Source organism: Wenyingzhuangia heitensis (genome assembly GCF_011762155.1).
GTDB lineage: Bacteria > Bacteroidota > Bacteroidia > Flavobacteriales > Flavobacteriaceae > Wenyingzhuangia > Wenyingzhuangia heitensis.
Genome location: NZ_JAASQL010000001.1, coordinates 1,557,132 through 1,672,474 on the forward strand (window position 1 = coordinate 1,557,132; position 115,343 = coordinate 1,672,474).

The following is a 115,343-nucleotide window of genomic DNA, read 5'->3' on the forward strand; positions in this document are numbered from 1 at the left end:
GTAGAGCTCACGACGGTGAAAATTACAATGTTGGTTTTGTAACCAATACAGATGTTCCTTATCCAGATATGGTAAAGGCAGCCAAAGAATTTCATCGTACAATGTATCAAAAGAGATATGGATCTATTAAAAAGTAAAAGATGAGAGCTATTGTAGTTTTTGTAGGGTTTTTAGTTACTGTCTTTTGTGTAAATGGACAAAACAAAGCAGCAACAGAAAAATTAGGGTGGACGTTGTCTGTGCACACGGTAAGTTTTGCGGATAGAGCTACCATTACTCAATCTTTAGATAGTATTAAGGCAATGGGATTTACGTTGGTAGACACTTATAGGGGAAAACAACATTTTGGAAATGAGATTGATACACTTCATTATTGGTTGGAGAAAAGCAAACTAGAAAAAGTGAAGCAACAGATAGTGAACAAAGGGTTAGAAATCAATCATTTTGGGGTGATTAACGGAAAAGATGAAAAGGAATGGCGAGATATTTTTGAGTTTGCCAAATTTATGGGTGTAAAGCTGTTAATCTGTGAGCCAGAATATGATCATTTGGAATATGTAGATCAGTTAACGCAAGAGTTTGGAATAAAAGTAGGAATTCACAATCATGCAGTACCTACCAAATATTGGCATCCAAAAACGGTGATGACACTTTTACATAAAAAGAAAATTAGTAAGAATATTGGAATTTATCCAGACATCAATAATTGGGTTGTTTCTGGGCTAAATCCTGTAGAAATGTTACAACTAGCCAAAGGAAGAATTATTGGAATTCAGATAAAAGACCGTGCTCATAAAAAAGGAATGATGCCTTGGGGAACAGGAGATATCAATGTTTCAGGAATTTTTAGAGAGTTACAACGTCAAGAATTTAAAGGGAATATATCTTTTGAGTATTTCGGGAAATTCAGCAAAACAGCTTATATCTCTAAATCGTTAGAGTATTATCATTTTTTAATCGATCAGTTAATCAGCAAATAATAAAATCATGAAATTAAAATATATTTTATCCATTTTAATACTGTGTCAAGCATCCGTAATAGCACAAAAAAAACAACCTAATATTCTTTGGATTATTACAGATGATCAAAGAGCTGATGCTTTACAATGCTACAATAGAGCCACTACAGGAAAAAGTAAAAGTTCTTTAGGATATGTACTATCTCCCAATGCAGACAAATTAGCAGATGAGGGAACTATGTTTGTAAACGCATATAATAATTCACCTATGTGTGCTATTTCTAGAGCTTCTATGCATTTAGGTAGATATCCTTTTAGATCTGGGCATTATAAATTCAATTCTCATCAAGAAACAGATATAGGTAAGCCTTTGGTTTCTCAAATCATGATGAAATTAGGATATGGAACAGCTGCTTTTGGAAAAATTCATTGCAATGTCTCTAAAACACAAGCAAAAAAGTACGATACAGATAATCAATATGATTTAGCGATCAATTTTAAGGGAGATTTAGAGCGTAATGGATTGGGGGATATTTTTACAAGTGGAGCCAAACAATCTTTTCCTGATGGAGTTTTTCAATTAGATTATAAAGACGAAACGACCATTTATCCAAATGGAAAAAAAGTAAAGTACATTACCAACGATTTGCACAACCCTATTCCTGAAAAAGATAAAAAGTTACAAGCACAAGTAGACAAAGACTTTGATATTTTAAGAGTTTATACAAGACCACACAGCACGTTAATTATTGGAGGAGAAAATCCACACAAAGCAGGAGAGACTGTAGATGGAAAAATTGTACAAGAATTTAAAAATCATTTAAAAAATGCAGGAAAAAAATACAAAACCCTAGCAGGTAAAACGGTTAGCGGTTTAGATTCTTCTAAGCCAGCTTTAATTAATTTAGGCTTTACTTGGCCACATACTCCTGTATTACCTCCTAAAAAATACAAGGATATGTTTAAGAAAAAGAAGTACAATCTTCCTGAATTTGATACTGAAGAATTGTCAAAATTCCCTCCACAATTGGTATTGCATTACAACGAGTGTAAGGCAGATTTGTTAAAGGATACAGAAAAGTTACAAGCAATTAGAGATTATTATGCCTTTTGTGCATATGGAGATTCTTTAATTGGTGATGCCGTAGCTTCTTTTAAAAAATATTGTAAAGAACAAGACGAGGAATATTTAATTATTTATACGGTAGGTGACCACGGATGGCATTTGGGAGAGCAAGGAGTGATGTCAAAATTTGGCCCTTGGAAACAATCGGTTCAAGATGCTATTATTGTAGTATCATCAGACAAAACAAAAGTACCTGCAGGGAAAGTGGTAACAGATATTGTAGAATATGTAGATTTTGCTCCTACTATTTTGGCAGCAGCAGGAGAAGATGTTCATGCTAAAAAATATGAATATTTAGACGGGTACGATTTACAAGAAGTAATTGATCATAAAATGCCTAAAAGAGCCTATGCTTTAGGAGAAATTAATGTGGTAAATGGACACAGAGGCTATATGAGAAATTTAGATTTTGCTTTTTCAATGAGAACTCGTGATCATTGGGATTATTTTACAGCACCAAATTTAAACAAAGACGTTACTTGGGCATTGACTTGTGATCGTCCTAAGGCAGACATGGCTTTGTATGATTTGCGTGTAGATCCGTTAGAAAGAAACAATGTGGCAGATGCTAAAGAATACAGAGCATTGGCAGATTGGTTTAGACAAAAATTAGGGAATATTGTGTTGGGTGATGGTAGAGTAGAAGCAGATTGGTCTAAAGTTAATAGCTATAGTGTAAGTAATTTTGCAGGAGGATCTGATGATAAAAAATTAGACATTCCAGCCAATTTAATACCAACTCTAAATTAATTGAAAAGATGAAAAGAAGAGAGTTTTTTAAAAAAGGAGTCAAGGGAGCGGTAGCAGCTTCTATATTACCTATAGTTGGACATGCCAGTACAATTAACGAAGAGGGTGTGTTTTTTGGAGGTGATGATGGAGAAAAAAGAACGGCAGACAATTGGTATCAAGTAGGCTCTGGTAAAAAAGAAAAACCTATAAGAAAAAAGAAACTATATGTAGATGTTTTGGTAGCTGGTGGTGGAGTGGCAGGTTGCTGTGCTGCAGTGAGTGCTGCCAGAACTGGAGCTAAAACCATTATGGTACAAGACAGAGCGGTGTTAAGCGGAAATGCTTCTAGCGAGGTAAGAGTGCATTTAAATGGAGTTACCAATTTAAGAGATGGATATCCTGAAAGAGAAACAGGAATTGTAGAAGAAATCTTATTGCACAATCGTTTTAACAATCCACAAAATTCTTGGAATGTTTGGGATCATATGGTGTATGATTATGTGACTCAAGAACCCAATTTAACGGTGATGATGAACACACAGGCAATTGAAGCCAAAACAAAAGGAGATAAAATAAAATCGGTAAAATGTTGGCAAATTACCTCTGAAACGGAATACACAATTTATGCAAAGCAGTTTATAGATTGTTCAGGAGATGGATTGATGGCAGCAACAGCGGGAGCTTTGTATCGTTCGGGTAGAGAAGGAAAAGCAGAATTTAATGAAAAGTATGCTCCAGACGAACCAGATAATTGGAAAATGGGAGCTTCTCTTATTTTTAGATCCAAAGATATGGGAAAACCAATGCCGTTTAAAGCACCCGCATTTGCCATACCGTATACAGAAGGACATAGACCAGATAAGCATCGTAGTTTAAGGAATATAAACCATGGTTTTTGGTGGGTAGAAGTAGGTAGTGAAAATGATATTGTTGGAGAAACAGAAGAAATTAGACATCGATTAATGGGGCACTTGTACGGTGTTTGGGATTATGTAAAAAATTCTGGAAACCATCCCGAAGCTGAAAACTATGCTTTGGATTGGGTAGCTTCTATTCCAGGGAAAAGAGAATCTAGAAGGTTTATGGGAGATCATATTCTTACCGAAGGAGATTTATTGAATCATACACATTTTAAAGATGCAGTAGGTTATGGAGGTTGGTCTTTGGATGAGCACAATCCTGGGGGAATTGAAAATTTAAAAGAACCAGCAAGTTATTTCCACTATAAGTTTAAAAAAGTATATGAAATTCCGTTGTCTTGTTTGTACTCTAACAACGTGTCAAATTTATTGTTTGCAGGTCGTAATGTTAGTGTGTCTCATATAGCCTTATCCTCAACAAGATTACAGGGGACATGTGCTACTATGGGGCAAGCGGTAGGAACTGCAGCAGCTATGTGTGTGGATAAAAATATAACTCCAAGAGAATTGAGAAATCATCATATAAACGAATTGCAAGAACAGTTGTTAAGAGACGATGCTTACATTCCTAACAGACCTGCTAAGGATGAAAAAGATTTGGCTAAAAAAGTAGTTGCTATTTATGCATCTTCTACCAGTTCTGGAGATGCTAAATTATTGGTTAACGGATATTCTAGAGATGTACAAGAAAGGGATGAAATCAATCATTGGCAATCGGAATCTTTGCCTGCTAATGTAAGTTTTGAATGGGGAGAATCTGTAGAAATTTCTAAAGTAGAGGTAAAGTGTGATACCAATACCAGAAAAAACATCATGTTAATGCATGATGATGCTTATAGAAATAAATTTTATACGGAAGGAGTACCTTCAGAATTGTTAAAAACCATCAAACTAGAAGCAAGAATAAATGGTGCTTGGGGGGTAATAGCAACACAAGAAGAGAATACTAAAAGATTGATAAAATTTGATTTCAACAAAATAAAAACCACAGCCGTTAGGGTGACCTTACTAGATACCTATGGAGCTACTGTAGGTAGGTTGTATGAGGTAAGATGTTATCAATAGAAAAACAATAATATGGGAAGTCATAAATTAAATGCATTTGTATATGCGGGAATTGTTGCCATAGGTGGTTTTATTTTTGGGTTAGATGCTGCAGTCATATCGGGTACTGTTAAATACTTAACACAAGAATTTGCTTTGAGCGAGATGCAAATTGGTTTTGTGGTGAGTGCACCTGGTTTTGGTGTATTGCCAGCATTGCCTTTAGCGGGGTATTTAAGCAATAAGTTGGGTAGAAAAAAGGCCTTGCAATTGGTGGCTTTACTGTATTTGGTATCTGCCGTTTGCTCTACGTTTGCACCCACGTACCTTACTTTGGTATTGGCTCGTTTTTTAGGAGGAATGGCTTTTTGTTCTCTTTCTTTAGCAACTATGTATATTGGAGAAATTGCACCGCCTAAATGGAGAGGAAAATTGGTTTCAATCAATCAGATAAATATTGTAATAGGTTTGTCTGCTGCGTATTTTGTGAATTATTTAATTATAGATGCGGTTGGTGTAAACTCCGATTGGATTACCTCTTTAGGAATTAAAGAAAATACCTGGAGGTGGATGTTAGGTTCTGAAATTATACCTGCTTTTTTATGGCTAATTTTGTTGTTTTTTATTCCAGAAAGTCCGTCTTGGTTAGTGTTTAACAATCAGATAAAAGCTGCTAAAAAGACATTGAGAAAAATAATGCCGAATACAGAGGTTGATGAGCATGTAGCAGGAATGGTAGTTAGTTTGGCTACGAGTGAAAAAAATCAATCTGTTTTAGATCAGTTTAAAGAGATTGTAAGCAAACCTATGCGATTGACTTTGATTATTGGGGTTACCGTAGCGTTGGTACAACAAATTACCGGAATCAATGCTATTTTATTTTATGCTCCCACAGTGTTTGAACAGTTAGGAATAGGAACAGATGCTGCCTTTATTCAAGCAATTTGGGTTGGAGTAACAGGATTGTTTTTTACGATTTTGGCAATTGTGTTTATAGATAGAATTGGAAGAAGACCCATGATAGTGTGGGGAACTTTGTGGTTGGTGTTAAGTTTAGGGATTTGTTCATACGGATTTAAAACAGCTAGGTATAAATTGGTGGAAGAAGATGTGGTCACATTAACTGAATTTAAAAACAAAGATTTGCTAATGCTTATTGTGGGTAAAGAATTTAAAAGCGATGCCGTTTTTAAAAAAGAACTTAAACTTTTATTGGGAGAAAAAAAGGCTAGAATTCATGCAAGCAATCTTATTCAAAAAGCAGTAAAATTAAATACTACGCTAATTTTATTTGGAATATTAAGTTTTATTGCTGCCTTTCATTTTTCTATAGGGCCTGTATTATGGGTTTTGTTTTCTGAAATTTTTCCAATTTCATTAAGAGGAATTGCAATTCCATCTTTTGCGTTTATTACCAGTATTACAAGTTATTTTGTACAGCTCTTTTTTCCTTGGCAGTTGGCTAATATGGGGGCGAGTTCTGTTTTTCTTTTTTATGCTGTTTTAGGACTTATAGGTTTTGTAATTCTATTCAGGTTTTTACCAGAGACTAAAAACTTAAGCATTGAAGAGATTCAGAAAAAATTGATTAAAAAGACATAAGAATATGAAAAAAATAATTGTAATTACAGGGGCAGCAGGTGGTGTAGGTAGTTTGTTAGCTAAAGGTCTGGCTAAAAAAGGACATCATATTGTTTGTGTGGGAAGATCAGAAGCAGGTGTGAAAAAACTAGCAGATACTATTAATGCTAATATAAAGGAAGGAAGTGCGAGTATTGCTTTGGCAGACATGTCAGAGCCAAAACAAGTTGATGAATGTGCTAAAACAATAAGCAAAGAGTTTGATGGTTTTGATGTTTGGATCAACAATGTGGGAGTCAACAATCACAATGCAATTGGTCCTAGTTGGGAATTAGAACCTCAAAATTGGTGGACAGAGGTAAACTTAAATTTATACACGGCTTATTTGGGAACCAGAGCGGCTATTAGTTGTATGAAAGACAAGAATAAAGGATATATTATCAATCTTGGTGGAGGTGGGGTGCAAGAACCCAAACCTTTTGGTTCTGCCTATGGAGCAGCAAAATCTGCTATTGTAAAGTTTACAGAAACGGTTAGTATTGAGTTGGCACAAGAAAAAATAAATATAAAAGCGTTTAGTTTTAATCCAGGTTTTATAAAAAATGACCGAACAGAAATATTGGTAGAATCTAAAGTCTGTAAAAAATACATGCCTAAATTAGAGGCTGTTTTAAAATACGGAGTAATGTCTAATGCTCAAGATTCGGTAGATTTAATTAATACCATAATTAGTGGTAGTGCAGATGCTTTGGCAGGAAAATACTTTTTTGCAGATGATAAAAATATAGAAGAAGCGATAGCAAACAGCAAAGCGTTTGTAAGGGAGGAAAAGAATTTACTAAGAGTTAAATAAGTTTTTAATTCAATAAAAAAAGGAGAGTAAGTACTCTCCTTTTTGATTTTTAATATTCACATTTATTGGGATCGTTTTTTACAAAATAGGACTTGTAGTTTTTAGCTTTTTTATCCATACAACCACATAAATCTAAAAGTTGAATGTTTTTAAAGTCTACGGGATGACTTTCTGCTTGCAAAGCAATGTAACCTTTGTTAACAATTTCTCCAGCTCTGTTTTTCCAGTCAGTTTCATCCATTCCCCATTTTTTCCAATTTTCACCTCTGTATTGACTGTTGCGTTCAGTGGCACCAATTTGTGGGCTTTTAAATTTAAGCACAGTATCATTTTCTACAATAAAAGTCATAGATTTTCCACCCATCACAATAGCTTCGGCATGTACCCATTGGTCACCAAAATAGGTTTTAGAACTTGATGAAATACAATGCGTATAATTAATTGTATCTCCTAAAACGACGGCAGTACCTGGAGTGCAAACATTTGCGGTTGTTCTTTCTTTTTGATCATCTAATCCACCTAATAGTTGCAATTCAATGGAAACAGGAAAGTTTTGAAGATTTTTGTTACTACCTACGGATTCAGAGTGTAGCATAATTCCACTATTCCTATTATTCCAAACATTTCCGCCAGGAATTTGCTCACCTACAAATCTATAATCAAAAGCCAGTTTGTAATAAGAAAAAGGTTGCTTGTAGTATATGTGTCCAAACTTATTGTCAAACTGATCGTATTCGTCATATTTAATTCTAAGCATACTGTCTTCTACAACAAAAGTGTTTTTGTAATTATCATTAATGTCTAATCCAGCAATTTTAAGATCCCATCCGGTAAGATCTTTACCATTAAATAAAGAGATCCAATTTTCTTTGTTTTTGGATTCCTGATTAGGAGTACAGCTTACAATGATTGATAATAGAATAAGGTATAATAAATGTTTCATGAGTTTTTAGTTGTTGGATTGGAAAAGGATAAATATAAAGGTTTTTAATTTCTAATTATAAAACGATATGTGTTTCTATGTTTTACTTACAGGCACAAAAAATACATACTATAGGACATTAACTGAGTAATGTGCTATTAATTTTGGGTGTGGTTATTATTAAAAACAAATTTTATGAATAAAATGTATTGGTGTTTATTATTGGTGTTGTTTAATCTGCATGGTTTTGCTCAACAAACCCAAAAAACAAATGTTATTTGGATTATTACAGATGAACACAATTTTAGAACGTTAAGCTGTTATAGAGATCAGTTAAGTCCAGAACAAGCATTACAGTGGGGAAAAGAAGCTGCTGTAAAAACTCCTAACATAGATTCTTTGGCAGAAAATGGAACTATTTTTAACCGTATGTATTGTAGTGCTGCAGTGTGTACAGCTTCAAGAGCTTCTATGTTTACAGGAATGTATCCTATGACTTTGGGAATTCCTAATAACTCTAATAAAATTGGAGATGGAAAATATTTAAAACCAGAAGTAACTACCATTGCAGATGTTTTGTCTGATGCAGGTTATTATACTGGTTATGCAGGAAAATGGCATTTGGCAGAAAGTAGAGATGAGTCTGGAAATAAAGATCACGATGAATGGTGGAATCCACATCCAACAGGAGTTCCTACAGACACTTATGGTTTTCAAGATAAAAAATACATGTTTAATGGAGGACACGATAAGTTTAAGGGAATTGATGCTGATGGAAATCCGTACAGAGCTGCTAAAAAGCCTAAGTTGATAGGGAAAGACAAATATGGACAACCTGTGTATCAAGATAAAAGATCTAAAAACGTAAAATTTACAACCGATTGGTTGGGAGATAGAGCGGTTGAATTTATTGCAGAAAACAAATCAAAACCATTTTTTTATGTGGTAAGTATTCCAGACCCACATACTCCAGATCAAGCAAGACCACCTTATGATACTTTGTATAATAATATGAAGGTTGAATTGCCTAAAACGTATGATTACGCTTTTAATAACAAAGGGAAATTACCCAAATGGCAAAGCCCTGATAATAAAACCAACAATCAAGAAAAGTTGAAAAAAAGTATTCAGCAATACTTAGGAATGGTTAAAATTGTGGATGAAAATGTAGGTAGAATTATTCAGCAATTAAAAAAAGAAGGAATTTTAGAAAACACCATCGTCATGTTTTCATCAGATCATGGAGATTTGTTGGGAGAACATGGACGAGTAAATAAAGGGACCATTCACGAAGCATCGGCAAAAATTCCTTTTGTAATAGCCCATGGTCAAACCAATAAAAAACCTTTAATTCCTAGAAAAAAAGTGGTGAATTTAGCAGCTAATAATACAGATTGGATGCCTACTTTTTTGAAATTACTAAATATAGACTGTCCTAAAGTTGCGGGTAGAGATATGACTCCGTTATTACAAGATAAATTACCTACTAACTGGGACGATGTTACTTTTTCTAGACTAGGATATTATGCAGCTATTACAAGCAGATATAAATTAAGTGTAATGTCTAAAGGAAAACCTTGGTTGTTTGATATAGAAGCGGATCCTGATGAATTGGTTAACTTTATTGATGACTCTAAATACAATGATGTTGTTGTAAAGCTAGCAAATGATTTAAAAAAATACATGAAGTTGTCAAAAGATAACAATCAAAAAATTAAAAATCAGGTAGATCAGTTAATTGCTAAAAAATCATAAAAATATAGATTGTATTTATAATCAAACCTTCCTAATAAATGATTAGGAAGGTTTGTTGTTTTTAAACACTAAATAGAACCTATATAGGTTTGCAAACCATTGTTAGAATCTAATCCCATTTTTTTACGAATTCTATATCTAGAGGTATGTACACTTTGTAAAGAGATATTAAGAATTTTAGCCATTTCATGACTATTGAAGTTTAGTTTTATCAAAGCACAATGTTTTAATTCTGTAGGAGATAAATCAGGATGTTTTTTACAAAGTGTTTCATGAAAATGAATGTTTACTTCGGTAAAACGTTTGTTAAATTCTTCCCAATATCTATCACTACCCTTTGCATGTTTGTTTTGTAGTTTATTGTATTCGCTAAGATTTGTTTTTTTAATTGTATTTAATAAAGATTGAATGGTTTCTTCTTTTTCAATCATTTTTAAAGCATGGGTAGTAAGCTCTTTACTTTTAACTTTTAGTACCGCTTTGTTTTTTTCTTTATCTAAACTGTTAATTAGCGATATTTTTTTGATTTTATTTCTTTGATATATTATTATATATACCACTACAGAGCTTAAAAATAATCCACCAAGCAAAATAAAAATAAGTAGTAATTTTTTGTTTTTCTTTTCAATAATAGAATACTGAGTGTCTATTATTTTTTTGTTTTCGGTTAATTCTGCTAAATATTTGTTTTTTATTTCAAATAATCTATGATTGTTCTTGTTGGTTGTGCTAAATAAATTTTCAAAACTTTTTTGAGATTCTTTTAAGTAAGAAATAGCATCTACATACTTTTTTTGAATTATATATATATCAGCAATTTTCTTTAATAATTCGGGTTTTAGCTCTAAATGAACCTTTTGGTTTTGCTGAATGATATTTGCTTGCTTGTAAAAATTAAGAGCCTCTTTGTAATTAGATTGTTCTTTTTTTAAATCTCCTAAAAAAGAAAGATTGGCAACTAAATAGGGTGATTTTATTTCTTCTAATAACTTTTTACCTTTGTGCAATAAAGAGTCTGCTTTGGGTAAATTTCCTAATTTTAAATTGCAATAACCAACATCTGTAATCACATATGGTAGTTCTTTTTGATGGTTGTTTATGGAAGCACAAGAGTCTAAATAGATCAATGCTTTGGAATAATTTTTTTTATCTCTCCAAAACATAGAAATGGTAAAGTAAGATGAGATTAATATAGACTTCTTTATTTTTTTTTCTTTTAATAAGTTTTTAGAAATAGTTAAAGCCTTGTTTAAATGATGTAATGAAAGAGAATCTTTATGATATATATTGTATAAAATACCTAAACCTCTATGGATTTCTTGTAATTCTACATCGTGTTTTTTTTGTTTGGTTAATAACAAAGCATCCCATAAATTGTCAAAAGACAAATCATAATCTCCTCTATATCGATGTCTATTACTTAATTTTAATAAAGAATCTATAATTAAAAGTGTGTCTTTTGCTTTTTTAGCTTTCCATAAAATTTGTTCAGTTTTTTGTTCATATTCTAGTGTGTTGGTAGTGTTTTTACTGTTAGAATGGTCAGATTCTAAGGCATTAGTTTTTTTAATTTCTTGATTTTCTAGGTTTTGTGTCGTACTTGTATTTAGAGACAAAAAAAGAAAACATAAAAAAAGAATTAGATTGATTGTTTTTTGGGTAGTCATAACTCAAAAGTAATGAATAGAAATCTTGAGAAATAAAACATATGACTAATTAAGAAAAACATACGTGTTGTTAGTTTAGTTTTTAAACTTATATTTTTACGTAGGTAAATACTAGTTTTTGATTGAGGTATACTACTTTTGAATAGTATTTGAATAAGTGCTGTTTTAGATAGTGTCAAAAAAATAAAGACTTTTACGTGTTGATCTTATTCGTAAAACAATTAAAAAATTCGTAAAACAAATGAAAAGTAAGTTAACTCTTTTATCAATAACCATTTTTTGCTGTCAACTTTTAACAGCACAAATACAAAAATGGCAAAATCCCAAATCATACAGTACCGTTAAAATAGAACAATGGCAAGTAGCCGATTTAGTTTTTAAAACTAAAAAAGAGGTAAAAGATCCCTTTTCTAAAAATAGTTTTGCCATTGTTACAGATAAAAAAATCACTCAAAAAATTCCAATGTTTTACAACGGAGACAAACAGTGGGTTTTTAGATATTCTAGTGCTGTTATTGGAAAAAAAACATTTGTGATAGAATCCGATATTAAAGAATTGAATCATAAAAAAGGAAAAATTTTAGTTTCAAAAAATCAAAAAGAAAATCGTCACGGTGGAGTGGTTTTAAATAAAGAAAATCCTCAACACTTGTTTTATCAAGACGGATCTCATTATTTTAATTTGGCATTTGAATGTGATTGGTTGTTTGCATTAGATTACAATCAAAAAGAAATTACCAAAACTAAGCACTTGTTGTCTTTGGTAGAAAAACACAAGTTTAATCAAATTGTAATGAATGTATATTCTTACGATGTAAAATGGCCAAAAGACAAAAGATTATTAGACTATCCTGAGCATGAATATGGAAGTAGAGAAGATATATTTCCGTTTTTAGGATCCAATTCCAATCCAGATTTTAGTGCATTAAATATTGATTTTTTCAATCATTTTGATAAAGTAATTTCAGAAATGCACAACAAAGAAATTGTAAGTCATTTAATGATTTATGTATGGAATAAGTTGGTAAACTGGCCAGACATGCAATCTAAGGCAGACAATATGTATTACGATTATGTAATAAAAAGATACCAAGCTTTTCCAAACATCATTTGGGATGTGTCTAAAGAAGCATTGCATTATGAGAGAGCAACCAAAGATTATATATCAGAAAGAATAGAACGTACCAGAAAGTTAGATGCTTTTAACAGGTTGGTTTCTGTTCACGATTACGGTTTTTGTAGAAATCACAAAGACGAAGTTGATTTTATTTCTATGCAAAACTGGCAACATACCTTATACCAAAACATGTTAAAAGCTAGAAAAGATTTTCCTAATAAACCTATTTTTAATATAGAACATGGTGGTTATGAGGAGTCTCCATATGTAACTTTTCCAGGAGCTTATGACAATGCAGAAGCTTGTTTAAGAAGAAATTATATGTGTTTGTTTGCGGGTGGTTATACTACTTATTATTGGCAAGGAACTTCTTGGAATGCGGTAATTCACAATCCGTTTGAGCAACCTGATAATTTTATCAAACCAAAATTTGATTATTTTACTCATATGAGAACTTTGTTTGATACTGTAAATTTTGAAAACTGTGAACCTATAGAAAAGTACAACGGAGCCGGATACAATTTAACTAATAAAAAAGATGGAATTGTGTTAGTGTATGCTCCTAAAGAAAACAATTGGGTAGGTGCTGCAAAAGCTGTAAAAGATAATTTCAATTATCAAAACGCTACACAACAATGGTTTAATACCATTACAGGAGAGTTTAGCAAAGAAGAAAAATATATTATAAGAGGAGTTGCATTAGAGTTTTGGGCATCAAGACCTTGGAAAAACGAAGCAGATGCAATTTTAATCGTTAGAAATTTAACACCAAAAGAAAAATAATTATACAATCATACAAAATGAAAATAAACAATATGTTTAAAACAAAGTTTTTGTTGGGATTATTCGCAATTTCAACACTAAGCCTAATGGCCAAAGATCCAGTAAAACCCAACGTAGTTGTCATCTATTTAGACGATTTAGGGTATGGAGATTTAAGTTCTTACGGAGCCACAGAAATTAGTACACCCAATATAGATGTATTGGCCAATGAGGGAGTTAAATTTACCAACGGTTATGCAACATCTGCAACGTGTACACCAAGTAGATATGGGTTGTTAACGGGAGTGTATCCTTGGAGAAATCCTAAGGCAAAAATTTTGCCAGGTTCTGCACCTTTAATTATAACAACAGAACAAGAAACCTTGCCAAAAGTGTTTAAAAAAGCAGGGTATCAAACAGCTATTGTTGGTAAATGGCATTTAGGTTTAGGGGCTGGAAATGTAAACTGGAACCAACATATTACTCCAGGTCCTAATGAAGTTGGTTTTGAAGAAGCTTATATTTTAGCAGCAACGCAAGATCGTGTTCCAACAGTTTATATAGACAATGGTTATGTAGATGGATTAGATCCTAAAGACCCTATTTCAGTAAGTTATAAAAAGAATTTTGAAGGAGAACCTACAGGAAAAGACAATCCTGAATTAACTACTTTAAAATGGCATCATGGTCATAACAATAGTATTGTAAACGGAATTCCTAGAATTGGATATATGAAAGGTGGTGAAGCTGCAAAATGGACGGATACAGACATGGCAGATCACTTTTTAAAGAAAGCACAAACCTATGTAAGAGAACATAAAAATAAACCTTTCTTTTTGTATTATGCGCTACAGCAGCCACACGTACCAAGAACTCCACATCCTCGTTTTGTTGGAAAGTCTGGAATGGGACCAAGAGGTGATGTAATTTTAGAAGCTGATTATGTAATTGGTGAATTTATGAAAACCTTAGAAAAAGAAGGGGTTTTAGAAAACACATTGATTGTTTTTTCTAGTGACAATGGACCTGTTTTACAAGATGGTTATTATGATGATGCTATGGAGAAAATAGGAGATCATACACCTGCAGGAAAATTACGTGGAGGAAAGTACAGTTTGTTTGATGGAGGTACACGTGTACCATTTATGGTGTATTGGAAAGGGATTATCAAGCCAAAAGTATCTGAAGCATTGGTTTGTCAAGTAGATTTAGTAGCATCTATGGCTGATTTAATTGGTGTAGAAGCAGACAAAACAGACAGTGAAAACATCTTATCAGCGTTTTTAGGAAAAAGTAAAAAAGGACGTAAGGAATTAGTGTTAGAAGCAGGTTCTAAAACATCTTACAGAGCAGGAGATTGGGTAATGATTCCACCATACAAAGGAGCTAAAATGAGTTGGCATTCTTTTGTAGAGTCAGGAATTAATCAAGAGTTTCAGTTATACAACTTAGAAAAAGATCCAGGAGAGTTAAACAACTTGGCTAAGTCAGAACCTAAGAAACTACAAAAAATGTTAACTAAATTCGAAAGTATTAGAGGTAAAGATTACTCTAACATTAAGAAATAATAAAAATGAAAAAAATCATCATTTTAGGAGCACTGTTACTTAACAGTGCTTTTTTTGCACAAAAAAAGCTAGCAAAGCCTTTTAGTACCCCAGAAATGGATGCACAAGTAGAGGCTTTAATGGCAGATATGACATTAGATGAAAAGATAGCTCAAATTACAGGAACTCGAATTAGAGAATTGTTGGTAGATGGCAAGTTGTCTTTAGAAAAATGTAGAGAACATATTCCTAACGGGATAGGACATTTCTGTCAGTTTTCTACAGGTCAAGCCTTGTCTCCAGAAGATTTAAGAGATTTGGTTAGAGAAATTCAACATTACTTAACCACAGAAACAAGGTTGAAAATTCCTGCTATTTTTCACGAAGAAGCAATTACAGGATTTGCTACACAAGGAGCCACTACGTTTCCGCAACAAATTGGTGTAGGTTGTTCTTGGAATCCAGAGTTGATTGAAAAAAACACGACATCTACAAGACAGAATATGAGAGCTGTTGGAGCAACCTTTGCTTTGTCTCCTATGTTAGATTTAAGTAGAACAGCACATTGGAACCGTCATCAAGAAAGTTACGGAGAAGATGCGTATTTAACCTCTCGTTTGGGAGTTGCATTTGTCAATGGTTTACAGGGAGATAATTTTACCACAGGAGTAGCCGCTACCGTAAAACATTTTGCGGGTTACGGAACTAAAAATAATGATGTAAAAACATTGTACGAAGAGTATTTAATGCCACATGAAGCGGCTATTAAAATTGCAGGAGCAAAAAGTGTTATGCCTTCTTATGGTGTTTATAAATCATTGCCAATATCTGTAAATCCTACTATGTTGGATAGAATGTTGCGAAGAGAAATTGGTTTTGATGGTATGGTAGTAAGTGATTATGGTGCCATTCCTATGGTGTATAAAAAATACAAACAAGCTCCAGATTTAATGACTGCGGGAGCTATGGCAGTAAATGCAGGTGTAGATATTGAATTGTCATCACCTACCACATATCCATTGTTGCCAAAAGCAATAGAAAAAGGATTAATTACTGAAAATGAGGTTGATATTGCTGTAAAAAGATCATTAATTATGAAAGTTAAATTGGGATTATTAGCTAAAAACCCAATTATAGGAAAAGATGGTAATTTAGATTTTGATCCTCCAGCCTTTAGAAAATTAGCTTACGAAACAGCTTGCCAATCCATTGTTTTATTAAAAAACAACGGAGTTTTACCTTTAAGTAAAGAGGTTAAAAAAATTGCTTTGGTAGGGCCTAATGCTGCTACAACTCAAGGTTTGTTAGGAGATTACACGTATCAGGCAATGAGAGCTTTTTGGAAAAGTGAACAATACAATCCTAACAATCCAAAACTAGTTACTTTAAAAGAAGGATTAGAAAATAGAATAGGAAATTTTGTAAATATACAACACGAACGTGGTTGTGATTGGAGTGCAGGTTTAGAGGCCAAAATAGATAAAAGTGGTTTTGGAGACAGTCGTTTAGGAAAATTAAAATTGCTTACAGTAACTGGTTTGCCACAACCCAATTTGCAAAATGCTATTACAATAGCCAAAGAAAGTGATGTAATTATTGCGGCTATGGGAGAAAATATTTCTTTAAACGGAGAGGGAAGAAGCAGAAAAGGAATAGGGTTGCCTGGAGAACAAGAGGCTTTTGTAGAACAACTATTAGCTACAGGAAAACCAGTAGTTTTAGTTTTATTTGGAGGTAGACAGCAAGTTATTGATAAATTAGAAGGAAGATGTGCTGCTATTGTAAATGCATGGTTTCCTGGAGAGGAAGGTGGAAATGCTATTGCAGATATCTTGGTAGGAAATGTAAATCCATCAGCTAAATTATCGGTAACTTACCCTAATTCTCAAAAAAAGGAAGAGGTAAATTATCAGAACGGATATGATGCAAACAATCAGCCTTTGTATCCTTTTGGGTACGGATTGTCTTATACAACTTATGAGTACAGTAATTTTAAAATAAAATCATCTGCAAAAATAACCAAAGAACGTTTTTCGGTTTCTGTAAATGTTAAAAATACCGGAAAAAGAGACGGAACTGAAATTGTTCAACTGTATGTGTCTCCAACAGATAAAAATGCTACCATGAAACCCATTCAGTTAAAAGGTTTTGATAGAATTTCTTTAAAAGCAGGAGAAACCAAAAGTGTAGAATTTCTAATTTCTCCAGAGCAATTGGTGCAATACAAAAATGAGCAATGGATTGTAGAAGCAGGAAGTTATGAGTTTAAAATAGGAGCTTCATCAACAGACATAAAAGCGAAAGGAACTATAAAACTAAAAGGAAAAGATTTAACTCTAGAAAACGGAAGACAAATTTTCTTTGCCAAAAGCAGGATCAAATAACTTTAAGTTTTTAAATTTTAAAAAGGCTCTAATCATTTAGTATGATTAGAGCCTTTTTTGTTGTCTATACAATATCTAGTTGGTCATTTTTAAGTAGACACTATGGTCTACAAAATGAATCAATCAAAAAAATCATATCTGCTCTTCTAAAAATCAATATTTCTTATAAATATTAGGTTTAAGCTTGAATTTAGCATGCACGTAAACATCTTGTGTAGAATAGGTTTTTAAACCTTATCTATAACTCTCTGTCAAATTAAAGGTCAATAGCATACTACAAAATAAGAAAATATCAAAGTCATGAAAATAAAATCAGTTTTAGTTTTTGCAGCAATTGCAATGTTAGGTTCTAGCAAAATTATGCTTGCTCAACAACAACCTAACATTTTGTGGGTGTTAACAGATGACCAACGTTGGGATTCTATAGAAACCTTTAACGAAATGTTGACAGGTAAAAAAGAAAGTAAATTAGGATATGTAGAATCTCCTAACGTTGATGCTTTGGCTGCTCTGGGAACAACATTTATCAATACCTATTGTCAGGCACAAGGTTGTGCTCCTTCTAGAGCTTCTATGCATTCGGGGCGTTATCCGTTCCGTTCAGGTATTTATCAGTTTGAATATTTTAATAATAACACAAACAATTCCTACCCGTTTTTGCCCGAAGAAATGGTAAAGTTAGGGTATCAAACTTTTCATGTGGGAAAATTGGGAGTACGTATTAAAACCATCAAAAATGGAAAAGCAGTTAGTTATCCATTATATCAGAATGATGTGTCTTTTAAAACCTTGGCAGACGATATGTTACCAGAATGGGGGAAAGTGTCTAAGTTATCTGAGATTGATGGCGTAAAACTTAAAAAGCCATTAAGAAATGTAACTTATTTAAAAGACGAAAATGGAAAAGTATATTATAAATCAAAAGAATTAGAAGAACAAAATCCTCAATTTGTTGGAATGGCCAAAGAGGCTTATGATAAGTACCATATTATGTATAAGCACAACAATTCTAAAAAAGATTTTGAAACTCCCTTTAGTAAAGGAATTTTGGCAGGTGTAAGTCCACAATCCGCTGGAAAAACTAGAGATGGAAATTATACAACTGTTTTTATTGATTTCTTAAAAAATGAAAACAAAAAGTTTAAAGCAGGTAGAGGTTCTTATGATGGAATTGATACTTCAAAACCTTTATTTGCTCATATTGGGTATGATTTTCCTCACACACCGGTATTGCCTCCAAAGAGTTTTAGAGATCGTTTTCATAAAAAAGATTACAAAATGCCTGTGCTAACAGATTCGGAATTTAAAAAAATGGCAAAGGCTTTTCAGAAAAGAGTAAAGAAAAGTTTTTCTGATGATTTTACGGATGAAGAAAAACAAAAAATGGTAAGAGATTACTATGCGTTTTGTGCTTATGGAGATGATTTAATTGGTCAGGCAACCAAAGAATTTATAGAGTATAGCGAACAAAAAAATAAAGAATGGTTAATTGTGTATGTATGTGGAGATCACGGATGGAAGTTGAACGATCATGGATCTATAGCAAAAAACACTCCTTGGGAAATAGATAGTCACAATCCAATTGTGGTAGTTTCTTCAGATAAAAAGAAATTTCCTGCAGGAAAGGTCGTAACAGATTTTACGGAGTTTGTAGACATTGCTCCAACCATTTTAAATGCTGGTGGAGCCAACTTAAAAAAAGAATCATTTAACCATTTAGATGGGTTTGATTTGCAAAAAGTAGCTACCGAGAAAATAGCGGCTAGAGATTATGTACTAGGGGAAAGTCACCATTCTATTGGACCACGTGCTTATATTAGAACTAAAGAATATGCCTTGTCTTTAAAAACACGACCAAGTTCTAAAAGAGGTGTAAATATGAACTGGGCAATGACTGCTAGTGACAAAGAGTTAGACATGTCTTTATACGATGCAATTAATGATCCAGATGAAATTAACAACCTAGCAAACAATCCTAAATACAAAAAAGTAGTAGCGCAATTAAAAGAAAAATTATTGGCTATTGTTATAGGGGATGGTAGAGCAGAAATTAATTGGGGAGGAGATAATTATGGAAAAAACACAAAAGCTATTGGAACCGACGTTTATTACAACAAGCCTTTTGCTAAAGGAGCTCATGATTACAAGCTAAAATTAAAATAATTATAGGCTACTAACTATTTTATTGTTGAGTTGATGTTGTTTGTAATTAAGAAGAAATAAGAGGATTGTACTGTTTGTGAAAGAAAGCAATTATGCTGTTTTAAAAGTGATTCATCATATAAGGTATTAAAAAGGCTAATATTCTTTAAAAAGCATGTCAAAAAACAAGAAATTTAGGCTGTTGAATTAAAAATAAAATCAATGTTAAAAATGTTAAAAAATAAAAAGAACCTTGTGTTGGTATTGTGTATAGGTGTTTTTGGACACGTTTTTTCACAGAAAGCACCATACATAATTAAAGATGATGGGTTGGGATTGTTAGACAAAGAATGGAAGCTAATCAAAAATATGTCTGATGAGTTTGATGGAAAAGAATTAGACGATAAAAAATGGTACAACTCTACAGGAGGATGGATTGGTAGAGCTCCAGGTTTGTTTGTACCAAATACAGTTAAGGTTGAGGATGGAGAATTAAGAATTACCAATTATAGATTGCCTAAACCTGTTACTAAAAAAGGAAGTGAATTTACGCATGCTTGTGGATTGGTAGGTTCTAGAGACGGAATGACATACGGTTATTATGAATGTAAAATGAAAGCAAGTAAAACCTTTATGTCTTCTACTTTTTGGTTAATTAGTGATAGAAGAGAATTGTCAGGTTGTGATAAAAGAACTACAGAATTAGATATTCAAGAATGTGTTGGTAGAATTACAACAGATAAAAAGTTTGCTCTAGATGCTGATGTTAGAATGGGTTCTAACACACATAGTAGAGGAATTCCAGAAGGTTGTAATATTCCAAAAGGAACCAAAGGAGCAAAAGCAATTTTAAAGGAAGGAAAAGTATACGAAGCTTTTCATACATACGGAGTGTGGTGGAAAAATGAAAAAGAAGTCTTGTTTTTCTTAGATGGGGTATTGGTAAATAAAGTAACTCCAGCAGCAGACTTTAACATACCTATGCATTTAAAAATGGTCACAGAAACCTATAACTGGAACCCTGTTCCTACAGATGGTGGTTTAACAGGAACTAAAGAGGAAAGAACTACATCTTATGATTGGGTAAGGTCTTGGGAGTTAGTTAACTAGGTTTTGTTGTTGAGTAATAGTATAGCATAACAATCATCATTATAAATAAATAATGGTGGTTGTTATTTGTGTTTTAACCATAGTTTACATATTAAAAGACATATAAACCTTTTAAAAACTAGGTTTTAGTCTATCATAGCAACTTGTAAGTAATACAATCGAGTATGTTAAGAATAGATATAATTAATAGAGGGAAGAAAGCTTTTTCAATATATAGTTTTCTGATATTTTTAACAATGTCTCTACACGCTCAATATGGAGGAGGAGATGGTAGTCAAAGCAATCCTTATTTAATAAATTCAAGTACAGATTTAATTCAGCTAACCCAAAATTCTAATCATTGGGACACTTCTTACTTTAAGTTAACCGCTAATATAAATATGGAAGGGTTGAGTTTTACTTCTATAGGAAATTCAATTAAAAAATTTAGCGGATCCTTTAATGGAAACAATAAAACTATTTCGAACCTAACGGTTACCCCTAATGAAGTTAACGAAGGAACTGGCTTTTTTGGAAGCTTTAACGGAACTGTGTTTAATTTAGGTATAGAAAATATAACTATAACTGCTTTAAACATAAATAGAGTAGGTGGTCTTGTAGGTTATATGTCTGGTGGCTCTATTAAGCAGTGTTTTACCAACGGAGGAATTATAAATGTGGGGTCTGCTGGTTGGACTGGTGGTATTGTAGGAGTTATGTGGGACGGAGAAACATGTGTAGTTCAAAACTGTTACAGTTCTACAACTATAACAGCCAATTGGGGATCTGGTGGTGTTGTAGGAGCAACAAGAGGACAACATACAATTGATAAAGTTGCTTTTTATGGAAACATCTCAAATGAGATAGCAATTACAACAGTACAAGATGATGAGCCCACTGGAGGTAAAAATGGAAAAGTACCAACTAACGCTTTTTATGCAAATACAACAGGTGCTTCGGATACTAATGCAACAGCCTTAAGTGATGCAGAACTTTTAGAAGAAAATAATTACATAACTTTTGACTTTTCTAGCATTTGGGAGATTGATGCTATTTATGGTTATGCAATTTTAAAAAGTTTTATAAGTGATGATGAACTTCCGTTTTTTGAAAAAATAAAAACACAAAAAATAACATCAGACAGCAGTGTAGAGTGGAAAAACTTTGGTCCAGGAACTTCCGGATATTGCGAAGAATTTTGGTGCCATCCTACAGATGTAAATGTAATGTTTAGTGGTCCAGACATGCACGCAGCTTTTGGTACTTGGGACAATGGTAAAACTTGGCAGACTTTAAAAGATTATGATGGTACAGGTGTTTCTTTAAGAAGAATTCATGATATCGTTTTTTCAACCCAAAATCCAGATTTTGGACTCTTGCTAGAACGTGAAGGAGAAATTTTTAAAACTTTGGATAGAGGAAGAACATGGTCTCTTATTCAGGATTTAGGGAAAGCACATACCAAAATTGCTATTCACCCAACCAATGATGATATATGGTTTGTGGGGGCAGGAGATTTTTGGAATGTAAAAGAAAATCATAGAAATATTGCAAATCCACATGGATTATTGCAGAGTAGAGCTGATTATGGATACGTTTGGAAAACATCAGATCATGGAGTGACATGGGAGAAAGTAGGGGCTAGTATTTCTTCAAATTTAGATGTTGGTAGAATAATTTTCAATCCAAACGATCCAATAATTATGATAATGGCAACTAGCCATGGAATGTTTAGAAGTACAGATACTGGAGAAACTTGGACAGCAAGTGCAACAGGATTACCTCATAATTTACCTAGAGATTTAACTTCATACTATGATAAAACGACAGGAGAATTTATTTTATACACGGTAGAACAAACAAAATACATTCCAAACGGAACCGAAATTACGACAGAAGGAGGTGTGTATAAAAGTATAGATTCAGGAATAACATGGCAAAGTATTACAGGTAATTTAGGGATTGATTTGCAAACAATTACAGATTATTACGCTAGAGATAGATATCATAAATCGGTTGCTTATTGGTTAGACATATCCAAGTCAGATGCTAAAAATAGCTATACAATCTACCCAACTTCAACCATGCCTGTTTACAATAGGTTGATTGTGAATCCTATAAATAAAAACGAATTGTATCTAGTTCATAATAAAAAACACGATAAAGGTTTTGGTCCAGGTGATGTTTGGAAATCTGAAGATGGAGGCACAAATTGGTTTGCATGTGTACGTAGTGGAGCTTACTGGATTGGTGATGGAAATAAATCTTACTGGGAGTCAAAAAACAACCCAACAGGAGCTAATATAGATTTTGCACATCTACAAGTTTCACAAGATGAAGGTTCTGAAGGATCAGGAGCCAGAATGTTAGCAATTAACTCAGTAGGTGAAGTTTTTACAGGAATAGATCAACAGTTATTACGATCTAACAATAAAGGAGTTTCTTGGTTTCAAATAGATGATGATGAAACTTTTAGCGGAAGTAATAAGTGGATAGGAAGAGGAAATACCAATCTACCAGGTAGGTTTTTGTTATTAGAAACTGGAGTTGAAGGAAGAAAATTATTATGTAGTGGAGAGCATGGGTTGTGGCAAACTACAGATGTAGGAGATTGGCCTGATACAGATGCTGTAGCAGTTGAACAAATAGAAGGTCAAGTACATGACCATAGTGGAAACCAAGGGGCACATTCTATATCTACAGTAGCGGTACACCCTAACAATCCAGATATTATATTTTTCTTGTCATGGAGGCAAGAGCATAGAGGAAAACTAAGAAAATCTATTGATGGTGGACAAACGTGGGAAAACATTGCTACTATTTTTGATGCCGATAATGGATCATGGGAGTCTGTTGCCATGCAGTATTCATTGTTAATAGACCCTATAAACCCTAATAACATGTATTTTACCTCTATATATAAACCGATATCTGAAGTAGGAGGAGGTACTGGTGTAGATTTAACTTTAGGAGAGTATGGAGTGTATCGTTCTAACGATGGAGGTTATACTTGGAATGTTAGTAATGAAGATTTTCCTAGCGGATCTAGTGTAAACAGAATTGCAATGCACCCAGATAATCCGCAGGTTATTTATGCAGCTTTAAATCAATGGAGCAATTCAGATGTTGGTGGTTTGTATAAATCTGTAGATGGTGCTATTAGTTGGACACAACAAAATATACCTACTACCATAACATCCGTAAATAATATTTTTATAGATAGGCATACTAAAGATATGTACATGTCTACAGGAGCAAGATCTGGAGATGCAGAAGCAGGAGGTGTTTGGAAAAGTATAGATGATGGACTAAGTTGGCAAAGAATTTTTGAAGCTCCTTATGTATGGCAAACAGAGGTTTCACCAGCCAATTCAAATATCATAACCATTTCAGTCGCTTCGCAAATTCCTACAAAGGCGAATGAATTTTTAAATCCAGGAGCGTATCTATCTCAAGATGCTGGTATTACTTGGACCAAAATAAATAAAGGATTAGCTCACTCTGATAGAATTGTAGACTTAAAACCAGATCCTGTAGACACAAGTTTGTTATGGTGTGCTGGCTGGGGAAGTGCTTGGTACAAAGCAAAAATTAAGACAACCAATCTAAGTACATCAGAAAAAGTAAAAAGAAATAATAGACTAATGCTGTATCCTAATCCGGTTACAAATAATAATATGTTTATAAGTGGATTAGAATCCAAATCAAATACTTCTTATGTGGTGGTAAATATAATGGGACAAAAGGTACAATCCGGATATATAAATCAAGAAAACATAGAGGTATCCTCACTTAAATCAGGAATGTATATTATTACATTTTGGGTTGATAATACTCCAATTACACGAAAATTTTATAAAAAATAGATAAGAATATAATTAATATGATGAATAAATATTTAAGCGTTTTGTTGATTGCTTTGGTAACCGTTAAAGCCAATGCACAATTTTCTAAAAGTCAGAAAAAGTTTTTTAAAGAAATTAAAAACGAAAGAGTTGTTTCAGATCCTTCTGTAGCATGGGAACAATTTGGGCCAGGAATGTCTGGTTATAACGAAGAGTTTTGGTGTCATCCTACAGATCCAAATGTAATGTTTATGGGGCCAGATATGCATGTAAGTTACGGAACATGGGACAATGGTAAATCTTGGCAGACTATTAAAGATAGTGATGGTGACGGAACAGATATGGAGCGTGTGTTAGATATTACTTTTTCTACGCAGAACCCAAACTTTGGAGTAGCTATAGAACGTGCGGGCGATGTATATACATCTAATGACAAAGGTAAAACATGGCAAGTGATATATTCTATTCCTAGAGTTAAAGGAAAACACATGAGCAATGCACATACTAAAATAGCCATCAATCCTAAAAATGATAAAGAATTTATGATTGGAGCTGGAGATTTTTGGAATGTAAAAAATAATCACAGAAGCTTAAAAAATAGTCATGGTAAATTACATCCAAGAGCAAGCTACGGATATGTTTTAAAAACGACTAATGGAGGAAAAACATTTTCAAAAATAGCAACAAATATTTCTGAAGATTTAGATGTAGGTAGAATTATTTATCATCCTAAAAATCCATCAACAATTTTTATAGCAACAAACTATGGTGTTTTTGTTAGTAACAATGGTGGTGATAAATGGGAAGAAGCTAATAAAGGATTGCCTAATAATTTGCCAAGAGATTTAACATCATATTACAATTCTAAAACAGGAGATTTTGTTTTGTATTTGGTAGAGCAAACTATTTACGAAAAAGCAGGTACTACAACAACAGCTAAAGGAGGTGTGTACAAAAGTAACAATAATGGAAAATCTTGGACAAACATTACGGGTAATTTAGCCATTGATTTAACTAAAATTAGTTTTTCTGCAGAAGCAGATAGATATTACAATGCAATTGGAAATTGGTTTGGAGTGCCTAAAAAACAAATAAAATCACAATTAAAAGATTTACCTACAAAAACATTACCTGTATTTAATCATTTAGTTGTGAATCCAATGAATGAGAATGAGTTGTATGTAAATTTTAACAAAAAACATGATAAAAGTTTTGGAGCAGGAGATTTATGGAAAACAGAAGATGGAGGTAAAACCTGGATTGCTTGTGCTCGTCAGGGAATGTACTGGAAAAGCGGAAAAGACAAAGCGTATTGGGCAAGCAGAAACAATCCTATAGGGACAAATGTAGAGTTTGCACATTTACAAACTTATATGGATAATCAGCCAGAACGTTCAGGGAACCGTATGTTGTCTATTAATAGTAAAGGAGAAGTTTTTATAGGTATAGATCAACAAACATTAAAATCATCAGATCATGGTAAGTCTTGGCAACAAATAGATGATTTTGAAACCTCACCAGGAAGTAAAAAGTGGATTTCTAGAGGAACGAGTGATTTACCAGGAAGGTTTATGTTGCATGAAACTGGAATTAAAGGAAGACGATTATTAGCTAGTGGAGAGCATGGTTTGTGGCAAACTACAGGTTTAGAGGATTGGCCAGATAAACAAGCAGTTGCTGTAGAGCAAATTGATGGTCAGGTTCACGATCATCATGGTGGTCACGGGCAACATTCAACGTCTACTATGGCAGTACATCCTAATGATCCTAATACTATTTTTTCTTTAGCTTGGAGACAAGAGCATAGAGGTAAATTACGAAAAACTACAGATGGCGGTAAAACATGGACAGATATTTCAACTATTTTAGAAGGAAACAATCCAGTATACAGAGGTTTGGTTACTCAGTATTCTTTAACAATAGATCCTAAAGAACCTAACAATATGTATTTTTGTACCATTCGTAAGCCAATTTCTGAAGTTGGAGATGGATCAGCAAAATTAACCAAAGGCGGTTTTGGTTTTTATCGTTCTTTTGATGGTGGATATACTTGGGCATTAAGTAATAACGGATTTCATAAAGGAGCAAGTGTACGTAGAATAAAATTAGATCCTAAAAATTCAACGACAATTTATGCAGCGGTAAATGATAACAATGGAGGTTTGTATAAAACAATCAATAAAGGAACTTCTTGGGAAAAAATGAAAATTCCATCAGAAATACAAGCCGTTAATAATGTATTTGTAGATAGAAATAGCAATAATATATACATAGCTACAGGTCGTAGAACAGGAACCTACGAAGAAGGAGGAGTTTGGAAAAGTAAAAACAATGGAGAGTCTTGGGAACAAATTTTTAAAGCACCCTTTGTTTGGCAAGTAGAAACGTCTCCTTTAGATGAGAATATTATTGTTATAAGTGTTGCTGGGCAAGCAGGAAATGCTAGAGATCAGTTTAAGAATCCGGGGATTTATATTTCTCAAAATGGAGCAAAAAGTTGGACAAAAATAAACAAAGGACTGGGACAACCTAATAAAATGGTGGATGTGAAACCAGATCCATATAATAAAAATGTAGTATGGAGTGCTGCCTGGGGATCAGGTTGGTACGTGGCTTATTTAAACGGATCTAAAAAAGGTTGGTTAAAGGAATAATAATTAAGAAAATTAAAAAGTAAAAAGTTTCTGTGTATAAAGCAGAAACTTTTTGCTTTTTATAGTAATGTCTAGTTTATGTAGTGTTGTTACTTATAGGAATAAGTATTAGTTTGGTAAGTAAACTAAGGAGTGTTGTAAAGATTACAAATAGGATGATTATTTGTAATCTTAACAGCAGCTGTATCAATTTTATTTATGTTTTTCTTACAAAATATAATTATAAGAGTTACTGTTTTGAGGATGATTTTTGATGTTGAGAAAACTATTAAAATTAAAATCTAACAATAAAAATAAACAATAATGAAAAACAAATTCACGTTACTATTTTGGATTCTTTCCTTAACAGTAATGGCACAAAAACCAGTTGTTTGGTTAATTAGTGATGGAGGAAAAAATATTAACGATCCTGATGATATTTCTGCAATTGCAAGTTACTTGTTAATGGCTAATAGGTTTGATACTCGTGCTATTGTGTTGGGAAGTACCACACATCCTTGGAACAAAAATACGTCAGATCAAAAAGAGTGGGCAATTGAAACTTATGGTAAAGCTTACAAAGCAGATTTGCCTAATTTGAACAAATACATTGGTGGTTATCAAAAGGAAATTTCGTTTATGGAGTCTTCTATCAAGGGAATGGGAAAAAGTTTTTCACCCGCTATAGATTATTCTTTAAAAAAGTATCCAAGTATTAAAGCCTTGTTTAAGGAGGTAGATAAAAGTGACCAGATAATTAATGTACTGTGCTATGGTCCTTTAACGGAACAAGCAATCTTGGTAAGTTATTGTATCCAACATAAAAGAAGAGATGTCTTAAATAAAATTAGATTTATCAGTCATTGGACGAGTTCTAATTTTTATGTAGGAACCAAAGAAAATCCAGAACATACACACAATTGTTTTGCTGATGGAACTGCATGCCACTATATGAAACAAAGAGCTTTAGACGGAACCATTAAGTTTTACGAATGTGGCGGAATTGGACAATACGGTATTGTAGAACCTGCTCAAAAAGGAAAAGCCTATTACGATTTATTTAAATCCAGCGAATTAGGAAAAATTTTTGCAGAAGGGAAGTTCAAAAAAAATAGAGTAGACGATTCTGATAGTGCTACCTACTGGGCTTTATTAGGAAATTATGGAGTTTCTTTAAACGACATAGCAAGTAATGGAACCAATTATCCTGAAGTTGAAAAAAAGAATGAATTGGCTTTTGCTAAAAGAGCTAAAGACATACGAAACGAATTGTTAAGACGTTCTAAAGCAGCTTCTGGAATAAACCCCGATGCAATTAGTGTAGATGTTATTGTTCCAGAACACGGAATGGCAGATCCACATGTATGGGTTCAAAATGATACCGTTTTTGCTGTTTGTGGTCACGATGAATCTTGGGAAGGTAAAGGTTCTTTTAGAATGGATCGTTGGGAAGTTTGGTCTACTGTAGATTTAAAAATATGGACTCATCACAGAAATATGAATCCTGCTGATACTTATATAGGAAATCAACCCAATTGTTGGGCAGGTGACATTACAGAAAGAGACGGAAAATACTATTGGTTTTTTTCCAACAGAAATATAGATACGGGCGTTATGGTGGCCGATAAAATTACAGGAGAATACAAAGATTTATTAGGAAAACCTTTGTTGCCTAAAGGAATTGTACCTGTGCATCCTTACGATCCAGAAATTTATATAGAAAATAATGAATATACCATATGCTTTGGTTCGGGTACGTATTATATGGCAACATTGGCTAAGGATATGAAGTCTTTAGAAACAAAACCTAAAGCAATTAAAATTTTTAAAGACGGAAAAAAGTTTTTATCAGAAGACAAGCCTACTTTATTTAAGAGAAACGATTGGTATTATTTAGTGTTTGGAAGTCGCTATGCAATGTCCAAAAAATTATATGGGCCTTATGAGTATAAAGGTGCTTTTTTAAGCGGTGGACACACTAGTTTTTTTGACTGGCATGGACAAAAATATGTGTTGCAAGAAAATCATGATATAAGTGCTTTTTACAGAGGAGCAAGTTTAAAGCCCGTATTCTTTAATGCAGATGATACTATTTTAATTCCAAAGGATGATACCATGTATCCTGCACCAGGAAGACCGTTTAAGTTTATAAACAGTACCATGGGGTGGCAAGCTAATAAGGGAACTAATTTGGTTTTTATAGCCGGAAAAATTAAAGGTGACATAAACAATCCATCAGCGATGATTACAAGTGCACCTTGGTTGTATACTGCATCTAAATTATGTTCTAAAATAACCATCAATATTAAAAATAATACTGCTTCTAAAGAACTTAAAATAGCCTTGTATTCTAGAGATAAAGGTGGCAATTTTTGGTCAAATACAGAGCCAGTAAACTGGGAGAAAGAGCAGTGGATTTCTGTACCTATTACCGCTAATGATGTAGATTTTAAAAGCTATACTGTAGACTTATCTAAATTCAAACACATTAAAGATAAAATTATGCAAGTAGGTATTCAGCCAGCAGTAGGTGTTAATTCTGGAAACTGGACAATAGAAGAAATAATAATTAAGTAAAATAAGAATAAATAAAATGAATAAGTTAATCAAACTTGTACTTGTGCTATTAATAGCTATAAGTGTTAATGCACAAAAAAAGCCCAATATAGTGGTGCTTTTTGCAGATGATATTAGTGCCCGAGAACTGCCTGTTTACGGTTCTACAGTATGGTCTAGACCTATAAAAAGTGGAGGAAAGGGAATTAATACTTCTAATGAAAAACACCGAGCCTTTACGCCAGTATTAAGCAAAATAGCAGAAGAAGGATGTTTTATAGGAACTACGTTTGCTGCAACTATTTGTGGCCCCAGTCGTGCTATGATGATGACAGGTCGCTATGCGCATTTGCACAAATGGTGGCATAATAAAGACAAAGGAAAAGCTCCTAATGGAAAAGGAAGTTGGGATTTGTTTGAGAGTTCTCCATATACCATTGCACACATAGCAAAAAAGGGAGGGTATGCATCATATTGGGCAGGAAAAACACAAATGAATATTGAAGGATTTCCGTTTGATGAAGGATGTTTTACACCAGGAGAAGGATCTTATAACAAAGCCATTCATACCACAGATTTTAGATTAGAAACTAGAAAAGTAGATGGAAAGAAAAAAATATTTAATGCAGACACTAACAAACCCTTAGAGTTTAAATCATATGTGCAGTCTGGTTGGTATTGGAAACCTCATGTACAGTTAATGAATCACCCAGATAACAAAGAGCAGTTTGAATGGTGGCCAAACGATAAAAAATCGAAAAAAGAGTTTGGGTTAAATACCTATGGACCTGATGTGGAATTGGATTATGTTTTTGAATTTATGGAAAGAAAATCAAAAAAAGATGAACCTTTCTTTATTTACCACACCAGTCACTTAGGACACGATGCTTTTGATTTTTTTCACCCAGAATCTAACAATAAATGGCCAGGAACTCCAAAAATTAATTGGGATGGAAAAAAATATACCAGACAAGAACCTAATATTACGGGAGATAATGGAGTGTATGATACACACAACTCTATTACAGAACAAGGAATTCATCACCACGTAAATTATTTAGATTACCAAGTTTGGCAATACATGAATAAGTTTAAAGAATTGGGGATTGAAGACAATACCATTTTTATTTTTTGTGCAGACAATGCGACTAGTGGATACGGAAAATCTATTCCTGTTTCTCAAAGAGGAACTCATGTTCCTTTAATTATTTACGCTCCTGTATTAAAGATGACCAAACAAGGAAAACAAGATGTATTGGCTAATATTTCTGACATTTTACCTACTATTGCAGATATAGGTGGAGTTAAAATTCCAGATTCTTATGAAATTAACGGAAAAAGTTTACTTCCTTTTTTAACAACCAATCAAAAACAACATAGAGAATGGATTTACGGGTATCATATGGATAAAACCATTATTCGTGGAAATCTAGTCTTAAAAGGAGGAAACGGAAAGTGGTATGATGTTAGTAAAACACCAGACGATTTAATTAGTTTTCCTGTAATTACAGACTGGAGCAAGGTTTCTCAAGCACATAGAAATGAAAGAGATCAGTTAAATAAAATTTTACCAAACTACGATTTACACGCAACACAGCACGATGCACCTAAAGGCGGTTATGGAAAAGTAGCTCCTTTGAAATTAAAATAAAAAGTAAAATAGATTTGTGTTACAAAAAGCTCTCTTTAAATTTTAAAGAGAGCTTTTTACATATATAAATAACTATATAACGTGTTAGAGTCTTTGTTTTTAACCATTGCTTATATATAAAAAATCATATAGTATATCTGTAGGCAAATTTATGGAGTATTATAGCTTATTCAAATTAAATAAGTTAAACCATTACTTTAAATAAATAACAGATGAATAAGATGATAAAATTGTTGTTAGCAAGTTTTTTAATAATGTTAACAACTATACAAGCACAAAAAAAACCGAATATTATCCTTTTGTTTGCAGATGATATTAGTGCTAGAGAACTTCCGTTTTATGGATCATCCACTTGGAGTAAAGCACCACAAGGAGGAGATACTAAGGATGTGCAATACCGAGCAAAGACACCTGTTCTAGATCAGTTAGCAAATGACGGTGTTTATATAAAAACAGTTTGGGCATCTACTATATGTGGACCAAGTCGTGCCATGATGATGACAGGACGTTATGCTCACAAGCACAAATGGTGGCACAATAGCGATAAAGGTAAGTGGATAGATGAAAATGGAAAGAAACAAAAAAATGTTCCCTTGTACGTAACTTCTCCATATACTATTGGACGTGTTGCTAAAGCAGGTGGTTATGCAACCTATTGGGCTGGTAAAACTCAAATGCCAGGAGTAGAAAACTTTGGATTTGATGAAGCTTGTTTTACACCTGGAGAAGGTTTAAAGTCTGGAATAAAAAACCCGTTTACAGATTTTAAAATTGTGCAGAAAAAAATAAATGGAAAAAGAGTATTAGTTAACGAAGACACCGGTGTTGAAGTAGATTATTACCAACAATTTGGATGGTATTGGAAACCTCATGTACAATTAATGAATCATCCAAATTCTAAAAAACAATTTCAATATTGGCCTAATACAAAAGAATCAAAAAAGTCTTATGGATTAAATACGTACGGTCCAGATGTAGAGTTAGATTTTATTTTTGATTTTATGACCAGAAAGAAAAGAGAAGATAAACCATTTTTTATATATCACACCTCTCATTTAGGACATGATGGATGGGATTTTTTTAGTAGTGATATTAATAAAAAAACCAGAAATAAATGGCCTGGTACTCCAATTGTTACTTGGAAAAACGGAAAATATATAAGAACGCAACCTAATGTTACAGGAGATGCGGGTAATTATAACACGCATGGAACGGTAACCAAAGGAGGAATTCACAATCATATTAATTATTTAGATTATCAGGTTTGGCTGTATCTAAATAAAATGAAGGAATTAGGGATAGAAGACAATACTATTTTTATTTTTTGTGCAGATAACGGAACAAGTGGATACGGTAAAGGAAGTATTGATGCTCAAAAAGGAACTCATGTGCCTTTTATGATTTATGCTCCTTATTTAAACATGACTAAAAAAGGAGAGCAAGATGTATTGGTAAATTTAGCGGATGTATTGCCTACAATTGCAGATATAGCAGGTGTAGAAATCCCAACAGATTACGAGATAAATGGAGAAAGTATGATTCCGTTTTTAACCACAAATCAAAAAGAACATAGACCTTGGATTTATTCTTATAGCAAAGATAAACAGTTGATTAGAGGTAATAATGTGTTGATTGATGGAAGAAACAAAATATATGATGTTACTAAGAATCCAAAAGATCTAATTAGTTTTCCAGAAGTTAAAGATTGGAGTATGGCCAACAATAAATTAAAACAAGAAAAAAAGGAATTAGAAAAAATACTACCTAGATTTAATTTACATGCAACAGCACATGATGCTCCTGTAAAACCAGAAAAAGTAGCTCCTTTAACATTAAAAAAATAAATCGATATAAAATGAATAGAATCGTAGTTTTAGTTATTGCTGCCTTGTGTAGTATTAACACAAATGCTCAACTAAATAAAAAATATTTTAAATCTCTTAATAACAAACAAGTTACTTCTACAGATTTAGTACAATGGCAACAAGTGGGGCCGGGAATGTCTGGGTACTGTGAAGAGTTTTGGTGTCATCCTACCCAAAAAAATGTAATGATGATGTCTCCAGATATGTACAATACTTATGGTACTTGGGATGGTGGGAAAAGTTGGCATACCGTTAAAGATGTAGATGGTACAGGTAAAGATATGGGGAGAATTAGAAAGTTTGAATTCTCTCATCAAAATCCAGATTTTGGATTTGCTATTTCTGGCAGTGGACAATTGTATAAAACAACTGATACTGGAAAATCATGGAAAGCAATTACTTCTTTTAAAGGTCGTTATTCAGAAATTACAGTAGATCCGTCTAATGATAGAAACTGGTATATAGGTATAGGTGATTTTTGGAATGTAAAAAAGAATTGGAGACATCAAAATGGACAAGTAGGTAAATTGTACAACAATGTAATTTACAGAAGTACTGATAAAGGAACTACTTGGGAAAAGTTTAAAATAGGAGATTTTGAAAAAATTGATATTGGTAGAATTATCGTACATCCAACCAATTCTAAAATTTTAATAGCTGCTACCAATCAAGGAGTATTTAGAAGTACCAATCAAGGAAAAACTTGGGAGGCTAGCGGTAAAGGATTGCCTGTAAATAGACCTAGAGACATAGATGCTTTTTTTGATGAAAAATCTAAGGAATTTGTTCTGTATTTGGTAGATCAAACAGCTTTTGTAGCAAACGGAAAAACAGTAACTACTAAAGGAGGAATTTACAAGAGTACAGATAGTGGTAAAAGTTGGCAAAATATTACAGGAAACTTAGCGGTTGATATGACTAAAATAACCAGCAAAGGATTGCAAAATAAATATTGGAATTCAATAGCTTTTTGGTTTCAAACCAGTGCAAAAAAAATCAAACAAATACATCCTGAACTACCAAATGAAGTATTGGATGTTTGGCACAGAATTCAAGTAAATCCAACCAATAAAAATGAAATTTATATTTCGCATAACAACAAACACGACAAGTCTTTTTTACCAGGTGGTGCATGGAAATCTAACGACGGAGGTAAAACATGGAAAGCGGTAGCAAGAGCAGGTAAATATTGGATTGATGGAAAAGACAATACGTACTGGGAATCAAGAAATAATTCTTTAAACACCAATACAAAATTTGCACACATGCAACCCGAAATGGATAGAAGAGAAGAATCTTGGGGAAATCGTTTCTTAGAATTAAGTGTAGATGGAACAGCGTACATCTGTTTAGATCAACAAGTTTTACAATCAAAAGATGGAGGGAACAGTTGGCAACAAATAGACGATGATGAAACGGCTCCTGGTAGTAAAAATTGGGTAGGACGTGGAGATAGTAATTTACCAGGTAGAAATATGTTATTAGAAACAGGAATAAAAGACAGATATCTTTTAGGAAGTGGAGAACATGGTTTATGGCAAACAGCACCTTTAGGAAATCATCCAGATAAAATGGCGGTAGCTGTCACGCAAATTGATGGACAAATTCGTCACGGAGGGTCTCATTCTCCTGGAGCGATGGCAGTGCATCCAAACAACCCAAACATTATTTATTTTATGTCGTACAGACAAGAGAATAGAGGAATGTTGCGTAAATCTGTAGATGCAGGAAAAACATGGGAAAACATTGCGACTATTTTTGATGCTGATGTGCCACAACACATGCGATTGATTTTTCAGAACTCTTTGATAATAGATCCTGTACACCCCGAAAACATGTATTTCTGTGCAACTCGTAAACCAATATCGCAAGTTGCAGGACCTTATGCTAAAAAACTAACCAAAGGAGATTTTGGTTTTTACCGTTCTTTTGATGGAGGTTATACGTGGGAATTAAGTAACACAGGTTTACATGAAAAAGCAAGTGTGCGTAGAATTATTTTTGACGTAAATAATTCAACAAATTTATATGCTGCAGTAAATGATAATAGTGGAGGTTTGTACAAAACAACCAATCAAGGAAAAAATTGGGAAAAGATGAAAATTCCATCAGAAATACAAAATGTAAACAATGTGTTTATGGATAGGAATACAAAATCTTTATTTATTTCTTGTGGAAACGAAGAAGCTACAGATAAAGGAGGAGGGGTTTGGAAAAGTGAAAATAACGGTGAATCTTGGACAAGAATATTTGAGATGCCTTATGTGTGGCAATGTGAAACGTCTCCAATAAATTCAAAAATAATTACGGTTTCTGTACCCTTACCACCTAAAACAAAAAATAAAAAAGCGCAATTAAATCCAGGAGCCTATGTTTCTTTTGATGCAGGTAAAACGTGGAATAAAATCAATAAAGGTTTGGGGCAACAAGATAGAATTGTTGATTTAAAACCAGATCCATACAGAGAAGATGTTTTTTGGGCATCACAAAAAGGAAGTGGTTGGTTTATTGGTTATTTAAAAGGAACTAAAAAAGGGTGGTCAAAAAAATAAGAGCATCAATGTTTAAGTATTAGTTACGATATATGTTAAAAAATAAATTAAATCTATCAAAATGAAGAAGTTATTAATGTCATTAATTTTGTTTTCCTCAATATTTGTATCAAAGGCACAAACAAAATTTGCAAGTATTTTTAACCATCATATGGTTTTGCAAAGAAATACAGAAATTAATATTTGGGGAACCGACAAGCCAAACTCAACTGTTGAGGTTACAGGAAGTTGGGGGGCAGAAGCCAAAGTGAAAACGGATAAAAAAGGAATTTGGAAAACAAAACTAAAGACAGACAATGCAGGGGGGCCTTATACGCTAGCAGCAAAAGGTTCTGAGCAAATAATTTTAGAAGATATCTTACTAGGCGAAGTTTGGATTTGTACTGGACAATCTAACATGGCTATGTCTTTAAAAGGAGGACCAGGACAACATATAGAAGATAGTAACGATTTAATTTTAAATAGTACAAATAAAAATATTAGGTTTTTTACAGTAGAAAAAGCTGTAAGTAGAGAACCTTTAGATAGTTGCAAAGGAAGTTGGGAAGTGTCTTCTCCTAAAACAGTGGCTAATTTTAGTGCTGTAGGATATTCTTTTGGATTAAGATTGCAAAAATATTTAAATGTACCTGTGGGGTTAATTTCTAGCAACGTTGGTGGAACTCCAGCACAAGCTTGGACTCCTATAGAAACGATTGAGGCTGAGTTTCCTGAGTTAAAAAAAGATTTTATAAAAAAGGAAAATACCAAAACAGCAACCGTTTTATATAATGGAATGATTCACCCCTTAATTCCTTATACTATAAAAGGTGCTATTTGGTATCAGGGAGAAGGAAATAGATGGAATCCGGAGCAATATTCAAGATTATTTCCTGCGATGATTAAAAGTTGGAGAAGTAATTGGAAACAAGGAGCATTTCCATTTTATTTTGTACAGTTAGCTCCTTATGGAAATAAATTAGAAGGTTGGGTTGGTGTACAACAAGCTCAGTTAAAAACAATGTTAACAGTTCCTAATTCTGGAATGGCTGTTATTAATGATATAGGTTATAAAACAAGAATCCATCCTCCTAAAAAGAAAGAAGTTGGTCAGCGTTTGGCTTTGTGGGCTTTGGCTAAAGATTATGGAGTAGAAGGAATTGCTTATTCTGGACCTATTTACAAGTCTATGAAAGTTAAAGGAGCTAAACTCTTAGTAGAATTTAGTCAAGCTTCTTTAGGAATTACAAGTATGGGAAAAGAATTGATAGATTTTGAGATTTCGGGTGCAGATGGTGTTTATCATTCTGCAAAAGCTAAAATTACTACTAGAGGAAGTGTTTTGGAAGTTTGGAGTGATAAAATTCAAAACCCTAAAAACGTTCGTTACGGATGGAAAAGTTATATAGAAGGAAGTTTGTTTAATACCGCAGGTCTGCCAGCATCAAGCTTTACTACAGAAGATTGGGATACTGTTTTTAAAAATAAAAATTAATGAATTACATTAAAATAGTACAAGTTCTAGTTGTTGTTTTAGGAATTACAACTGTTAAAGCAGAAGTTGTTTTGCCTAAATTCTTTAGTGATCATATGGTATTGCAAAGAAATAACAACAATCCTATTTGGGGAACAGCTCAAAAAGGGGAGAAAATTATGGTTTCTATAGCAGGACAATCCCATCAAACTAAAGCAGATAAAAATGGCTATTGGAAAATAAGATTGGATAAAATGAAAGCGGGTGGTCCTTACAAATTAATTGTACAAGGGGATAATAAAATAGAATTAAATGATGTTTTAATAGGTGAAGTTTGGTTGTGTTCAGGACAATCTAATATGGGGTGGAAAGTAGGAGGTACCACCTATGCTGATTTAGAAATAGCATCGGCAAATTATCCCAATATAAGATTGTTAAAAGCTCCTTTACAAGGCAGTCTTACCAAACAATATGATTTAGATGCACAATGGGAAAAATGCTCACCAGAAAATGTGGGAAGTTTTTCTGCAAATGGTTACTTTTTTGGACGAAGATTACATCAAGTTTTAGGAGTGCCTATTGGTTTGATTAATGTGGCTTGGGGAGCATCAGCTTTAGAAACATGGATTCCTAGAGAAGCTATGGATGCAGCAGGAACATATACCGAAATGTTATCGCAATGGGATGAGCGTATGTCTAATTTTACGGATAAAACTTTAAAAAAAGAAACCAAAGCTTATGAGGTATGGGTTAAATCAGGTAAAAAAGGGAAGAATATGAGTCCTGTAAGAGATCATAGAATTGGCCAAAATACACCTGCCAATGGTTTTAATTATATGGTACATCCTATTTTGGGTTACGGAATTAAAGGGGCTATTTGGTGTCAGGGAGAAACTAATTTAGGTCGTTCATATCAATATCGTAGAATGTTTCCATTGCTAATTAATACGTGGAGAGAATTATGGGGACAAGGAGATTTTTCTTTTTATTGGATTCAAGTTGCAGGAATGAAAACAAAACCAACAGCTCCAGAACAAAGTTATTGGGCAGAAATGAGAGAAGCACAAACCATGACGTTAAAACTTCCTAATACAGCAGAAGCAGTTGTGTATGATTTAGGAGAAGGAAATAATATTCATTTTAAAGACAAACAAAGTTCAGCAAATAGATTGGTGTTACATGCTTTGTCTAAAGATTATAATTATAAAATAAAAGCAAATAGTCCTAGTTATGAGTCTATGAAAGTTAAGGGGAATAAAATAACGATTACCTTTAAAGATGTATCTTCTAAATTATATGCTTTTGATGTTTCTACAGTAAAAGGATTTACAATTGCTGGAAAAGATCAAAAATTTGTATTTGCAAAGGCCAAAATTATCGGAAAAAATAAAGTAGAAGTTTTTGCGAATGAAATAGAGAATCCTGTAGCGGTACGTTTTGCGTGGGCTAACAATCCAGATGCAAATTTATATGATAAAACGAATCTACCTGTAACAGCATTTCGTACAGATAATTGGCATGGAATTTCTTATCAAAAGGAAAAGGCTAACAGATAAAATAGACTTAACATAAAGAAGAAAAAGGTTTCTAGTTTTATTAGAAACCTTTTTCTTTTTTATGTTTTATACCTTAAGTATACTTAGCTTCTAATAGCTTAAGATATGCAGCACTTTTTTTAACAGCATCCTCTCCTGCAATTTCAAGAGTAGAATAGCCGTTAAATCCAATTTTCACTAGCTCTTTATAAATTTCATCAATATTAATAACTCCAGACCCTAAGGGGATTAAAGACATTCCACAACCAAAAACCTTACCTCTTTGTGCATTATATTCTTCTGGTAAATCTTTCCAGTGAACATGTTCAATTTTGTCTCCTAGTTTCTGAATCATTTCAATAGCATCACCACCTCCTAGCCATAAGTTTCCTGTATCTAAATTAATTCCTAAAGCATCAGAATCACAAGCATCTATAATACGTTCCATATAATTTACGGAATCTGTATATTTTCCATGAGGTTCTAACAGTATTTTTACACCGTAATCTTTTGCTACTTGTAAAGGTTCGTGTAATTTTTCCTTGATAGAAAAGATAGCTTCCGCATCTGAAAGATTGTGTCCAAAATTTGTATGAGCATCTCCCTCGGTAGTAATTACGTGTTTTATACCAATTGCAGCAGCCATTTTAACAGCTTTTATAATTTGAGAAGTTCCATAACGCCAAGGTGCAGTGGCATCAAGTAATGTTGCGTGTGCACAAACACTTGTAATTTTAACACCTCTAGATTCAAACAAACGTTTGATGTCAAAGGCATTTGCATCCAAACTAGCAACTGCGTTAAACCCAAAATGAGAACCCAAACAAGCTCCGTCTGCATTGTCTGTAACATCTGCAAATTCAAATCCCCAGTCTTTAATTTGATCTACTTGTTGCTCTAATGTTTGAAAAGGATTGATTAGTGCAAAGCAGCCTACTTTAATTGCCATAATTTTAAAATTTATAGGTTATTAATTATCGTCTTTTTACTTTAACTCTTACTGCCCATTTTTCCCAACTTAGAATCATTTTTTGAAGTTTTTTAGGATATTCCTTAGCTAAATTATCTAGTTCTGTAGGGTCGTTTTTTAAGTTGTATAATTCCCAATTCTTATCTTCTAAATCTCTAGAGTATACAATTTTCCAATCTCCTTTTCTATAGGCTTTGTTAGTACCATGTTCCATAAACCAAGTATCACGATCTAATTTTTTACCCTTAAAAACGGGAACTAAACTCGTTCCTTCTATAGGTTGTATTTTATTTTGATTGTACGTTTTAGGGTATTGGCTTTTAGAAACTTCTATAAGAGTGGGCATAATATCTATAATACTAGCAATATCATTTTTAATGGTGTTTTTACCCTTAATTCCTTTTGGCCAATGTGCAATAAATGGAGTAGCAGATCCTCCTTGATGTCCATATTTTTTGAATTTTCTATACGGAGCATTACTCAGGTTTGCCCAAGATTGGCCATAAGTTATTTCTGTATTGATAAGGGCTTCGGCACCTTTTAATTGCTGCTCTTTTATATATTTTTTTCTTTTGGCAATAGATTCTTGCATTAAAGAAGCTCCCCAACTAGAGGTAATATCGTAGGTTTCTTTAGAACCTCCATTGTCTGATAAGAATAGAATTAATGTGTTTTCTAACTCTCCTTCTTTTTTTAATTTTGTTATAATTTTACCAATCCCTTGATCCATTAAATCAATTTGCGCTGCAAAAATTTGCATTCGTAACGCTTGCATTTTTTTATTTTCTACGTGATCCCAAACCAGAGCTTCTTTGTCTCGTTCACTTAGTTTTGCGTTGGGTGAAATAAGCCCCATTGTTTTCATTCTTTCTAATCGTTCAGCTCTTAGAACATTCCAACCTTTGTCATATACTCCTTCATAATCCTTTACTGTTTCTTCTAAAGCATGTAGTGGCCAATGTGGTGCGGTATAAGCAACATAGAAAAAGAATGGCTTTTCCTTTTTTGTCTTAAAATGTTCATTTAAAAAAGAAACTGTAGAGTCTGAAATTGCATTTGTGTAATAAAAATCATCCTCTGGTTTTATATCAACTTTTTTATTGTTGTAGAATAAAAATTCTGGATTAAAATAATTTGTACCTGCTACATTCCCATAAAATTTATCAAAACCTCTTTGCTTAGGCCAAGCATCTATTTTATCAGTTGTTCTGGAGCTAGATAAGTGCCATTTACCCGTCATATAAGTAGCGTAACCATTCGTTTTTAATGCTTCAGCAATTGTTACAGCATTGGTGCTTAAGTTAGCACCTCTACCTACCATGCCACCTATTCCTGCTTGATGTGGGTAAAGGCCAGTAACTAGAGCAGCTCGCGTAGGACAACACCTTGCATTGTTGTAAAATTGATTGAGCCTAATTCCGTTTTTAGCCAATCTATCTAGGTTGGGAGTTTTAGCTTCTCCTCCGTAACAACCTAGGTCAGAATACCCCAGATCATCAGCTAAAATTAAAATGATGTTAGTTTTTTTTTGAGCGGATAATTGAAAACACATTATTAGTAATAGTAGATGTATAATTGTATTTGCAGTTTTTGACATAGCTTTTACTTTACAATTAGCTTCGTTCTCATGGTAAATGAGTGTCCCGGGAATGTACAAACAATCCAATATTGACCAGGTGTACTAGGTGCAGTAAAGTAGATAGATTCTTTACTCTCAGGGCCTACAATTCCTGAATGAAAAAGTACCAAGTCACTATCTGGAACATAGTTCATTTCGGGTCCGTCTAAGCCTAATTGCAAAGCCATCGTCCCTACCGTATCGGGAGTATCTACACCAGGTTTCATAATAACAACATTGTGCAGCATATCGTCATTATTGGTTAATGTTAATTGTATTTTTTGATTTCGTTTAATTTCTATTTTTTCTAAATTAAATTTTAAACCAGGTACGGTTCCTAACGTTATTTTTTGATCTATTTTTTTCCAGCTAGTAGGTTTTTTAGTAATACGCTTGGGTTGTTCTAATTTTTTAGTACCCTCCATTAGCATGGTCATTTGATGTGATTTTAACTCTCCACCTGGAACTTGATTTAACGTATAATAACCCGTATTATGTAGTAATAGCTCTCCGTTTGTTGAGGTTAAATTAGGAATTGCCAATTGATGAATGTATCCTAAGCGCATACCGTGTACTGTTAGTTTTACCGTTAAGCCATCTTTAGAAACTTCAGCCTTGTGTACCATTGCATTTTTTTTATCTACAATAGGACTTCCATATTCTTCATGGTATTTATAGGTAAATGTTGCCATTTTGTAATTTACAATGTCTTTGGCCATTTTTTTGTTTACAGGTTTTGTAAATTCCAGTTCAAAACCATCATCTAAAGCTTTCATGGTTTTAATTTCAAAAGGAGTTTTACCTGTCCATACCAAACGTTGTAATCCATACGATTTTCTACCTGTTGCACCCCAGCCTCTACTTGTCATTCCAACAAACATACTATTGTCTTTTGCCCAAACCATTCTTAGTATTCCAGATGAAAAACCTTCTACAAAACCAAAAGCTGCACCTTGATATACACCGTTTACTTTTTCTGAAAACACACGTACAATTTTGCTTTGTCCTTGGTCTCCAACAAGCTGTTGTCCTTCAAAAGGTCCAAATTTTCCTCCTGTGGTATCGTATAAAATATCAGAAGTAGATATTCCTAAAATAGTATGAGGTAGCCAAACTGCTGGTGTTTTTAATTCTTTAACTTCCTTAGCATATTCGTACATAGAAAGGTGGTCGGATTTTATAGTTTCAGGTTTTAGTTTTAAAGGAGAATTTGGTTCGTCTGTCCAAATTAGTCCTGCAGGGTTTCCTACAAAATCTCCTTTTTCAACATGTGTAATCCAACCAGATCCAATCCAATCTCCTTGATTTTCTGAATAGAAAAAATCACCATTAGGAGCAATGGTAAATCCAACAGGACCTCTAAAACCAGTAGCGATAGGAGTCATTTTTCCTTCGGGTGTAATTTTTAATAACCAAGCTCTCCATTTGGCTTTACTATAAGCTTTTCCTGCATAGGTACAATTCATGTGAACGTACATATTTCCATCTTTATCTATTTTAGGTCCGTAAGAATATTCGTGGTAATTACCAGATAAAGGCCAAGAGTAAATTGTTTTTAAAACATCAGCTTCTCCATCATTATCTTTGTCTATATATTGTGTAAGTTCTCCTCTTTGACTAGCAAAAAAACTATTGTCTTTGTATGCCAATCCAAGAGTTTCGTGCATTCCTTGAGCAAATAATTTGTATGTCGGTTTGGGAGATGTTGGTTTGTCAATTAGCCAAATTTCTCCTCTTCTTGTAGCAACACCTAATTTATTATCATCCGTTAAAGCAAGTCCTCCTACTTCTAAAACAATATCATCAGGAATAGGAACGTTTACTATTTTGTAAAATTCAGATTCTTTTTCTGCTTGCTCTTTGTTAAGTGTCTTTTTTTTGTTTTGAGCTACTATTATTTGGCTTATAGAAAGTACAAATAATAAGAATATATGTTTGTATGTGTTTTTCATCTTTTTATTTTTTACCAGATAATATCGTAGTTAACTTTTTGTTTTCCAGAAGGGATTTTTATAATTAATTCTTTTCCTTTTCCTTTAGAGCGAATAATAGGTTGGATGTTTTTGTTACCAGAAAAATCAATAAAAATATTTTGATTTAAAATAAGATAAGTTCCGTCAGGTAAGATTTCTATAGCATCTGCTTCTGTTATTTTATGCCAAACTCCATTTTTAGAATCGGTCGTAATTTCTCTAGTTAATTTTCTTTCAGAGGTTGAAGGCGTAAATTTGTTGGCTATTTTATCCCCGTTAATTTCACGTAGAAAAGTTGGGTTTTTAAATTCATCAAACTCATATCCTTTTTGTTCCAGCTCAATACCTTCGGGAATTGTAGTTGGCCAAATGCTATTTTCATTTTTTAAGAAAGCAAAATCCACATCGCCATGAAAAGGAATGATAGCTCCTTCGGGAAAAGCCAATTGCCCAGCACCTCTACCGTACCACATATGAGTAGCATTTACAAAACCACCATTCCAAATTTGTAATAAAGATCCTACAGCTAAATCGTAAGAATAGTTAGTGTTTTGTGGATGTCCTACAGAAATACAATGTGTTCTTTTGTAGTCTTTGTGCATTAAAAAACTACGTTGAACAACGGTTCTATCAGGCTTGTGTTTTAAAACAATAAAATGCATATCATTAATTTCTTTCTCTTTTTTAGACGTTTTATAAGTTGCCAAAGAATATCGCTGTAAGTGTTCACCTTCTGCATACAATTCAAACGCTCTATTTCTTGTAGAGTTTTTATTGTAGGCTATTACAAATGGAGTTTTTCCTTGTTTTAGGTGTATAGTCGTTTTTTGAGGAGAAGGAATTGTGTTTTCATGTCCTGAGCTAGACATGTTAAAATTAAAAATTTCTTGATTACCAATACTCATAAAACCACCTCCACTAACAAACATGGTAAATAAATATTCTGCATTTTCAGGTATGTTAAAAGTTCCGCTATATACAATTAAGTTTTTAGCATTCTTTTTTAAATCTGTTAAAGGAGATATTGTTTTTACGTTTTTTTTACGAATTGTTTTTAGCTCTAAAAGACTCGCTGTGTTTTCTATTTCTTTAGGAGATTTTTTAACTTCTGATAGGATGTTTTCTGGCTGTAAGCTTGAAAAAGTATTTAATTTATAGCGAATATTTTTAAATGCAATGGCTTTATTTGTAGCCTGAATAACCAAAGGCCCCATAGCTACTTCTTTAGTAAAAATAGCACCTAACGAAGGTTTTAAAATAGCTATGTTTTGAAGGACCAAGTTGTTGTTTACAACGATTTCTTCAAAATGTGCATTTCTAATTTTATTTCCATCAGTATCAAATTTTGGAGCTTGAAATACAATTTTTACATGTTGCCACAAACCAGGAGCTTTTGCCATGTTTTGTGTAGTAATCATTTTTTGTTGTTCTATATTTCCAATATTTTGAATTGAGTTTTTAGTGTTGCTCCAACTATCGTTTAGTAAAACTTTATACCTTCCTTGTAAATAAATACCGGATTGTACTCCTTTACTTAACATTACATCAAACTCAAGCTCAATATTTCCATGTTCTTGTTTGCTAATAAGATTTTGATTTTTTTTAGACCTTTTAAGGTTGGTTAAAACACCTTTTCCTTTTTTAGATAGGATTAATTTATTTTCTTTTCTGTTTATGGATACATTTTTAGTAATCATCCAATTTTTACTGCTCTTTTTAAAAGCTTTTAAATTGGTTAATTCTATAGTAGAATGTTTTAGTTCTTCTTTTTTTAGTTTTTCTTCTTGTGCAAAACAATGTGTAGTTGCAAATATGGTAGATAGAAATAAATAGATTAATAATTTATTTTTCATTTTGAGTTTTTTTAGTCAGGTAATTTTTTAGATGACTGTTTTAAGAAATTTTATTATTTGTTTTCTACTAAAAAAACAAATAGGGCACTTACAAATGTAGCAAAGGTTTTTATTTAAATTGTTTGTTTCAGTTCGGTGAAACAAATCAGACAATTTAGAAATACCAGCGTTTGTTAGGGTTTTTCTGGTTTTTATTCTTTTTTAAAAACCATAAGCTTCTTTTTTTTAGACATTTGATCTTATTGTTTAGTTTAATAAACAACTAAATTGCTACTTATTATTTTGTTTGATTTATTTCAGTTTGTTTTATGTTAGAAAAAATACAGCCTTATAAAGAAGAAGCTATTGTTTACCATGCAGATACCTGTTTGTCGTTAACAGATGCGGTACGCAGAAACAAAGTAGAGCTTAAAGCTTTAGGCAGATTTACATATCCGGGAGATAGACTGGATGAAGACACTATAGGTTTAAATAGTATTGGTTATTGGAATGCGAGTATTCCACAAGATTGGGGATTAGATTGGCATCGGAACGAAGGAATAGAGTTTCAATTTTTAGAATCTGGATCAATGCCCTATGGACAGGAAGGCAAAGAAATGGTGTTAATGCCAAATTATTTAACAGTAATTCGTCCTTGGGAAGTACACAGAGTTGGCAATCCTACTATAGGAATGGGAAAGTTTTTTTGGTTTATTATTGATTTGGGAGTAAGAAGACCTCATGAAGAATGGGTTTGGCCAGATTGGATTACACTTACTTCAAAAGACTTATGTAGACTCACAACTATTTTAAGACAAAATGAAAAAACAACTTGGAAAACAGATGATAAGATTTTGGATTGTTTTAAAAATATAGAGCAAGCCATTAAAACGTATAAAAAAGGAAATAGTGCTTCTAAGTTAAGAGTGTTGATTAATTATTTGTTGGTGTTAATGTTGGAATTGTTAGATACAGGTGATGTTATTTTAAATGAATCATTAACCGATAGTTCTAGGAGTGTTGCTTATTTTTTAAAAGAATTAGATAGTGATTTGTCTAAAGATTGGACAATAAAAAGTATGGCAAATTCCGCAGGAGTAGGGGTAACTCGTTTAACACATCACTGCAAAAAGTTAACAAATTTAACTCCTATGAAATACTTGTTTCTTAGACGATTGGAGGTTGCAAAGACAATATTGAAAGAGAATAAAGAGTTTACGGTTAGTGAAATAGCTTATAAATGTGGTTTTTCTAGCAGTCAGTATTTTTCTACCATATTTAAAAAATACGAAAAGTGTACTCCTAAAGAATATCAACAAAAAATAAAATAAGTATGTGTGATATATTTCACTGAATAGTAACATACAAAAAACATGCTTTAATTGTTTAATTTCACGGGATGTTTTGTCCAATATTCTCTCTTTAAATTTATAAAAAGAGCTTTGTATGGAAAGATAATCAATAGTGAAGTTTTTAAAAATAGATACTAAAATCAAAAAAAATGAAACAATTTGTAACAATTATAATAGCAGTCTTTGGTTTTTATAGTGGTCAAGCACAACAGAAAAATAACGAAAAAGAACATCATACTTTTGATAATAGTTATACGGTTGATGAAAAAATAAAAACAGCTTTGGAAACAAATAGTTTTTACGGAATGCCATCTCCTAAAGATCATAGAGCAACAGAGTTTTATACTCCTGTTCCGGCAAAAGTAGATCCTTACGGACAAAATGGGGTGCCTAGTGATGCTATTGTATTGTTTGATGGAACTAATATGGATGAGTGGATCAATCAGAAAGAACAAATTCCTTGTACTTGGAAACTAGACAAAGAAGAAAAAACGATGACAATAGCTAAAGGAGGAAAAAAAATAAACGCAACCATTGTTACCAAACGCAAATTTGGAGCCATACAATTGCATGTAGAATGGAAATCTCCTCCTGCAATAAAATCAAGAACAGGGCAAGCAAGAGGAAATAGTGGTGTTGCTACAGATATTAGGTATGAGGTTCAGATATTGGATAATAATGACAATGAAACTTATGTAAACGGTATGGTGGGTTCTATTTACAAGCAATCTGCACCTTTGGTAAATCCTTCTGTACCTACGGGAGCGTGGAATAGTTATGATATTATTTACCATCCGCCTGTTTTTAAAGGAACTAAAAGAATGAAAGCAGCTACTATGACTGTGCTTCATAACGGAGTTTTAATACAAGACCATTTTTCTATACAAGGAGCAGTAGCTTATATAGGTTGGCCAAGGCAAGAAGTACATGGTAAAGAAGCAATTAGACTACAAGACCATGGAAGTGCAGTTAGTTACAGAAATATTTGGGTAAGAGAGCTGGAATAGAGTTGTAACTTTAAAGATAAAATAAAGGTGGTAATTGTATAGTACTGCCTTTTTTTATTCCATTTTTCTACCCTCTAAATATCGTACTCTTTTGTAGTTATTTTCTTTAAGTATTCCTTGCTGGTTAATATTGATAACAGACCAAGTAGTGTCTACTCTAGAATTGTTATTATCTTCAACAAAATCATCATCGTAATAAGATACAGTAACCATATCTAGTACATTTTCACCAATCCATTTTCCATATTTATCTCCAAGCCATCCGTTTTCACTCCCCGAAAATGCAAGTACTCCGATATTGATAATTTCTAAAGATTTTTTTTGAACAGTAGCAACATAAAGTGTTCTACAGCAAGTACCATTATCATAAGTAAAAGTAAATAAGTTATAGTTTTTAAATTCTTTGTGTTGCTTAAGGCAAAAACCATCATAATTTGTTGGATTTAGATATTCATAATCTCCAATCACTGTTTTTTGAGAGCTTAAATATGTAGCAATAAATTCTTTGGTGATTTTAGTGTTTTCATTGCAAGGTTTTTCATTTACAGATACCTGTTTTCTTAATTTTTTTGTTTTTAATTTTATGTAATTAAAATCGAATTTAGATAGTGGTACAATTGAGTCTAAAGATGTTTTTTTGAAAATATCTCTAGAATTAAAATCTTTTTTAATTTCGGAGAAACACCATAAAATTGGTGTTAAAAATAAAAATAGAAGTAGATTTTTTTGTGTCAAAATAGATTTATTTTTTAGCAAAGGTAGGTTTAAATTTTCTTTTGAAAACAGAGTGTGTTTTAGCTTTTTTACATGCTTTTTTTAGATATGTCTATGTAAAGTTGATATTTTTTAACTAAAAATAAAGTTGTTGTAGACTATATGTATTGTTTTTTAGAGAATGAATTTCTGTTTTAATTAAATTAAAAGACTAAAATTAGTGATTAATTAAAATACTAATAAGTAAACATAAATAACAATGAAAATAAACAATATTAAATCCATTTCATTCTTTGCTTTTCTATTCGCTTTTAAAGCAGTGATAGCGCAACAGCAACCCAATATTTTATGGATTGTAACAGATGATCAACGTTACGATTCTGTAAAAACTTTTAACCAAGCCCTTCACGGAAGAGACAATAGTGAGTTAGGATATATAGAGTCTCCTAATGTAGATGCATTGGCAGCACAAGGGACTACTTTTGTAAATACTTATTGTCAAGCAACAGGTTGTGCTCCTTCTCGTGCTGCTATGCACCAAGGACGTTACCCATTTAGATCTGGTGTTTATGAGTTTGAATACCACAATAACAAGGCAGAGCACATGCAACCATCTTTTCCAGAGCAATTGACAAGTTTAGGATATCAAACTTTTCACGTTGGTAAATTAGGGTATAGATTAAAAGGATTAAAAGACGATGGAACAACTAAGTCACACAAAGTTTATCAAACAGATATTGATTTTAGAGCTTTAGGTAAACAAGGATTAACAGACTATTCTGGTGGAGGATGGTGGAAAGAAATTGATGGTGTTACATATCAGAAACCGATTAAAGACATGAGCTTTTTTGTAACACCAGAAGGTAAGTTTGAGTATGTTTCTGAGGATCTAAACGAGCAAACAGACAAATACAAACATGTAGCTAAAGAGGTTACGGAGAAATACGACTTGATAAGACATTACAAAAAAGGAAAACAAGAGTCTCTTTACAAAGGGATGATTATTTCTGGTGTAAGTCCACAACCAGCCGGTAAAACTAGAGATGGATATTATGCTCACTTTTTAAATGAGTATTTAGTGAACGAAAACAAACCTTTTAATGCAGGAAAGTTAAAGTTTAAAGGAGTAAACCCTAACAAACCTGTATTTGCTCATATTGGTTTTGATTTTCCTCACACTCCTGTGTTGCCACCCGCTGATTTTAGAAAGCGTTTTCAAAAACATACTTATAAAGTTCCAGAATTTAGTCAAGAAGAGTTTAGATCTATGGCTGCACAAATGAAGAGACAGGTAAATAGCAAGCCTTCGTATCATTTTACAAAAGAAGAACAACAAAAAATGATTCAGGATTATTATGCTTTTTGTGCGTATGGAGATCAATTAGTGGGGCAATCTGTTAAAAACTTTGTGGATTACAGTAAAAAACACAACCAACCTTGGATGATTATTTATGTATGTGGAGATCATGGTTGGAAGTTGAATGAACACGGAGCAATTTCTAAATTTACGCCTTGGGAATGGGATAGTCACAACCCAATCATTGTTGTATCATCAGATAAAAATAAATTCCCTGCAGGTAAAGTTGTAAAAGAATTTACAGAGTTTGTAGATATTGCCCCAACAGCATTAAATGCAGCAGGAGCTAATTTAGAAAATAAAGAATACAAGCACTTAGATGGTATAGATTTAGCAAAAACAGTTGCTAAAAAAGCTCCTGTAAGAGATTATATCATAGGAGAAAGCCATGCTGTAACAGGACCTCGAGCTTATATTAGAACCAAAGAATATGTATTGTCTTTGCAAACAAGACCTACTAAAAAAGAAGGAGAAAATATGTTGTGGGCACTAAATGCATCTTGGGAAGATTTAGATCCAGCAATGTACCATACCACCAAAGACCCAGAGGAATTAAAAAATATAGCTTTTGACAAAAAGTATAAAAAGATTGCAGAAAAAATGAAGAACAAGTTGTTGACTATTGTTTTAGGAGACAATCGTGTAGAGATAAACTGGGAGAAATGGGGGACAGGAACAAAAGTCTTTAGAAGTAATTTTGCTCCAGGTGCTCATGATTATAAGTTGAATTTAAATTAAGAAGCTATAAATACAAAGCCAGTTCTTATTGAATTGGCTTTGTATTTATACACGGATTATTTGAATGTAGGAACGATATAGGAAAGGGAAGTAAATTCTTATAAGAATAAGATATCTTTAACTATTAAATATGAAATTAATGAATATGAGAGTAAATATAACAGGATTTTTGTTTTTGTCTGTATTTGGATTTTCTAAGCAGTTAGTAGCACAAGAACAGCAACCAAACATTTTATGGGTGTTAACAGATGATCAACGTTACGATTCTGTAAAAACATTCAATCAAGCTATTGATGGAAGAGAAATGAGTGAATTAGGATATATTGAGTCTCCTAACGTAGATGCTTTAGCAGCTCAAGGAACTACTTTTATCAATACTTATTGTCAAGCAACAGGATGTGCTCCTTCTAGAGCTTCTATGCATACAGGACGTTACCCGTTTAGATCTGGAATTTATGAGTTTGAGTGGCATAATGATAAAGCGGAACATGTAAAACCATCTTTACCAGAGCAAATGGCCAATTTAGGATACCAAACCTTTCATGTTGGTAAATTAGGCTTTAGGTTAAGAGGACTTTCTGATGAAGGAAAATTGATAAAACATAAGGTATATGAAACGGATATTGATTTTAGAACTCTTGGATTTGAAGGATTAACGGATTATAGTTATGGGTCGCTTCCAGGAGGTGAAAAAATAGCTTTTTTTGTAACACCAGAAGGTGAATTTGAAAAGGTATCAGAAGTGTTAGAAAATGATGAAGAAAATAGAAAAACGGCTATAAAAGTTACCAAGAAGTACGATTTAAAAAGACATCATAAAAAGAACCAAAAAGAATCATTGTACAAAGGGATGATTATATCTGGAGTTAGCCCACGAAAAGCAGGGAAAACTAGAGATGGTTATTATGCACATTTTTTAAATGAGTATTTAGTAAATGAAAATAAAGAGTTTAATGTGGGGAAATTGAAGTTTAAAGGGGTCGATCCTTCAAAACCTGTTTTTGCTCATGTTGGTTTTGATTTTCCTCATACACCAGTAATTCCTCCTGCAGATTATCGTGAGCGTTTTCAAAAACACACTTATAAAATTCCTACAGTAACAGAGAAAGAGTTAAAAAACATGTCTAAACAAGTAAAAAGGTCTGTAAACTACAAATATACAGATCATTTTACCGATAAAGAAAAGCAAAAAATGATTCAGGACTATTATGCTTTTTGTGCTTATGGAGATAGATTGGTAGGACAGACAGTAAAAGATTTTAAAGCTTATAGTGAAAAACAGAATCAACCTTGGATGGTAATTTATGTATGTGGAGATCATGGTTGGAAGTTGAATGAACATGGTGCTACAGGAAAATTTACACCATGGGAATGGGATAGTCACAATCCTATAATTGTTGTTTCTTCTGATAAAAAGAAATTTCCTGCAGGAAAAATAGTAACAGATTTTACAGAATTTGTAGACATTGCACCAACGGCATTAAATGCAGCAGGAGCTAATTTAAAAGATTCAAAATATAATTATTTAGATGGTTTAGATATGGCTAAGGTTGTTTCTAAAAAAGCACCTGTAAGAGATTATATTGTTGGAGAAACACATGCTGTAATTGGACCAAGAGCATACATAAGAACAAAAGATTACACTTTGTCTTTACAAACAAGACCTACTAAAAAAGAAGGAGAAGATATGAAATGGGCATTAACGGCTTCTTGGAAAGATTTAGATCCTGAACTGTATGACTTTAAAAAAGATCCTAAAGAAATAAATAATGTAGCTTTTGATAAGAAGTATAAAAAAGTAGCAAAAAAGATGAGAGAAAAATTGCTAAATATTGTTTTAGGAGATAATCGTGTAGAGGTAGATTGGGAGAAAAGAGGTACAGGAACCAAAATTTACAGAAGTAATTTTGCCCCTGAAGCTCATGATTATAAACTAAAATTAAAGTAAGTTAAAAGTGTAATACGAGAGAATGAATTATGAGAGATAGAAGGAAAATTCAAGTATTTCTAGCATTTTTATTGCTAGTAAGCTTTGCTCAAAGTAAAGCTCAACAGAAGCCGAATATTGTTGTGTTATTTGCAGATGATATCAGCGCACGTGAAATACCAATTTATGGTTCTAAAGTATGGAGTAGACCTATAAAAGGGGGGGATGAAGGTCGCAAACAAAATATCAATACTTCGAACCCTAAATTTAGAGCTCAAACACCTAATATGGATAAGTTAGCCCAAGAAGGATGTTTTATAGAAACTACGTTTGCTGCTACAATTTGTGGTCCTAGTCGCGCAATGATGATGACGGGTAGATATGCTCACCTTCATAAATGGTGGCATAATAAAGACAAAGGTAAAAATCCTAAAGGAAAAAGGGAGTGGAATTTATTTGATAGCTCACCTCATACAATTTCACATGTAGCCAAAAAAGGAGGTTATGATACTTATTGGGCTGGTAAAACTCAAATGGAAACAAAAGGTTTTCAATTTGATGAAGGTTGTTTTACAGCTCCTAAAGCTGCCTATAACAAAAGAATTCATACCACAGACTTTATGGTGTACTCTAAAAAAGTAGATGGTAAAAAGAAGCTTTTTAACGGAGATACAGACAAAGAATTAGGATTTAGGTCTTATGTACAAGCTAGTTGGTTTTGGAAACCTCACATACAGTTACTAAATCATCCTAATAATACAGAAGAGTTACAATGGTGGCCTTACAGTAAAGAGGATAAAAAAGCATTTGGATTGAATACGTATTCACCTGACGTAGTGTTAGATCATATTTTTGATTTTATGGAGAGAAAAACAAAGAAAAAGAAACCTTTCTTTATTTACCATACCAGTAATTTAGGTCATGATGCATTTGATTATTTCCATCCAGAGTCAAACAACAAGTGGCCTGGAACCCCTAAAATTAAATGGGATGGTAAAAAATACACACGTACAAAAACTAATATCACTGGAGATAATGGAGTTTACGATACACACAATACGATTACAGGGCAAGGAATTCATAATCATATAAACTACCTAGACTATCAAGTATGGCAGTATATGAACAAGTTTAAAGAATTGGGTATAGAAAACAATACCATCTTTATTTTTTGTGCAGACAATGCAACCAGTGGCTACGGAAAATCTAGCTCTGTGTCTCAAAAAGGAGTTCATGTGCCTTTAATTATTTATGCACCAGTATTAAATATGACTAAAAAAGGAAAGCAAAAAGTAATTGCTAATATTTCAGATATTTTACCCACTATCGCAGATGTGGCAGGTGTTGAAATTCCTAAAGATTATGAGATTAACGGAGAGAGTTTAATTCCTTTTTTAACGACTAAAAAAACTACTCACAGAAATTGGATTTACGGATATCATAAGGATAAAACTATTATTAGAGGAGATTTAGTGTTAAAAGGAGGAAATGGTAAATGGTACGATGTGAGTAAAACTCCCGACGACTTAATTAGTTATCCTATAATCACCGATTGGAAATCAGTTTCTGATGCTCATCGTAAACAAAGAGATGAGCTTAAAAAGGTGCTTCCAAAATATGATTTGCATGCTACAGAACATGATGCTCCAAAAGGTGGATATGGAGAAGTGAAAAAATTGGAAATTAAAGGAAATAGATAAAATGAGTTTTACCTACTCTAGGAAATTTTTTTTCTACTGAGTTCATAGTTATAAACTTAGCTTAAAGCTCAATTACATGGCTTAATCTAATTTACTAGTATCTTACAAATGGTCAATTTGTCTATTTATTGTTGAGTATATATTCATCAATTTGATATAGATAAATTGACCATTTGTGTTTTGTTTTCCTTTTTATTTTTCTAGGATAAACCTTATATACGTTTATTCTTGTAGTGTCGAATGTAAATATCGATATCTAAAAGATAGAATAATTAATATACAAGTTTATGAAAACACCTAACAGAATACTAAAGCTAATGTTATTTGGTTTTGTAATGTTATCAAAAGGAATGGTAGCGCAACAAAAACCAAATGTGTTATGGATTTTAACAGACGATCAGCGTTTTGATGCTATTAGAGCTTTTAACAAAATGTTAACGGGAAAAGAAATGAGCGAGTTAGGGTATGTAGAGTCTCCTAACGTAGATCGTTTAACAAAAATAGGAACAACGTTTATCAATACCTATTGTCAAGCCACTGGTTGTGCTCCTTCTAGAGCCTCTATGCATTACGGACGTTACCCTTTTAGATCTGGAGTGTATGAGTTTGAATATCATAACAACAATGCACCTCATTTTAAACCAACCTTGCCAGAACAAATGGAAGCTTTAGGCTATGAGACTTTACATATTGGAAAACTAGGAGTTCGTTTAAAAACAAAAGTCAATACCAAAAGAGGTGTTAAAGATGCAGAAATGTATCAAAAAGACATTAGTTTTAAACAGTTAAGAAGAGATGGATTGACAGATTGGGGTAAAGATTGGTTTTTTAAATTTGATGGTGATAAATTAAAGAAACCACTAAAAAATGTTGAATTTTTTGTAGAGGAAGATGGAGAATTCTCATATAGGTCTAAAGAAGTTGAAGAAAGGTTTCCTAATCACAAGGGAGAGGCTAAAACAGCCATGGAAAAGTACGATTTATTAATGCATTACAAGAAAGATCAAAAAAAACAAACACCGTTTACATCTGGTATTTTGGCGGGAGTAAGCTCTAGAAAAGCAGGAAAAACAAGAGATGGTTATTACACAGCTATTTTTAATGATTATTTAAAAAATGAAAACAAGGACTTTAAAGCAGGTAGCAGAACTTTTAAAGGAGTAAATCCAGACAAGCCTTTGTTTTGTCAAATTGGGTTTGATTTTCCTCATACTCCAGTATTGCCACCAGCAAGTTATAGAGATCGTTTTAAAAAATACAGCTATAAAGTTCCTGCTTTTAATGAAAAGGAATTAAAAACAATGCCTGCTCAATTAAGAAAACAAGTTAAACTTGGGTATTCTGATCATTTTACAGATGAAGAAAAACAAAAAATGATTCAAGATTACTATGCATTCTGTGCTTATGGTGATGAATTGGTAGGACAAGCAACAGATGATTTTATTGCTTATAGTAAAAAGAAAAATCAACCTTGGATGATTGTATATGTTTGTGGTGATCACGGATGGAAATTAAACGATCATGGTTCTGTTTCTAAGTTTTCTTCTTGGAAAATAGACAGTCACAACCCAATTGTGGTAGTGTCATCAGACAAAAAAGCATATCCTGCAGGAAAAGTTGTGAGAGACTACACAGAGTTTGTAGATATTGCTCCAACCATTATGGCTGCGGGTGGTGCCGACTTAAAAAAATCTGAATACGAATATTTAGATGGTTTTGATATGAAAGAAGTAGTGTCTAAAAAAGCCCCAAAAAGAGATTATATTGTAGGAGAAAGTCATGCTGTATCTGGACCAAGAGCTTATATTAGAACCAAAGATTATGTGTTTTCTATGCAAACTCGTCCTAATAAAAAAAGAGGAGAAAATATGGACTGGGCTTTAAAAGCTAGCTACGCAGAATTAGATCCTGCTTTGTATGATATGAAAAAAGATCCTAAAGAAATTAACAATGTAGCTTTTGATAAAAAGTATGCTAAAATTGCAGAGCAAATGAAACAAAAGCTAATCAATATTGTGTTAGGGGATAACAGAGTAGAGGTGTTGTGGGGTAAAAAAGCAGATGGAACAGAAGTTGTAAGAAGTAATTTTGCACCAGGGGCTCATGATTATAAGTTAAAGTTGAAAAAATAAATACAATCATTAATTAGTTAAAAAAGCATAAAATTTATTTTATGCTTTTTTAGTTTATCCAGTGTTTACATCGCAAATAAAAGAACTGTCGTTATTTTGTCTAGTCTAGCTACTACTAATTTTTAAAGTTACTTTAGTATACTTGTTTGCTTATATTGTTTATAAATCAGCTCTTTTGATTCAAAATTGCCAAGTAAATAAATACTTAAATTAAACAGAATGAAAAAAGTAGGTGTTTTTATAGTGTTATTTTTCACGGTGTGCTTTGCTTGGTCACAAGATTTAGTTATTCAAAGTATTAACGAAATTACTAACCCTAATCATAGAGACAATATAGGGAATTGGCAACAAGGAGATGTTTTTACGATAAAAGGAACGTACAGTGCAGCAACCGTAACATCTGTAAAAATAAGGTTAATCACTTTTGCCAAAGGAACTTGGGTAGATCCATTAGAGTTGTATAACATAGATATTGAACCGCCTTTTACAGGAGAGTTAAATCACACCTTACAAATACCAGAAAATTATAGGTTGGCCGTAAATGAAGGTGAGGATGCTAATACGCAAATATTACAAGTTAGCGCTACTTATAACGGACACGATAGCCAATTGTACAACTATTATTTAAACGTAATAGAGCCTAGAAAAGCTGCATTAATAGATTTTGATGAATTGTACACCACAGCATCAGGAACTAGTTTGGTGAATAACATCAATTCAGCACTAGAAAATGCCATAGCAGGAGATACTCTTTTGTTTAAGAGTGAAATGTATGATTTTGAAGGAAAATCTTTACATATAGATAAAGAAATTTGCATCACAGGTAAACAACCTGTTGTTACACAAACCAGTGTGGGGACTTACAGCGTACAAACGTTTTTTAAAAACTTAAAGAATGGTACTATTCGCAGTAACAATGTATCTATTTTAAATTTAGGATTACAAGCAATTACAGAGCCTAACTATGTGTTTATAAGAATTTCGGGGCCTACTTATGGGAATGAAAATACTGGAGAGTATTATAAAAATATTTTATTTTCTAATGTTGAATTAAATGGAGGAAAAGTTCAGGTGTATGGAGGTAATGGAGCTGATGTTGTTTTCAATCAAGTGTCTTTTGTCAATTTTGCTGATGGAGGTTATTTCTTAAACAGAAAAGGGAGAATAGGGAGTGCTCCTAAGTTTATCATTCAGAACTCCTTTTTTAAACCCAATTTTGATGAGGTGAATTACAATGTTCGTGGAATTTCTTTAGATGCTGGTAATGATGAGTATCCTGTGGTGTGGAACCAGAATGAGAGTACAATTATCAATTGTTTGTTAGACGGTACAGGTTTGGGAATTTCATCAAAATGTTCTTACGTAAACGTTAAAAACAATCATTTTAAAGGCTATCGTAAAGATGTAGATATGATTCATATAGAAGAGTTTGGACATCATTTTTTAATTGATGGAAATACGTTTGAGCATATAAGTCCTGCACGCGGAATTTACATAGATAGAGAAACACAACAATGTCATGACATTACCATAACCAACAACAAATGGATAGGAGAATATGCTTGGATTATTTCTGCCAATGCTCCGTATAATTTGGTAATGGAAAATAATGATTTTAGCCAAGCCTATGCTAAAAACACAAGTGATAAGACCATAGATTTTACCTATTATCACGGAAATGATGAAGGATATCTTCAATACGAATTGCCTTCAGAAAATATTGTGTTTAAAAATAACACGGGATTAACGGCTCAAAAAGATGGGGTTTTTAGCTATAAATTATTGAGTGGAGATACCTCTTTAGAAGTTGAATACCCTGAAAGTAAGATAGAGAAAACAGAAATAACCGAAGCCCCACAATCTATTCTAGATACCAATAAAAAGTATCGAATTAAAAACAACTTAACTGGGGAATATCTAACAGTTTCAGCTGCAGATTCAAAATTAACTTTCAATGCTAATATTGCTACAGACCAAAGTGATATCTGGGAGTTGAGTTTTAAATACCCGTATTACCATAATGTGAAAAATGCCAAAACAGGCAAACATATAGAGGTGTACAGAGGTTATACGTTGGGTGATATTAACAACGGTACCGATGAAACTATTTTTGTAGAACATACTTATGAATATTCGTCTAACGATATTCTTCCTTTTTGGTATTTTAGAGAACACAATTTAGGAACTAGCAAGGTTTATGAAATTTTTCCTGGAGGAAACGAACGCAAATCTAGAATGTTAAAACAGGGAGATTATGCAGAAATAGAAATTGCTAGAGAAAATAATGAAGATAAAGAATTGGCAAATGCAAGTGCTTGGATTTTAGAAACGGTAGAGGGGGAATTGTCTACTCCGTTAGAAAATACACAAAAAGTAAAAGCGGTTTACAATTCAGAAAAAAAAGAAATACAGATAAAGAGTATACATCAACAAACATTAGAACTGACCTTGATGAGTATTACTGGAAACAAATTAGTAAGTAAAAAATTAAATAATAAGAATCAAAATACAAGTATCAATACCTCAAAATTTACATCTGGAGTGTATATGTTGGTGCTTGTAGTTGATGGAGAAAAATCAACCACAAAACTGGCCTTGTTTTAAATAAAAAATATAATCTATTCTAATTATTATAAAGATGAAGTATAAAAAATGTTTAATAGAGTTTTTGTTAATCGTACTAATTAGCACCTCTTTTTATGCACAAAAAAAATTGGTTAAAAATAAAATTTGTTTTGCCATGTATACCGTGCATGAACAAACTTTAAAATTAACAGCACAATTTTATCCTGTTACAGGCTACGATCCTTTTAGAGCAACCTTACAAATTAAAAAAGAAGGAAAATGGCAGTCGGTTCAGGAGTCTGATATTCAGTACCCTGGCTATACAGCACATTTTAGAGTTGAAGACTGGGATGATACTAAAGAAAAAGAATATAGAGTCGTCTATAAAAACCAGTTTTTTTACGATGGAATTGTACGTAAAAACCCTAAAGAAAAAGATGAAATTGTAATGGCTGCATTTTCTTGTTGGTCTATTTACAAAAAACACGGAGGGCAAGGGCCTGCAGATGATGTGATCAATAATTTTAAAACCCTTCAACCAGATGTTTTGTTTTTTGCAGGAGATCAGTCTTATGATCATAGTGATCATTATGGATATTGGTTAAAGTTTGGAGAAGTATTTGGAGATATTATTAGAAATACACCAACAATTGTTATTCCAGATGATCATGATGTGGGGCAAGGAAATTTATGGGGAGATGGAGGAAGAAAATCTGCAACTAGAGATGGTAATTTAGGAGGGTATTACATGCCTGTAAACTATGTAAAAGAAGTAGAAAGAGCACAAACTAGTCATTTGCCAGATCCGTACGACCCAACTCCCATTCAGCAAGGAATAGGAGTGTACTATACAGATTATAAATGGGGAGGAATGAGTTTTGCTATTTTAGAAGACCGTAAATTTAAATCGGGACCTAAAAGAGTGTTAGGACAAAAACGTTTTAATGATACTCGTGATATGGATGTGCCAGAAGCGACTTTGTTAGGACAGAGACAATTAGATTTTTTAGAAGATTGGACAACGGATTGGGAAGGTGCAGAAATGAAAGCTGTATTGTCTCAAACCATTTTTGCCAATGTAACCACACATTCTCCAACGTTAGATCAAAAGCAAAAATACAGTGTAGACTCTAACGGTTGGCCACAAGCAGGAAGAAATAAGGCATTGTCCGTTATTAGAAAAAGTTTTTCTTGTATGATTGCTGGTGATCAGCATTTAGGATCTGTATTGCATCATGGAGTAGAAGATTGGAACAATGCAGGCTATTCTTTTGCAGTACCAGCGGCTTCTAATTTTTGGATGCGTTGGTTTAAACCAGATGCTCCAGGAAAAAACCATGTAAAAGGAATGCCAGATTATACGGGTGAGTATTTAGATGCTTTTCATAATAAAATGACAGTATTGGCTATTGCAAATCCAACTCACAAAGACAACACTCTCAAAGAAAACTTATTAAACGGTAGAGCCTCTGGGTACGGAATTATTCGTTTTAACAAAGCAACTCGTCAAACTACTTATGAGTGTTGGGCAAGAAATGTAGATATGTTTGCTCCCAATGCAAAACCTTACAATGGATGGCCAGTAACTTTTAATCAAACAGACAATTATTTAATTAAGGATGGATATGAATTGCCAACTTTAAAAATAGACAAATCGAATCAGGTAGTTACAGTTAAAAATCAATTTACCAAAGAAGTTGTTTCTTCGTTAAGAATTCAAGGAAAAGAATACCAACCTAATGTAATGTATGCAGGAGTATATGCAGTTGAAGTTGGAGAAGGAGTTAATAAGCAAATATTTTATGAATTAAGCGCTGAAAAAAAGAATAAAAAAACGTTAAAAATTAAATAATGAATCAGTTAAAAAAACAACTTGTATGTGTTCTGATGGTTTTAGGATTCTGTTTGCCTACAATCGCACAATCGGGACCGCCACAACCACCTATGGGAAAACGATGGGTAATGAATCCAGATTTTTCTGATGAATTTAATGGTACGTCTTTAGATGCTCAAAAATGGTTTGATCATCATCCTAATTGGAAAGGGAGAGAGCCGGGAATTTTTTTACCTTCTCAGGTGTCTGTAAAAGATGGTTACATGCAGATAAAAGGAGAAAAGCTAGAAAAAGATACCATTGTTAAAGCTTACGGAAGAAATTTAAAGTTCAACATTGCTGGAGGAGCAGTAGTGTCTAAAAAATCGACTTTTTTAGGATATTATGAATGTCGTGTAAAGGCGGCAGCAACCACTATGTCAACTACGTTTTGGTTTTCTACAAATGGAACTGCTAAAGGACCTAACGATTGTGATAAATATGGTCAAGAGTGGGATATTCAAGAGTGTATTGGGAGAACAGGAGATTTTTCAGGGAATCATTTTGCGAACGGAATGAACTCCAACGGACATTTTTGGTATACGGACTGCGATAAGAAAAAACACGATTTAAGAGCTCCAGCTGTTAAATTCCATAATTCAGAATTACCTTCTAAAGATTTTCACGTATATGGAGGTTGGTGGAGAGACGAAAACTCAGCTAGTTTTTATTATGATGAAAGAGAGCCAAAGCATATGAAGTTTTATGATAAAGTTGTTGGTAAGCCTTTTAGCGAACCTATGTATATGCGTTTGGTTTCTGAAACGTATCCTTTTCCTTGGATAGAATTACCTACAGATGAAGAGTTAGCAGATGACACTAAAAACACAGTTTATTATGACTGGGTAAGAGGGTATAAACTAGTGGATGTTTTGGATAGTAGTTTGAATCAGAATTATGAAATGGGAGTAAAATTGTATCATGAAACTGTTATTTTTCCAGAAACAGAAATGGAAATATCTGAAAAACAAAAAATTAAAATTCCATTTAGTTTTAAAGCGAATCAAAAAAGAACTATTTATTTAAAAATATCTCAAACAACAGATAAGTTAAAAGAAAAATGGGATAAAAAAATAGCGGAAAAACAATTTGATGTATCTCCTGGTTATGGAAATATGGAGATAGAATTTAAATTAGATAAAGAACTTTCTAGAAACGAACAATACAAAGTTGAGGCATTTATTAGAGATATTAACAAAACGAATAAGCCTAAAGATGCTATAGAGGCAAGCACTTTGTTTTTAAAAATTAACTAATAGCTTTTACAGTAAGTAAGCTAAAGAAATACCTATTTATGTTTTGTTTTTAGCTATATGTTACACTTGTTAGTAAGATCTAGGTCTACATTTGTTTAGTATTATTTTTTAAAAACAAAATATGAAACGTTTATTATATGCATTTTTTTTGGGAGTATTGTTGTTGAGTAACTTATCAACACAAGCTCAAAAAAATAAAAAACCGAATATTGTTTGGGTAATTACAGACGAACATAATTTTAGAACTTTAGGCTGTTACAGAGACTTAATGGAGCCTGAGCAAGCCAAACAATGGGGGGATAAAGTAGTAGATACTCCTAATTTAGATTGGCTAGCAAGTAATGGAGCCATGTTTACAAGTATGTATGCATCGTCACCTGTATGTTCTCCGTCTAGATCTAGTATGTTTACGGGACAATATCCCCATACGGTAAATATGTCTGTAAATAATAATGTAATTGATAAAAGCTATCCAACTATAGCCAATGTTCTAAACAAAGAAGGTTATAAAACTGGATATGTGGGTAAATGGCATTTAAGTGGAGAAAGCAAACCGGGTTGGGCACCAGAGGCAAGTCATGGTTTTGTTAACAATCGTTACATGTTTAACAGAGGACATTGGAAAGTATTTGGAATGTCCAATGATGGAACTCCTTTTATAGCTGTAAAAAATAAAAAAGGAGAGCCTAGTTATGGAATGGCTGGGGCTAATGAAAAAACATATTCTACAGATTGGTTAATGGATAGAACCATTGATTTTATTGATGAAAACAAAAAAGACCCTTTCTTTTGTGTGGTAAGTCTACCAGAGCCACACGGTCCTGATGCGGTTAGAGCACCTTATGATATGATGTATAAAGACAATGTTTTTTCTATGCCCAGAACCTTTTTAGAGGGTAGAAATGAGCATTCACCAAAATGGAGAAAGTTAGATAAAAAGGTAAATAACCCTAAAAAAATGCAAGACATGATTGCTACTTATTTTGGGTCTGTTAAGTGTATAGATGATAATATAGGAAAGTTGATAACCTCTTTAAAAGAGAAAGGAATTTTAGAAAATACGATTATTATGTTTTCATCCGACCATGGAGATTTGTTAGGAGAACACAATCAAGTAAACAAAGGAGCCCCTTTTGAAGGGTCTGCTTTAATTCCCTGTATCGTGTATGCTAAGCAAACAATAAAAGCAGGAACAGTAATAAACACAGCAGTAAATAATACAGATTGGATGCCTACTTTTTTAAACATGGCTAGCGTAAAAAATCAACCAAAATTTGCAGGAAAAGATTTAAGCCCATTATTAAAAAATCCAAACTTAAAATCGTGGGATGGAGTTACGTTTAGTAGAATACATAAAAGTTGGGTGGCTGTAATATCAGATAGATATAAATTAGCAATTGACGTGTCTTCTAAATCTCAACCTTGGTTAATAGATACTAAAAATGACCCTGATGAATTGATAAATCATTATGGTGAAAAACAATACAAAACAATTGCTGTAGAGTTGGCTAAAAAATTAAAAAACTATGTAATTACTGAAAATGATCCCTTTAAAGACAATGCAGAGTTTTCTAAAAAATTAGAGCAAGTGTTAGTTTATAAATAACAGAATTGTGTACTTTTTTTCTCTTTAAATTAAAGTTTAGACTGCCTGTTTTAAGGAAGTTTTTATAGGTAATTAGCTTTTTGAATTTCAGGACTAAAGGGTTGTAAATTAATTATTTAGTGCTGTTGTCTAGGTTTTGTTCATTTGTTAGTAATTAAAAAGTTGTGTTTTTAGGTCTGTTTTAACCATATGTAATATTGTTTTGTTTGTCTATTTTGATTTTTTGTGAATAAAACAAGTATACTTGAATAGTGGAATTGTGGTTTTACCACAAAATAAAATATAAGTTTTTAAGCAAAAAAAAAGATATAATATAAATAAAGATGAATAAACAGACAGTAAAAAGATTTTGGCTCTTGTCGGCAGTACTAATTTTAGTATGTAATATAATCAATGCTCAAGAAAGAGAACACGATTTTAATTTTGATTGGAAATTTAATCTAGTAAAGGATACAAAATTACCAACGAATGTTCCGTTAAAAGATGCTGATTGGAGAGCTATTAGATTGCCACATGATTGGAGTGTAGAAGCTTCTTTTAGTAAAGAGTTAGAAGGAGCAACAGGTTATTTGCCAGGAGGTATTGGTATTTACCAAAAACACTTTAAAACCCCAATAAATGTTTCCAATCAAAAAGCATTTGTTTTGTTTGATGGAGTATACAATAACGCTACATTTTGGTTAAACGGAAAACTGTTGGGAGAAAACCCTTATGGTTACTCTCCAACTTATTTTGATTTGACAAACAAATTAAAAAAGGATGGTTCTGAAAATATATTAACGGTACACGTAGACCATTCTCGTTATGCAGATGGACGTTGGTACACAGGTAGTGGTATTTATAGAAATGTTACTTTAATTACTACGGATAATTTGCACATTCCTATTTGGGGAACGTATGTAACAACTCCAGAAATCACTTCTGAAAAAGCAACAGTAAAGTTAGAAACCAAAGTTGTTAACGAAGGAAAAAGAAGAACTAAGTTTTCTGTAGTTACTAAAATTTATGATGAAAATAATGTATTGGTTGCCAATCAGGAAAATTCATCAAAATTATCTTCAAGAAAAGAAACAGCTATTACTCAAAATTTAGAGGTTAATAATCCTAAGTTGTGGGATATTGATAGTCCTAACATGTACAAAGCAATAACCGAAATTGTAAGTAACGGAAAAGTGATAGATAGTTACACAACACCTTTTGGGATTAGAACAATTAAGCACATAAAAGATCAAGGTTTTTTCTTAAATGGTAAATCTACTTTTGTAAAAGGAGTTTGTATTCATCACGATGGTGGTTTGGTTGGAGCAGCTGTTCCTAAAGGAGTTTGGAGAAGACGTATTCAAGCATTAAAAGATGCTGGAGTAAATGCAATTCGTACATCACACAATCCATTTTCTCAAGAATTTTATGATTTGTGTGATGAAATGGGAGTTTTAGTTCAGTCAGAAATTTTTGATGAATTTGACAATCCAAAAGACAAAAGATGGAATATGCAGGAAAGAGAGCCTGATTATATTACTACAGGATATACAGAGCATTTTCAAAAGTGGGCAGAAAGCGATTTAAAAAGATCTATTTTAAGAGACAGAAATCACCCATCAATTTTTGAATGGAGTATTGGTAACGAAATTGAATGGACATACGAACATTACCGTTACGTTAGTGGTTTATGGGATCCAGGAGCAAAAAGTTATTGGAATAGAATTCCTAACATTTCTGCAGACGAAATGAAAAAGCGTTACCAAGAATTACCAGACAGAAAATACAAATTAGCAGAAACGGCTAAAAGATTGGCGGGTTGGGTAAAAGAATTAGATTTAACTCGTCCGGTTACAGCAAACTTAATTATTCCTGTAGCTAGTTTGGCTTCTGGATATGCAGATGCTTTAGATATTGTAGGGTTTAGTTATCAAATTAATCAATACGATTGGAGTAAAAAATATTATCCAAATATGCATTTTACAGGAAACGAAAATGCAGGTACTTGGGAAGAGTGGAACTCTATTATAGAAGATCCAATGATTTACAGTATGTACATGTGGACAGGAATTGATTATTTAGGAGAAGCACATAACAAATGGCCACAAAAAGGTTGGGATGGAGATATCTTAGATTTTGCAGGATTTAAAAAAGAAGGATGGGATCACTTTAAAAGTATTTGGGTAAACAAACCACATATTTCTTTAGGAACCTACCCTGTTAAAGACTCATTAATGGTGGATGAATTAAGTGGGAAAGTAAAAATTAAATCTGCTAAGTTTTTAAAGTGGAACAACAGTAGAGCACAAAAGAATTGGAATTACAAAAAAGGAGAAACCATTATTGTAGAGGTACCTAGTAACTTACCAAAAGCAGAATTATTGTTAAACGGAAAATCTTTAGGATGGAGAACATTAAGCGGAAGTCCTGATAGAATTTTACGTTGGGCTGTTCCTTTTCAAGAAGGAACGTTATCTGCAAGAGCTGGTTTTGACGGAGCAGAAATGGAAGTAACGTTAACAACAACAACAGAACCTGTTCGTATAAAATTAACAACAGATAAAACGGTGTTAACGGCAGATGGTTATGATGTAGCGCACGTAATTGCACAATTGGTAGATAAAGATGGACTGAATGTGACTACAGAAGATGTAAAATTAACTTTTGATGTTGATGGAGATGTAAAAGTTTTAGGAGTAGATAACGGTTCTAAAGAAAGTTTACAAGACTATCAAACCAATCAAGTAGTTACATCTCAAGGTAGAGCCTTATTGTTGATACAATCTTTAAAAGGAAAGTCAGATGCTGTAATTGTAAAAGCAACTGCACCTAAATTAAAGAGTAATTTAGTAATGATAGAAGCTCAGTAATACAAACGTAAATTATATAAAACGGTATCAGAAACTTAAAGGTTTCTGTACCGTTTTTTTGGTACATATACTCTAGTAATTAACGCATACAATTAAAAAAAGAATAGGATGAAAAAAAATGTATGGATTTACACATTATTTGCTTTGTTCGTATTGCAAATAAATGCACAAAAAAAGGCACCTAATGTAATCTTAATCTTAACAGATGATTTAGGAATTGGAGATCTAGGTTGTCAAGGAAATCCTTGGTTAAAAACTCCAGAAATTGATGCTTTTTATGAAAAATCGGTAAGAATGACTGATTTTCATGTAAGTCCACTTTGTACACCTACTCGTGGAGCCATTATGACTGGGCAATACCCAATAAACAATGGAACCTGGGCAACGTTTAAAGGGAGAGATGGTTTGGCAGAAAATACCATAACCATGGCCAATGTCTTTAAAAATAACGGTTATAAAACAGCTTTGTTTGGTAAATGGCACTTGGGAGACAATTACCCATCTCGTCCTACAGATTTAGGTTTTGATGAAGCGACTCATCACTTAGCAGGAGGAGTAGGAGAGTTGTCTGACTACTGGGGAAATAGTTATTTTGATGATGTTTATTATAAAAATAACAAGGCTACACAATTTAAAGGATATTGTACAGATGTTTGGTTTGAGGAAACTACCAAATTCATCAAAAAAAATAAAAAGAAACCTTTCTTTGTGTATTTGCCTACCAATGCACCTCATGATCCTTTAATTGTAGCAGAAAAATACGCAGCCCCATATAAAAATTTAGAAGGAAAAGAAATTATTAGTGCCAACCTGTATGGGATGATAGCTAATATTGATGAGAATTTTGGAAAGTTTCAGCGTTTTTTAGAAAAAGAAGATTTGGTAGACAATACCATTTTAATTTTTATGAGTGACAACGGAACTCGTTATGGGTACAGCAAAAATGGTAAGTTTGGATACAATAAAGGTTTTAGAGGTATTAAAGGAGATAAAGAAGAGGGGGGGCATAGAGTTCCGTTTTTTATTCGTTGGCCTAACGGAAAAATACAAGGAGGTAAAGATTTAAATGAATTGGCAGAACATGTAGATTTAATGCCAACTTTGGCAGCCATGTGTAATTTAAAGATTCCTGAAAACATGAAGTTGGATGGACGAGATTTTTCAACCATTCTTTCTAACCCAAAAGCAAGTTTAAAAAATAAAATAGCGTTTGTACATAACAATCAAGATTGGAGACCGCCAAGTGATGTAGCTAAATCTTGTATCATGCACGGAAAATGGAGGTTAATTAACGGAAAAGAGCTGTATGATATTGAGGTAGATCCTAAACAAAAAAACAATGTAATTGAGCAGCATCCTGAATTGTCAAAACAACTGTTGTATAATAACAAACAGTTTGTAGCCAAAGCAAAACAAAAGAGAGCTTACCAAGAATTGCCTTTTCATGTAGTTGGAAACAAAGCGCAAAAAGAAATAAAATTAACCATACAGCACGCTATTGGTGAAGATGGTGGAATATGGAAACCAGAACAAGTTGCAGTAGGGCTTAAAAACAAAAATAATACACATGCTATTTATGTTGAAAAAGCTGGGGTTTACGAAATTTCTTGTGCCAGATGGCCAAAAGAATGTTTAGGGCCTATTGTGGGAATTCCATCAGAAAACCCAAAGGATTTATACAATTACAAATCCATTACCCCAGATAAGGTTAGCATTAGTATTGCCAACCAAAAACACGAGAAAAAAATTCAGAAAACAGATGAAATGGTCACTTTTACCTTAAAGTTAGAACCAGGAAAAACATTGTTAACTACTGATTTTATTGAAGGGAAAGAAAAATATGGAGTGTACTACACCTATGTAAAATATATAAAAGGTTTATAATTAGTTAAAGTATTAAAAATGAAAGGTTTTTTTAAAAGTAGCAAAGCCTATGTTGTAGCCGTTCTAGGAATGGTGTTTACAGCACAAGCGCAAGAGGTAAATTTCTCTTTTCAAGACACAAAATTGCCTATTGATGAACGAGTAGAGGTGTTGGTGTCTCAAATGACATTAGAAGAAAAAATAGAGCAACTAAGAAACGGTGCCCCAGCAATTCCGCGTTTGGGAGTGCCAGATTATGATTGGTGGAACGAAGCATTACACGGAGTTGCTCGTAACGGAAAAGCTACGGTCTTTCCACAAGGAATAGGAATAGGTGCTACTTTTGATCCAGATTTGGCAGAGCGTGTAGCTAGTGCTATTTCTACAGAGGCAAGAGCAAAGTACATTATTTCTCAAAAACACGGGAATCATAGTAAATATGCAGGGTTGACTTTTTGGACACCTAATGTAAATATTTTTAGAGATCCACGTTGGGGAAGAGGTCAAGAAACGTACGGAGAAGATCCTTTTTTAACCTCTAAAATAGGGATTGCTTTTGTAAAAGGATTACAAGGGAATCATCCTGAGTATTTAAAAAGTGCAGCGTGTGCCAAACATTTTGCAGTACATTCTGGACCCGAAAGTATGAGACATCATTTTAATGCAGAACCTACAAAGCAAGATTTGTATGAAACGTACATGCCCGCTTTTGAGGCTTTGGTAAAAGAAGCCAAAGTAGAAGGAGTAATGGCAGCTTACAATGCTGTTTATGGAAAACCAGCAGCAGCTAGTGATTTTTTATTGCAAGATGTGTTAAGAGATGAATGGAATTTTGATGGATATATTACATCAGACTGTGGAGCAATTAGTGGTATTTCTAACAAATTAAAATACGTAAAAACTCCTGTAGAAGCAGCAGCAGTTGCTTTAAAAGCAGGAACCAATTTAAATTGTGGAGGTGCTTATAAAAACTTAAAAAAAGCAATTGATCAGGGATTAATTACAGAAGAATTGGTTGATAAAAGAACCAAACAATTGTTTAAAACAAGATTTAGATTAGGAATGTTTGATAAATCTGAGAGCAATCCATATTTACAAGTTGGTGCAGAAAATATTCATAGTAAAGAACATATAGCTTTGGCTAGAGAAGCTGCTCAAAAATCTATTGTGTTATTAAAAAACAAAAACAATACATTGCCTATTTCTAAAGATGTAAAAGTGCCTTATGTAACAGGACCCTTTGCAAATTCTGCTGATGTGTTAATGGGAAGTTATTACGGTATTAGCCCCGGAATTGTAACTGTTTTAGCGGGTATTGCAGATGCAGTTTCGTTGAGTTCTTCTTTAAATTATAGAAGTGGTGCTTTGCCATTTCATAAAAACATCAATCCTAAAAACTGGGCACCAAATGTTGCGGCAGAATCTGATGTAACTATTTGTGTAGTAGGTTTGTCTGCGGATAGAGAAGGAGAAGAAGTAGATGCGATTGCAGCAGAATTTGTGGGAGATAAAATTGATTTAAAATTACCTCAAAATCAAATAGACTACGTGCAAACTATGGCTAAAAAGAAAAAAGGGCCTTTGGTTTTGGTTATTGCAAGCGGAAGTCCTGTTTCTTTAGAAGGAATAGAAGAACACTGTGATGCAATTGTACAAATGTGGTATCCTGGAGAACAAGGAGGGACAGCTGTAGCAGATATCTTGTTTGGAGATGTATCTCCATCAGGGCACTTACCTATTACGTTTCCAAAAAACGTAGACCAATTACCCGCTTATGAAGATTATTCTATGAAAGGTCGTACGTATAAGTACATGACAGAAGAACCGATGTTTCCTTTTGGTTTTGGACTGACATATTCTAAAACAGAAATTAAAAATTTAGAAGTAAGCACATCAAAATTAAGAAAAAAAGGAAATTTAGAAGTAACCGTAGAGGTTGCCAATATTGGGGATTATGATATAGAAGAGGTTGTTCAATTATATGTAAGTCCTACTAAAAACAAAGAGAATTTGCCTTTGCAAAGTTTAAAAGCATTCAAACGAATCTCATTAAAAAAAGGAACTACTAAAACAGTTTCTTTCACGCTAAATGCAGAAGATTTAAAAGTAATCAATACAAAAGGAGAAAAGGTTTGGGAAAAAGGAGCTTATAAAATTACAGTAGGTAATTCTTCTCCAGGTGAGCACAGTGTATCATTAGGAGCTGCACAACCGCAAGAGAAAATAGTGACATTAAAATAACCAATGGTGAAACACTTTTTTGATAATATACATTATGAGTAGTCCATTTTATTTGTTGTGATAGATAATAAAACATATGTATTACAGCTAACAAACTTAAGTTTGTTTATTTGATAATATTAAATCATTAATAGTTATAAAAAATGAAAAGAATAGTTAAAGTTATTGTTGTAATGTTGGTTTTTGTGGGAATTCAAAAATCAGAAGCTCAAAAGAAAAAAAATATTGTTTTTCTTTTTGCTGATGATGCAGGATATCATGATTTTGGTTTTCAGGGAAGCAAAACCTTTAAAACTCCAAACTTAGACAAGTTGGCATCAGAAGGAATGGTGTTTAAAGAAGCTTATACCACTGCAGCTGTTTGTGGACCGTCTAGAGCAGGATTGTTAACGGGTAGGTACCAACAACGTTTTGGTTTTGAAGAAAACAATGTGCCAGGATATATGAGTGATTCTTCTAAGTTATTAGGAGATGATATGGGACTTCCGTTAAAAGAAAAAACTATTGCCAATTACTTAGGAAATTTAGGTTACCAATCTATTGTGTTAGGAAAATGGCACATGGGGAATGCAGACAGGTATCACCCTTTAAAAAGAGGATTTACTGAGTTTTATGGATTTAGAGGAGGAGCAAGAAGTTTTTTCCCTTTAACACAAAAACAGACAGCAGACAAACCTGAAGATAGGTTAGAAAAAGGATATAAATACTATAAGGAACCTAGCAAGTATTTAACGTATGATATTGCAGATGAAGCTTGTGATTTTATTGATAGAAATAAGAAAAAACCATTTTTTATGTATGTTTCTTTCAATGCAGTACACTCACCAATGCAAGCAACTCCAGAAGATTTAGCTAAAATTAAAGGATTGACAGGAAAACGTAAAATATTAGCAGCAATGACATTGGCTTTGGACAAAGCATGTGGTCAAATTTTAAAAAAATTAAAAGAAGAAGGTTTAGAAGATGACACCTTAATTGTGTTTTCTAATGATAATGGAGGTCCTGACGGAACACATACTTGTAATTATCCTTTAAGTGGTTGTAAATCTAACAACTTAGAAGGTGGAATTAGAGTTCCGTTTATTATGAAATTACCATCTGTAATTAAGCCTGGGTCTAAATATGAAAAGGATATAAGTTTGTTAGATTTATTACCAACTTTTGTAAACATAGCAGGAGGTGATGCATCAAAAATTAAAAATATTGATGGAGTTGATTTGTTACCATTCATCACCAATAAAAACAAAAAAGCTCCTCACGAAATCTTGTTTTGGAAAAAAGAAAATAGAGGAATTGTTAAAAAAGGAGATTGGAAATTGTTACGTTTTCCTGATAGACCAGCTGAATTGTATAATATTAAAGAGGATGAATCTGAAAACAATAATTTAGCTTACCAATATCCAGAAAAGCTAAAAGAGTTGTTTACTGATTTATTTACATGGGAAGGAGAGTTAGAAAGACCTTTATTTATGTTAAAACGTAAGTACGAAGTAAACGCAATGAAACGTATGGACGACAAAAGAACTCCAGTTTTAGATGTTGTAGAATAATATTAAAGATATTCAATAATTAGAACCTTGGTAATTTATCAATTACCAAGGTTTTTTGTTTTATAAACACAGAACGGATGATTTTCCCCTTTAAAGAAGACGATATTCTACCTTTTATAAAGCTGTCTTCTGTAAATTCACATTTAGTTTTTTAGCTGATATGTCTAATTTTTTTTAATATATTTTATATGAAAGGTCGTTTTCTAAATGTAGTAGTTATAGTTACCAGTTGTATTTTCTTGTGTACAGTACCTGTATATGCCCAACAACCCAATATTGTTGTTATTTATGCAGATGATATGGGTTTTGGAGATTTAAATTGCCAAAATCCTCATTCTAAAATTCCAACTCCCAATTTAGACAAACTTGCAGCTAGCGGAATGCGATTTACAGATGCTCATAGTTCTTCGGGAATTTGTACACCAAGTCGTTTTGCCTTGTTAACAGGACAATACCATTGGAGAAGAGGTCACGGAATTGTAAATAGTTTTGGAAAACCTTATTTTAAAGATACAGATATAACTTTACCTCAAATTCTAAAACAAAAAGGATACAAAACCGCTTGTATTGGTAAATGGCATTTGGGTTGGGACTGGGAAATAAATCCAAAGGAACCCAAACATGATGTAGTTGTGTTTGGTAAGAAAAAGAAATCCATAAGTCACAAAGCTATCAATTGGACAAAACCGATTAAAGGAGGGCCTTTAGACAGAGGGTTTGATTATTATTTTGGAGATGGAACTATTAACTTTCCTCCTTACTGTTTTATAGAAAATGACAAAGTGGTAGAAGCTCCCTCTACTTTATTAGATTTAAAAGGAATGGAAACTGCAGAAGGACATTGGGAATTTAGACCAGGACCTATGGTTAAAAATTGGAATCCTTATAACGTTTTACCAACCATACAAACCAAAACTAAAGAATGGATAGGGAAACAAAAGAAAAAAGATCCTTTCTTTTTGTATTTAGCTTTGCCATCACCTCACGCACCAATTATTCCCAACAAAGAATTTAAAGGGAAATCTGATGCTGGTGGTTATGGAGATTGGGTAGTACAAACAGATGCTGTTGTAGGAGAGGTGTTAAAAGAACTAAAAGATAAAGGGTTTGATGACAACACACTTGTTATTTTTACAGCAGACAATGGCCCTGAAAGATATGCATTGGCTAGAGCAGAAAAGTACGGACATTATAGCACAGGAGATTTTAGAGGAGTAAAAAGAGATGTTTGGGAAGGAGGACATCATGTACCGTTTATTGTTTCTTGGCCAAATAAAATTAAAGCCGGAACGGTTTCTAAGGAGGTAATTTCTCAAGTAGATATAATGGCTACGCTGGCAGAAATCACAAACAGTGATTTGCCTAAAAATGCAGCTCCAGATAGTTACAGTTTAAAGCCTCTTTGGATGGGGGAATCCTATCAAAAACCATTGAGGGAAGCTACGGTTCACAATACCTTTAAAAATAAATGGGGAATTCGTAAAGGAGATTGGTTGTACATTAATCATAATAATGGAGCAGGATCTAAACCTTTACCTAATAATTACAATCAATTAAGAGGTTACACTACTTTTAGCACCAAAGGTTTGTTGTTTAACATGAAAAATGATTGGGGACAACGCATTAACTTATACGAGAAGTATCCTGATAAAATTAAAGAAATGGAAACTTTGTTAACGACCTATAGAGAGCAAGGGCATTCCGTAAAAAGATAATTTGTTCTTCTAAAAGAATAAATATGTTGATTGAATTACAATACAGAGTATGATAAAGACAAAATGGATTAAATAGATAGCACAAATCGTTCACAACGCTAATTTTAGTTGTGAGCGATTCTTTTATTGATTAGTTTTGGAATAATATATTTTTTAATTAAAAACGTGTGCGAACACGTTGTTTGTGTAAAATAATAAGTTTATGAAATTTAAATTTTTATCTACAAAGATAATTCTTACTTGTTTAGTGCTTTTAATAAGTGTAAATACAATAGCTCAAGACTATAATATATTAGATTATGGAGCTAAAAAATCACACAACGTAGTAAGCACCCAAGCCATTCAGAAAGCCATAGATGCTGCTCATAAAAATGGAGGAGGAACCGTAATTGTTCCCAAAGGACAATATGTAACGGGAACTTTGTTCTTAAAAAGTAATGTAACTATTAAGATGGAAGCCAACACAGAACTGTTTGGTAGCTCATCTTTAAAAGATTATGCCGATATTCCTTTAGGTACCGAAGAACCTCATTTTTCTAAATCGTTATTTTATGCCAAAGGACAAGAGAACATTAAAATTATTGGACATCCACGTAGTGAAATCAACGGAAAAGGATACATGTTTAAACACAGTCATGAACGACCAAAATTATTTAGAATTGAGAATTGTAACAATATAGAGTTTGACAATGCCATTATTAAAAACTCTGGTTCTTGGTGTGTGTATTTTAAAGAATGTGACAATATATATATTCATCATACATCGGTTTATAATAAAGAAAACAAAAATAACGACGGGATGAACTTTGATGGGTGTTCTAACGTAACCATTAGAGATTGTAATTTGCAGGTAGAAGATGATGCCATTTGTTTAAAAAGTAGTGTTGATAAAATTTGCGAGAATTTTTTAGTAGAAAATTGTACGGTGAGTAGTTATTGGGCATCCTTAAAATTTGGAACCGCTTCTAAAACGGGATTTAAAAATGTTGTGGTTAGAAATTGTCAGTTTTTTGACAGTCGTCATGGAGCCATTAAATTGTTAGCGGTTGATGGTGCTGTTATTGAAAATGTACAAATATCAGATATTGATTTGTTTAATTGTTCCGGGCCTATTTTTATACGTTTAGGAAATAGGGGGAGAGATTACAGCAAATCCATCAAACAAGTTTATAAAAAAGATGCCAAACCAGAGGGGAGACCTGTTGGAAAAATAAAAAACATTCACTTTAAAAACATCAACGCTAGGTTAACGGGTAGAATGGATCCGCCTACAGAAGGATTGATGTTTACCGGATTGCCAAATCATTATATAGAAAATGTAACGTTAGAGAATATCAATTTTTCATACACAGGTTTTGGAGAAACCAATGCCAAAAACAATGTGGTTAAAGAAGATGAAGCTAGGTATCCAGAGCAATTATTTTTTGGAGTGTTGCCTTCTTACGGAATGTATTTACGTCATATAAAAGGTTTGAAAATAAAGAATGTAACAATGGGTTTGCGTGCTAATGATGATAGACCAGCCATAGTGATGGATGATGTTTTAAACAGTGATTTTGAAAATGTAACTTTTGATATAAAACCCAAAGCGGGTTCTGGTGTGCTAATGCACAACAGTAAAAACATCAACCTAAACAACATTAAATCTGTAGGAAAAGTTGCTGCTTTATTAGAGGTAAAAGGAAAGATGACCAAAGGAATTGTAATCAAAAATACAGAAGTAAAAAAATTAGAAGCAAAGAAGTCATTTTTATTGTCAGAAGAGGTAAAAAGGAATGCTGTAAAACTGAAATAAATAAAACTTAAAAAGAATGAAAAAAGCTATTTGTTTTCTGTTAGGATTGTTACTAGGACTACAGGTATTTAGTCAAAACAAAAAAGATCTTGTGTATTTTACAACGGGATTAAAAATAGGAGAAGTCACAGAAAATTCAGCTGTAATTTGGACTCGTTTGTGTAGTCAACCTTTGCCAAATCCTATTACACATCAAAGAAAAAAAGCACCTTATAGAGCTCCTTTAAAATACAAAAACAACCAACCGGTAGACGAATTAGATGGTGAGGTTTCTGGAGCTTTTGGGGAGGTAAAGGTGAAATTAATCAGTAAAAATCATCAAGTTGAATTGGATTGGGAATTTGTTTCTTCTTTAAAGGATTATACGTTTAAAAAAGCCATCAAAAACCTAGAGCCTAACACAACCTACAAAGTGGAGATTTTAGGTAGAAAGCACACAAGAATTAGAAAGAAAGACAAAGTAACTAAACCTAAAAAAACATCGACTAAAATTGTGGGACAGTTTACCACAGCTCCTAGTAAAAATGATATTGTTCCTGTGTTTTTTACGTCTTCAACGTGTCAGTATTTTTGGGATTATGATGATGAAAAACGTGGTTTTAAAATTTATGATGCCATGAAAAAGTTACAACCTAACTTTCATTGTCAGACGGGTGATTTTGTTTATTACGACAAGCCAGGGCCTATGGCTTTAAATATTGCACAAGCTAGAATGAAATGGCATGCGATAAATGCTTGGCCAGCTTCGGTAGATTTTTATAACAATGTACCTCTGTATCTTCAAAAAGACGATCACGATTTGTTGAGTAACGATTCGTATCCTGGGATGCAACCTTTTGGAGAAATTACCTACAAAGATGGATTGAGTATTTGGTACGAACAAGCTCCGTTGGTAGGAAAACCTTACCGAACTTTTAGGTGGGGAAAAGATGTACAGATTTGGTTGTTAGAAGGAAGAGAGTTCCGGTCTCCCAATCATTTAAAAGATGGAAAAGACAAAACTATTTACGGAGAAGAACAAAAAAAATGGTTTGCCAAATCTGTTAAAAAATCGGATGCTACCTTTAAGTTATTTGTGTCTGCAACTCCAGTAGTTGGACCAGATAGAGTTTCTGATAAAAGTGACAATCATGCCAATATAGCCTTTAAAAAAGAAGGAGATTGGTTAAGAAAATTCTTAAAAAAGCACGACATGTTTGTGTTAAACGGAGACCGTCATTGGCAATATGTTTCTAAAGACACTAAAACAGGATTGATGGAGTTTTCTCAAGGTCCTTCTAGCGATGCACACGCACAAGGCTGGTCACCAGATGATAAAAAGCCAGAACATAAATTTTTAAGAGTGGCAGGAGGGTTTTTAGGAGTTAAGGTCTATCGTGAAAAAGGAAAACCAACCATAGAATTTATTCACTACGATGTAGATGGAAATGAAGTAAATAAAGAAGTAGTCAAAAAGTAGATTTTATAGAAAACAGAACAAAAGAATCATTTGTGTTCTGTTTTTAGCGATATCTTTTTAATGAGAAATGAGTATAGATCTACTTTTACTAAAATGCAATCAAACAGCATTTAAAATTATTTTATCAACAAATTAGAACTTATATGAAAACTAAAATTTTACTTTTTACTTTAACAGTTATAGGAATTACATTTGGGCATGCTCAAAAAAACAAAAAGCCCAATATCATTATATTTATGGCCGATGATATGGGATATGCAGATACAGGTTTTACGGGAGCAAAAGATATCAAAACACCAAACCTAGACAACTTGGCTAAAAATGGAGTTTTCTTTAAACAAGGATATGCCAACCATGCTTATTGTGGACCCAGTAGAGCAGCATTAATGTCGGGTCGTTACCAGCAAAGATTTGGTTTTGAAACCAATCCAGCTTACGATCCTGCAAATCCGTATATGGGAATAGACAAAGGAGAAAAACTGTTTCCTAAAAGATTGCAAGAAGTGGGCTACAAAACAGGAGCTATTGGAAAATGGCACTTGGGAGCTGCAGCAGAGTTTCATCCTTTAAACCGTGGTTTTGATTATTTCTATGGGTTTTTAGGAGGCGGACATGATTATTTTAGAATTGATGGAACTAAAAAAGTTTGGGAAGCTTATTTACAACCTTTAGAAAGAAATAAAAAAGCAGATAATTTTGAAGGCTATTTAACCACTGCTTTAAGTAAAGATGCAGCCAGTTTTGTGGATAAAAATAAAGAAAATCCTTTCTTTTTGTACGTTGCATACAATGCCCCACACATGCCTTTGCAGGCTCCAAAAGAAGACATTGCCAGATATGCACACATTAAAGATAAAAAAAGAAGAGTGTATGCAGCTATGGTAGATGTTATGGATCGTGGAATAGGAACAGTAATTCAGTCTTTAAAAAACAATGGAATTTATGACAATACGTTGATCTTTTTCTTGAGTGATAACGGTGGACCTCAGTCTAAAAATGGAAGTACAAAGGGATGGAATGGATCTAGCAACGAACCTTTTAGAGGAGGAAAAGGAAACTTATACGATGGTGGAGTTCACGTTCCGTTTTTTGCAAGTTGGCCAAACAAAATTAAGCCAGGTACTGTGGTAGATTATCCTGTAAACTCTTTAGATATTGGTAGAACCGCTGTAGAGGTTGCTGGGGGAGATGCTAGTGCAGCTCCTAAAATGGAAGGAGTAGATTTAATTCCGTTTGCTACAGGAAAAGACAAAGGTGCTCCACATGATTATATTTACTGGAAGAGTGGAAACAAATGGTCTGTGTTGGCTGCAGATGGAACCAAACATGTGTTGGATAGAGATAGTAAACAACCAGAATTGTTTTTCCTACCTAAGGATATAGGAGAACAAAATGATATTTTAAATAAAAATCCAGAAAAAGCAAAGGAATTAAAATCGAAATGGAAGGTTTGGGATTCAGATAATATAAAACCTCAAATGTTGAATTACAAAAGCTATCACAAACTAAGAGATCAGTTTTTTAAGACAGCTGTTCCTAAAGAGGTTAAGGTTAAAAACTAAAACATAAAGGAGGGAATGAACAAACAAATTAAATTAATACTATCTATTAGCTTAACACTTTTGAGTTTTTACAATTACGCTCAAAAAAAGCCCAATGTATTGGTTATTTATACAGACGATCATAGGTATAGCGGAGTGCATGCTTTGGGAGGAATGCCTGTAAAAACACCTAATTTAGACAAGCTTGCAGAAAACGGAATGGCTTTTACCAAAACTTATTTAATGGGAGCTTTTACAGGAGCAACCTGTGTGCCTAGTAGAGCTATGTTGCATACGGGTAAACAATTATTCCATTTAAAAGGGAGAGGGTTTGATGTTCCTGAAAGTCATACCACCATGGGACAAACGTTTATGAAAGCAGGCTATTATGCTTATCATGTAGGAAAATGGCATCAAGATTTTAATACGTTGGCTAGATCTTTCCATGATGGTGCTAAAGTATCAGGGAAACCTGCTTATTTAACAGATCAGTTCCGTATGCCTTACCACGATTGGGAAACTGACCCTACAAAATACAACAGAAAAAACTGTTATTTGTTAGAGTATGATAAAAAAGGAAAGGTGGTAAAAAGACCTTTGGCTAAAACCGATAAAAGAGGACCTACAGCAACAGAAAAAGTAGGACCACACGTGTCTGAAGTATTAGCTGATGAAGCTGCTGGATTTATCAAAGAGTACAAAAAAGAACAACCATTTTTTATGTATTTGGCTTTTCCAACTCCACACGATCCTCGTCAGGCTCCAGATACATACAAAAAAATGTATCCAGAAGATAAAATGGAGTTAACACCTTCTTATATGTCACAACATCCTTTTCATAACGGACATATTGTTTTGCGTGATGAACAATTGGGAAAATGGCCACGTGATAAAGAAGTTGCCAGAAAACATTTGTCAAATTATTATGCAATTATTACACATTTAGATGCTCAGATTGGTAGAGTGATTAAATCTTTAAAAAAGTCAGGACAGTATGAAAATACTATTATTGTAATGGCAGGAGATAGTGGATTGGCAGTAGGAAACCATGGATTGTTAGGAAAACAAAATATTTATGATGAAGATGGAATTCACATTCCTTTTATTATTTCTGGTGGATTGATTGCCAAAGAAAATAAAGGAAGAAGAGTAAATGCGTTGAGTTATGTACACGATATTTTTCCAACAGTTTGTGATTTGGCTGGTATTGAAAAACCAAACACCATAGATGGAGAAAGTTTATTGCCAGTTATAGAAAATAAAAAAGAGCAAATAAGAGAGTATTCTTACCATGCATATCGTCAGCATCAAAGAGCTTTTAGAAAAGGAGCTTATAAATTGATTGAATATGTAAGAGCTCCTACCTTAGAAAAATATGGAAAACCTAGAGTAGAAGGAATGTTAGGATCTAGAGTTACACAACTTTTTAACACAGAAAAAGATCCTTGGGAAACTTTAAACTTAGCAGATTTTCCTGAGTATTATGATAAAATGCAAGAAATGCGAAAAGAAATGCGAGAAAAAGCTATGGAGTTAGAAGACTATGCAGATGGAGATAGAACCAATGTAGATTTTTGGCAATATTATTAAGATTTAGTAGGAAAGCATAAAAGTAAAGAGCCAAGAAATATTTTCTTGGCTCTTTTTTAATCTTTTTATTTCTTTAAAATTAATAGTGATTTTCAATTTTAAATCTATTTTTGTTTTGCTGATTTTGTCAAAAAGTTGAAAAAATAACAATACAATCAAAAAATAAAAAACAATAGTTGTTTAAATGTTCCTTTTTATTAAAAATAATAGAATTTTAGATTTGAAGAAAATAAAAGTCATCCTTATTAGAGTTATATGTTTTGTAGGGTTACTTTCTTTAGAAGTAAACGCTCAACATATAGAGGCTATTTCTTTGTTTGAAACAACAGATTTACCTACCACGGATGTGAGCCGAGTAAGGCAAGATAAAAAAGGATTTATTTGGTTTGCATCAGAAGACGGACTGTATCGTTTTGATGGCTATAAATACGAACAACATGCTTTTTTAAACAATCATCCAGATTTTCCGTTACGAAGAATTAAAAAGTTTGAGTTTGATAATTTTGGACGTGTTTGGCTAGATACCAAAGACAATAGATTGTATTGTTATGATTTGTCAACCCAAAATTTACAAGAAATAAGATTCAAGAAAGATGAATTGTTTTCGGATGTAAATAGTATGACTTTGTGTAATGATAAGTTATTTATCGGATATATTACACCTCATTATTTTTCTTTAAAAAACGTAGACCTCAATAATATACAACCTATAAAAATAAGTGATGTTGCAGGAACACGGTTAGGATATCATAAAAAGAATATTGTTTGGTTTGTGATGAGTACTCACATGATTATGTTTGATGCCAAAGCAGAAAAATTACTGAGAACGGTAGAAATGCCCGTAAATGCAACCAGTATTTGTGTAGATGCCCATAACAATGTTTGGATAGGAGACAATTCTAAAAACATCAATATTTATAATACGGAAAAAGGAGAGTGGAAAACCATTAAAACCTCTGTAAACGGAATTAAATGGGTTGAGTTTGATGAGAAAAGAAATCAAATATTGGTGACTTCTTTTACAGATTTGTATCAGATAGATGTTGCAAAACCTAATGTTGAGCTTGTAAAAATTCCGCTACATAAAATCATTCAGAACGGTAGAGAAACTTTTATAGACAAACAAAACAATGCTTGGCTAGTGGTTTCTAACAACGATTTGTTAAAACTAAATTATAACGATCAAGACCCGTTTAACTTAAACTTTAAACAAGTTTATAGCGATCATACCAAAAAGTTAGTATTTCAAGATTTTACAGAAGCAAAATGGTTATCTGGAAATGCGGGGTTTATCAGAAGAAACTTTAAGGCAAAAGAAGAAAAAGAATACTTAACTAAAAAAAATGTTAGATGTATTCAAAAATACAACGATTCTCTTTTTTATGTGTTTACCCGTAGAGAAGTTTACGAATACACATACAATTCAAAAAAACAAGATTTTGAAGGAGTTCTAAAAGTATCCAAAAAACAAAATCAATTAAAATACATCAATTCCGGAATTCGTACCAAAGAGAATATTTTTTGGTTAGGGAATAACAGGGGAGTTTCTAGAATTAACATTCAGAAAAATACATTTGAACATTTGCCGGTGTTAAAATGGAGTAATGTAAACTATTTGGTGTACGATGAACAACACAATACCATTTTGGCAAGTGCCATCAATAAAGGAATTTTTCAATTTAATTTAGACAAAGATCATCAGGTGGTAGATGTGGTAAACATCAACCGCTCTAAAAACTTAGGAAGTAATACTGTTCAATCTATTTATGTAACTCCAACACATGTTTGGGCAGCCACCTCTAGAGGTTTGAGTAAATTAAAATACAACTCTAATAAAAAAGAATACATTGTTCAAAAAAACTACACTACAGAAAATGGATTGTCTCACAATTATACCACTACTATTTTAGCAGAAGACAACAATTCACTTTGGGTGGGAACCAATTTAGGGTTGAGCAAACTAAACATAAAAAAAGAAAAATTTAGTTCTTATTACAAAGGTTTTGGAGATGCAGCCAACAAAATAACCAACCGATTTTCTATTTACGCAGAAGACAATAACATGTATTTTGGGGTGAATAAAGGATTTATAAAATTCAACCCCAAAGAGCTTAAAAAAAGTCCTTACCAATACTCTATTTATGTAGAAGATGTGGAGGTGAATGGGGTAAACGGTAAAAATATAGAAGATTTAAAAAATCTAAAACATTACGAAAACTATTTGTCTTTTACCATTTCTGTACCCAATTACGTTTCTCCAAATGGTGTAAAATACAGATATCAAATAGATGATGAATTTTGGCACACAAGTTCGGTTCGTTTTCCTACGTTTACGATTAATAATCTTACTTACGGTAATCATACCCTTCAGTTGCAATGTAGTAATGAGGATGGAGTTTGGAATTCTGAGATCAAAAAAATCAACTTGTATATGACTCCACCTTTCTGGAAATCTTGGTGGTTTGTCACTATTCTAATATTGGTGTTATTGGTAATGATTCGTTTCTTAATTATAAGGTTCCGATTAAAAAAGGAGTTTGACATTCAGTTAGGAATAGAGAAAAAGTTACGAGAAACTGATCAAGAAAAAATTAAATTTTTTACCGATGTTTCTCACGATTTAAAAACTCCGTTAACCATGATTAGCAGACCTATTGAAAAAATGATAGGTCAAGAAATGCCCGAACAAGAAAAAAAGTTTTTGTTAGAAACGGCTTCTAAAAACACCAATAGATTGATCAATTTGATCAATCAGGTATTAAATTTTAGTACCATACAAAGTGGAGATTTAACCTTAAACATTCAAAGAGTAGAACTGATTTTGTTTTTAAATAACATTATTGATAGTTTTAATTTTGAAACTTCTCAGAAACAAATCAACTTAATTTTAAAAACAGAGCTACAAGAATTAATTGTCTTTTTTGATAAGGAAAAAATAGAAAGAGTGTTGTACAATTTATTATCCAATGCCTTTAAAAACACCCCTAAAAATGGAAGCATCACCTTGGGAGTTGTGTTTGATGAAGCTACTAAAATTGTAGATATTTGTGTAGAAGACACCGGGTTTGGAATTAGAAAAGACAAACTAAACAGAATTTTTAAACGATTTTATCAGACAGACACTAAAAACGTTGGGCAAGGAATAGGCTTGTCTATTGTAAAAGAATACATAGAGGCTCATGATGGGAATGTAAATGTAGAAAGCGAATACAACAAAGGAACCAAAATCTGCATTGCATTACCAGTAGAAGAAGAAACTACAAAACAGCAAGAAAAAAGTAATGAGGAGAATGTTGTAAAAGAAGATAAAGAGCATTCCATTTTGGTAGTAGAAGATGATGACGATTTAAGAGAGTATATTGTTTATGAACTACAACCGTTTTATAAAATTTACACGGCCAACAACGGAAAAGCAGGCCAAGAGGTGGCCATTACTAAAAAGCCCAATTTAATTCTTACCGATTTAAAAATGCCAGATATGAATGGTGCTGAGCTTTGCGATGTGTTAAAAGGTGATCTTAGAACCTCTCACATTCCAGTAATTGTAATTACGGCTTTTAGCGGAATGGAGTTGGAGTCTTTAGCTATTGGAGCCAATGACTATATTTCTAAACCATTGAATATTGATAGTTTGTTGTTAAAAATTAAAAATCATTTAAAACTGTTAGCACAAGCCAAAGAAAAATTTGACAGAGAAATTAGTTTAACTCCAAAAACGGAAAATAAAGATACTCCACAAAAAATATTTATCAATAAAATAATGGAGGTGATAGAAGAGGAATTTATAGATAAAAAATTAGACATAGAATTGCTAACTCAAAGAATGAATATGTCTAAAAGTGTGTTGTATAAAAAAGTTTTAGACTATACAGGGCAATCTGTAAATGAATTGATCACTACCGTAAAAATTAAAAAAGCAGAAGAGTTTTTGTTAAATTCAGATTACTCTTTTAATGAAATTACGTATCTCTTAGGATACAATGATAGCAAGTATTTTAGAGGCCTGTTTAAAAAGAAAAATGGTCTAACCCCTTTGCAGTTTAAGAAGAACAAGCTTAGAGAACAGTAGCAGAACATATGTTTTTGGGAGTAATTAATATGTATCCCCCCTTTTTTAAGGAATATACCCCTCTTTTTTTGATGATATGATGGTTAAATTTGAATTGGTTTAAAAAATCAACAGTTTACCAAAATCAAAGAAATCAACAAAAAATGAAATTAAGACTTATAGCTGCCATCATTTTTACCCTATGTATATCGGCATTAATTTTTATTCCAGAAAATTCTAATCCAGAATGGGGAGCTTTTATAGGTAATTTTCATCCGTTGTTTTTACACTTACCCATAGGTGCTTTGTTGGCTTTGTTTGTGGTAGAGATTTTTCAACTCATCAATCCAAAATTAAATTTAGAAAACCTTGCACAACCTTTGCTTTGGTTTTCGGTACTTACCGTAATACCTACCGTAGTTACAGGTTTTTTATTGGCATCTACAGGAGGATATAACAAAACAATTTTAGGTTACCACAAATGGTTGGGGTTTGCCACCGCAATTTTATGTATGTGGTTGTTGGTGTTACATTATTGGTTATATACCCACAAGCCTAAGTTTAAAAATGTTTACAAAGTTTTGTTGGGAATTAATGTTATGGTTTTGTCTGTAGCAGGACATTATGGTGGTTCTTTAACTCATGGTGATGGTTATTTAACTAAAGACATGCCTAAAAGTTTAAAAGCAGTTTTAGGAATTAAAGAAGCAGAAAAAGAAAGTTTATATACAAAAGTATTAGAGGAAAAAAAGGATTCTGTATCCGCTAATATAAAAGAGTTTGTAGAAAAAATACAACCTATTTTAGATCAAAGATGTTACGAGTGTCACAATGCCAACAAACAAAAAGGAGATTTACGATTAGACAATTTAAATTGGGACATAACCACTCCACACGGAGCTAAAATTTGGGATGATATTTTGTACGAAGTTACGGAACAGAATATGCCACCAGAAGAAAAAGAACCCTTAACAGAATCACAAAGAAATTCAATTATAGATTGGATTCAAAACTCCTTTAAGCAAGAAAAAGTACAACAACCAACTGTTGCAGATCGCAAAGAAAAAACTAAAAAAGAGAAAGAGGTTTTAGCTTTGGCAGAGAAAACATCCACAAAAAAACTATCCAAAGAAGAGGCACATTACAGAAAAAACATTCAGCCTGTTTTTGAAAAATACTGTTACCAATGTCACAATCAAAAAAGGCAAAAAGGAAACATGCGTTTGGATAATTTAAATTGGGACATGATCAAAGGTCACGATGCTGAAAAATGGAATTCTGCCTTAGATGAAATTAACAAAGGAGAAATGCCTCCCAAAAAGAAAAAACAACCTACTCAGTTTGAACGTAAACTTATTGTAGATTGGATGACTTCTTCTTTAGCCAAAGCATCAGATGCCAAACAAGTAGCTAATAATGGAGTAATGCGTAGGTTGACCAAAAAACAATATACGCATACGCTAAACGAACTGTTAGGGTTGCCTATCAACTTTGGTTATGTATTGCCAGATGATGGAAAATCTAAAATGGGATTTAGTAACAACGGAGAAGTATTACAAATCTCTCCTTTACATATAGATTATTATCAAAAAATAGCAAGAGAAGCTTTAGACAAAGCGATAGTATTGGGAGACAAACCAAAAGCTACCAAATACAAAGTAACTTTTGGAAAAGGAATTGGAGCTGATAAACCAGGAGCAGAGTTTGGTGGATTTCAATCTGTAGCCATGGATAAGAAAGACTTTTTAGTAGAAATTGCTGTGGGTGATGAAGGGTATCAAAACACAAATAATTACGATACCATTAAAAATAATATTGGGTTTGATTTTAGGGGATCAGATCCTGATAGGCATAGTGTGGTAAAAGAAGGATTGTTAATGCATTCTGCCAAACCTCACAAAGAAGTACCTCCAAAATCTTGGCAAGGGCCGTCACCCAATGTAAAAATGGTGGTGAAAAATTATTTTATGGGGGAAGGAAGTTTTGCTTTTAGAATGGAAGCATCAAAAGGGTATATTGATGAACATAGTGAAATGGTTTTTCCTTTAAAAAATCAAAAACCAAGAGTAAAAACAGCAGAATCTATTGTGATTCAAGCCAAAGATGTAGATGTTAAAAAAGGAAAAAATTTAATCATTAATGAAGATAAAACCTTAATTCAGGCTAAAGATATTACCAAATGGGTAAATGCAAAGTTTAAATACAACGTAAAAAAAGAGGGATATTATCAGATAGACATGGTGCATCCGTATGTGCATAAAGATGAAAAAAGATCTATTAGTATAGGTTTGTTAGGAAACGGAGGGCAAAAAATATCTCATTTGTTTAAAGAGGAGGTTAAACAAGCAGAAAAAGAAACTACGGTAACACCAATAGGTTTGGTGTATTTAAAAAAAGGAAAACACTTAGGGCTTGTACAAAGACCTTTTTTTGTAGGAATGTACCGTGTAATTCTAACTCCTATTGAAGAAGGAAACCTAATATTGAAAGGAATTAGAGGGAAGTCTAAGTACAATATGGAAAAGTACCAAAATGATTTTCCATCTATTAGAACATTTGCAGGAGCCAGAACAGATGATGGTCAAGATTATTTAAACTATGATGTTTCTAAACAAGTAGCAACACCTTTTGGAGACTCTCAAAAATTGGAGTTTAAAGGCTATTTTGAAGATTTACCTGTGCCCGTATACAATCCTAATGATACTGGAGAGTTTTCTAACATGATGCATATTGGTTTTTGGAATGATTTTTTAGTAAAAGATGCTCAAGAAACAGGACCTGTATTGTTGGTTAAAAATATAGAGTTAGAAATGCCGTATCATCCTGTTTGGCCACCAAAAAGTCATACTGCTATTTTCTTTGATTCACCCAACAAAGAAAATAAAGAAATTTATACAAGAGAGGTACTTACCAAATTTATGGAAAGAGCTTTTAGACGATCTGTAGATGAGAATGAGCTGAATCGTTATATGAGTTTTTGGCAATCTATAAAAGAAGATCATGCTAGTTATGAAACAGGAGTAAAAGAAACTTTGGTAGCTGTACTTTGTTCGCCTAATTTCTTATACATCTTAGATCAAAACAACCCTAATATAGATCAAAAAAAATCTGATTATTACTTGGCATCTAAACTGTCTTACTTTTTATGGAATTCACCTCCAAATGAAGAGTTGATCAACAAGGTGGCTTCAGGAGAGTTTAGAAAAGAATTACCAATGTTGATAGAGAAAATGGTCAACGATAAAAAGGTAATGAGAATGATTCGCTCATTTGCTACAGAGTGGTTGCGTATAGACAGGCACAATGGAATGAACACAAGTGTAAAGCAATATGCAGATTACACACGCTTTGTAAAAGCGGATATGAGTAATGAAACGTATGAGTTTTTAAATTATATTTTAAAAGAAAACAAAAGTATTTTAAACTTTATAGATTCAGACTTTGCCATGTTAAATCAGAATTTGGCTGAGTTTTATGGAGTAGAAGGTGTTAAAGGAAATGAGTTTAGACCTGTGGCGATTACTCAAGATTTAAACCGTGGCGGATTGTTATCGCAAGGAGCATTTTTAAACGGGCATTCCGATGGAGAACAAGCACACCCTATAAAAAGAGCGGTTTGGTTAAAAGAGAAAATATTAGGAGATCCTGCTCCACCACCACCACCCAACGTACCAGAAATTGATCCAGACACTCCAGGTTTTGACAAGTTAACGTTAAAGGAGCAATTGGAATTGCATAGAAACAAACCTTCTTGTATAAGTTGTCATCAAAAAATTGATCCTTACGGAGTGGTGTTTGAGAATTTTGATGCAGTAGGTCGTTTTCAGAATAAAGCCAAAGGAAAACAGATTGATTCTAAATCTGTATTGCCAGATGGAACTGAGATTGTGGGGATTCAAGGAATTAAAAAATACATCATTGCACAAAAAAGTGAAGATTTTACAAGATCTGTAGTTAAGCATTTATTTGCTTATGCTTTGGGTAGAAATGTCACTTTTGCCGATGATAAAGAGATTGACAACATTGTTAAAAAAGTAAGAGAAGACAATTATAAGTTTCAAACCATCATTAAAGAGATTGTTTTAAGTCCGTCTTTTTCTAAAAAAATGTAGAACATAAAAAATAAGGTTATGAGTAAAAAATCTTGGCACATGGATAGAAGAAGCTTTGTAAAAGGCTTAGGAGTTGCGTGTATGTTACCGTATTTAGAGTGTATGGGGATGAGTTCATTATCCGTTTTAGATGCTCCTAGCAAAGTAGATATTCCTAAAAGGTTGTGTTATTTGTACGTTCCTAATGGAGTGGCAATGCCACCTAAAGAGAGTGAATATTTTAACAAATGGAACTGGTTTCCTACAGGAAAAGGTAGAGATTATAAATTTACCAATACTCTTTCCTCTTTAGAACCGCACAGAAAAGACATTTCTATTTTAGGAGGGTTGAGCCATCCTTTTAGTAGAAGTGTGTTAGGACATATTGCAGGTGATACTTGGTTAACTGGTGGAGATTTAAGAGGTGCTTATAAAAACAGTGTTTCTGTAGATCAGTTGGCAGCAAGGCATTTGGCCAAAAACACACGTTTTCCTTCTTTGGTATTGTCTACAGATGGTGGAGTGGGGTATAAATCTCGTGCTTCTACCTTGTCTTTTGATTCTTCTGGAAAAGCGATTCCATCCGAACACAGACAAAGAGAAATTTTTGAACGCTATTTTTCTCCCAATGGCGGAGGAACTACAGCTCAGCGAAGAAAATCTTTACAGCAAGGGAAAAAGTTGGTGGATTTAATTTTAGAAGACAGTAAGAGTCTAAATAGAAAATTAGGTGCGCACGACAAGGCTAAAATGGATGAATATTTAACCTCTTTAAATAGAGTAGAAGAGCAAGTAGTTAGAAATGAAAAATGGCTAGACATTCCTTTAAAAAAGTTTGATTCTGATCATTTAAATTTAGATGTAAGTCCACAAGATCCAGAAGCGTATATAAAAGCAACCTTAGATTTAATGGTGATTGGTTTGCAAACCGATGCCACTAGAGTGATGACTTATATGATGGCTCGTGAAGACGGAATGGGCTTTGGAGATAGTTTTCCAAAATTCACCTTAGGGCTGCCAGGTCATCACAGTATGTCTCATGATAAAACTGCAGGTCATTGGGAAGAATGGGGGAAATACGATCAATGGTTGGCAAAACAATTTGCTTATTTTATAGAGCGTTTAAAAACAACTACAGATGAACATGGTCCTTTGTTAGACAACACAATGGTATTGTATGGTAGTGCATGTAGTTCTACACACAATGCAAACAACTGTCCTTTGGTTTTAGCTGGAGGAAAAAATATGGGAGCCAAACATGGAACCTACACAGAGTTTGATCAAAAACATACTCCAATGTCTAACTTGTTTGTGAGTATGTTAAATTCGGTAGGTTTAGAAACTGAAAAATTTGCAGACAGTACAGGTACATTGCCATCAATATTATAAAAACAAAGAATTAAAACAACAACTAAAACTATACTTAATGAGTACACAAACAAAATCTCCTATTGTGAGTAAGGAACTATTGTTCCCTTTTGTTATTATCACTTCTTTATTTGCTTTATGGGGAATTGCAAATGATTTAACCAATCCCATGGTGTCTGCATTTAAAAAAGTAATGCCAGAATTATCTAATTTGCAAGCCTCATTAGTACAGTCTGCTTTTTACTTTGGTTATTTTTTTATGGCTTTACCTGCAGCATTGTTCATCAGAAAATATAGTTACAAATCTGGAATTGTTTTAGGGTTGCTATTGTATGCTATTGGAGCCTTTATGTTTTATCCGGCAGCAGCTTTTAAAGATTTCAACTTTTTTCTAATCTCTTTATGGGTCATTACTTGTGGATTGTCTTTTTTAGAAACCACAGCAAATCCATTAATTCTAGCGTTGGGAGATAAAACCACAGCAACAAGAAGATTAAATTTAGCACAAGCTTTTAATCCCGTAGGTTCTTTAACAGGAATGATTATAGCCCAAGTATTTGTATTAAGTGCACTTAGATCTGATGATTATTCAGCAACTGAATATGCAGTCTTACCCGTTAACGAATTGGCTAGCATTAGAGAAAACGATTTGAGTGTGATTAGTTTGCCATACATTGCTCTTGGAGTGTTGGTATTGGTAATTATGGCAATTATTGTGTTTACTAAAATCCCCAAAACTCCAGAAGAAGATAAAATGAGTTTGGGAGCATCTTTTAAGAAATTATTTGCCAATAAATATTACATAGGAGGAGTGGTTGCACAAGCAGCCTGTGTAGGATCTCAAATTATGTGTTGGACGTTTATTTTTCAGTATGTAGACAATTTAAATGCGACTCATGGTTTAAATATTACAGCAACTAATTACAATATTGCAGCCATGATTTTGTTTTTGTCAGGTAGATGGATTGGTACAGGGTTAATGAAAAAAATGAATCCATCAAAAGTATTGATGATTTTTGGATTCTCTGGAGCGGTTTGTGCTATTGGAGCAGTATTGTTAACTGGAGTGATTGGTTTGATTTCTTTAGTAGCGATCTCTATTTTTATGTCGATTATGTTTCCAACCATTTACGGAATTGCCTTAAAAGATATGGGAGATGAGGCTAAAATTGGTTCCGCTGGTTTGGTAATGGCAATTGTAGGTGGTGCTTTTATGCCACCTGTACAAGCTGCTGTGCTAGATTTAGGTGGAGACGGTTTTAATGATATCATGTTCTTAGGGGTTATTCCAGAGGTGAAGTTATCATTCTTATTACCAATGCTGTGTTTATCTATTGTTGGTTTTTATGGATTTAAGACAATTAAAAGAAGTTAAGAGATAATGAAATTATTAAGGTACAGTTGTTGGTTATCGCTTTACATATTTTCTACAGGGGTTCTGCACAGTCAGACTTCTGTAGAGGGTAAAGCCAATGAGCTAAGAACTGCCTTAAAACCTTATTTTGTATCTGTTTCAAGAGATGATAGTTTTATCAAAAAGAATATTGCTAAGATTAATTTAGGAAGGAAGTTGTTCTACGATAAAAAACTTTCTTTAGGAAAAGGAGTTTCTTGTAATAGTTGTCATGATTTACAGAAATATGGAACCAATGGAGATTATTATTTACAACAAAAAGCTAAGGGACAGTTTTATAGAGACGTACCTACCGTTTACAATTCGGTAAGTTTTGAGTTGTTTAATGTAGATGGTTCTTTGAGTAATTTCAAGAATAAAATTAGAGAGGCATTTTTAAGGACTCATGAAATGGAGGTGCAGAATGAAGCATTGGTGATTCAAGAATTGAAAAAGACTCCTGAATATTTAAAAATGTTTCGTGAAGCATTTTTTAAGAAAAGTACGTCTATAACATTTGATGTTGTGATAGATGCTTTAGAGGCCTTTTTAAGTCAGTTAAAAACACCGGCTCCCATAGATGCTTTTATGGAAGGAAATAATACTGTTTTATCAAATGCTCAAATTCAAGGAGGAGAATTGTTTGTAAGCAAAGCATGTTATTCTTGTCATACAGGTTCCAGTTTTGGAGGTCAGATGATTAATAAGTTAGGAGTGGAAGTTCCTTGGCCTAATCAAAAAGATATGGGCTACTATCATATAAAAAGGAAATCATCTAATAAAATGTTTTTTAGAGTAGCACCGCTAAGAAATGTAGCAAAAACAGCTCCTTATTTTCACGATGCTTTAGCCATGCGTTTGGATAAAGCTATTAAATTGATGGGGATTCACGAAAGAGGAATTCAGCTAAAAGTGGTTGAGGTGGCTAAAATAAAAGAGTTCTTAAAGTCTTTTACAGGTGAAATACCACAAGATTATATAAAAGAAAATTAAAAAAAATACTCATGAATAAGTTTGTGAAATATACAGGATGTTTTGTTGCGCTTCTGTTTGTGGCTTGCAACACAGCTCAAAATAGTGTGACGACTGTTGCTGATGGTGAAAATCAGTGGCCAATGTCTGGAGGACCTAATGGAAGTTGGAAAGTAAAAACAGATGAACATGTTCCTATAAAATGGTCGGTAAGAACAGGAGAAAATATCAAATGGAAAACTACGTTGCCAGAAGGAGGACAAAGCGGAATTGCTGTGTGGAAAGACAAGTTGTTTTTAACCATCAATCCACCCAATGACCATCCAAAACATGCAGAAATTGTAAAAGAATATCAAAAGATAAAATCAATTTATCAATCTAATTTTGAATGTCAGGTGTTGGTTTTAGAGAAAAAGAAAGATCAACAATTTAAAAAATACAAACAAAAACTAAAACCTGTAGCGGAAGCTTGGAAACAAGAGCTAGATAAAAACGCATATTATCAACATGGTTCTACTTTGGAAAAACCAGAGATAGAAAAAAATATGCTACGCAAGCATAAGATTGGAAAAGAGTATGAAAAAGTTTTAAAGAAGTACAATGCATACGTTCATCAGCAGTCTAAAGATTTAAAAAAGGATTATGTAGAGTTGGAGCGATTGAGAAAATTAAAGAACGGAGGAGCAAGTAGTAAAGACGTTGTTTTACTGTGTTTAAATTCAGAAACAGGGAAACTTCTTTGGAAAAAAACGGTAAAAGGTACTATTGAAAGTCAATATAATTATGGTTTTAGCGATGCTACTACTCCGTGTCCTGCTACCGATGGAAAACATGTTTGGGCAATTAATGCGAGCGGAGGAATGGCTTGTTTTACACTAGATGGAAATCTAGTTTGGGAACGTACTTGGCAACCTACAATAGGTAGACCTTTTAACAAACAATTTGATTCTATGCTGTTTGAGGATTTAATTTTTAATGTAGAGCCTCCTGTTGCTGGAGATACAGAAAGAGAAAAAGGGTGGAATTATTTACATGCTTTTGATAAAAAAACAGGAAAACGTGTTTGGGTAACTCAACAAGCTCTAACACATTACAATACTCCGATTCTAGGAGAAACAGTAGATGGAGAGCCAGCAATTTTAATAGGGAGAGGAGGACCCCACGGAGTGCCAGAAAGACCTGTCGGATTGAGTTTGATTTCTTTGGTTAAAGAAAATCAAGGAACGGAAATATGGAATTGGGAACCTGTAGAACAAAATAATGAATCTGGTTGGGGAGCTTTAAGTACACAGCATTGGGACAGCGAAAAAGCATCTTGGTTTTACAAAGGAAATGATCATGCTACTATAAATACCAAAACAGGGGAACTAATTGCTAAAAAACCATTGAGTTTAGTGAATCAATATAATTTTGATAAGGTTAAACAAAGCTATAGTTTAGAAGAAAATGTGAAAATTAAAGGATTACAAAATCAAAGACATTGTAATCTTTCTGATGAAGATAATTTGTTTTATATGGTTCGATACAATTCGTACTTAGCCAAACACAATGTAATAACAGGTTTAAATGAACATTTAGAAGTTCCGAATGACATAGATGCGAATGGAAAATATATTTATGGACATCCACAAACCAACGATGGGCTAAATTCTAAAGGTCAATTAAATGCTGCTGATGCCAGAACTAGAGGTAATGGTTTTCAAAAATGTTTTTTAGGATCACCAACTATGATTAACAATTATATTTATTTTACCAATGCGGTTGGAATGGTGTACGTGATTGATGCTAATACAGAAAAACTTGATGAATCTGCTTTGGTGGCTGTAAATGATTTAGGTGAAAGTGGAAAAACGTGGTCTGTAAATTCATTAAGCTATGCCAATGGAAAAATTTATCATAGAACCATGAAAGAGGTGATTTGTATTGAGTGATAGATAGTTTTGTGAAATGTTTATGGTTGGTTGATAGGTGTCGCTCTCATGGAGCTTTACTCTATTGATTAATTTATGTAGTTACGAATAGTTTGTTATGCTAGGGCTAATTTTCCCTACTTTATTATTGCGTTTTGGTTGTTCAAATTTTAGAATCAATGAGAGGTTTTTTATGAAGCTCCGTTAGGAACAACACATTTATAGCAAAGTTTAAACGTTGTTGTGAAAAGCTCCGTAGGAGCGAAATCATTCATCTGTAAATATATATTTGTCATCATAATCAATTTCATATGCTTTTAGAAAATCTATATATTCATTTTTAAATGATTTCTTTTTGTGGTGTTCTTCTTGTTTTTTAATGTAATTCAACACTACTTTAATATTGGATTGGCTTACTGTAAAAGCTCCAAAACCAGTTTGCCATTCAAATTTTGTAGGGATAAAATCATTTTCGTTAATCCATTTAGAGGAATTGGCTTTAATATCTCTAACCAAGTCAGAAAGGTTGCAATTGGGTTTAGTACTTAATAAAATATGGATATGATCTGGCATGCCATTTATAATTATTAGTTTTTGATTTTTATTAGTAACAATACCTGTAATGTATTTGTATAGATCGTTTTTGAATTTGTTGATGATTAGATTGTTTCTTCCTTTTACAGCAAATACAATATGAAAATATAATTGAGTGTATGTGTTTGCCATAGCATTTTTTATATAAGAAGATAGGTGAATTTAAATTTAATAATTCTCGCCTCGTTGTAGCTAATCTTCTTTGCTTTATTGTTCCGTTTTGGTTATTCAAGTTTTAGAATAAAAAAGAGGTTTTTGTAAAGCTCCGTTAGGAGCAACATATTTATAGCAAGGTTGAAGGTTATTCGGGAAAGCTCCGTGGGAGCAAAATTTTAACATTTAAAAAGTCAACAAAAAACTATAAGAAGTCTAGGATGGACTATAATTTTCTTGCATATTAAAAATATGTACTCTTAGGTATAATTGCTAAACACAAAGAGACATTATAGGCAGCTGTTTTTGTTAGATTTGTGTACTTATTAATAGAAAACAAGAAGTATCAAATGAAAAGAATTGTATTGTTAGCTTTGGTTTTGTTTACGATGATTACATCTTATGCACAAGAAAAACCAAACATTGTGTTGTTGTTTGTAGATGATTATGGATGGTCGGATATTGGATATAGAAACGCTTCTTTTGAAACACCAAACTTAGATCAGCTAAAAAAAGAGAGTTTAGATTTTCAGAGGGCTTATATTCCAACACCTACATGTAGTCCAAGTAGATTGTCTTTGTTAACAGGTAAAGAAGCAGTTCGTTTGCAAATGGTAAGGCATATTGCTTTAGATCCTAAAAATCCAGAAGCAAAGTACGCTATGTGGAAAACAGATCCAGTGCAAATGCCATCTTTAAATTATTTGCCGTTGGAAGAAACCACTTATGCCGAAAAAATAAAAGAGTACGGTTACTATAATCATTTTATAGGGAAATGGCATTTAGGTCATGAAGGGAGATATCCTGTAGACCAAGGTTTTGATTCTGAATTTGGAACAACCAATGCAGGACATCCTAAGAGTTATTATTATCCATTTTTTAAGAAAAATGAGGATCCTAAAAACGTACTTAAAAACTTTAAAGAAGGAGATTATCTGACAGATGAATTAACAGATAATGCAGTTGATTTTATCAAAGGATATAACAAAGAAAATCCATTTATGTTAACGTTTTGGTATTATTCGGTTCACGGTCCATCTATTGGTAGAAAAGATTTGTTAAAGAAATATCAAGAAAGAGGAATAGAAGGAAAATACGCTGATCATCATGCAATGGTAGAGGCTATGGATGAGTCTGTAGGTAGAGTGAAAAAAGCTTTGGAAGATAAAGGAATTGCAGATAATACCGTAATTATTGTGTTATCAGATCAAGGAGGAGCTTATGCTAACGATCCTTTAAGAGGTGGTAAAAAAGGAGGAGATACCTTAGCAGAAGGTGGAGCAAGAGTTCCATTTATGATTAAATATCCTGGAATTACCAAAGCGAATACAGAATCTTTTGTGCCCGTTCAATCTATTGATGTATTTCCTACAGTGGTAGAAATTGCATCAGGAAAAAAATATAAGAATAAAGAGATTCAGGGAGTTAGTTTAATGCCTTTGTTAAAAGGAAAAGAAATCAAAAAACGTAATTTATTTGGTTTCAGAAGTTATGAAGATCAATACACTTCTATTGTAAACGGAGATTGGAAAATGATTAAATATCATTCAGGTAAATACCAGTTGTACAATGTAAAAACAGACCAAAGTGAATCTCATGATTTAGTTGGAACTGGATTAAAGATTGAAAAGAAATTAAAAAGAGATTTAGCAAAGTGGGAAAAGAAAGCTGTACCCGCTTTTGGACCAGATCAATTAAAAGAAAAATAAAATGAAAAGTATCAAGTTTATAAGTGCTTTAGCTGTTGTGCTTATGTTGTTTTCTTGTGGCAAACAAGAGTCTAAAAAGGTTGCTAAAAAGAAATTAGACAAGCCAAATATTATCATTTTATTAGCAGATGATTTAGGATATGGAGAGTTGGGTGTATACGGACAAAAAACAATCAAAACTCCTTTTATAGATGAGGTTGCTAGCAAAGGAATGAAGTTTACAGATTTTTATGCAGGAACATCAGTTTGTTCTCCTTCTAGGGCTGTTTTAATGACGGGGAAACACACAGGTCATTTAAGTATTAGAGGAAATAAAGGGAATATTAATGGTAAATGGGATAGAGTGCCATTGCAAAAATCGGAATTGACTGTTGGAGAGGTTTTACAAGGTACAGGTTACCAGACCGCTATGATTGGGAAGTGGCATTTAGGTGTGCCAGAAGATACATCTACATGGGCAAAAGGACGTGGTTTTGATTATGCCGTGCAAGAACAATGGGGAGAGGACAAAAACGGAAATGAAATTGATGAGCGTGTACATTGGGTGAACAACAATCAGGATTCTATTTTTTACAATTACAATAATTACAAGTGCTTAGATGAGTTTAGAACTAATTTTGCATTGGATTATTTAGAAAAAAAATCAGAAGACAAACCTTTCTTTTTGTACATGTCTTATAGAACTCCACATGCGCACGAATTCTTTTTAAGTAAGAATAATTTGTATGAGGATAAATTGGAAGAATGGCCAGAAATTGAGAGAAGACATGCTGCCAGAATTACCATGTTAGATGAGCAAATTAAACGTTTGTTTGACAAGCTAGAAGAAAGAGGAGAGCTAGAGAATACATTAATTTTAATTTCTAGTGATAATGGACCCACCAATGAAAATCACCATGATTATAAATTTTTTAATAGCTCAGGAAGCTTAAAAGGATACAAACGTGATGTGTATGAAGGAGGAGTTAGAGTCCCTTTAATTGCTTACTGGAAAAATAAGATTAAAGCCGGAGCGGTAACAGATTTTCAAGCTGCGTTTTACGATATCATGCCAACTTTGGCGGAAGTTGCTAAAACCAAAGCTCCAGAATATATAGATGGAATTTCTTTTCTGCCCCATTTGTTAGGTAAAGAACAAACACAAAAGCACGATTTTATGTACTGGGAAATTCAAGAAGGACAATCTGTCAAAGGATTTAGACAAGCCATTAGAATGGGAGATTGGAAAGCGGTTCGTTATGGAAATAATTATCATACAGAATTGTACAATTTAAAAGAAGATCTATACGAAACCAATGATGTTTCTAAACAACATCCTGAGTTGGTGAGAAAAGCTAATGTTATTATTAAAAGAGAAAGTGAAGTGAATCCTCATTTTCCATATTCAGGAGGAGTATTTAAGTAATGTTTCTCCAGACTAAAAACAAAATCACCTCTAAGCTATATAGTTTAGAGGTGATTTTGTTTTGTAAAGTATTTGTACAGAGTGCTTTTTGTTTTTTATTAAAATTTATGAAAACACATAAAAAAAACGGAGAGGCACATTAATTAAATTTAAAGAGACGTGTTAATGTAGTCTTTTAGGTTAATTTGTATTGGTGAGTCTGTTTTAAATACAGACTTTAATTTAAAACAGTAATTCAGTAAAAATGATAAAAAGAACCTTGCATATTTTGTGGTTACTATTTGTAACATTTGCATCTGCACAACAACAAAAACCAAACATTATTTGGATCATGGCAGAAGACATGAGTACAGACTTGGAATGCTATGGAATGCCAGATGTAAAAACTCCTCATTTGAATAAAATGGCTGCAGAAGGAATTAAATTTAACAATGCCTTTGTTACCAACCCTATTTGCTCACCAAGTAGATCTTCTATGATGGTAGGAGTACATCAAGTAAAGTCTAATACACATAATCACCGAAGTAACAGAAATGAGCCTTTAGATTCGCAGTTCACACCTTTTACAAAATTGTTAAGAGATGGAGGATACACTACTATTTTAGGACATCATGGAGTGTATACTTTGGGTAGAAAAATAGACGTGAATTTTAAACACGAAGCTATTGGTGAGTGGGATGGAAAAACAAAGTTTGGTTTGTTTGATAAGTACGATCGTTTTGAAAAAGAAGATCAACCTTTCTTTGCTCAAATTCAGTTAAAAGTTACGCATAGAGGAGATTGGTGGGATGAGATTAGAGAAAAATCTAAACATCCTGTAAATCCTAAAACGGTAACCATGCCACCGTACATGGCGGATCATCCTGCAGTTCGTTTGGACTGGGCTAAGTATTTAGATCAGATTGAATATATGGATGATGAAGTGGGAATGATTTTTAAGGAATTAGAAGAAAAAGGAATGGCTGATAATACCATTGTTATTTTTATTGGAGACAATGGTCGTTGTAACATTAGAGGGAAAGGGTATTTACAAGATCCAGGACTTAGAATTCCGTTGTTAATTCACTATCCAAAAGAAATTAAAGCAGGTCAGGTGAGTGATAAAGTAGTGGCATCTACAGACATTACGGCTACTATTGTGGATTGGGCAGGCGTAAAAGTTCCAAAATTTATGACAGGTCAACCTATTTTTAATAAAAAATTTGATAGAGAGTTTGTATATGGAGCAAGAGATTTATGGGATGAAATTGAAGAGAAATCTAGAGCGGTAACCTCTGGAGATTGGGCTTATATTAGAAATGACAAACCTGAAATTCCTTACGATGCACATCAAGCTTATTTAGAATTTTACAGACCAGCAGTACATGTAATGAGAGAATTGTACAAAGAAGGGAAATTGAATGAAGCTCAAAAACCATTTTTTGAACCTAAAAAGCCTAAAGAGGAACTGTACAATTTAAAGAACGATCCTTATCAGTTATACAATTTGGCTCAGAATCCTAAATACTCAAAACAACTTAAAAAGTTACGTAAAGTGACTAGGAGATTTGACAAAAAAATGAAGCCTGTAAGCGATGTTTATGATCCGTTTATTATGATTGGTCCAGATGTAGTAAAGTGGTTGCAAAAAGAAATGCCTGCAGATTATGCAAGAATGCAGGCAGGAGAAGAAATAGGGTATAAAAGAATTACAAGCTTGTATAAAAAAGCACATAAAAAGAAAAAATAAGATAGATGTTACTAAAAAATAGATTTGTTCTTGTAGCCTTAAGTGTATTCTTAGGATTGTTTCAGTCTTGTAAACAGCATGATGAGGTTTCAGGAAAATTAAGTATCAATCCAGACTGGAAGTTTAAGAGGTTAGCTAAAGAAAATTCATCAGAAAAAGGATTAGAGACTTTAGAGTATTCTGATGCAGAATGGGAAAATGTTGGTTTGCCACATACGTCAAACATAGAACCTTTGGTGGTGAATGACCAGTGGCAAGGAATCTGTTGGTACAGAAAAAACTTAAAAGTACCCAATGTTGATAAAGGCAAAAAGATTTATTTGGAGTTTGAAGGAGCTATGAATTATTCTAAGTTCTACATCAATGGGAAATTTGTAAAAGAACATCAAGGAGGGTTTTTACCAGTAGTAATAGATGTTACTGAGTTTGTGAAAAAAGGAGAAGAAAACTTAATAGCAGTTAGGTTAGACAATACAGACAATTTAGTTACGGGACCTAAACCGCTAAAAAGATTAGATTTTAACATGTTTGGTGGTTTGTATAGAAATGCTTGGATGTTAGTTAAAGATGAAGTTCATATTTCTCATGCAGCTATTGCAGACAAAGTTGCAGGAGGTGGAGTTTTTGTAACCTATCCTAAAGTTTCTGAAAAAGAATCAGTGATACGTATAAAAACAAATGTGATTAACAAGGGAACTAAAGAAACAAATATCCAGTTGGTAAACACTCTTTTAGCTAATGGAGAAACTGTTGTAGAACAAAACTCTAAAAACATAATTATAGCCGTTGGTAAAGATGTAGATGCTCAAACGGATCTTATTATTAAAAACGCAAAATTATGGTCACCCTCAGTTCCTAACTTATACACTTTAGAAACAAAAGTGCTAAAAGAGGGAGTGGTGATTGATACACAGATCAATGAAATTGGAATTAGAGAATTTACCTTTAAAGACAATGAGTTATATATTAACGGAGTAAAAACGTTTTTAAGAGGAATGAATCGTCATCAAGAATATCCATTTATAGGATATGCTTTGTCTGACAATGCTCAATATCGTGATGCTAAAAAAATAAAAGATGCAGGGTGTAATTACATTCGTTTGTCTCACTATCCACAATCGCCAGCATTTATGCAAGCCTGTAACCAATTGGGAATTGTAGTGATTGATGCCATTATGGGATGGCAATATTATGGAGATAATGATGCGTTTAGAAATTATTGTTACACATCTGCAACACAATTAATCCGTAGAGATCGTAATCACCCTTGTGTGTTGGCTTGGGAAGTTTCTTTAAACGAAACGCAAATGCCTATTTTCTTTATGGAAGAATTGAACAAAATTGTACACAATGAATATCCTGGCAAAAACGTGTATTCTTGTGGTTGGATGGATGAGGTATATGATATTTATTTACAAGCTCGTCAGCATAGAATTATGCATCCGCATACTTTAAAAGAAAATCAACCTTATTCGGTTTCAGAATATGGAGACTGGGAATATTACTCTAAAAATGCAGGGTTAAACCAAGATCAATTGCCTAATGATTTACGTGATGAATACAGCAGTAGACAAGCAAGAGGTTACGGAGAAGAAAGAATGTTAAGACAAGCATACAATGTGCAAGAATCTCATAACGATAATTTAGAAACAAAAGCGTATTCGGACAGTTACTGGGTAATGTATGATTATAACAGAGGTTATCATGATGAGATTGAAGAATCTGGAATTATGGATATTTTTAGACTGCCAAAATTCGCGTATTACTTCTATCAAAGTCAAAAAGAAGTAGCTGAAGAAAAAGTCTTAAAAATAGCATCTTATTGGAATGAAAAATCGCCATTAAACATTAAGGTCTACAGTAATTTAGATGAAGTTGCTTTGTACTTAAACGGAAACCTAATTGCTAGACAAAAACCAGATACAGATAGAAATTCAACCAATCTAAGTCACCCACCGTTTACGTTTAATTTAAAAAAGTTTAAAGCAGGAACTTTAAAAGCGGTAGGATACAAAAACGGAAAAGAAGTTGCTACAACCAACGTTACAACTCCAGAAGAACCCATAGGTTTAAAAGTTTGGATAGATGTATCAGGAAAACAGCCTCAGACAGGTGTAAAAGATGTAATTTTTGTATATGCAGCAGCTATAGATAAAAACGGAACAATTGTACCAGAATATTCTAAAGAAGTAGATTTTACTATTAAAGGAGATGCCAATTTGGTAAACATAGGGACTATTAAAGCCGAAGCAGGAATTGCTACAGGAGTGCTTAGAATTGGAACAGAAAAAGAAGCGATTATTGTAAAAGTAACATCGGGAGCGTTTACAAAAGAAATGTCTATTAATATGGATTGATGTTTGTAGATACCCTAAAACCATAAAAACTATGACTTTTTACGGGTAGGTACATTTTGTTTACCTAGTTATACTAAACAAAAATGTGTATACACAATATTTGTAGAGATAATCAAATACTATAATTTAAAAAAAGATGAAAAAAAATAGCATGTTAAATATTAATACGTTGAGCAGTATTTTATTACTGTCCGTGTTTTCTGTAATAAGTTCGTTTGCAACGATACAATCAGATGGAACTTATGTATTTAAAAAAAGTATTGCAGACGATGCTACACCAGCTGTTTTGCAAAAAGTGTTGAGTTTAGATAAAAACAAACCCAACGAGTTAAAGTTTGAAAAGGGAGTTTATCACTTTTATTCAGAAAAAGGATTAGAAAAATTCTGTTATATTTCTAACCACGATGATGTAATGGTAAGAACAGCATTTCCCATTTTTAATTTTAAAAATTTAACAATTGATGGGCAGGGATCTACTTTTATTTTTCACGGAAAAATGATTCCTTTTTTAATTGATGGTTCTGAAAACATAGATATTAAAAATGTATCTATAGATTGGGAAGTTTCTTTTCATAGTGAAGCAACCATTGTAGCTATTGATGAAAAAAATAAAACGTTTGACATGTCTATTTCTGATGAATACCCTTATGAAATTAGAAATGATCAATTAATTTTTATCAAAGAATACTACGAACATGATTTAGGGCAAACCATCATGTACGATCCAAAGCGTAAAGCTATTATGTTTGATACAGAAAGCTATACAAATCTTTCAGGTTCTAGCAAAAACAAAGTTTCTAGAAACCTAGATAAGATAGAATATAAATACGAAACAGATCATAGAGGTAAGTTTTTTAAAAATTTAGGAAGAGAAAATAGTTTGGTGGTAAAAGAAGTAAAACCAGGTGTGGTAAGAGTGTTTAATCACCGAAAAAAAATGCCACCTGTGGGAATGGTGTTAACTGCCAAAGGAGATCAATCTGTAAATAGATTGGCACCTGCGTTTAGAGTTACCAATACCGATGGATTTAATGGAACCAATGTGAACATTCACCATGCAGGTGGAATGGGTATTATTGCCGAAAATTCATCAGACTTAATTTTAGATAATTTTAACATTACTCCGTCTAACGGAAGAATGGTTTCTACCACAGCAGATGCTACACACTTTGTAGGGTGTAGAGGAAAAGTAGTATTAAAAAATTCTACATTTCAAAATCAGTTAGATGATGCTATGAATGTGCATGGGACGTATCAAAAAATTGTAGATGTATTAGACGGAAACCGATTGGGAGTTAGAATGGGACATTCACAACAACAAGGTTTTCAAATTGGAAAACAAGGAGATGCAATCGGTTTGGTTCGATTGAGTAATTCATTTTTTCCATACAACAAATTGTCTATAAAAAGTATTCAATATATCAATGGAAGGTATCAAATTATTACGTTTAACGAGGAATTGCCTAAAGAGGTTCAGCCAGGAGATTTGATAGAGAATTTAGATGCCTATCCAGATTTATTGGTAGAAAACTGTACAATTAGTAACAACAGAGCAAGAGGGTTGTTAATTTCAAACCCTGTAAATACAGTCGTAAGAAATAATTTTTTTAGCACAGAAATGGAAGCAATTTTAATTCCTGTAGAAAGCGGACATTGGTACGAATCTGGAAATGGAGCAAATATTGTAATAGACAATAATGTATTTCAAGATAATCAACATAGTGGATTTAGTAGAGGTGTAATTCGTTTTGTAACAGACGATGATAATGAAAATATAGCGTTTAAGAATATTACTATTACTAACAACACATTTAACCAGTTTGATAACATGATTTTAGAAATAGCAAACACAGATGGTTTGTTGTTTTCTAAAAATACAATTACCAATTCGGGAACCTTTCCTATGTTGCACCCAAAAAATCCTGCAATAACAGTTAAAACGTCAAAAAATATTGTCTTTAAAAGAAATAAATACAAAGGAAAAGCGAAGCAAATATTGCAAAAAGACGATTCTATGTCTAAGTTAAGGTTTAAATAAAATAATTTAAGTTTAAAAAAAAAATAACAATATAGTTGTGACGAATAAAAAAATGTCAGATTAAATCTAGGCATATATTTAACTGTATTGTTAATATTTTGCTAAATTCGTAAACAGAATATTTAAAAATAGTATATAAATGAATTTAAAAAAAATCCTTTTATCTAGTTTAGCTATATTGGCTATAGGTACTACTATCTCTTGTAAGTCTAAAGGAGATAAAGAAAAGAAAGTAGAAACAGCAACAAAACCAAATGTGGTTGTTATTTATTTAGACGATTTAGGTTATGGAGATGTTAGTGCATATGGAGGAAAAGGTTTAGAAACACCTAATATAGATAAGTTAGCAGCTGGAGGAGTTCAGTTTACCAACGGATATGCCTCATCTGCAACTTGTACACCAAGTAGATATGCTTTGTTAACAGGAGTTTACCCATGGAAAAATAAAGATGCAAGAATTTTACCAGGTACTGCACCTTTGTTAATCTCTACCACTCAAAAAACATTACCTAAAATGTTTAAATCTCAAGGGTATGATACAGGTATTGTAGGAAAATGGCATTTAGGATTAGGAGATGGGCATACAGATTGGAATCAACATATTTCTCCTGGACCTAATGAGGTAGGTTTTCAATCTTCTTATATTATGGCAGCCACTCAAGATAGAGTACCTACTGTTTATATAGAAAATGGAGATGTTGTTGGTTTAGACCCTAAAGATCCTATAGAGGTTAACTATAAAGAAAACTTTGAAGGGCAACCAACAGGAGTAGACAATCCCGAAATGTTAAAAATGATGTGGCACCACGGACATAACAGTAGTATTGTTAATGGGATTCCACGTATTGGATACATGAAAGGTGGTGAAGCAGCTAAATGGAAAGATGAAGATATGGCTGACCATTTCTTAGCAAAAGCAAAAGCATATTTAAAAGAACATAAAAACAACCCGTTCTTTTTGTACTACGCAATGCAACAACCACACGTACCAAGAACTCCACATCCACGTTTTGTAGGTAAATCTGGATTAGGACCAAGAGGTGATGTTATTTTAGAAGCTGACTGGGTAATTGGTGAGTTTATCAAATCTTTAGAAGAAGAAGGATTGTTAGAAAATACATTAATTGTTTTATCTAGTGATAATGGACCTGTATTAAATGATGGTTATAATGATGGAGCAGATGAAACTTTAGAAAAACACGATCCTAAAGGAGGATTAAGAGGAGGGAAGTATAGTTTGTACGAAGCAGGTACAAGAGTTCCTTTTATTACATATTGGAAAGGTCACATTCAACCAAAAGTTTCTGATGCCTTAGTTTGTCAAATGGACTTATTGGCTTCTTTAGCTACATTAGTTGGGACAGAAGAAACAACAACAGATAGTCAAGATATACTAGAAGCATTGTTAGGTACAAGTGATGTAGGAAGAGAATCTTTAGTTCTTGAAGCAAACACTAAAACCGCTTTAAGAAAAGGAGATTGGTTAATGATTCCTCCATACAAAGGAGCAAAAGTTAATGAGTTAGTTAATATTGAATTAGGAAATAGTAAAGACTTTCAGTTATTCAATTTAAAAGAAGATGTAAGCCAACAAAATAACTTAGCAGAGTCTAAACCAGAGATTTTAAAAGATATGATCGCTAGTTTTGAAGCTATAAGAGGAAAGAATTATGGAAATGTAAAAGAATTAGAATTGAAATAAACATAATTTTAGTTTTAAAACAACTCATAAAACAATCCTACTAAGTACAATAGCTAAGTAGGATTGTTTTGTTTAAAAATACAAACGACTATATTATTGTATATCAAGAAAAAACTCCTATATTTGCGATGGAATAATTGAAAAGGATTAGTGGGGCTTTAAAGCCCCACTTTTTATACATATATATGGATAAAAATAAGGTTGAAGAATTAGTAAATAAAGCATTAGAAGAAAATACTTCTTTGTTTTTAGTTGATTTAACCATAGATATTGAAAGTAAAATTTTAGTAACTATAGATGGAGATAATGGAGTTCCTTTAAAGGAATGTATACGAGTTAGTCGTTTTGTAGAAGGAGATTTAGATAGAGAAGAAGAAGACTATAGTATAGAAGTAGCTACTCCCGATATTGCAAAGCCTATTGTTATGAAAAGGCAATATGTTAAAAACATAGGTAGAATTGTAAGTGTAGTTACCGCAGAAGAAAAATACGAAGGTACTTTGGCAGAAGTAAATGAAGATAACATTGTGTTGACTTGGAAAACAAGAGAGCCAAAACCTGTAGGTAAAGGAAAAGTAACTGTTGATAAAACGATAACACTTACCTACGCAGAGATAAAAGAAACAAAAGTTAAAATATTATTTAGTTAAAATATTTAAATGGAGAATATAGATTTAATCAATTCATTTTCAGAATTTAAAGACGATAAGAAAATTGATCGTGTAATGTTAATGTCTATCTTAGAAGAAGTTTTTAGAGCTGCTTTAAAGAGAAAATATGGTTCTGATGATAATTTTGATATTATTGTAAATCCAGATAAAGGGGATTTAGAAATTTGGCGTAACCGTGTAGTTGTTGAGGATGAAATGTCTGAAGATGACAACGAAGAAATTGAATTGGCTGAGGCTAGAAAAATTGAACCCGATTTTGAAATTGGAGAAGAAGTTTCTGAAGAAATTAAATTACACCAATTAGGTCGTAGAGCAATTTTAGCTTTACGTCAAAATTTAATTTCTAAGATATATGAACACGATAGCACAAACTTATATAAAAAGTTTAAAGAGCTAGAAGGAGATATGTATTCTGCAGAAGTACACCATATTAAACACAATGCAATCATCTTATTAGATGATGAAGGAAATGAAATTGTATTACCTAAGAGTGAGCAAATTCGTTCTGATTTCTTTAGAAAAGGTGATTCTGTAAGAGGAATTATTAAAACGGTAGAGTTAAGAGGGAATAAACCTGCAATTATTTTATCTAGAACCTCACCAGAATTCTTAAGAAAGTTATTTGAGCAAGAAATTCCAGAAGTATTTGATGGGTTAATTACAATTGAAGGAGTTGCTCGTATTCCTGGAGAAAAAGCAAAAATAGCAGTAGATTCTTACGATGATAGAATTGATCCTGTTGGAGCCTGTGTAGGTATTAAAGGATCTAGAATTCACGGGATAGTTCGTGAGTTAGGAAATGAAAATATAGATGTTGTTAATTATACAAAAAACACACAATTATACATTTCTAGAGCTTTAAGTCCTGCTAAAGTGGTTAAAATGGATATCTTTGAAGCAGAAGGAGAAAAGAAAGCTAGAGCAGAAGTTTATTTACGTCCAGAAGAAGTATCAAAAGCAATTGGTAGAAACGGAGTAAATATTAGATTAGCAACTCAATTAACAGGTTACGAAATTGATGTGTTAAGAGAAGGAGAAGACGATGAAGATGTAGAATTGACAGAGTTTTCTGACGAAATAGAAGCATGGATTATTGACGAGTTCAAAAGCATTGGTTTAGACACTGCAAAAAGTGTTATAGATAAAGATGTGACTGAATTAGTGAGCAGAACCGATTTAGAAGAAGAAACAATCATAGAGGTTCAACGTATATTAAAAGAAGAATTTGATAAATAAGGTAGTCAGTAGCCGTATTTCAAAACATCTTCTTAAATAAAAAATAGTAAAAAGTATATATGTCTGTAAGCAAAACATTAAGGCTTAACAAAGTTTTACGAGAATTAAACATATCGTTAGATAGAGCGGTAGAACATCTTTCAGCCAAAGGGCATGAAATTGAGGCACGTCCTACAGCTAAAATCTCTAATCAAGAATATCAAATTTTGTTAGATGGTTTTCAAACCGATGCGCAAAAGAAAGCCGTTTCTGTAGAAGTAGGTGAAGAAAAGCGTAAGGAAAAAGAAGAGTTGCGTTTAGCTCAAGAGGAAAAAAAGCGTAAAGAAGAAGAGGAGCGAAATAGAATTTTAAAGGCTAAAGCTGAAAAGTTAGAAGTTAAAACTGTTGGTAAAATAGATTTAAATAAGCCTAAAGAAGAAGTTAAAGCAACTCCGGTTACACCTCCTGTTGTAAAAGAGGAGAAAACTCCTGAAGTGGAAACACCAAAAGAACCAGAAGTTATAAAAGCAAGTGCTCCTAAGTTAGGAGGATTAAAAATTGTAAAGTCTGCTCCAATTCCTGAGAAAAAACCAAAACCAGTTGTTAAACAGATAGAGAAAGTTGTTGAAGCTCCAAAAGTGGAGAAAAAACAAGAAGAAGCAAAATCTGTAGTTAAAAAAGAAGCAACTAAAGAGGTAAAAGTAGAGCCAAAAGCAAATGAAGGTAAATCACCAGAAGAAGGTGGAGAGCCAGAAGCTTTAAAAACACAATATCAAAAGTTAACAGGACCTAAACTAACAGGAGCTAAAATTGACTTAAAGCAATTTGAAAGACCTAAGAAAAAGAAACCAGATCCTAAAGCAAATGCAAATAGTGCTGCTGACGCTAGAAAGAAAAGAAAGAGAATTGTAAAACCAGGAACTCCAAATACTGCAAATCGTGCAGGAGGACCAGGAAACAATAGACCTGGAGGAAACAGACCTGGTGGTAATAATACAGGAGGACCTGGACAAAGAAGAGGACCTGCAAATAGAGGAGGCGGAAGATTTAATTCTGCTCCAGTAACTAAGGAGGAACCTACAGACGAAGAAGTACAAAAACAAGTACGTGAGACTTTAGAAAGATTACAAGGAAAGTCTAAAAAAAATAAAGGTGCTAAATATCGTAGAGAGAAACGTGATTTACACCGTCAGCAAACTGAAGATGCTCAAGCACAAGAAGCAGCTGAAAGCAAAGTATTAAAAGTAACAGAATTTGTTACTGTTAGTGAAGTTGCTACTATGATGGATGTTTCTGTAACAGATATTATTTCTGCATGTATGATGTTAGGGATGATGGTTACAATGAACCAACGTTTAGATGCAGAAACTATTAAAATTGTAGCAGAAGAATTTAATTACGAAGTTGAATTTGTTGGAGCTGAGGTTGAAGAGTCTGTTATCGAAATTGAAGATAAAGAAGAAGATTTAGAAGAAAGAGCTCCTATTGTAACAATAATGGGTCACGTAGATCACGGTAAAACATCTTTATTAGATTACATACGTGAAGCTAATGTAATAGCCGGAGAATCTGGAGGAATTACACAACATATTGGTGCTTATTCTGTGAAGATTAAAACAGGGCAAAAAATAGCATTTTTAGATACACCTGGTCACGAAGCTTTTACAGCAATGCGTGCACGTGGTGCCCAAGTAACGGATATAGTAATTGTTGTAATTGCAGCAGATGATGACGTAATGCCTCAAACAAAAGAAGCAATAAGTCATGCACAAGCAGCTGGTGTACCAATTGTGTTTGCATTAAACAAAATTGATAAACCTACAGCAAATCCTGACAATGTGAAACAACAATTAGCGAGCATGGATATGTTAGTTGAAGATTGGGGTGGTAAATATCAATGTCAAGAAATTTCTGCAAAATCTGGACAAGGAGTTGAAGATTTACTAGAAAAAGTTGTTTTAGAATCTGAGATATTAGAATTAAAGGCAAATCCAAATAAATCTGCATTAGGTACTGTTGTTGAAGCACAATTAGATAAAGGACGTGGTTATGTATCTACTATTATGGTACAAGCAGGATCTTTAAAAATTGGAGATTATATTTTAGCAGGTAAACATTCTGGTAAAGTAAGAGCAATGTTTGATGAACGTGGTAGAAATGTAGATATTGCACCACCATCAACACCTGTATCAATTTTAGGATTAGATGGAGCTCCACAAGCAGGAGATAAATTTAATGTATTTGAAGACGAAAGAGAAGCAAAACAAATTGCATCTAAACGTTCTCAATTACAACGTGAGCAATCTGTAAGAACACAGAAAACATTAACATTAGACGAAATTGGTCGTCGTATCGCTTTAGGAGATTTCAAGGAATTGAACATTATCTTAAAAGGGGATGTAGATGGATCTGTAGAAGCTTTAACAGATTCTTTCCAAAAATTATCTACAGAAGAAATTCAGGTAAATATATTACACAAAGGAGTTGGAGCTATTACAGAATCTGATGTATTGTTAGCTTCTGCCTCTGATGCAATTATTGTTGGATTTAATGTTAGACCAGCTGGTAATGCTAGAACTGTTGCAGATACTGAAGAAGTTGACATTAGAACATACTCTATTATCTACGATGCAATTAACGACTTAAAAGATGCAATGGAAGGTATGTTATCTCCAGACACTAAAGAAGAATTGTTAGGTAACGTAGAAATAAGAGAGGTTTATAAAATTTCTAAAGTAGGTAACATTGCAGGATGTATGGTTGTGCAAGGTAAAATTACTAGAAATTCTAAAATTAGAATTGTTAGAGATGGTATTGTAGTTCATGATGGTGAATTAACAGCATTGAAACGATTTAAAGATGATGCAAAAGAAGTAACAAAAGGATATGATTGTGGTGTTCAAATTAAAAACTTCAATGATATTGTAATTGGAGATGTTATTGAATCTTATCAAATAGTAGAGGTTAAAAAGAAATTGTAGTTCTTTTAATTCTTTATAATAAAATAAAAAAGCTCATTCTTAATTAAGAATGAGCTTTTTTATTTGCTTAATTTGTTGATATCAAATTTAATATCTTTTATTATGAATTTTATTTATTAAACACTATGTTTGTTATTATTAAATATTTATTACAATTACAAAGTGAAAAAAGGTACAGTAAAATTCTTTAATGAGTCTAAAGGTTTTGGATTTATTACAGATAATGAAACACAACAAGATTATTTCGTACACATTTCTGGTTTAATCGACGAAGTTCGTGAAGGAGATGAAGTAGAATTTGATTTAAAAGAAGGAAGAAAAGGTTTAAACGCAGTAGAGGTTAGAGCTTTATAATATTTATTCTTTTTACAAAACAAAAAACCTCATACTAAAAGTATGAGGTTTTTTGTTTTGTAAATCTAAAATTAGGACATAAAAAAACTCTTTAATATAATTAAAGAGTTTTTTTATTTTTAATCTGGTGTGACTATAGGATAGAAGATAGTTTCTCTCTTTCTTCTTCTGCCAAAGCAGCATCTACTAAAATACGACCAGAATATTCGTCAATAGTAATTTTTTTACGACTAGCAATTTCTATTTGAACTTGAGGAGGAATTGTAAAGTAAGATCCACCAGCAGCACCTCTTTCAATAGCAACTACAGCTAATCCATTTTTTACATTACTTCTAATTCTGTTATAAGCAACCAATAAGTGGTTGTCTATTTTTTCAGACATTTTATCAGAAAGCGCTTTCAATTTGTTTTGATCGTTTTCTGTTTCTTTTAAAATCTCATCTAATTCAGATTTTTTATGATCTAAATGTGTTTGTTGAGCGTTTAATTTTTCGGTTGTTTTTGCTATAACTTCGTTTTTATGCTCAATTTTAGCATAAGCTTCTTTAATTCTTTTTTCAGCCAATTCAATTTCTAATTCTTGAAATTCAGCTTCCTTTGTTAAAGAATCAAACTCACGATTGTTACGAACAGATTTTTGTTGTTCTGTATACTTTTTTACTAATTCTTTAGATTCATCAATGCTAATTTTACGGTTAGCAATTTCAGTCTGAAAATTAACAACATCTTGATTCAATTTTTCAACACGAGTTGATAACCCACTAATTTCGCTTTCTAAATCTTCTATTTCTAAAGGTAACTCTCCTTGAACGCTTTCGATTTCGTCAATTCTAGAGTCAATTAATTGTAAATTATATAAAGCTCTTAACTTGTCTTCTACAGATACTTCTTGTTTAACTGCCATAATAACTATGAGTAATATATTGGGTTTGTACTTTTATTCGATAAAATGATTGCAAAATTACGAAATTTTTCTTTAAGATAATCAACTAATAGGTTTTTTGTAAATTGTTCACTTTCATAATGTCCAATATCAGTAATTAGTAGTTTTCCTTCTGCCTTGTAAAATTCGTGATATTTAAAATCTGCAGTAATATATGCATCTGCACCCATTGCTATAGCTGCATTAATTCCAAAACTACCAGAACCCCCTAATACAGCAATCTTTTGTATTTGTTTGTTTAGTGGAGCAGAGTGTCTAATACATTTTGTATTCATATTTAGTTTTACATACTTCAAAAAATCATCAGTATTCATAGGTGTGATTAATTCCCCAATCATTCCAATACCAATATGTTGATTGGTGTTTTCTAAAGTTGTAATTTCAAAAGCAATTTCTTCATATTGATGAACCTCTTTTAGCACTTTTAAAACACTACCTTCTATATGTTTAGGAAATGTAATACTTATTTGGGTTTCTTGTTCTTTTTCTGTTCTTCCCTTAATCCCAACAATTGGGCTAGAGTTTTCATTTCCGTTATAAGTTCCAATTCCATCAACATTAAAACTACATTGATTGTAGTTACCAATAGTTCCTGCTCCAATGTTAAAAAAGGCTTCTCTTACTTTATCGGCATCTTTAACGGGTACGTATGTAACTAGTTTTTTTATAGTTCCTTTTTGGGGGATTAAAACCTGTTTATTTTGCAGTTGTAATACTTCGCACATTTTGGCACTTACTCCTTTAAAAGAGTTGTCTAAGGCTGTGTGAGTGGCATAAATAGCAATATTGTGTTTAATGGCTTTTATTACCACACGTTCTACATAATTATTTCCATTAAATTTTTTAAGTCCGCTAAAAATAATAGGATGAAAACTCACAATTAAATTGCAATTTTGTTCAATAGCCTCATCAATAGTTTGCTCTAAAGTGTCTAAAGTAACTAAAACTCCTGTAATTTCTGTTTGGTAATTACCAACTAACAATCCTACATTGTCAAAATCTTCTGCATAAGACAAAGGAGCCAATGTTTCTATATAATCTGTGATATCTTTAATTTTCATATTCAAAAATACAGATTTTGTTCTATTAGTTGTTTCTAGATTGGAATTGTTTTAGTTTTGAAAGCACGATTAAATTTAGCATCAATACATGATTTTTATTAAGATATTAAGAATACTACTATTGCCTTTTTCTGTTTTGTACGGATTAGTGGTATCTGTAAGAAATTTACTGTACGATGTTAATATTTTACAATCAACCCGCTTTAAGATTCCTGTTATTACAGTAGGGAACTTAAGTGTTGGAGGGACAGGAAAAACTCCACAAATAGAATATTTAATTCGCTTGTTACAAAACACCCACGCAATTGCTGTTTTGAGTAGAGGTTATAAAAGAAAATCTAAAGGATTTGTTTTGGCAAATAAACATACAACGGTTGCTGATTTAGGGGATGAACCGTTTCAATACCATCAAAAGTTTGACAAAATACAGGTTGCTGTTAATGGAGATCGAGTAGAGGGAGTTAAAAATATTTTAAATTTAAAACCCAATACGGATTTAATTTTGTTAGATGATGCTTATCAACACAGAAAAATAAAAGCAGGATATCATATTTTATTAAGTTCTTATGATCGTTTGTTTTATAATGATTTTATGATGCCTACAGGGAATTTGCGTGAGTTATGGTGGGGGAAAAATAGAGCAGATAGTATTGTTGTAACCAAATGTCCTATAAATTTATCGGAGTATGAACAGCAAAAAATAATAAAAAAAATACATCCAAAGAACAATCAACAAGTTTATTTTTCTAGTATTTATTATGCCGATTGTGTAATAGGTAGTGCTAAAGTTTTGCTTACGGAATTTATTAAACAAAAAATTGTATTAATTACAGGAATTGCCAAACCCAAACCTTTGGTGGATTATTTACAGAATTTAGGAGCTGATTTTATTCATTTAAATTATCCAGATCATCATCATTTTACAGAGTCCGATTTACAAAAAATCAAAGATTCATCTAAAGCAGCTAAAGTGTTAACAACAGAAAAAGATTATGTTCGTTTAGAAAAAGAGCTAATAGAATTGTATTACTTACCTATAGAAATTCAGTTTTTAAATTCTAAAAATCAATTTGATCAAAGCCTTTTGAAATACGTAAATATGTAGTTTACAGTGTTTTTACGTATTTGTTTCATTTGTATACCTAACAGATATTGTTTTTTCGGCATCATTTATTTCTAAATAAGCAACTCCTAAATCTCCTGTTTTCCAAGTATCATATTCTTTAGAAGAACCAGGTATATAACATCTTAGATAGTGTTTTTCTAATTCGTCTTGAATATTTTTAATACTTAGGTTTGTTTCTTTTTTTAAGAATTTAGAAATTTTAAAAGAACTGTCTTCGGTAATGGCATTCAAAATAGCAAGACCGTAATTATCTCCATTTTGATGTTGAAATACAGATCCGTTTTCAAAATGTGTTCTGTATTCTAAAATTTCTACCTGTTCAAAAGCAACATTGGGTTCGTCTAATATGGCTATTTTACTTAAAACAGTATTTATGTAATTTTTAATTTCGGGTTTCATAACAAAGCAGTTTATAAAAAAAGGCTATCTAGTTTATAGATAGCCTTTGTGATATTTTAAAGAGATTATTAGTAGTTAAAAACTCCAAATTCACTCGTAATTTCTAAAGATTTAGTCCCAGCAGATTTTGGTTCTTCTACACGACCAATAATTTTAGCATCTACATTAAAAGATTTAGAAATAGCAATAATGTCTTCTGCAATTTCTGCAGGAACATATACTTCCATTCTGTGTCCCATGTTAAATACTTGATACATTTCTTTCCAATCTGTACCAGAGTTTTCCTGAATCAATTTAAATAAAGGTGGTACCTCAAATAAATTGTCTTTTACAATATGTAGATTTTCTACAAAGTGTAAAATTTTAGTTTGTGCACCTCCAGAACAGTGAACCATTCCATGAACTTCTTGTGGAGTATATTTAGCTAAAATAGCTTTAATAATTGGTGCGTAGGTTCTTGTAGGAGATAAAACTAATTTACCAGCATTAATTGGAGAACCCTCTACAGCATCTGTTAATTTAGTGTTACCAGAGTAGACCAATTCTTCGGGTACTGCAGCATCAAAAGATTCAGGATATTTATTCGCTAAGTATTTGTGAAATACATCGTGTCTAGCAGAAGTTAATCCGTTAGATCCCATTCCTCCGTTGTATTCTTTTTCATAGGTGGCTTGTCCAAAAGACTCTAAACCTACAATAACATCACCAGCTTTAATATTGGCATTATTAACTACATTAGTGCGTTTCATTCTAGCTGTAACGGTAGAATCTACAATAATTGTTCTAACTAAATCACCTACATCAGCAGTTTCTCCACCTGTAGAATGAATAGTAACTCCAAATTCTTTTAATTCAGTTAACAACTCTTCAGTTCCATTAATTATTTGAGAAAGTACTTCTCCAGGAATTAAGTTTTTGTTACGTCCAATGGTAGATGATAGCATTATATTATCTGTAGCTCCTACACATAATAAGTCATCAATATTCATAATTAAAGCATCTTGTGCAATTCCTTTCCAAACAGAAATATCCCCTGTTTCTTTCCAGTACATATATGCTAAAGCAGATTTGGTTCCAGCCCCATCAGCATGCATAATTAAGCAATAATCCTCATCATTTGTTAAGTAATCGGGAACAATTTTACAGAATGCTTTAGGAAACAAACCTTTGTCTACATTCTTAATTGCGTTGTGTACATCTTCTTTAGAAGC

General features: G+C 32.9%; 68 protein-coding genes (2 of these 68 cut by a window edge). 56 read left to right on the plus strand and 12 right to left on the minus strand.

Annotated features, from left to right (window positions below; translation table 11 throughout):
* The 6 genes in view from FHR24_RS06575 to FHR24_RS06600 are tightly spaced (at most 12 nt apart) and all read left to right on the plus strand, a layout consistent with a single transcriptional unit that may run on beyond the window.
* Positions 1-137, plus strand: partial view of an agarase gene (locus FHR24_RS06575; RefSeq protein ID WP_167185650.1) — the 3' portion only. 2,173 nt of this gene lie to the left of the window's left edge; the window shows 137 of its 2,310 coding nt (coding positions 2,174-2,310); the start codon falls outside the window, past its left edge; it ends in the stop codon at positions 135-137.
* A gap of 3 nt (positions 138-140) precedes the next feature.
* Positions 141-980 (plus strand): sugar phosphate isomerase/epimerase family protein, encoded by an 840-nt coding sequence (locus FHR24_RS06580; RefSeq protein WP_167185653.1) that lies wholly within the window; start codon positions 141-143, stop codon positions 978-980.
* A gap of 7 nt (positions 981-987) precedes the next feature.
* Complete coding sequence (locus tag FHR24_RS06585; protein WP_167185655.1) at positions 988-2,835, plus strand: sulfatase-like hydrolase/transferase; 1,848 nt, start codon at positions 988-990, stop codon at positions 2,833-2,835.
* Between the two features lie 8 nt (positions 2,836-2,843).
* Entirely contained in the window at positions 2,844-4,802 is a 1,959-nt protein-coding gene (locus tag FHR24_RS06590) for an FAD-dependent oxidoreductase (RefSeq protein WP_167185658.1), read from the plus strand.
* Between the two features lie 12 nt (positions 4,803-4,814).
* The gene (locus tag FHR24_RS06595) at positions 4,815-6,383 is read left to right on the plus strand and encodes a sugar porter family MFS transporter (protein WP_167185661.1); all 1,569 of its coding nucleotides are present in this window, start codon (positions 4,815-4,817) and stop codon (positions 6,381-6,383) included.
* Between the two features lie 4 nt (positions 6,384-6,387).
* On the plus strand, positions 6,388-7,215 hold the full coding sequence (locus tag FHR24_RS06600) for an SDR family NAD(P)-dependent oxidoreductase (RefSeq protein WP_167185664.1): 828 nt from the start codon (positions 6,388-6,390) through the stop codon (positions 7,213-7,215).
* Positions 7,216-7,264: 49 nt separating this feature from the next.
* On the opposite strand, the gene FHR24_RS06605 is transcribed toward FHR24_RS06600, so the two are convergent.
* On the minus strand, positions 7,265-8,158 hold the full coding sequence (locus FHR24_RS06605) for a 3-keto-disaccharide hydrolase (protein WP_167185667.1): 894 nt from the start codon (positions 8,156-8,158) through the stop codon (positions 7,265-7,267).
* A 174-nt stretch (positions 8,159-8,332) separates the two neighbouring features.
* On the opposite strand from FHR24_RS06605, the gene FHR24_RS06610 reads away from it, so the two are divergent.
* Entirely contained in the window at positions 8,333-9,892 is a 1,560-nt protein-coding gene (locus FHR24_RS06610) for a sulfatase family protein (protein WP_167185670.1), read from the plus strand.
* A 68-nt stretch (positions 9,893-9,960) separates the two neighbouring features.
* Here FHR24_RS06610 and FHR24_RS06615 read toward each other — a convergent pair whose 3' ends face one another.
* Positions 9,961-11,508, minus strand: a complete 1,548-nt coding sequence (locus FHR24_RS06615; RefSeq protein WP_208412293.1) for a tetratricopeptide repeat protein — start codon at positions 11,506-11,508, stop codon at positions 9,961-9,963.
* Between the two features lie 292 nt (positions 11,509-11,800).
* Here FHR24_RS06615 and FHR24_RS06620 point away from each other — a divergent pair, with 292 nt between their 5' ends.
* The 13 genes from FHR24_RS06620 to FHR24_RS06680 all read left to right on the plus strand — a co-directional run bounded on the left by FHR24_RS06620 (position 11,801) and on the right by FHR24_RS06680 (position 38,711).
* Complete coding sequence (locus FHR24_RS06620) at positions 11,801-13,459, plus strand: apiosidase-like domain-containing protein (protein ID WP_167185676.1); 1,659 nt, start codon at positions 11,801-11,803, stop codon at positions 13,457-13,459.
* 86 nt (positions 13,460-13,545) lie between these two features.
* Positions 13,546-15,006 carry a sulfatase family protein gene (locus FHR24_RS06625; RefSeq protein ID WP_243846507.1) on the plus strand — a complete coding sequence of 487 codons (1,461 nt, stop codon included), beginning with the start codon at positions 13,546-13,548 and terminating at the stop codon, positions 15,004-15,006.
* A gap of 5 nt (positions 15,007-15,011) precedes the next feature.
* The gene (locus FHR24_RS06630; RefSeq protein WP_167185682.1) at positions 15,012-17,369 is read left to right on the plus strand and encodes a glycoside hydrolase family 3 N-terminal domain-containing protein; all 2,358 of its coding nucleotides are present in this window, start codon (positions 15,012-15,014) and stop codon (positions 17,367-17,369) included.
* 300 nt (positions 17,370-17,669) lie between these two features.
* Positions 17,670-19,532 carry a sulfatase-like hydrolase/transferase gene (locus tag FHR24_RS06635; RefSeq protein ID WP_167185685.1) on the plus strand — a complete coding sequence of 621 codons (1,863 nt, stop codon included), beginning with the start codon at positions 17,670-17,672 and terminating at the stop codon, positions 19,530-19,532.
* Between the two features lie 201 nt (positions 19,533-19,733).
* The gene (locus FHR24_RS06640) at positions 19,734-20,621 is read left to right on the plus strand and encodes a family 16 glycosylhydrolase (protein ID WP_167185688.1); all 888 of its coding nucleotides are present in this window, start codon (positions 19,734-19,736) and stop codon (positions 20,619-20,621) included.
* Positions 20,622-20,857: 236 nt separating this feature from the next.
* Positions 20,858-24,466 (plus strand): T9SS type A sorting domain-containing protein, encoded by a 3,609-nt coding sequence (locus FHR24_RS06645; protein ID WP_167185691.1) that lies wholly within the window; start codon positions 20,858-20,860, stop codon positions 24,464-24,466.
* Positions 24,467-24,483: 17 nt separating this feature from the next.
* The gene (locus FHR24_RS06650) at positions 24,484-27,099 is read left to right on the plus strand and encodes a WD40/YVTN/BNR-like repeat-containing protein (protein WP_167185694.1); all 2,616 of its coding nucleotides are present in this window, start codon (positions 24,484-24,486) and stop codon (positions 27,097-27,099) included.
* A gap of 303 nt (positions 27,100-27,402) precedes the next feature.
* Positions 27,403-29,655 (plus strand): family 43 glycosylhydrolase, encoded by a 2,253-nt coding sequence (locus FHR24_RS06655; RefSeq protein ID WP_167185697.1) that lies wholly within the window; start codon positions 27,403-27,405, stop codon positions 29,653-29,655.
* A 16-nt stretch (positions 29,656-29,671) separates the two neighbouring features.
* A complete protein-coding gene (locus FHR24_RS06660; protein ID WP_167185700.1) occupies positions 29,672-31,285 on the plus strand; it encodes a sulfatase-like hydrolase/transferase in 1,614 nt (537 codons plus the stop codon).
* 212 nt (positions 31,286-31,497) lie between these two features.
* Positions 31,498-33,129 carry a sulfatase-like hydrolase/transferase gene (locus FHR24_RS06665; protein ID WP_167185702.1) on the plus strand — a complete coding sequence of 544 codons (1,632 nt, stop codon included), beginning with the start codon at positions 31,498-31,500 and terminating at the stop codon, positions 33,127-33,129.
* A gap of 11 nt (positions 33,130-33,140) precedes the next feature.
* The gene (locus tag FHR24_RS06670; protein ID WP_167185705.1) at positions 33,141-35,702 is read left to right on the plus strand and encodes a WD40/YVTN/BNR-like repeat-containing protein; all 2,562 of its coding nucleotides are present in this window, start codon (positions 33,141-33,143) and stop codon (positions 35,700-35,702) included.
* A gap of 61 nt (positions 35,703-35,763) precedes the next feature.
* Positions 35,764-37,176, plus strand: coding sequence for a sialate O-acetylesterase (locus FHR24_RS06675; RefSeq protein ID WP_167185708.1), 1,413 nt, complete (start codon positions 35,764-35,766; stop codon positions 37,174-37,176).
* Positions 37,176-38,711, plus strand: a complete 1,536-nt coding sequence (locus FHR24_RS06680) for a sialate O-acetylesterase (RefSeq protein WP_167185711.1) — start codon at positions 37,176-37,178, stop codon at positions 38,709-38,711. The genes FHR24_RS06675 and FHR24_RS06680 overlap by 1 nt, the downstream gene beginning before the upstream one ends.
* 73 nt (positions 38,712-38,784) lie before the next feature.
* On the opposite strand, the gene FHR24_RS06685 is transcribed toward FHR24_RS06680, so the two are convergent.
* From FHR24_RS06685 to FHR24_RS06700, 4 genes are read right to left on the minus strand one after another with little or no spacing between them, the layout of a single operon-like run.
* Positions 38,785-39,639 (minus strand): sugar phosphate isomerase/epimerase family protein, encoded by an 855-nt coding sequence (locus FHR24_RS06685; protein ID WP_167185714.1) that lies wholly within the window; start codon positions 39,637-39,639, stop codon positions 38,785-38,787.
* A 25-nt stretch (positions 39,640-39,664) separates the two neighbouring features.
* Positions 39,665-41,212, minus strand: coding sequence for an arylsulfatase (locus FHR24_RS06690; RefSeq protein ID WP_208412294.1), 1,548 nt, complete (start codon positions 41,210-41,212; stop codon positions 39,665-39,667).
* Positions 41,213-41,262: 50 nt separating this feature from the next.
* Complete coding sequence (locus FHR24_RS06695; protein WP_167185717.1) at positions 41,263-43,230, minus strand: sulfocyanin-like copper-binding protein; 1,968 nt, start codon at positions 43,228-43,230, stop codon at positions 41,263-41,265.
* Positions 43,231-43,241: 11 nt separating this feature from the next.
* Positions 43,242-45,104: a 3-keto-disaccharide hydrolase gene (locus FHR24_RS06700; RefSeq protein WP_167185720.1), complete on the minus strand. Its 1,863-nt coding sequence runs from the start codon at positions 45,102-45,104 to the stop codon at positions 43,242-43,244.
* 308 nt (positions 45,105-45,412) lie between these two features.
* On the opposite strand from FHR24_RS06700, the gene FHR24_RS06705 reads away from it, so the two are divergent.
* Both FHR24_RS06705 and FHR24_RS06710 read left to right on the plus strand, forming a co-directional pair.
* Positions 45,413-46,414: a helix-turn-helix transcriptional regulator gene (locus FHR24_RS06705; protein ID WP_167185723.1), complete on the plus strand. Its 1,002-nt coding sequence runs from the start codon at positions 45,413-45,415 to the stop codon at positions 46,412-46,414.
* A 170-nt stretch (positions 46,415-46,584) separates the two neighbouring features.
* Entirely contained in the window at positions 46,585-47,442 is an 858-nt protein-coding gene (locus FHR24_RS06710; RefSeq protein WP_243846508.1) for a 3-keto-disaccharide hydrolase, read from the plus strand.
* A gap of 54 nt (positions 47,443-47,496) precedes the next feature.
* On the opposite strand, the gene FHR24_RS06715 is transcribed toward FHR24_RS06710, so the two are convergent.
* Entirely contained in the window at positions 47,497-48,177 is a 681-nt protein-coding gene (locus tag FHR24_RS06715; protein ID WP_167185727.1) for a hypothetical protein, read from the minus strand.
* A 238-nt stretch (positions 48,178-48,415) separates the two neighbouring features.
* On the opposite strand from FHR24_RS06715, the gene FHR24_RS06720 reads away from it, so the two are divergent.
* From FHR24_RS06720 to FHR24_RS06830, 23 genes are all read left to right on the plus strand, one after another.
* Positions 48,416-50,251 carry a sulfatase-like hydrolase/transferase gene (locus FHR24_RS06720; RefSeq protein WP_167185730.1) on the plus strand — a complete coding sequence of 612 codons (1,836 nt, stop codon included), beginning with the start codon at positions 48,416-48,418 and terminating at the stop codon, positions 50,249-50,251.
* Positions 50,252-50,381: 130 nt separating this feature from the next.
* A complete protein-coding gene (locus tag FHR24_RS06725) occupies positions 50,382-52,199 on the plus strand; it encodes a sulfatase-like hydrolase/transferase (protein ID WP_167185733.1) in 1,818 nt (605 codons plus the stop codon).
* 29 nt (positions 52,200-52,228) lie between these two features.
* Entirely contained in the window at positions 52,229-53,878 is a 1,650-nt protein-coding gene (locus FHR24_RS06730) for a sulfatase-like hydrolase/transferase (RefSeq protein WP_208412295.1), read from the plus strand.
* Positions 53,879-54,165: 287 nt separating this feature from the next.
* Positions 54,166-56,010, plus strand: coding sequence for a sulfatase-like hydrolase/transferase (locus tag FHR24_RS06735; RefSeq protein WP_167185736.1), 1,845 nt, complete (start codon positions 54,166-54,168; stop codon positions 56,008-56,010).
* A gap of 219 nt (positions 56,011-56,229) precedes the next feature.
* A complete protein-coding gene (locus FHR24_RS06740; RefSeq protein WP_167185739.1) occupies positions 56,230-58,614 on the plus strand; it encodes a T9SS type A sorting domain-containing protein in 2,385 nt (794 codons plus the stop codon).
* Between the two features lie 34 nt (positions 58,615-58,648).
* On the plus strand, positions 58,649-60,427 hold the full coding sequence (locus tag FHR24_RS06745; RefSeq protein ID WP_167185742.1) for a metallophosphoesterase family protein: 1,779 nt from the start codon (positions 58,649-58,651) through the stop codon (positions 60,425-60,427).
* Positions 60,427-61,704 (plus strand): family 16 glycosylhydrolase, encoded by a 1,278-nt coding sequence (locus tag FHR24_RS06750; protein ID WP_167185745.1) that lies wholly within the window; start codon positions 60,427-60,429, stop codon positions 61,702-61,704. Before FHR24_RS06745 ends, FHR24_RS06750 begins: the two co-directional genes overlap by 1 nt.
* A gap of 121 nt (positions 61,705-61,825) precedes the next feature.
* Positions 61,826-63,310 carry a sulfatase-like hydrolase/transferase gene (locus tag FHR24_RS06755; RefSeq protein WP_167185749.1) on the plus strand — a complete coding sequence of 495 codons (1,485 nt, stop codon included), beginning with the start codon at positions 61,826-61,828 and terminating at the stop codon, positions 63,308-63,310.
* Positions 63,311-63,633: 323 nt separating this feature from the next.
* A complete protein-coding gene (locus FHR24_RS06760; protein WP_167185752.1) occupies positions 63,634-66,159 on the plus strand; it encodes a glycoside hydrolase family 2 TIM barrel-domain containing protein in 2,526 nt (841 codons plus the stop codon).
* A 108-nt stretch (positions 66,160-66,267) separates the two neighbouring features.
* Entirely contained in the window at positions 66,268-68,043 is a 1,776-nt protein-coding gene (locus FHR24_RS06765) for an arylsulfatase (protein WP_167185755.1), read from the plus strand.
* A gap of 18 nt (positions 68,044-68,061) precedes the next feature.
* A complete protein-coding gene (locus FHR24_RS06770) occupies positions 68,062-70,263 on the plus strand; it encodes a glycoside hydrolase family 3 C-terminal domain-containing protein (protein WP_243846509.1) in 2,202 nt (733 codons plus the stop codon).
* 143 nt (positions 70,264-70,406) lie between these two features.
* Positions 70,407-71,813 carry a sulfatase-like hydrolase/transferase gene (locus FHR24_RS06775; RefSeq protein WP_167185758.1) on the plus strand — a complete coding sequence of 469 codons (1,407 nt, stop codon included), beginning with the start codon at positions 70,407-70,409 and terminating at the stop codon, positions 71,811-71,813.
* Positions 71,814-72,001: 188 nt separating this feature from the next.
* A complete protein-coding gene (locus tag FHR24_RS06780) occupies positions 72,002-73,528 on the plus strand; it encodes a sulfatase family protein (protein ID WP_167185761.1) in 1,527 nt (508 codons plus the stop codon).
* A 202-nt stretch (positions 73,529-73,730) separates the two neighbouring features.
* On the plus strand, positions 73,731-75,323 hold the full coding sequence (locus FHR24_RS06785) for a glycoside hydrolase family 28 protein (protein WP_167185764.1): 1,593 nt from the start codon (positions 73,731-73,733) through the stop codon (positions 75,321-75,323).
* Positions 75,324-75,339: 16 nt separating this feature from the next.
* Positions 75,340-76,782, plus strand: a complete 1,443-nt coding sequence (locus FHR24_RS06790; RefSeq protein ID WP_167185767.1) for an alkaline phosphatase D family protein — start codon at positions 75,340-75,342, stop codon at positions 76,780-76,782.
* A gap of 143 nt (positions 76,783-76,925) precedes the next feature.
* Complete coding sequence (locus tag FHR24_RS06795; protein ID WP_167185770.1) at positions 76,926-78,344, plus strand: sulfatase-like hydrolase/transferase; 1,419 nt, start codon at positions 76,926-76,928, stop codon at positions 78,342-78,344.
* A 15-nt stretch (positions 78,345-78,359) separates the two neighbouring features.
* A complete protein-coding gene (locus FHR24_RS06800; RefSeq protein ID WP_167185773.1) occupies positions 78,360-79,913 on the plus strand; it encodes a sulfatase-like hydrolase/transferase in 1,554 nt (517 codons plus the stop codon).
* Between the two features lie 220 nt (positions 79,914-80,133).
* Positions 80,134-83,982, plus strand: coding sequence for a hybrid sensor histidine kinase/response regulator transcription factor (locus tag FHR24_RS06805; RefSeq protein ID WP_167185776.1), 3,849 nt, complete (start codon positions 80,134-80,136; stop codon positions 83,980-83,982).
* A gap of 143 nt (positions 83,983-84,125) precedes the next feature.
* Positions 84,126-88,073, plus strand: a complete 3,948-nt coding sequence (locus tag FHR24_RS06810) for a DUF1588 domain-containing protein (RefSeq protein ID WP_167185779.1) — start codon at positions 84,126-84,128, stop codon at positions 88,071-88,073.
* Between the two features lie 18 nt (positions 88,074-88,091).
* Positions 88,092-89,441, plus strand: a complete 1,350-nt coding sequence (locus FHR24_RS06815; protein ID WP_167185782.1) for a DUF1552 domain-containing protein — start codon at positions 88,092-88,094, stop codon at positions 89,439-89,441.
* Positions 89,442-89,478: 37 nt separating this feature from the next.
* A complete protein-coding gene (gene fucP, locus FHR24_RS06820) occupies positions 89,479-90,795 on the plus strand; it encodes an L-fucose:H+ symporter permease (RefSeq protein WP_167185785.1) in 1,317 nt (438 codons plus the stop codon).
* A gap of 6 nt (positions 90,796-90,801) precedes the next feature.
* Positions 90,802-91,806: a cytochrome-c peroxidase gene (locus FHR24_RS06825; protein ID WP_167185788.1), complete on the plus strand. Its 1,005-nt coding sequence runs from the start codon at positions 90,802-90,804 to the stop codon at positions 91,804-91,806.
* 11 nt (positions 91,807-91,817) lie between these two features.
* Positions 91,818-93,716: an outer membrane protein assembly factor BamB family protein gene (locus FHR24_RS06830; protein WP_167185791.1), complete on the plus strand. Its 1,899-nt coding sequence runs from the start codon at positions 91,818-91,820 to the stop codon at positions 93,714-93,716.
* A 246-nt stretch (positions 93,717-93,962) separates the two neighbouring features.
* On the opposite strand, the gene tnpA is transcribed toward FHR24_RS06830, so the two are convergent.
* The gene (tnpA, locus tag FHR24_RS06835; protein WP_167185794.1) at positions 93,963-94,421 is read right to left on the minus strand and encodes an IS200/IS605 family transposase; all 459 of its coding nucleotides are present in this window, start codon (positions 94,419-94,421) and stop codon (positions 93,963-93,965) included.
* A 371-nt stretch (positions 94,422-94,792) separates the two neighbouring features.
* Between tnpA and FHR24_RS06840 the strand changes: the two genes are divergently transcribed.
* The 10 genes from FHR24_RS06840 to FHR24_RS06885 all read left to right on the plus strand — a co-directional run bounded on the left by FHR24_RS06840 (position 94,793) and on the right by FHR24_RS06885 (position 110,603).
* Entirely contained in the window at positions 94,793-96,151 is a 1,359-nt protein-coding gene (locus FHR24_RS06840) for a sulfatase (protein WP_167185797.1), read from the plus strand.
* A 1-nt stretch (position 96,152) separates the two neighbouring features.
* Complete coding sequence (locus FHR24_RS06845; RefSeq protein ID WP_167185800.1) at positions 96,153-97,556, plus strand: arylsulfatase; 1,404 nt, start codon at positions 96,153-96,155, stop codon at positions 97,554-97,556.
* Between the two features lie 244 nt (positions 97,557-97,800).
* On the plus strand, positions 97,801-99,285 hold the full coding sequence (locus tag FHR24_RS06850) for a sulfatase family protein (RefSeq protein ID WP_167185803.1): 1,485 nt from the start codon (positions 97,801-97,803) through the stop codon (positions 99,283-99,285).
* Between the two features lie 5 nt (positions 99,286-99,290).
* Positions 99,291-101,642, plus strand: coding sequence for a glycoside hydrolase family 2 protein (locus tag FHR24_RS06855; protein WP_167185806.1), 2,352 nt, complete (start codon positions 99,291-99,293; stop codon positions 101,640-101,642).
* Between the two features lie 136 nt (positions 101,643-101,778).
* On the plus strand, positions 101,779-103,680 hold the full coding sequence (locus FHR24_RS06860; RefSeq protein WP_167185809.1) for a right-handed parallel beta-helix repeat-containing protein: 1,902 nt from the start codon (positions 101,779-101,781) through the stop codon (positions 103,678-103,680).
* 139 nt (positions 103,681-103,819) lie between these two features.
* Entirely contained in the window at positions 103,820-105,382 is a 1,563-nt protein-coding gene (locus FHR24_RS06865; protein ID WP_167185812.1) for a sulfatase family protein, read from the plus strand.
* 185 nt (positions 105,383-105,567) lie between these two features.
* Entirely contained in the window at positions 105,568-106,032 is a 465-nt protein-coding gene (rimP, locus tag FHR24_RS06870; protein ID WP_167185815.1) for a ribosome assembly cofactor RimP, read from the plus strand.
* Positions 106,033-106,041: 9 nt separating this feature from the next.
* Positions 106,042-107,289, plus strand: coding sequence for a transcription termination factor NusA (nusA, locus tag FHR24_RS06875; protein WP_167185818.1), 1,248 nt, complete (start codon positions 106,042-106,044; stop codon positions 107,287-107,289).
* A gap of 59 nt (positions 107,290-107,348) precedes the next feature.
* Positions 107,349-110,249, plus strand: a complete 2,901-nt coding sequence (infB, locus tag FHR24_RS06880) for a translation initiation factor IF-2 (protein WP_167185821.1) — start codon at positions 107,349-107,351, stop codon at positions 110,247-110,249.
* Positions 110,250-110,411: 162 nt separating this feature from the next.
* Positions 110,412-110,603, plus strand: a complete 192-nt coding sequence (locus FHR24_RS06885; protein WP_167185824.1) for a cold-shock protein — start codon at positions 110,412-110,414, stop codon at positions 110,601-110,603.
* Between the two features lie 133 nt (positions 110,604-110,736).
* Here the strand turns inward: FHR24_RS06885 and FHR24_RS06890 are convergent, their stop codons facing one another.
* Both FHR24_RS06890 and FHR24_RS06895 read right to left on the minus strand, forming a co-directional pair.
* Positions 110,737-111,507 carry a zinc ribbon domain-containing protein gene (locus FHR24_RS06890; protein ID WP_167185827.1) on the minus strand — a complete coding sequence of 257 codons (771 nt, stop codon included), beginning with the start codon at positions 111,505-111,507 and terminating at the stop codon, positions 110,737-110,739.
* A gap of 5 nt (positions 111,508-111,512) precedes the next feature.
* Positions 111,513-112,607 (minus strand): Nif3-like dinuclear metal center hexameric protein, encoded by a 1,095-nt coding sequence (locus tag FHR24_RS06895; RefSeq protein WP_167185831.1) that lies wholly within the window; start codon positions 112,605-112,607, stop codon positions 111,513-111,515.
* Positions 112,608-112,695: 88 nt separating this feature from the next.
* Between FHR24_RS06895 and lpxK the strand changes: the two genes are divergently transcribed.
* On the plus strand, positions 112,696-113,712 hold the full coding sequence (gene lpxK, locus FHR24_RS06900) for a tetraacyldisaccharide 4'-kinase (RefSeq protein WP_208412297.1): 1,017 nt from the start codon (positions 112,696-112,698) through the stop codon (positions 113,710-113,712).
* A gap of 12 nt (positions 113,713-113,724) precedes the next feature.
* Here the strand turns inward: lpxK and FHR24_RS06905 are convergent, their stop codons facing one another.
* Both FHR24_RS06905 and FHR24_RS06910 read right to left on the minus strand, forming a co-directional pair.
* Positions 113,725-114,132 carry a hypothetical protein gene (locus FHR24_RS06905; RefSeq protein ID WP_167185834.1) on the minus strand — a complete coding sequence of 136 codons (408 nt, stop codon included), beginning with the start codon at positions 114,130-114,132 and terminating at the stop codon, positions 113,725-113,727.
* A 68-nt stretch (positions 114,133-114,200) separates the two neighbouring features.
* Positions 114,201-115,343: the 3' portion of an AIR synthase related protein gene (locus FHR24_RS06910; protein ID WP_167185837.1), read on the minus strand. It continues 45 nt past the right edge of the window; only the last 1,143 of its 1,188 coding nucleotides appear in the window; its start codon lies beyond the right edge, outside the window — the gene reads right to left on this strand; its stop codon occupies positions 114,201-114,203.

What these genes read in the sequence shown, in the direction of transcription:
- FHR24_RS06695 (WP_167185717.1), bottom strand. Translation starts at nt 43,230, where the DNA reads ATGAAAAACACATACAAACATATATTCTTATTATTTGTACTTTCTATA.
- FHR24_RS06665 (WP_167185702.1), top strand. Translation starts at nt 31,498, where the DNA reads ATGAATAAGATGATAAAATTGTTGTTAGCAAGTTTTTTAATAATGTTA.
- FHR24_RS06630 (WP_167185682.1), top strand. Translation starts at nt 15,012, where the DNA reads ATGAAAAAAATCATCATTTTAGGAGCACTGTTACTTAACAGTGCTTTT.
- FHR24_RS06605 (WP_167185667.1), bottom strand. Translation starts at nt 8,158, where the DNA reads ATGAAACATTTATTATACCTTATTCTATTATCAATCATTGTAAGCTGT.
- FHR24_RS06655 (WP_167185697.1), top strand. Translation starts at nt 27,403, where the DNA reads ATGAAAAACAAATTCACGTTACTATTTTGGATTCTTTCCTTAACAGTA.
- FHR24_RS06800 (WP_167185773.1), top strand. Translation starts at nt 78,360, where the DNA reads ATGAACAAACAAATTAAATTAATACTATCTATTAGCTTAACACTTTTG.
- FHR24_RS06620 (WP_167185676.1), top strand. Translation starts at nt 11,801, where the DNA reads ATGAAAAGTAAGTTAACTCTTTTATCAATAACCATTTTTTGCTGTCAA.
- FHR24_RS06890 (WP_167185827.1), bottom strand. Translation starts at nt 111,507, where the DNA reads ATGGCAGTTAAACAAGAAGTATCTGTAGAAGACAAGTTAAGAGCTTTA.
- FHR24_RS06845 (WP_167185800.1), top strand. Translation starts at nt 96,153, where the DNA reads ATGAAAAGTATCAAGTTTATAAGTGCTTTAGCTGTTGTGCTTATGTTG.
- FHR24_RS06720 (WP_167185730.1), top strand. Translation starts at nt 48,416, where the DNA reads ATGAAAATAAACAATATTAAATCCATTTCATTCTTTGCTTTTCTATTC.
- tnpA (WP_167185794.1), bottom strand. Translation starts at nt 94,421, where the DNA reads ATGGCAAACACATACACTCAATTATATTTTCATATTGTATTTGCTGTA.
- lpxK (WP_208412297.1), top strand. Translation starts at nt 112,696, where the DNA reads ATGATTTTTATTAAGATATTAAGAATACTACTATTGCCTTTTTCTGTT.
- FHR24_RS06645 (WP_167185691.1), top strand. Translation starts at nt 20,858, where the DNA reads ATGTCTCTACACGCTCAATATGGAGGAGGAGATGGTAGTCAAAGCAAT.
- FHR24_RS06740 (WP_167185739.1), top strand. Translation starts at nt 56,230, where the DNA reads ATGAAAAAAGTAGGTGTTTTTATAGTGTTATTTTTCACGGTGTGCTTT.
- FHR24_RS06755 (WP_167185749.1), top strand. Translation starts at nt 61,826, where the DNA reads ATGAAACGTTTATTATATGCATTTTTTTTGGGAGTATTGTTGTTGAGT.
- FHR24_RS06690 (WP_208412294.1), bottom strand. Translation starts at nt 41,212, where the DNA reads ATGTGTTTTCAATTATCCGCTCAAAAAAAAACTAACATCATTTTAATT.
- FHR24_RS06760 (WP_167185752.1), top strand. Translation starts at nt 63,634, where the DNA reads ATGAATAAACAGACAGTAAAAAGATTTTGGCTCTTGTCGGCAGTACTA.
- FHR24_RS06905 (WP_167185834.1), bottom strand. Translation starts at nt 114,132, where the DNA reads ATGAAACCCGAAATTAAAAATTACATAAATACTGTTTTAAGTAAAATA.
- FHR24_RS06840 (WP_167185797.1), top strand. Translation starts at nt 94,793, where the DNA reads ATGAAAAGAATTGTATTGTTAGCTTTGGTTTTGTTTACGATGATTACA.
- FHR24_RS06895 (WP_167185831.1), bottom strand. Translation starts at nt 112,607, where the DNA reads ATGAAAATTAAAGATATCACAGATTATATAGAAACATTGGCTCCTTTG.
- FHR24_RS06600 (WP_167185664.1), top strand. Translation starts at nt 6,388, where the DNA reads ATGAAAAAAATAATTGTAATTACAGGGGCAGCAGGTGGTGTAGGTAGT.
- FHR24_RS06795 (WP_167185770.1), top strand. Translation starts at nt 76,926, where the DNA reads ATGAAAACTAAAATTTTACTTTTTACTTTAACAGTTATAGGAATTACA.
- FHR24_RS06640 (WP_167185688.1), top strand. Translation starts at nt 19,734, where the DNA reads ATGTTAAAAATGTTAAAAAATAAAAAGAACCTTGTGTTGGTATTGTGT.
- FHR24_RS06850 (WP_167185803.1), top strand. Translation starts at nt 97,801, where the DNA reads ATGATAAAAAGAACCTTGCATATTTTGTGGTTACTATTTGTAACATTT.
- FHR24_RS06855 (WP_167185806.1), top strand. Translation starts at nt 99,291, where the DNA reads ATGTTACTAAAAAATAGATTTGTTCTTGTAGCCTTAAGTGTATTCTTA.
- FHR24_RS06770 (WP_243846509.1), top strand. Translation starts at nt 68,062, where the DNA reads ATGAAAGGTTTTTTTAAAAGTAGCAAAGCCTATGTTGTAGCCGTTCTA.
- nusA (WP_167185818.1), top strand. Translation starts at nt 106,042, where the DNA reads ATGGAGAATATAGATTTAATCAATTCATTTTCAGAATTTAAAGACGAT.
- FHR24_RS06580 (WP_167185653.1), top strand. Translation starts at nt 141, where the DNA reads ATGAGAGCTATTGTAGTTTTTGTAGGGTTTTTAGTTACTGTCTTTTGT.
- FHR24_RS06705 (WP_167185723.1), top strand. Translation starts at nt 45,413, where the DNA reads ATGTTAGAAAAAATACAGCCTTATAAAGAAGAAGCTATTGTTTACCAT.
- FHR24_RS06765 (WP_167185755.1), top strand. Translation starts at nt 66,268, where the DNA reads ATGAAAAAAAATGTATGGATTTACACATTATTTGCTTTGTTCGTATTG.
- FHR24_RS06780 (WP_167185761.1), top strand. Translation starts at nt 72,002, where the DNA reads ATGAAAGGTCGTTTTCTAAATGTAGTAGTTATAGTTACCAGTTGTATT.
- FHR24_RS06680 (WP_167185711.1), top strand. Translation starts at nt 37,176, where the DNA reads ATGAATTACATTAAAATAGTACAAGTTCTAGTTGTTGTTTTAGGAATT.
- FHR24_RS06735 (WP_167185736.1), top strand. Translation starts at nt 54,166, where the DNA reads ATGAAAACACCTAACAGAATACTAAAGCTAATGTTATTTGGTTTTGTA.
- FHR24_RS06595 (WP_167185661.1), top strand. Translation starts at nt 4,815, where the DNA reads ATGGGAAGTCATAAATTAAATGCATTTGTATATGCGGGAATTGTTGCC.
- FHR24_RS06815 (WP_167185782.1), top strand. Translation starts at nt 88,092, where the DNA reads ATGAGTAAAAAATCTTGGCACATGGATAGAAGAAGCTTTGTAAAAGGC.
- FHR24_RS06590 (WP_167185658.1), top strand. Translation starts at nt 2,844, where the DNA reads ATGAAAAGAAGAGAGTTTTTTAAAAAAGGAGTCAAGGGAGCGGTAGCA.
- infB (WP_167185821.1), top strand. Translation starts at nt 107,349, where the DNA reads ATGTCTGTAAGCAAAACATTAAGGCTTAACAAAGTTTTACGAGAATTA.
- FHR24_RS06785 (WP_167185764.1), top strand. Translation starts at nt 73,731, where the DNA reads ATGAAATTTAAATTTTTATCTACAAAGATAATTCTTACTTGTTTAGTG.
- fucP (WP_167185785.1), top strand. Translation starts at nt 89,479, where the DNA reads ATGAGTACACAAACAAAATCTCCTATTGTGAGTAAGGAACTATTGTTC.
- FHR24_RS06635 (WP_167185685.1), top strand. Translation starts at nt 17,670, where the DNA reads ATGAAAATAAAATCAGTTTTAGTTTTTGCAGCAATTGCAATGTTAGGT.
- FHR24_RS06700 (WP_167185720.1), bottom strand. Translation starts at nt 45,104, where the DNA reads ATGAAAAATAAATTATTAATCTATTTATTTCTATCTACCATATTTGCA.
- FHR24_RS06650 (WP_167185694.1), top strand. Translation starts at nt 24,484, where the DNA reads ATGATGAATAAATATTTAAGCGTTTTGTTGATTGCTTTGGTAACCGTT.
- FHR24_RS06860 (WP_167185809.1), top strand. Translation starts at nt 101,779, where the DNA reads ATGAAAAAAAATAGCATGTTAAATATTAATACGTTGAGCAGTATTTTA.
- FHR24_RS06810 (WP_167185779.1), top strand. Translation starts at nt 84,126, where the DNA reads ATGAAATTAAGACTTATAGCTGCCATCATTTTTACCCTATGTATATCG.
- FHR24_RS06660 (WP_167185700.1), top strand. Translation starts at nt 29,672, where the DNA reads ATGAATAAGTTAATCAAACTTGTACTTGTGCTATTAATAGCTATAAGT.
- FHR24_RS06745 (WP_167185742.1), top strand. Translation starts at nt 58,649, where the DNA reads ATGAAGTATAAAAAATGTTTAATAGAGTTTTTGTTAATCGTACTAATT.
- FHR24_RS06725 (WP_167185733.1), top strand. Translation starts at nt 50,382, where the DNA reads ATGAAATTAATGAATATGAGAGTAAATATAACAGGATTTTTGTTTTTG.
- FHR24_RS06750 (WP_167185745.1), top strand. Translation starts at nt 60,427, where the DNA reads ATGAATCAGTTAAAAAAACAACTTGTATGTGTTCTGATGGTTTTAGGA.
- FHR24_RS06710 (WP_243846508.1), top strand. Translation starts at nt 46,585, where the DNA reads ATGAAACAATTTGTAACAATTATAATAGCAGTCTTTGGTTTTTATAGT.
- FHR24_RS06830 (WP_167185791.1), top strand. Translation starts at nt 91,818, where the DNA reads ATGAATAAGTTTGTGAAATATACAGGATGTTTTGTTGCGCTTCTGTTT.
- FHR24_RS06670 (WP_167185705.1), top strand. Translation starts at nt 33,141, where the DNA reads ATGAATAGAATCGTAGTTTTAGTTATTGCTGCCTTGTGTAGTATTAAC.
- FHR24_RS06825 (WP_167185788.1), top strand. Translation starts at nt 90,802, where the DNA reads ATGAAATTATTAAGGTACAGTTGTTGGTTATCGCTTTACATATTTTCT.
- FHR24_RS06685 (WP_167185714.1), bottom strand. Translation starts at nt 39,639, where the DNA reads ATGGCAATTAAAGTAGGCTGCTTTGCACTAATCAATCCTTTTCAAACA.
- rimP (WP_167185815.1), top strand. Translation starts at nt 105,568, where the DNA reads ATGGATAAAAATAAGGTTGAAGAATTAGTAAATAAAGCATTAGAAGAA.
- FHR24_RS06625 (WP_243846507.1), top strand. Translation starts at nt 13,546, where the DNA reads ATGGCCAAAGATCCAGTAAAACCCAACGTAGTTGTCATCTATTTAGAC.
- FHR24_RS06610 (WP_167185670.1), top strand. Translation starts at nt 8,333, where the DNA reads ATGAATAAAATGTATTGGTGTTTATTATTGGTGTTGTTTAATCTGCAT.
- FHR24_RS06790 (WP_167185767.1), top strand. Translation starts at nt 75,340, where the DNA reads ATGAAAAAAGCTATTTGTTTTCTGTTAGGATTGTTACTAGGACTACAG.
- FHR24_RS06775 (WP_167185758.1), top strand. Translation starts at nt 70,407, where the DNA reads ATGAAAAGAATAGTTAAAGTTATTGTTGTAATGTTGGTTTTTGTGGGA.
- FHR24_RS06865 (WP_167185812.1), top strand. Translation starts at nt 103,820, where the DNA reads ATGAATTTAAAAAAAATCCTTTTATCTAGTTTAGCTATATTGGCTATA.
- FHR24_RS06675 (WP_167185708.1), top strand. Translation starts at nt 35,764, where the DNA reads ATGAAGAAGTTATTAATGTCATTAATTTTGTTTTCCTCAATATTTGTA.
- FHR24_RS06730 (WP_208412295.1), top strand. Translation starts at nt 52,229, where the DNA reads ATGAGAGATAGAAGGAAAATTCAAGTATTTCTAGCATTTTTATTGCTA.
- FHR24_RS06585 (WP_167185655.1), top strand. Translation starts at nt 988, where the DNA reads ATGAAATTAAAATATATTTTATCCATTTTAATACTGTGTCAAGCATCC.